This window comes from Alsobacter sp. (assembly GCF_059501845.1).
Genome location: NZ_JCACDK010000001.1, coordinates 507,868 through 616,098 on the forward strand (window position 1 = coordinate 507,868; position 108,231 = coordinate 616,098).

Sequence of the window (108,231 nt, forward strand, 5' to 3'; positions counted from 1 at the left end):
CTCCAGCCGTCACCCGCTTGCCGCGGCGCTGGCGTCCGGCGCAGCCGACCGGACGCCCCTTCAAGGCGCGTCCGAGGAAAGCGGCCGCGGCGTGCGCGCCATCGTGGACGGCATGGAGGCCAGGCTGGGCAGCGCTGACTTCTGTGGTGCGGAAGCCGAGGCAGAGGCCGCGCTGTCCCGCAACAGGGACGCGACGCTCGTCGCGATTTCGTGGGGTGGGCGCAGGGCCGTCGCGATGCTTCGCCAGGTGCTGCGGCCGGATGCGGTCGCGGTGATGGAGCGGCTGCGAAAGGCGGGCTACCGCCTCGCCGTGCTGTCCGGCGACCGGGACGAGCCTGTCGCCTCGGTGGCACGGGCGCTCGGCATCACCGAGGTCCACGCGGCCCTCAAGCCCGGCGACAAGATTGCCGTCCTGGAGGCTCTGGCCGCCGGCGGCCGCAAGGTGCTGATGATCGGCGACGGTCTCAACGACGCCCCCGCGCTTGCCGCGGCGCATGCCTCGATGTCGCCCGTGACGGCGGCCCATATCGCCCAGGCCTCGGCCGACGCGTTGTTCCTGGGTGAGGGGCTCTCCTCCGTTGCCGAGGCGGCGGCCATCTCGCGGCGGGCTGTTTCCGTGATGCGGCAAAATCTCGCCATCGCGGTGATCTACAACGTCGTGGCCGTGCCGCTCGCCATCGCCGGGTTCGTGACTCCCCTCATCGCCGCCGCGGCGATGTCGGGTTCGTCCGTCCTGGTCACTCTGAACGCGTTGCGGGCGCGTGGCATGGCAAGCCGGCCGGCAGCTACCGGGCGCGAGGCGAGGGGCCGCGCGCGGGGGTTGCCTGCGCGACCGGCGGAGGCAGCGCGATGAATGTGCTTGTGTACCTGCTTCCCATCGCGCTGGGGCTGGGTCTTATGGGGCTCGGCGCCTTCCTGTGGGCGCTGAAGAGCGGCCAATACGACGACCTCGACGGGGCCGCGGCGCGGATCCTCGACGACGACGACATCCGCAACCCCTGACGAATGCCGTGGACAGGCCGCCGGCGGGTCACGCCCGGCTTGTACGGAGGCGCCGATCGTTTACCATTCGTTCACCAAGCGCCATCTCTGCTGGAGGGAGTACGTCGGTGGACGAGAGTGTGTATGCGTTTCCGCGTGGCGGAACCGACCTTCAGGCAGCGATGCGGCGGGCCCGCATCGAAGAGGCGGAGCGGTCTTCGGTGGCGGCAGAGTTGCGTGGTGCCGAGCTGGCGCGGTTGGAGATGTTAAAGGAAGCGCTGGCCCCCGTGCTGGCGCAGGTCCCCGAGGGGGTGGATCTCTTCGATGTCGGCATCGTGCCGGGGGAAAGACCCCGGTTGTTCGTCGACATGATCGCCTTCGTCGAGATGGGCCGGGATCGCCGTGCCTTCCGCTTCGTGCAGGAGACCCGGTCAGGCCGCCTCCTGCTGGCCGAGAGCGAGCGGCTCGAGCCGCTGGTGGAGGCCGTGACGCTCTACATCGGCCGCAGGCTGGTCGAGCGTGAGAAGGCGCTGGCCGCGGACGTCGTCCCCGCCGCCCTGGCGCCGGCCCCGGCACTGCTGCCGCAGACGGACGCGCAGCCCGCGCCGGACGCGCAGGGCCGGGCACCGGCCGTCACGGTGACGCCGATCCCGACGACAAGGGCTCCCGCATCGCGCCACTATACGCCGAGCGACATGCTGTTCGCATTCCTCATCGGCGTCGGCGCAGGCGTGCTGGGAGTGGTTGCGTGGAGCTACCTCCACGCTCACGGCGTCGACCTGTCTTCGTTCTGGCCGCGCTGATCGGAGCACCGGTCGCCGCCAGACTGTTCGGAGAGACGACGGACAGCCTCTTCGCGCGTGGCGAAGCAATCCCGGCATGGATTGCTGTCCGGCGCCGTACTCTGGATTGATCCGTCGCCACTCTCGTCGCAAAGACGATAGGGTTGGCCCGGAATACCTCGCCGTGGCTAGAGCGGGAGAGGGCCGATGTCTTCGATACTGCCGTCGGGGCGCAAACCGCGCGTGCGTCCCAATATCGTCACGCCGGATTCGTTCAGATCGATGTCGAAGACGTGGTAGCCCGCCTTGTGGGTCAGCGTGCCTCGGATGGCCGAGCAGGACGGCACGCCGACGACGGGCACCGGCCCGTTCGGCCCGGCGATGCGATTGACGGACGTGACGTGATTGTGCCCGTGCAGGATGAGCTCGGCGCCATGTTCGCCGATGACGGACTCGAAGGCGCGCGCATCGGTCAGGCCGCGGCCCGTGGGCGGCACCATCCGGTGGGGCGGGTGGTGCACCATGATGACGCGGGCGAGTTTCTGCTCCTTGAGGAAGGTCAGGACGGTCGCCAGCCGGGTCCGCTGCTCACGCCCCAGCGTGCCGGACGCGAGGAAAGGTCCCGTCGGCACGGCGGAGGACAGCCCCACCAGCGCCACGGGGCCGACGAGCCGCACATACGGGAAGCCCTCGAAGCGGCCATTGTCGGAGGTCATCCACGGCGCCAGGAAGCGCTCGATGTCACCCAGCGAGGTCTTCACGTAGGCGTCGTGGTTTCCGGGTACGAAGCTGACCTTGGTGGGGGCCCCGAGCTTTTCCAGGAAGGCCTTCGCGGCGTGGAACTCGCCATGCAGGCCGATGTTCACCAGATCGCCCGTGCAGGCGATGTGGTCGGGAGACTGCGCCCGCATATCCTCCAGAAGGCGCTCCATGAGCGCCATGTCGTGGACACGATCGCGCCCGCGGCGCCAGTTCATGTAGCCGGTGATCCGCTTGCCGGCCAGCTCCCGGAGGCGGGGCTGGGGGAGGGGGCCGAGATGCGGATCGGAGAGATGAGCGAGTCTGAACATTCGCGCCCACCTCTGCCGATCGCCCCGCCCGCGTCAAGCGCTGCCGATGAGGATGCCCGCCGCAAACACCAGCGCTCCGCCGAGCACGACCTGGAACGCCGCCTGCAGGAAGGGCGTGTCCATGTACTTCGCCCGGATCCACGCGATAACCCAGAGCTCGATAAGAACGATGACGACGGCGATGCTCGTTGCCACGTAGAAGGCGTTGGGGACGCTGTCGGGCACGAGGAAGGGCAGCGTGTGGCCGATGCCGCCGAGCGTCGTCATCAGGCCCGTGACGAGGCCGCGCAGCCATGGCGTACCCCGGCCGGTCAACGAGCCGTCGTCCGACAAGGCCTCGGCGAAACCCATGCTGATTCCGGCGCCGATCGAGGCGGCGAGACCGACGAGGAACGTCTCCCAGTTGTTCTGCGTCGCGAATGCCGCGGCAAAGAGGGGCGCCAGCGTCGAAACGGAGCCGTCCATCAGCCCGGCAAGCCCGGGCTGCACGAACTGCAGCACGAACATGCGCCTTTTGGTGGCTTCCTCCTCGGCCTTGGCATCGCCCTGCAGGTGCGTCGCCTCCAGCTGCTCGGCTTTCTTCTTGTGGCCGCGCTCGATCTCCGCCAGCCGCGTGAGAAGCTCGCGGACACTGACGTCCAGCGTCTGGGAGGCCGCCTTCTCGTAGAAACGGGCGGCCTGCATCTCCATGATTGCGGCTTCCTGCCGCATCTTGTCGACGCCGAGATTGGCCGTCAGCCAGATGGGCCGCCGCTTGAGGAACCCCTTCACGTCCTCGCGACGGATCGGCGGCAGGTGCTCGCCAAACTTTTCGCGGTAGAGCTCGTAGAGCATCTGGCGATGACCGCGTTCCTCCTCAGCCATTTCCTCGAAGACCGCCGCGCTGTGGGGGTACTGCTCCCGCACCTTCTCCGCGAAGGTCTGGTAGATGCGAGAATCCTCCTCCTCGCTGGCGATGGCCACGGCGAGAACCTCGCGCTCGCCGAGTTGGGGAAGCGTCATCAGCGCCATGAAGATGTCTCCTATCTTGGAATCATTCTAATCTCCTTTTTGCGACGCACAAGCCTTCCCATGGCGGTTGAGTCGCCCCTAAGATTCGACGGCGGACGTGAGCGACGGGGTCAGCATGAGTTCGGGTGACTCGGGCCGGGGAGGCAGCCGCCTTCGCGAACGGCTGCTGCAGCGTGTTCTCCACGGATGGTGGCGTTTCTCGCGGCCGATGACGCTGGGCGTGCGCGTCGCGGTCATTGACCCGGAGCAGGGCGTGCTGCTCGTACGGCACCGCTACGTCTCGGGATGGTACCTGCCCGGCGGCGGCGTCGAGCCGGGCGAGACGGCGATCGAAGCCATGGAGCGCGAGGCACGGGAGGAGGCGTCGGTCGCCTTTCTCGATCCTCCAACCCTGCACGGTGTGTTCCTCAACCGCCGCGTGTCGAAGCGGGACCATGTCCTGCTCTACGTCGCTCGGCGCTTCCGGCGCACGGGCGAGTTCGTGCCGAATGGCGAGATCGCCGAGTGCCGCTTCTTTCGGGTCGACGCGCTTCCCGACGACACGAGCCCCGCCACGCTGGCAAGGCTGGGCGAAATCATGAGCGGCAGGCCGCCCGCATCCGTCTGGTGATGGCGGTGGACGCATGGCCGGGCCCGTGATACGCAGCCGCGCCGCGGGCAAGGCCCGTTCGGGGGAACCGCGATGAGGGCCAGGCGGGAGCGACGACGCAGCTGAGCGTGCGGCCCGGGGCTGCGCGAGACACGCCGCCGTCCGGATTGCCGGACGATCCGCATCCCGCCGCGCGCTGATCGACGACGCGCCGGCCCACTTCCCACGCGGAACCATGACCGACCTTTCGCTCTCCCTCCGGCCGGAGATGCCCTCCGACGCCGAAACCATCGACAAGCTGCATGCGCGGGCGTTCGGCCCCGGCCGCTTCGCCCGCACGGCATTCCGTCTACGTGAAGGCGTTCCGCACCGCCCCGAGCTCTCCTTCGTGGCGGAAGTGGGCACGCTGCTGGTGGGCTCGATCCGCCTGACGCCGATCCTCGCCGGTGGCCGCAAGGCGCTGCTGCTCGGGCCACTGACGGTGGAGCCGGCCTTCATGAAGCGCGGCATCGGCATGGCGCTGCTGACCCGCGCCGTCGATGCGGCGCGCGACCACGGCCATGCTTTGGTGATCCTCGTCGGCGACGTGCCATTCTACGGCCGCATCGGCTTCAGGGCCGTGCCGCACGCCAAGCTGCTCATGCCCGGCCCCGTCGACCCCGCCCGCCTCCTGGCGCTCGAATTGATCTCTGGCGCGCTGGAAGACGCCAAGGGCGCGGTTCTCCCGGACAAGGCCGCGGGGCTGGCCGACGCGTCCTGAGGCTCGAAGACCTTTCGAGCTGCTGCCCACCTTTTCCCGCTTTAAGGGAGACGATGGTGAGCCAAGCGAGGCCGGATGAGGCTTCGGCCCCGGTGATCAGGCGCTCCGGCGCCTGCCCAGCCTCGCCTCGGAGAGCCATGTGGCGAGCAGGCTCGCCGCGAGCAGGACCAGGCCGGCGAAACCGAGGAAGACCGGAAGCACGCCCATGCCACGGACCACGGACGCGTCCGTGACCTTGATGCCGAGCGTGTCGCCCACCGCGTAGCGGGTCGTGCCGGAGAGGGCAACGATGGTCGGGATGCGGGGGGTATCACCAGCCGCCGTGGCCACGCGGCGGACGGATCCGCCCGTCGCCTCCGCCAGCGGCTTCAGCTTCTCGATGGTGGATGCCACCTCCTGGTATTCGCGCGGATTGGCAGGGCCGACGCTGACAAAGGCGTTCAGCTTGCCGTCCGAGGCCCGCCAGAGGCCGCTCTCGCCGACCTCAGCCGTGCCGCGCCAGAGCCCCGGGCGGTCCGCGGCTGGCGTCACCTGCACGGTGGCGCCGGATGGGCCGGTGAGCGTCACGGGCTCGACGGTGTCGGCCAGCGTCTGGCGTTCCACGGTGACCTGCTGGCCGCGGGCGGACGCCCGCAGTGCTTCCTCTTCCAGGTCCGGCTCTTTCATGAGCCAGTGGCCGAGGCGGCGGAGCAGGTCGAGATGCGGGCCGCCGGAGCGAAAGTTGCGCGCCCACAGCCATGCCTGGTCGGACAGCAGCAACGCGACGCGCCCCTTGCCCTCCCGCGACAGGACGAGCAGGGGCTTGTCGTCGGCGCCGGACATCACGGCCGCCCCGGTGCGCACGTCGGCGGAGATCTGGCGCAGCCACTCGCCCCATTGCGGCGGGTTCGTTTCCGAGCCCGGCAAGGCGCGGGTGACGGGATGGCGCTGCCCTGTATCGGTGACACGGGCCTGAAACGGCTGCTCCAGGATGCGCCCGTCCGCCTGGGCCGGCATGGCCGAGGCGAGGGGGGTGGAGCCCAGCCCGTTGCGGCCGGCGAACTCGGGACCGGCCGAGATCAGCACGGCTCCGCCGTCGCGGACGTAGCGCACGATATTGGCGAAATAGACGCTCGGCAGGATCGACTGGTTGGCGTAGCGGTCGAAGATGATGAGGTCGAACTCGTTGATCTTGGTCTCGAACAGCTCGCGCGTCGGGAAGGCGATCAGCGACAGCTCGTTGATCGGCGTTCCGTCCTGTTTCTCCGGCGGGCGCAGGATGGTGAAGTGGACGAGGTCGACATTGGCGTCCGACTTCAGGATGTTGCGCCAGGTGCGCTCGCCGGCGTGCGGCTGACCGGAGACCAGCAACACACGCAGCTTTTCCCGGATGCCTTCGATCTGAACGACGGCTTTGTTGTTGACCGCCGTCAGCTCGCCATCGGCCTGCTCGGCCTCGATCTCCACGACGTTTGCGCCGCCATGATCGATGCGTACGGGAAGGCTGAGAACCTGGCCGGGAAAGGCCTCGCGAGCGAGGACCTGCTCTCCGTCCCGGCGCACCACCACGCGCACGGCGGCCTCATGCCCGGCATCGTCGATGCGCAGGCGGATGGTCTGGTCCCGCCCGACGATGCCGAAGCGCGGCGTGTCGATGAGCTCGATGCGGCGGTCGCGCTCGCCCTCGAAGCCCGTGATCAGCGCGTGCACCGGCGCCTTGAAGCCCAGCAGCGCGGCCTGTTCGGGGATGTCGTGGACGACGCCGTCGGTCACCATGATGGCGCCGGCGATGCGCTCGGGCGGCACGTCGGCGAGGCCGGACTGGAGCGCCGAAAAGAGCCGCGTCCCGTCGTCGCCGGCGCTTTCGCGCACCTCGATCGGGCGCACCTCAACGTCGGGCAGCCCGGCGAGCCGCCGCTGCACGGCCTGGACCACGGGGTCGATCTGGCCCGGGCGGACCGACAGCGACTGCGAGGCGGAGCGGTCGACGACGAGGCCGACCACGTCCTTCAGGCGCTCCCGTTCCTCCCGCACCAGCGAGGGGTTGAGCAGCGCGAGCACGAAGGCGGTGACGGCCAGGACCCGCAGCACGGATCCCCTCTGGCGCAGGACCAGCGCCAGCACGGCCGCGCCGAAACCGACCAGGGCGAGGACCGCCACGATCGGAAGAGGCAGGAGGGGGGAGAAATCGACGTGCATCATGAAGGTCCGGTCACTGGCCCAGTCGCTCGAGCAGGGCCGGGACGTGGACCTGGTCCGCCTTGTAGTTTCCCGTCAGCGCGTACATGGCGATGTTCACGCCGGCGCGGAAGGCGAGTTCGCGCTGGCGCGGACCGCCGGGTACCAGCGGGTAGAGCGGTTCTCCCCGGCGTCCGCTCGCCCAAGCGCCTGCGAGGTCGTTGGAGGTGATGATGATGGGCGACACGCCGTCTCCGGCGCGTGCCGGCCGCTCGGCGTCGGGGCCTTCACGCGGCAGCGCCTCGATCCATGTCTGCCCGTCGGCATAGCGGCCGGGGAACGCATCGATCAGGTAGAACGCCTTGGTGATGACGTGGTCGGGCGGCACGGGCTCCAGCTCCGGCACGGTCACGCCCGCCAGGATGCGGCGCAGCATCAGCGTTTCCGGTGATGGTGGCCCGCCCGGGCGCTGTGCCAGCGCATCGCGGGTATCGAACACTACGGTTCCGCCGCCCTTCATGAAGTCGTCGAGCTTGCGGATCGCAGCCTCGCCCGGCATCGGCCGGTTGGCGACGATCGGCCAGTAGAGGAGCGGGTAGACGGAGAGCTCGTCGCGCTCGATGTCCACGCCCGCGGGCTCGGCGGGGTCTAGCGCGGTGCGCGCCGTAAGGAAGGTGCCGAGGCCGGACAGGCCGGACCGGCTTGTCTCGTCGACCGTCGCGTCGCCCGTCAGCACGTAGGCGAAGCGGGTCGCCAGCGCGGCATCGATCTCCTTCGGGCTGATCGGCGTCGTCTCTGCCGCGAATGCCGGGGAGGGGAGAAGCGACGCGGTCATTGCCCCACCGGCGAGCGCGGCCAGGAGAATTCCTGCCGCGGCCACCGCCCGGCGAGGCCGGCCGAGCCGGCCGGAGAGCCAGAGCACGGCGAGGCTGTCAGCCGCGAAGAGCAACAGCGCCAGGCCGATCAGCCATGGCCGCAGGTCGAGCGGTGCCGGCCGGATAATGGGCTGCACCGTGACGCCGAGGCTGGCGTGGTCGATCGGGCTCAGCACTGTGTCGGGGGCAAGCGTATTCACCGCGACCGGCGTGTCGGGGGATCCGTAGAAGCCGGGCGGATGGTCGAGGCCTGCGACGAGGACGGGCTGCTGCGCGCCGCCCAGAACGATGGGCCGGGCGGTGGGCGGCGGCGTCTGGAACACTCCGAAGCCATCGAGCGTGCGGATGGGAGCCACGGTCACGCGCTCTCCTCCCGGTGCACGGCCGGCTCCGTCGCCCGTGCCCGCGAGGTCGACGACCCGGTGCATGATGTCCACGAAGAGACCCGACAGGGGCAGGTTGGACCAGGTCGTGTCGGCGGTGACGTGGACGAGGACCAGAAGACCTTTGCCGCGCCGGTCGGCCGTGATGATCGGCGTGCCGTCCGACAGAGAGGCCCAGGTGCGCGCGCCGAGATCGGCCGAGGGCTCGGCCAGGAGCTGGCGGGTGATGCCGACGTCGCGCGGCAGGGTCAGGCCGTGGAAGGGGCTGCCCTCGTCGAACGGGGCCAGCGTACGCGGCGATTCCCAGGACAGGGCCCCGCCCAGCGACCGGCCGCCACGGCGCAGCTTGACCGGCACGAGGTCGTCGCCCTCGGCCGCAGCCAGCCGGGATCCGGCGAAGCGCATCACCAGCCCGCCCTCGTCCATGTAGCGGCTGAGGCGGTCGCGGATGTCGGGAGGGAGCGTGCCGGTGTCGGCCAGCACCAGCATCGGCACCTTCTCGTCGAGAAGCTGCACGATCGCATCCGCGGGCCCGACGCGCGGCTCGCGCACGTCGGCGAACGGCGCCAGCGCGCGGGCGACGTAGTAGGTCGGCGAGAGCAGCGGCTGGGAGGTTTCGACCGTCCCGCCTGAGACCAGCCCGACGCGGCGCCTCCGGCTGGACTCGTCGAGCAGCGTGGCGGCCCCGGCCGTGCGCTCGTCGGCGACGTCGAGACGCGCGATATCGTTGCGCAGGTCGACCGGCAGGTCGAGCACGGCCTCGGCCTCGGTGGCTCCTGCGGCGAAGGTGAAGCGTGCGCCGCCCAGCGGCAGGCCGCGCCTGTCGGTGGCGCGCACCTCGCCAGCGTCGCGGCCATTGGGCTCCGCCCGCACGAGGCGCACGGTCAGCCCTGCGGCCGAGTTGGTCGCCCCCGCCGTGGCGATGGGCCGGGCGACCGGTCCTGCGATGACGGTGAGCGTCCGGTTTCCGGCCGCGCGCTTCAGCCCGTCGAGGAATGCCGTCGGCGCACCCACCGAGACGCCGTCGGAGACCCAGGCGATCCGTGCCGCAGGCTCGCGGGCCAGGAAGGTCTCGACCGCGGGAAGCACGGAGGCCCGATCGGGCGTGTAGGGCGCGGGCTTCAGAGCGCGGAGGCGCTCAAGCGTGCGCCCCGGCTCGGTGATCGATATGTCGGAGACGGGCTCCCCGGTGGGAACCAGCGCGATGCCGCGGCCGGACCGCTCCGCGTCGCGCACCAGGTCCTCGACGGCTGCCACGCGCTCGGCCCAGTCGGGAGCCGCCGCCCATCCGCTGTCGAGCAGAACCAGGAGCGGCCCGGAGCCCGCGGCCGCGTCGTTGCGGGCGTTCCAGACCGGCCCGGCCATGGCGAGAACCACCAGCCCAGCGATGACGAGCCGGAGGAGGAGAAGCCACCACGGCGTGCGCGCCGGCGTCTCCTGCTTCGGCACGAGATCGAGGATCAGGCGCAGCGGCGGGAAGTCGATCCGCCGCGGCTGCGGCGGCGTTACCCGCAACAGGACCCAAAGGGCAGGGAGCCCGGCCAGTGCGAGGAGGACCGCCGGGGTGGAGAATGCGAAGGGAAGCTCGAACATGTCTCAGCCTCCCGCGCGGGGATCGTCCCCGCGTTGCGCGATCCGGCTCGCGAGGGCCAGAAGGGCCTCCGAGGCGGTCCGGTCCGTCCGGTGCACGATGAAGCTCCAGCCTCGCCGTCCGCATGCTTCGCGGATGGCGTCCCGGTGCGCTGTCATCCGGTTGACATAGAGCTCGCGGAACGATCCGGCATCCCCCACACGCAACGTGTCGCGGCCCTCGACGTCGGCCAGGACCGCCTGTCCCTCGAACGGGAAGGTTTCCTCGACGGGATCGACCACCATGACCACGTGGCCGCGTCCGCCGCGGGCCGACAGGCGCTCGATGGCCTCTCTCACCCTGGTAGCCGGGGTGAGAAGGTCGCCCACGATGACCGCCTCGGTCAGCGGCGGAAGGGGTGGCGCATTCGGAAGGTCGGCGGGCGGGGTCTTATCGGCCAGCATCGCTTCCGCCAGCCGATCGACGATCGTGCGCGACGCCACGGGATTGGTGAGCCCCATGAAGCCAACACGCTCGCCGCCGCGCACCAGGACGTCCGCGAGGGCGAGGCCGATGGTCACTGCCCGGTCGATCTTCGGTGCGAGGGCGAGCGAGGACGAGTAGGCCATGCTGCGCGAGCGGTCGATCCAGAGCCAGACCGTGTGGGCTGCCTCCCACTCCTTCTCGCGGACATAGTAGCGGTCGTCGCGAGCGGAACGGCGCCAGTCGACGCGGTTGGCCGGCTCGCCGGGAATGAAGTTCCGGAACTGCCAGAACGCCTCGCCGGTGCCGGCCTGCCGGCGGCCGTGGATGCCCTGGGCGGCGGTCGCGGCGATGCGCCGTGCCTCGATGACGATGCGCGGCATGCGCCGGGCGAGGTCGAGCGCATCATGGCCATGGCGCGGACCGACTGCGGCGTCAGCCGCGTCGAGAACCCTGACCCTGATGCCCGCCTGCTTCACCCGAGCCGTCCCACCAGAGCCGAGATGACGGAATCGATGGTGGCGCCTTCGGCACGCGCCGCGAAGGTGAGCGCCATGCGGTGCTTCAGCACCGGCCCGGCGAGAGCCGCAACATCGTCCAGCGACGGGGAGAGCCGGCCCTGCAACAGGGCACGGGCGCGCACGGTCAGCATCAGTGCCTGGCCGGCACGCGGGCCGGGGCCCCAGGCGAGCGGCTGGGCGACGGCATCGCCACCCTCGCCGGGGCGCGCGGCTCGGACCAGGCCGAGGATGGCGTCCACCACGGCATTCCCGACCGGGAGACGGCGCACGAGCCGCTGCGCGGCCATCAGGTCATCGGCCGTCATGGCGGGCTTCGGCCGGCTGTCGGCGTCACTCGTCGTTTCCACCAGGATGCGCCGCTCCGTCGCGGCATCGGGATAGCCGACGTCGATCTGCATCAGGAACCGGTCCAGCTGCGCTTCCGGAAGCGGATAGGTGCCTTCCTGCTCGATCGGGTTCTGCGTCGCCAGAACATGAAAGGGCCTGGGCAGGTCATGGCTCTCGCCGGCCACCGTCACATGGTACTCCTGCATCGCTTGCAGCAGTGCCGACTGGGTGCGCGGGCTTGCGCGGTTGATCTCGTCGGCCATCAGCAGCTGGGCGAAAACGGGCCCCTTCACGAAGCGGAAGGACCTGCGTCCGGCGGAGTTCTCCTCCAGCACCTCGGAACCGAGGATGTCCGAGGGCATCAGGTCCGGTGTGAACTGGATGCGCCGGGCCTCCAGGCCGAGCACGGAGCCCATCGTGTCGACGAGCTTCGTCTTGGCGAGGCCCGGCACGCCGACGACGAGTCCATGGCCGCCGGACAGCACGGTGATCATGGCATTCTCCACGACCTCCGTCTGCCCGAACACCACCTGGCCGATCGCCTCGCGCGCCTTCGCCACCTGGTCGACGGCGGCCTCGGCGGCGCGCACGACCATCGTGTCGAGGCTGGTGGCGGTGTCTGCGCTCATCGTGTGTCCTTTCGAGGCGACCGGTCCCGCGCCGTTGCATGCGGCAGGGGTGCCAGCATCGCGCGTGATGCCGTTCATGTCCAAGCGGAAGGAAGCGTGCGGCCTCACGTTCCGGTGCTGCGTCCGATCCATCCACAACACGCCGCCGCGGTACGGAGTTCGATCCTGTGCGGTCTCGACGCTGGAGACGTGGTCGGGCGAAAGCGTGGCAGAGCTTAAGCGCGGCGCTGGAGCTCGTCAGTCGGCGCTGGGAAGGCGGCGCATGATGAATTCGATGCGGCCGTCATCGAGCTCGCGCCACCACTCGATTTCCGTCATGTAGGCGGCCTTCGGGAAGCGGGAGAACCACTCCCGGGCCTTTTCCCGGGCTTCTTCACGCGGAAGCGTAAAGGTTTCCCGCTGCCAGCCGCCCGACCTGCCACCCTCGCGCAGCCCTGCATCGGGCCGCCGGCGGGCGAGCCTGCGCGCCACGTCGGCCGGTCTGGGGGGCTGGCGGGTCATCCTGTACGCGCCTCTCTCACGGGACCGCCATGCGCCCCTGCGCGACATCGTATCGCGCCTGATTGCGGAATGGGAGTCGGGCCAATTGGACCGAAACAGGCCGACTCAGCTTCGCTCTTTGGCGATGGTGTCTGCCAGGATGGCCGCGACTTCGCTCTCTCCCGCGGGGAAGCCCAGCGTGATCCAGCGCGCCTCTGCCGCCGCGGCAAGCGTTCCGATGCGCGGGCCGGCCGGGATGCCTGCCGCCATCAGCCGCTTTCCGGTGAAGGGCGAGGCCGGAAGCGGCTCGTCCAGCACGCACGCCGCCGCCGCCAGCGGACCGGTCAGCGGTACGCTGTCCTCGCGTGCTGCCGTCAGCAGAACCGCGTCCCTTACGGCCTGCGTCCCGTGCCGGTAGGCGAGACGTCGCAGCGTCGCGGCGTCGCAGGCCGCCAGCCGGCCGTGAAGGTGCTCTGCCACGATCGCGGCCTGGTACAGCCGGTCGGTCTCGGCCCGCGACAGACGGAGCAGGTCGGAAAGCCTCGACGCGTCCTCCCGGATCCGGACGGCCAGCACGAGCAGGCCCTGCACGGGATCGACGGGGCCGAGCTTCGCAAGAGCGGCGAAGGCGCCGACATCCGGTACTCCGCCCAGGATGGTGAGCAGGAACCCGGCCTCGGACACGTCCGGCAGCGTCTGCGCGGCATTCCGTGCGGAGAGCAGCTTGAGCAGTTCCGAGCGCACCCGCTCCGCTGACAGCCTGGCGAGCCCATGGCGAAGCGCAATCGCCGCGTGCAGGGCAGGCCGGTCTATCGGGCCCTGGCCATAGGAGGCGTGGAAGCGGAAGAGCCGGAGGATGCGCAGGTAGTCCTCGCGGATCCGCTGCGCGGGGTCGCCGATGAAGCGGACCCTGCGCGCATCGAGATCGGCAAGCCCTCCGACGTGGTCCTCGACGGTGCCGTCGAGCCGGGCATAGAGGGCATTGATGGTGAAGTCGCGCCGGCGGGCATCGTGCTCGAAGTCGCGCCCGAACACGACCACGGCCCGCCGCCCGTCGGTCTCGACGTCCTCGCGGAGCGTCGTCACTTCGACCGGGCGTCCATCGATGACCAGCGTCACCGTGCCGTGCTCGATCCCCGTCGGGACGGCCTTGATCCCCGCCTGCGCCGCGCGGGCCAGCACGACGTCGGGAAGCGCGGTCGTTGCCACGTCGATGTCGCCCGGGGCCTCCCCGAGCAGGGTGTTGCGGACGGCTCCGCCGACCAGCCGCGCCTGCTCGCCATCGCGATCGAGCAGGGCCAGCGCAGTACGGACCGCCGGATCGGCGAGGAGCGGACCGGGCGGAAGCCTCGTCGTCACTCGAAGTGGCCGGGCACGAACGTGCCCCTCTCCATGTGTGCGGGGACGTAGACGCCGGTGCTGCGCTCTGCGGTGAGCCCGGTCCAGATCACCCAGCCCGTCGCCAGCACGAGCCCTGCGATGACGAGCCAAGGCACCTGCCCGTTCCAGTGGACGCGTGCCAGCGGCGTCCGGCGGCGTGCAAGCAGCCAGAGAGCAAAGAGAAGGAAGGGGAGGAGAAAGAGGAGGAGTTCCTCGGACAGGGCCCGTGTCATGGGGCGTAAAGCCGCTCGTACATGTTCCGCAGGATCCCCGCCGTTACGCCCCACACATAGTGATCCCCGAACGGCATCGCATAGTATTGCCGGACACCGCCTTTCCACTCCCTTTCGTGGCGCTGGTGGTTGTCCGGTGTCATCAGGAATGCCAGGGGCACCTCGAAGGCCGCATCCACCTCAGCCGCGTTGAGCGACAGCTCGAAGCCTGTCCTCACCAGGGCGAGGGCAGGGAGGATTCGAAAGCCCGTCCCGGACAGATAGGGGTCGAGATACCCCAGCGGAGTGACGAACCGCCGCGCCAGGCCGATTTCCTCCTCCGCCTCGCGCAGCGCTGTTTCCAGCGGCGAGCCGTCCGTGTCGTCCATCTTGCCGCCGGGGAAGGCGACCTGGCCCGAATGATCGCGCAGATGAGCGGCCCTGCGCGTCAGGAGCACGCTCGCCTCGCCCGGACGGACGACAACCGGCACGAGCACGGCCGCCCGGCGATGGACGGGCGGCGCATGATCCAGCACGCCGGGGGCAAGCTGGTGGTCGCCCCGCTGCGGCATCGTGGCGGGATCGAAGGCGGCGTCGGGAACGACGAGGCTGAGGTGTGCCCGCGCCCGCGCCTCGAGAGCCTCGGACGAGAAGGGCGAGCCCGGCGGCGTCTCCATCATGCGATGGCGTCCAGCTCTCCGGCGGGCGCCATGGGAAAGAACGCGCCGGCTGACGCGATGCCGAACCACGCCTCGCCGTCGACGTCCCGTTCTTCGCCCAGCGCAACGAGATCGTAGAACACCGGGCGGTTGACCCGTGCCTCCAGTCCTCCGCGAACATGGACATAGGGCCGCAGTCCGCCGCTCGGTTCCCTGACGAACCGCATCGGGTGCTCGGGGCTGGCGATGGTCCAGTCGTCGACATTGGTGCGGAACAACAGCGACTGGTGGCCGCGGTCTCCCTCTACTTTCATCTCGACCGCCACGAAGGGCACGTCCTCCACAGCGATGCCGACGCGTTCGACCGGCGTCACGAGGACGAACCTCTCCGGATCGCGCCGGAGGATGGTGGAGAACAATCGCACGAGCGCCGGCCGCCCGATCGGAGTGCCGCCGTAGAACCAGGTCCCGTCGGCCGCGATACGCATGTCGATCTCGCCGCAATAGGCGGGGTTCCACAGGTGCACCGGTGGCAGGCCCTTCCCCGCGGCCGAGCCGGCGGCCCGTGCGAGGGCGTCGAGGTTCGACGGCGGGGCGGAAGATGCGGGACCGGACATGGCAGGGAGAATAGGGCGGCAGGTCAGCGATTGCACGGGCGCTGAGCAATCCTGACGCGCAGCGGCTTGACTTGGCGGCGGCGGGCAGGCGCAGTCGAGCGGCATGCCGATCCGCGCCCGCCTGGTGTCAGGGCTCCACACCGCCGCCGCAGCCCTCGTGGTGGCGCTCTTCATGGCGCCACTCGCGTGGTGGGCGCTCACCTCGCTCAAGCCGCTGTCGGCCCAGTTCGACCGTGGAGGCGTGGTCGCACTGGACTTCATTCCCACGATTGCCAACTACGTGTTCGTCTTCGGGCCAGGGTCGCCCGAGGTGTCGAACGGGTGGATGGCCGTGGCCGACACGGTGCTGGTGGCCGTTTTCTCCACGGTGCTGACGCTCGCGGTTTCCCTGCCGGCCGGCTTCGCGATGTCCCGCCATCCCTCGCGGAAGCGCGATGCACTGCTCGCCGGCTTCGTGCTGTTTCGCTTCGTCCCACCCATCGCGCTCATCATCCCGATGGTGTTCCTGTTCCGTGACATAGGCCTCTTCGACACACGTGCGGGGCTCGTCATCGCGCATTCAGTGCTGAACCTGCCGCTCGCGCTGCTGATGCTGAAGTCGTTCTTCGACGACGTGCCGCGGGAGATCGACGAGGCGGCCCGGCTCGACGGTGCAGGCAGCTATCAGGTGTTCTGGCGCATGGCGCTGCCGCTCGTGCGGGGCGGGATCGCCGCGACCGCGGTCCTCTGCCTCGTCTTTTCCTGGACCGAGTTCGTCATGGCGGTGTTCCTCACCGTCTCGTTCCGGACCCTTCCGGTGAAGATGGCCAACATCGCGACATCCAGCTGGGGCCCCGTCGCCGCGCTCGGCACGGCGGCGATGTTTCCGGCCTTCGTCGTCGTTCTCCTGATGCGCAGCCACCTCGTGCGCGGACTGACGCTGGGGCTGCAGAAGTGACGTTCTGCGAATCTTAGTTGTCATCCCGGCCGGAGCGCAGCGAAGAGCCGGGATCCAGGCACACCGTATGGCGACGTTGTCCTGGATCCCGTGTCTGCACCGCACCGCTTCGCGCTGCGATGCGCACGGGATGACCCGCGTCGTCGCCGTCCGTCTTGCGAGTCGCCAAAGTTAAGGCCATTTCACCCGCGGCGGCATGCTCGACAGGATGCTTTCGACGTTTCCGCCGGTCTTCAGGCCGAATATCGTACCGCGGTCGTAGAGCAGGTTGAACTCGACGTAGCGGCCCCGGCGGACCAGTTGCTCCTCGCGGTCGGCGTCGGTCCAGGGCGACGACACATTGCGCTCCAGCACCGGCATGTAGGCCTTCTGGAAGGCGCGGCCCACGTCCTGGGTGAAGGCGAAGTCGGCCTTCCAGTCCCCGGTGTCCAGCCAGTCGTAGAAGATGCCGCCGATGCCGCGCGGCTCGCCCCGGTGCTTGAGGAAGAAGTACTCCTCGCACCATGCCTTCATGCGGGGATAGTCGCCGATGCCGGGATGGGCGTCGCAGGCGGCCTGCATGGCGGCGTGGAAGTGGCGCGTGTCTTCGTGCTCCTGGTTCCGGCGCCGGTCGAGGACGGGCGTCAGGTCAGCTCCGCCGCCGAACCACGCCCTCGTCGTCACCACGAAGCGCGTGTTCATGTGCACGGTGGGGACGAACGGGTTCCAGGGGTGGGCGATCAGCGAGATGCCGGAGGCCCAGAAACGTGGATCCTCGGAAGCACCCGGTATCTGGCCGCGGAACTCGGGAGCGAACTCGCCGTGCACCGTCGAGATGTGGACGCCGACCTTTTCGAAGACCCGGCCATGCATGAGGCTCATCTCGCCGCCGCCGCCCGGCGCGCCGGAATGGTCGGTGCGGGTCCAAGCCTTGCGCACGAAGCGCCCCGGAGTGCCTGACGGCGCCTCCGCGCCGAACGGGCCCGAGGCGGAATCCTCGGCGCCCTCGAAGGCGACGCAGATCTGGTCGCGCAGGTTGCGGAACCAGGCCGTGGCAGTGGCCTTGCGGTCCTCCAGCTCGCCGGCTGGGGGTAGGGGGGTCGTCTTCGTCTGCGGTGCCGTCACGGGGATGCTCCTTGCTCCGCCAAGGGAGCAAAGCCGCCGCATTGACGCAAGGCCTCGCCGACGATGATCGCCGCCGCCACCGCGACGTTCAGAGATCGCAGCCCGGGCTGAAGCGGGATGGCGATGCGGGCGTCCGCCGCGTCGTGCACATCCTCAGGGACGCCCGCCGACTCCCGGCCGACCAGCAGCACATCGCCGGCGCGGAAGCCGAACTGCGTGTGCGACAGCTCCGAGCGCGTCGTCGCCAGCACGATCCGCCGCCCGGTCGCGCGCTGGCCGGCAAGGAAGTCGGTCCAGCAGACGTGCCGGTCGACTGCGACATGGTCCAGATAATCCATGCCGGCCCTGCGGAAGGCCCTGTCGCTCACCGGGAATCCGGCGGGTTCGATGATGTCGACGGCAATGCCGAGGCAGGCCGCCATGCGCAGCATGGTCCCCGTGTTCTGAGGAATGTCCGGCTGGTACAGCGCGAGCCGCAGGCCTGCCCCGCCTGCCGCCGCTGCCCCGTCTTGATCTTTCATTCGGTAAACCCCCGGGAAACTCACGGCCTGCGCCTGTTGAACTATGGACAAGGGCTGGCACGCATGCGAAACAGCCGCCGCGCGGCGACTCCCGGTCGCATTGCGGGCTCAGTGTCTTGCGCGCATACCGGCCGGGATTTCGTTTGCGACCATCCGCCCAATACTCCGCTCCGGAGGTGCGTCTGCACAATCCTCCCCGGCGCATTCGGCGGGGCGTGTACGATCATTTCAGGGATGACAGACGTGGCCACAACTGCGGTTGAACATACCAGGCGGGACTTCCTGTTCATCGCCACGGGCGCTGTGGGTGCAGTCGGTGCTGCGGCGGCCCTGTGGCCCTTCATCAGCTCGCTGGCGCCCGACGCGCAAACCGTCGCAGCCGGCGCCCCCGTGGAATTCGACCTCGCGCCGGTCGCCGAAGGCCAGATCGTGAAGCTGTTCTGGCGTGGCAAGCTGATCTTCGTGCGTCACCGTACGGCGAAGGAGATCAAGGACGCCCAGGACGTGCAGCTCTCGGAGCTGAAGGACCCGCAGCCCGACTCGGCCCGCGTCAAGGAGGGCCACGACCAGTGGCTCATCGTCTACGGCAACTGCACCCATCTGGGCTGCGTGCCGCTTGGCCACGAGGGCCCCTACGAGGGCTGGCAGTGCCCGTGCCACGGTTCCATTTTCGATACGTCCGGCCGCATCCGGCAGGGCCCCGCGCCTACAAATCTGCCGGTGCCGCCCTACGATTTCGCGTCGGACACCAAGATCCAGATCGGTTGAGCGCCTTGCGCAGGGATATGCCATGAGCGGACATTCCACTTACGTTCCCAAGAGCGCCGTCGGCAAGTGGTTCGAGAGCCGCCTGCCGATCGTCGGTCTGGTCCATTCCTCGTTCATCGTGTTCCCGAACCCGCGGAACCTGAACTACTTCTGGACCTTCGGCGGCATCCTCGCCTTCATGCTGGTGGCGCAGATCATCACCGGCGTGGTGCTGGTGATGCACTACACGCCGCAGGCCGACCTCGCCTTCAACTCCGTCGAGCACATCATGCGCGACGTGAACTATGGCTGGCTGCTGCGCTACCTGCATGCCAACGGGGCGTCGATGTTCTTCATCGCCGTCTACGTGCACATCTTCCGCGGCATGTACTACGGCTCCTACAAGGCCCCCCGCGAGGTCCTCTGGATCCTCGGCGTCATCATCTTCCTTCTGATGATGGCGACGGCCTTCATGGGCTACGTGCTCCCCTGGGGGCAGATGTCGTTCTGGGGCGCCACGGTCATCACGAACCTCTTCTCGGCCTTCCCGGTGGTCGGCGAGACGATCGTGTCGTTCCTGTGGGGCGGCTACTCGGTCGCCAACCCGACGCTGAACCGCTTCTTCTCGCTGCACTACCTGCTGCCGTTCATGATCGCGGGCGTTGTCGTCCTGCACATCTGGGCGCTGCACATTCCGGGCTCCAACAACCCGGCCGGCATCGAGAAGAAGACGGAGAAGGACACGCTTCCCTTCCACCCGTACTTCACGGTGAAGGATGCGCTCGCGCTGTGCGTGTTCCTGATGGTCTACATGTGGTTCGTCATGTACATCCCGAACTACCTCGGGCATGCCGACAACTACATCGAGGCGAACCCGGCGGTGACCCCGGCGCACATCGTGCCGGAATGGTACTTCCTGCCCTTCTACGCGATCCTGCGTGCCATCCCGGACAAGCTGATGGGCGTGCTCGCCATGTTCGGCTCGATCGCCGTGCTGGTGTTCCTGCCCTGGCTGGACACGTCGCGGGTCAAGTCGGCCGCCTACCGGCCGCTGTTCCGGCAGTTCTTCTGGGTGTTCGCGATCGTCTGCGTCCTGCTCGGCTGGCTCGGATCCAAGCCGCCGGAGGGTGGATATGTGATCGCGTCGCGCATCTGCACGGCCTACTACTTCATCCACTTCCTCGTGATTCTGCCGGTTCTCGGACTGTTCGAGACGCCGCGGCGCGTGCCGGGTTCCATCGCTGAAGCGGTGCTCGGCAGCAAGGGAGGTTCGGCATCCGTCGTCGCCGCGGGTGCGGCGTCGGAACCGAGCACGAAGGGCTGAGGCCGGATACGGGGATGCATGCGATGATCACGATCCTCAAGCGCGGCCTTGCCGCCGGCCTCATTGCCGCGGCTATCGGCGCCGCGGTGGCCCCCGCCTCGGCAGCGGAAGGTGTGCTGCCCATGCGGAGCTCCTGGAGCTTCGCGGGGCCATTCGGGCGATACGATCCGCAGCAGTTGCAGCGCGGCTTCAAGATCTACCGCGAGGTCTGCTCCGGCTGCCACGCGATGAGCCTGGTGGCGTTCCGCAACCTGGAGCAGGAGGGAGGCCCCGGCTTCTCCGAGGCACAGGTGAAGGCGCTTGCGGCCGAGTACCAGGTGAAGGACGGCCCCAACGACAGCGGCGAGATGTTCGACCGGCCCGCGCGTCCGGCGGACCGCTTCCCGTCGCCGTTCCCGAACAAGCAGGCGTCGATGGCCGCCAATGGCGGCGCCTATCCGCCCGACTTCTCGGTTCTCGCCAAAGCACGCACCTATGAGCGCGGGTTCCCCTGGTTCCTGATCGACATCGTGACGCAGTACCAGGAGCAGGGCGTCGACTACATCTCCTCCCTGCTGCAGGGCTACGAGGAGCCGCAGGAGGGGGTCACGGTCCCCGACGGCAAATACTACAACAAGTATTTCCCCGGCCACATTATCTCCATGCCGCCTCCGCTCAGCGACGGGCAGGTGACCTATCCGAAGGGCCCCGACGGGCAGCCCCAGGCGCCCGAGACCGTCGCGCAGTACTCGCACGACATCGCGGCATTCATGATGTGGGCCGCCGAGCCGCACCTCGACGCCCGCAAGGCGCTCGGGCTCAAGGCGCTGCTGTTCCTGCTCGTCTTCGCGGGCCTGCTCTACTTCACCAAGAAGCGGATCTGGTCGCGCATCGGCGACGAGGCCGGCGCCCACTGAGGCGCTTCCGCCTGACGAGATACGAAAGGGCTCCCGCTGGGAGCCTTTTTCGTTTGTCTTCCGCTCGCTGGGGCTGGCTCCGGCCGGGATGGCGGCGAGTTGGCGTCGACGCGTCTTGCCTCGATACAGCCACTCTGCAACCCCGGCGTTCTTGATCGATCGGCCCGGCCCCTTACCCTGTCACCGCAACGAAGGGAGCCTCGGTCATGACGCGCGCCATTCTCGGCATCATCGGCGGATCGGGTATCTACGACCTGCCGGGGCTTACAGACGTGCGGGAGGAGGCCGTGGCCAGCCCCTGGGGCGAGCCGTCGGACGTGCTGCGGCGCGGCATGATCGGAGCGACCGAGATCGTCTTCCTGCCCCGGCACGGGCGCGGGCACCGGCTCTCTCCGTCGGACATCGACTACCGCGCCAACATCGACGCGATGAAGCGTGCCGGGGTCACCGACATGGTCTCGCTCTCGGCCTGCGGATCGTTCAAGCCGGAACTGCCGCCCGGCACCTTCGTGCTTGTCGACCAGTTTGTGGACCGCACGCACCGCCGGGAGAGCTCCTTTTTCGGCAAGGGGTGCGTGGCGCATGTGTCGATGGCGCATCCCGTCGGCCCGAGGCTGGTGGACCGGCTCGCTGCCGCCGCACAGTCCGAGGACGTCCCGATGCGCAAGGGCGGCACCTATGTCTGTATGGAAGGACCTCAGTTTTCCAGTTACGCGGAGTCGATGACCTACAAGGGCCTGGGCTACGACGTGATCGGCATGACGGCGATGCCGGAGGCCAAGCTCGCGCGGGAAGCAGAGATCACCTACGCCACGCTCGCGATGGTGACGGATTTCGACTGCTGGCACCCGGAGCACGACGTGGTCGACGTGAAATCGGTGATCGCCATCATGCACTCCAACATCGAGAAGGCCCGGCGCATCGTGGCCCGGCTCGCTGCCGATTTTCCGGCCGAGCGGGAGGACTGCCCGGTGGGATCCCACCGCGCGCTCGACCACGCCATCATGACCGCGCCCTCGGCGCGCGACCCGGCCTTGCTGGCGAAGCTCGACGCGGTGGCGGGGAGGGTGCTGCGCGGCTGATCCGCGTCAGAGCGGCATGCCGCGATGCCACCACGGCCCGCCGAAGATCGCGCCGAGGGCGGCCATCACGACCGCCATCACGATCGAAACCGCGATAGCCGCCGGTATCGCGGCAAGCCCGGCCTTGAAGAAGAACACGACCAGTCGCCCGAAGGAGATGTCGACGTCCGTGATCACCACCGGCTGAGGTACACCGGGCCCCGTCTGCATGCTCATGCCGCGCCTCCACACTGGTACGGACCGGCCGGTCCGTTATCATGCATCCGACAACAGGAGACCCGCTCCGTCCATGCTCGACCTCAAGGACGCCATCCGAACGATCCCCGACTATCCCAAGCCCGGGATCCTGTTTCGTGACATCACGACGCTGCTGGGGAACGCCCGGGCCTTCCGGCGCGCCGTCGACGAGTTGGTGCAGCCCTATGCGGGGACCAAGGTCGACAAGGTCGCCGGCATCGAGGCGCGCGGCTTCATCCTGGGTGGCGCGGTGGCGCACCAGCTCTCGGCGGGCTTCGTGCCCATCCGCAAGAAGGGCAAGCTGCCGCATGCCACCGTTTCCATCGCCTACTCGCTGGAATACGGCATCGACCACATGGAGATGCACGAGGACGCGGTGGCCAGGGGCGAGCGCGTCATCCTCGTCGACGACCTCATCGCCACGGGCGGTACCGCGACCGCTGCCGTGAACCTGCTGCGCCAGATCGGCGCCGAGGTGGTGGCGGCCGTGTTCGTGGTCGACCTGCCCGACCTCGGAGGTGCGCAGAAGCTCCGCGATCTCGGTGTCGAGGTTCGAACCCTTATGGCCTTCGAGGGCCACTGACGACCGATTCCATTCCCGGTGTTCGGGACAATAACAGGAGAAACGCCCATGATCCCGGACCTGAAGGACAAGGTCGTCCTCGTCACCGGCGGCTCGACCGGCATCGGCGCGGCCGCCGCGCGCGGCTTCGCCGCCAATGGTTCACGCGTGGCGGTGCACTACAACGAGAGCGCCGGCCCGGCCGAGGAGGTCGCCGCGTCCATCCGGTCGGCCGGCGGTCAGGCCGTGACGATCCAGGGTGACGTGATGGAGGCCGACGCGCCGAAGCGCATCATCGCCGCCGCGCTGGACGCCTTCGGCCGCGTCGACGTGCTCATCAACAATGCCGGCGGCATGCTGGGCCGGCGTCCGCTGCAGGAGGTCGACGACGCCCATTACGAGCGGGTGATGCGCCTCAACGCCTGGTCCGTCTTCGCCTTCACCAGGGAGATCCACCCCGTGATGAAGGCGCAGGGCGGCGGCAACATCATCAACGTCACGTCCATCGCCGCCCGGCATGGCGGGGGAGGCGGCTCGGTGATCTACGCCGCGTCGAAGGGCTTCGTGTCCACCTTCACCAAGGGGATGGCGAAGGAGCTGTGGGCCGACAAGATCCGCGTCAACGCGGTGTCGCCGGGTTTCATCGCCACGCCCTTCCACGCCCGCTATTCGACGGAGCAGCAGGTCGAGGCGGCACGCGCCACCATTCCGATGGGCCGCGTCGGCGATGCCGACGACTGCACGGGCGCCTTCCTCTATCTCGCCTCCGACGCGCTGTCGGGCTACGTCATGGGCCAGGTGATCGAGGTCAATGGCGGCCAGCTGATGCCGTGAAGCACCGGGGTGAAGGCGCCGATCCGCGCCTTGCTCCCCGCCTGCCTTCAGCGTCATTGCGAGGAGCGCAGCGGCGAAGCAACCCAGGAAACGGTACCGGACAAGCCGAAAGACCTGGGTTGCTTCGCTTCGCTCGCAATGACGTATCCGGGTCTGGATTACTCCGGGCGAAACAGTCGTTTTTGTTCAAACTGCTGCTTCCGTTCCAGGAACGCCTTGGCCTGGAACTCGAAGACCAGCTCGCCCTTCTGGTTCACGCCCGTGTTGCGGTGCGTGACGAGGCCCCATTGCGGGCGGCTGCCCGATGGGCGCTTGTCGACCAGCGTGGACGCATAGGTGATGGTGTCGCCGGCGTAGACGGGCTTCAGCCACTTCATGTCGCGGAAGCCCGGCGACGGGCCAAGTCGCGCGGATGGTCCGGTCGCGGCGCTTTCCTCGTCCTGCCGGCGCCGCACCATCAGGCGCATCCAGATTGCCGCCGTGTGCCAGCCACTCGCGCAGAGGGCGCCAAACGCGCTGTTGCGAGCGGCTTCCTCGTCGAGGTGGAAAGGCTGCGGATCGTACTGCCGGGCGAACTCCTTGATCTCCGGTGCCGTGAAGGTGTGGGAGCCGAGCTCGTCCGTTTCGCCGATGGCGAGGTCCTCGAACCAGCGGCTCATGACGCGGCCTCCGCTACAGTGTCGCGGCGGCCGAACATGATGCTGTTCGTCTGCTCCATCGCGACCTGGCCATCCTGGTCGACGAGTTCGAAGCGGAAGCGGACGAATCCCCTGTCCGGCTTCGAGCGCGAAGCCCGCGTTTCCAGCACGGTGTGCCTGACCGTCATCACAGAGCCGGGCCGTACGGGACGGAGCCACTTGACCTCATCGATGCCGGGAGCGCCCATAGCGGCTGCGTCGTCGAGCCAGCTGTCGCAGAGAATGCGCATCAGCATGGCGCAGCTGTGCCATCCCGACGCCGCCAGCCCGCCCAGGATGGAGGCCCTGCCAGCCTCCTCGTCGAGATGCATGGGCTGCGGGTCATAAAGCGCGGCGAAGGAGACGATCTCCTCGCGCGTGACGGAATGGGAACCGTAGGACGACGTGTCGCCCTCGTGGAAGTCCTCGAAATGCAGCCGCGGCATGGGCGGGCTCAGTTGGCGAAACGGAAATGCATCACGTCGCCGTCGGCGACGACGTATTCCTTCCCCTCCAGCCGCATGCGCCCCGCGTCACGGGCGCCCGCCTCGCCCTTGCCGCTGACGTAGTCGTCATAGGCGATGGTCTCGGCCCGGATGAAGCCTTTCTCGAAATCCGTATGGATGACGCCGGCCGCCTGCGGCGCACGCGTGCCCTTTGTGATCGTCCAGGCACGGGCCTCCTTCGGTCCCACCGTGAAGTAGGTGACGAGGTGCAGCAGGTCGTAGCCGGCGCGGATGACGCGGTTGAGGCCGGGCTCGTCGAGGCCCACGGCCTCGAGGTACTCCGCCTGCTCGTCCGGCGGGAGAACGGCGATCTCGCTCTCGATCTTGGCGGACACCACGACGGCGACGGCGTCCTCCTCCCTGGCGCGGGCAAAGACCCTGGCCGAAAAGGAATTGCCGTCATGGGCAGCGGCTTCCTCGACGTTGCAGACGTAGAGAACGGGCTTCGCCGTGAGAAGGTTGAGCTGCTGGAACAGCTTCTCCTCCTCGGTCTTGCGCTCGACGAGGCGGGCCGGCTTGCCGTCCTGGAGCAGCGTGAGGCAGCGCAGGACGAGATCCAGCGTCTCCTTGGCCTCCTTGTCGCCGCCGCGCGCCTTCTTCTCCAGGGTGACCACACGCTTCTCGAGGCTCTCGAGGTCGGCGAGCATCAGCTCGGTCTCGATGGTCTCGACGTCGGCGATCGGGTCGACCTTGCCCTCGACATGGGTGATGTCCCCGTCCTCGAAGCAGCGCACGACATGGGCGATGGCATCGACCTCGCGGATGTTGGCGAGGAACTGGTTGCCGAGGCCCTCGCCCTTCGACGCGCCGCGCACGATGCCGGCGATGTCGACGAAGGTGATCCGCGTCGGGATGATCTGCGCCGACTTGGCGATTCCGGCGAGCGCGTCCAGCCGGGGATCGGGCACCGCGACGTCACCGACATTGGGCTCGATGGTGCAGAACGGATAGTTGGCGGCCTGCGCCGCCGCCGTCTGCGTCAGAGCGTTGAAGAGGGTCGACTTGCCGACGTTCGGCAGGCCGACAATTCCGCATTTGAAGCCCATGTCTATCGCGCCAATCGTTCGAGTGTTTCGATGCCGTGCCGGAAGGAATTTACGATCAGGACGCCTTCGATCGTCTGTCCGTCGTTCATGTCCTCACTGAGGAAAACTCGGCACGAGGACAGGATCGCCGAGGCTCTTTCCTTGCTGCGCCGCTTCGACCCGCGCCTTTCGCGCCAGATCGTCGTCCATGCTGATGGTGACGTCCTTCATGATCAGCGGCCCGTGTTCCTGTGGGTCAGTGATATCGTGACTCTTGTCCGGGGCGTCAAACGGGAAGTGGACGCCCTACAGTTTGCCCGCCTCCTTCACGCCCTTCACCTCGCCCCAGCCGTGCCCTTCCATGCGCAGATGGACCTTGCTCTGGAAGGCGCTGTCGTCGCCCGCCGCAAGCAGCGGGGCGTACTCGGCGGTCGCGTCGCAAAGGTCAACGACCCAGTCGCGTTCGGCCTTGCCGAAGTCGCTGAGCACGTAGGGGTGCACCAGCTCCTTGGCTCCGGGATGGCCGATGCCGAGCCGGACGCGCCGGTACTCGTTGCCGCACTGGGCCGTGATCGAGCGCAGGCCGTTGTGCCCTGCATTGCCGCCGCCGAGCTTGACGCGCAGCTTGGCGGGCGGGAGGTCGAGCTCGTCGTGGAAGACGACGACGTCGGCGAGTGCGATCTTGAAGAAGCGCTGGGCCTCCGACACCGATCGCCCGGACTCGTTCATGAACGTCTCGGGCTTGAGCAGTACAACGCGCTCGCCCCCGATGGTGGTTTCGGTCGCCTCGCCCTGGAAGCGGCGGCGCCACGGCCCGGCCTTGTACGCACGCGCGATCGCCTCCACGGCCATGAAGCCGATGTTGTGGCGGTTGCCGGCGTAGCGGGAGCCGGGATTGCCGAGGCCGGCGAAGAGCAGCATGGCGGTGCCTCAGAATGGAAAAGGCCGCGGACGATGTCCGCGGCCCATCGGAGCGGCCGGGCCGCCCGGTCGCGGGTGCGATTACTTCTTGGCAGCCGGCGCGGCGGCGGCCGGGGCGGCCTCGGCGGCGGCGGCCGGAGCCTCTTCCTTCAGGCCGGACGGGGCGACCACGGTCAGGATCGTATAGTCGCGCTCCTGGTTGGCCGGGCGGGTGCCGGCCGGCAGGGGCAGGTCCGTGATGTGAACGGAGTCGTTCATGTCGAGCCCCTTGAGGTCGACCGTCACGGATTCCGGGATGGCGTCGGCCGGCGCAAAAAGCTCGATCGTGTGGCGCACGATGTTCAGCGTGCCGCCGCGCTTGATGCCGGGCGAGATCTCGCCGTTCTCGAAATGCACGGGCACCTCGACGCGGATCTGCTGGCCTGCCTTCAGGCGCAGGAAGTCGATGTGCAGCGGCGAATCCTTGACGGGATCGAGCTGATAATCGCGCGGCAGGACGCGGACCTTGGACCCGTCGACGTCGATCTCGAACTGGGTCGTCAGGAAGTGCCCGGCGAAAATGAGCTGCTGGGCGTTCTTGTAGTCGAGCGCGATGGCGACGGGCGGCTCGCCGGCGCCGTAGATGACGGCGGGGATGAGGCCCTGGCGGCGGACGGCGCGAGCGGCCCCCTTGCCGCCTGTAGCGCGCGTCGAAGCCTTGAGCTGCTTGACGGTCGTGGACATGGACAGTGTTCCTTCAACGAGAAGGGGCCGCGAGCGGCCCCGAACAGTCGCATCCGTGCCTCCAGGGGTGTCTGGCGGATGCGTGCGCGCGTATAGCCGAAAACACGGCCGGGGGGAAGGGCGGGTGGTTGCGCGAGGGCCGCCGGTCCAGGCTAGGCGAGCTCGGCCGCGACCGCCATCCGCTCGGCTTGCGCGCGCAGACGCTTGTCCCTCGTCCAGAGACGGACGCCGGGTGTGAGCAACACCGACGCGATGAGATGGGCATCGACACCATACGGTCCGAGGATCGGAGGTGGTCGATCCAGACGGACGTATCCACCAGGAGCATCAGTCGCCCTGGCGGCGTCGGTGCGGAGCCGCTGCTTCAGGATCGGTCCCGCCCAGCCTCGCGAGGCGACGTGCGCTTTCGCGCTCAATCAGAGCCCGCAGTCCTTCGCGCACCAGCTGATTGGTCTCACTGACCCCCGTCAGGGACTTAGCCTTGGCAATGAGATCGTCGTCGATGGCCAGTGTCGTGCGCATGGCTGCCTATTCCCGGTGCATCCAAACTGGCATCGATTGATGTCAGTTGCAATGCAGGGGCAGCAGCTGCGCCATCAGTCGAACAGGCTCGACACGCTCGTCTCGAGTGCCGTGCGGCCAATGGCTTCGCCGAGCAGGGACGCGATGGAGACGACGCGGATATTGCGTGCGACCTTCACCGCCACGGTCGGCTGGATGGAGTCGGTCAGCACCAGCGTCTTGAGCTTCGAGGCGGCGATGCGCGCCACCGCTCCTCCCGAGAGAACGCCGTGCGTGATATAGGCGTGAACCTCGGACGCGCCGTCCTTGAGCAAGGCCTCGGCCGCGTTGCACAGCGTGCCGCCGGAATCGACGATGTCGTCGACGAGGATGCAGGTTCTCCCCTTCACCTCGCCGATGATGTTCATCACCTCGCTCTCGCCGGCGCGCTCACGGCGCTTGTCGACGATGGCGAGCGGGGCATCGATCCGCTTGGCCAGGGCCCGGGCGCGCACCACGCCGCCGACGTCGGGGGACACGACCATGACGTTGGAGATGTCCATCCGCTCCTTGATGTCGCGGGCCATCAGCGGCGCGGCAAAGAGGTTGTCGGTGGGGATGTCAAAGAAGCCCTGAATCTGCCCGGCATGCAGGTCGATTGTCAGAACGCGATCGGCTCCCGCCTCGGTGATCAGGTTGGCGACGAGCTTGGCCGAGATGGGGGTGCGGCCCGAGGCGCGTCGATCCTGCCGCGCATAGCCGAAATAGGGCAGCACCGCCGTGATGCGCCGCGCCGACGAGCGGCGCAGCGCGTCGATGATGATCAGCAGCTCCATCAGGTGGTCGTTGGCCGGGAACGACGTCGACTGGACGACATAAACGTCCTGGCCGCGCACGTTCTCCTGGATCTCGACAAAGATTTCCATGTCGGCGAAGCGGCGGACCTGGCACTTGGCGAGCGGCACCTCGAGATAGGCGGCGATCGCGTCGGCGAGAGCGCGGTTCGAATTGCCGCAGACGAGCTTGATCTCGGCTTTCATCGTGTCGGCTCTCTCGCATCCACGCGGCAGGCGGCCCGGCGTGTCGGCCAAGCCTCGCCGCGGCTCTTAGCAGCCCCGCCCGGGGCGAACAATACGAACCCCGCCCCGGATGCACACCAAACTCTGTGCACGGTGCAGAAGCTGCTACCGCGGCATTCGATAGCCCAGCGCATCAACGACGCCATCGCGCTGCACCGAATCCTAACCGCCGCCGCTGATGAAGGCCGCCACCTCGTTCATGCTCTGAGATGTGAGCTTCATGATCTGCGTGTCGCCCACGCGCTCCCACGGGTCGGCGCTCTGGCCCGGCGCGGTTGCCGTGCTCGTGACCCGCTGGGCCCGCCGTCGCGAGGCGTCGAACACGTCCCACACGAGCGTCACCTCGGTCGTGCCGGCCTCGGTCGGAGTAGCCGTGAGGTAGCCCTTCAGATGATAGCGGGCGGGATCGCTGGGAGAGACCAGATCGATGCGCCGCTGCATCGCCTGGTTGACGACCGCGTCGTTGACCTTCCCAGCGAGTGCGTCCGGGGCACCTTCGATGACGTCGAGTGCGATCGGCACCCCGGGTGCGTCGACCATGCGGGCCACCGGGCCGCCGGTCGTATCCTGGCACCCCGACAGGAAAAGAGCTGCGAGAACGGCGAGAGCCGGAGCGACGGCCGTGACACACCGCCGGGGCAGGAACCGGGCCTGACTCATCGCTCCTCCCGACGCGCCATTGCTACACGCGCGTTTGGACTCCCTTAACGCTATCGGATCATCAGGTCCAGATCCGCACCGTTCAAGGTCTCGCGCCCCTCCGCCGTGAGCAACGATGTCCGGCCGAGGCACATGGCCGTCTCGCTCTCGGAGTCCATCAGGATCATGTGCAGGAACATGACCATGCCGGCTTCGAGCGGCCAGTCGTTCGCCTCGTAGAACATCGGCGGGTCCATCCAGGACGGGGCGAACTTGGCGCCCAGCGAATAGCCGCATGCGTTGAGCCGGTGCTGCGACAGGCCCAGCCTGTCGAGCACCCGCGCATGGGCAGCGAACACGTCGCCTGCAGTCGCTCCGGGCCGCAGGGCTTCCTCGCAGGCGGCCAGCGCCTTCCGGGCGGCCGCGTGATAGCGCCGGTGCAAGGGGCGAGGCTCCCCCACGACGATGGTCCGCATCGCCGCGCAGTGGTAGCGCCGGTAGGCGCCGGCAAACTCGAGCGTGATCTGGTCCTGCACCTCCAGCGTTCTGCGGCCGCTCTTGGAGCGGCAGAGCAGGGCCTCCCGGCCCGACCCGATGATGAATTCGTTGCCGGGGTATTCCCCACCGCCGCGGAACACGGCGCCCTGCTGCGCGGCGAGCACCTCGCCCTCGTCAGCCCCGGCCCTGACCGCGTCGATGCCGGCGCGGTCAGCCGCGTCGCAGAGTTCCGCCGCGCGGCGGACGAAGACGATCTCGGCCGGTGACTTCACCACCCGCAGCCGGGGCACGATCGCGCTGGCATCGACGACCGCGCAGCGCTCCGACAACACGGCCTCGAGCTGCCGTCCGAGTCCGTAGGTGAGGCCATGCGCGTCGAACTCGACGCCGAGCCGGCCGGGCAGCAGGCGCAAGGATTCGAGCAGGTCGGCGGTCGCGAGCGCCGGGGCGGCATCACGACCATCCTTCCAGATCCGGATGTCCGCGAGGGTGGAGGTGAGTTGCGCCTGCCGCAGATCGGCCGAGCGAGTGAGAAGCGCCATGCGTCCATCGGCGGACACCACGAGACACTGGAAGAAGCAGAAGCCGAACGTGTCGTAGCCCGTCAGCCAGTACATGCTCTCCTGCGAGAAGAGCAGCATTCCGTCCAGCCGAGCCTCCTGCATGGCCGCCAGCAGCCGCGTCCGTCGGGCCGCGAACTCGTGGGCCGTGAAGTGAAGGGCCATGGTGTCTCCAGCCTGTCATCGAGCGCGCCAGGCGCGGCGCGTCACGCCGGCAACTTCCATGCCGCGCCGCGTCGTCCTATCTCTCGCGCATGACGAGGCCACCCCACACGACTCGATCCGACGCTGATCTTCCTCCCGGCGCCGTTCCGGACGGCGAAGACGACGAGGAGATCCAGGGCCTGGACGATCTGCCGCCGGAGGAGGGCGATTCCGGCGTCGATCTCGCATTCCACGAGGAGGGTGGGGGCAGCGCCCGGTTGCGTGCCGGCGCCGCAGCCATCGCGGCGGTCTGGCGCACTTTGCCGAATGCTCCGGGTGTCTACCGGATGATCGATGCCGAGGGAGCGGTGCTCTATGTCGGCAAGGCCCGCTCGCTGAAGAAGCGGGTCGCCTCCTACACGCGCGGCGTCGGTCACGGCAACCGCATCGCCCGCATGATCTCCGAGACGGCGACGATGGAGTTCGTCACCACGGAGACGGAGACCGAGGCGCTGCTGCTTGAGGCAAACCTCATCAAGCAGCTGAAGCCGCGGTTCAACGTGCTGCTGCGCGATGACAAGTCCTTTCCCTACATCCTGATCACGGGCGACCACGTCTCGCCGCAGCTGACGAAGCACCGTGGGGCGCGGTCGCGGCCGGGAGACTATTTCGGTCCGTTCGCCAGCGTCTGGGCCGTGAACCGTACGCTCAACGCGCTGCAGCGCGCCTTTCTGCTGCGCAGCTGCTCGGACAGCTACTACGAGAACCGCACGCGGCCCTGCCTGCTGCACCAGATCAAGCGCTGCGCCGCCCCCTGCACGGGGGAGGTGGGGCATGTCGAGTATGCCCGCCTGGCGGCGCAGGCCCGCGACTTCCTGCGTGGGCGGAGCGTGAACGTGAAGCAGGACCTCGCTGCCGAAATGCAGAAGGCCTCCGACGCGCTGGAGTTCGAGCGCGCGGCCCGCTACCGCGACCGTCTCGCCGCCCTCTCGGCCATCCAGGCAAGCCAGGACATCAATCCCCAAAGCGTGGAGGAGGCCGACGTCTTCGCCCTGCACGAGGAGGCAGGCCAGTTCTGCGTGGAAGTGTTCTTCTTCCGCAACTTCCAGAACTGGGGCAACCGCGCGTATTTCCCGCGCGCGGACCGCTCGGTGCCGCTTGAAGAGGTGATGGAGGCCTTCGTCGCCCAATTCTACGACGACAAGCCGGCGCCACGGCTGGTGCTGCTGTCGCATCCGATCGCGGATCGCGAGGTGCTGGAGGATGCCCTGTGCACCCGCGCCGGCCACAAGGTCGAGGTCAGCGTTCCCAAGCGGGGGGAAAAGCGCGACCTGGTCGAGCACGCCGCTTCCAATGCCCGCGAGGCGCTCGGTCGCAAGCTGGCCGACACGTCATCGCAGCAGAAGCTGCTGGGCGCGCTGGGACAGGCCTTCGGCCTTCAGGGCCCCGTCCGCAGGGTGGAGGTCTACGACAACTCTCACATCATGGGGACCAACGCGGTGGGGGCGATGATCGTGGCCGGCCCGCAGGGCTTCTCCAAGCCGCACTATCGTACCTTCACCATCCGCTCGACCGAACTCACCCCGGGCGACGACTACGCCATGATGCGGGAGGTCCTCACCCGCCGCTTCTCGCGGCTCATGAAGGAGGCCCCGAGGGAGCCGTCGGCATCCCCGGCAGCGAATGCAGCGGAGATGGCGAGCGATGCCGGCTCCTCCGACATGCCGTCCTGGCCGGACCTCGTGCTCGTCGATGGTGGACGGGGACAGCTCGACGCGGCGCGCGGCGTGCTGGCGGAGCTGGGTGTCGAGGGCGTGCCGCTGGTCGGGATTGCCAAAGGCCCCGACCGCGATGCGGGGAGGGAGACATTTTTCGTGCCGGGCAAGGAGCCGTTCAAGCTCGCTCCGCGCGATCCTGCCCTGTACTTCATCCAGAGGTTGAGGGACGAGGCCCACCGTTTCGCCATCGGAACACATCGCGCCAAGCGGCGGAAAGAGTTCACGAAATCTCCCCTGGACGAGATCTCCGGCGTGGGTCCCTCGCGCAAGCGCGCGCTGCTGCTGCACTTCGGCACGGCCAAGGCGATCGCCCGCGCATCCCTCGACGACCTCGCCAAGACACCGGGGGTGAACATGGCCACGGCGAAGGCCGTCTACGATCACTTCCACGAGGGCCGGGGATGAACGGGCCCGTAACACCGCGAGGACCGTGGAGGTGCCGTTGACGGGCGAGCGCGGGGTGTGCTTCCTCAGCGACGGACGTGGCGCGACCGGGCACACCGGCCGGGCAACGCCCTGTTCCCATCCCCTGGACGCCGGATCACGGCCAGCCCGCCCGACCGGCGGCAGGCGAACCGGCGGACCGCCCTGGCGAGAGACATGAAGCGGGTCAGCCCGTTCAACCTTCCGAACCTCCTCACGACGGGGCGCGTGGTCGCCGTGCCGGCGGTCGTGGCCTGCATGTTCTGGCCCGAGGAGTACTGGATGCGCTGGGTGGCGCTCGGCATCTTCGTGCTGGCCGCCATCACCGATTATCTCGACGGCTACCTCGCCCGGGCCTGGTCGCAGCAATCGGCGTTGGGGCGCATGCTAGACCCCATCGCCGACAAGCTCCTCGTCGCAGCGACACTGCTGATGCTGGTCGCCGACAAGACGATCGCGTCGTGGTCGATCTGGGCCGCGATCGTCATCCTGTCGCGCGAGATCCTGGTCTCCGGCCTGCGCGAATATCTCGCCGAGCTCCGCGTCAGCGTGCCGGTCTCGACCGTGGCGAAGTGGAAGACCACCGTGCAGCTGGTGGCCGTCGGTTTTCTCATCGTCGGTCCCGCCGGCGAGAGCGTGCTGCCGGGAACGGTGACGATCGGCATCGTGCTGCTGTGGATCGCCGCATTGCTGACCCTCTACACGGGCTATGACTACTTCCGGGCCGGGATCCACCACGTGATCGAGCAGGCCGACTGAGGGCAAGGAATGCGGATCGTTTATTTTGCCTGGGTGCGTGAGCGCATCGGCAAGGCCGAGGAAGAGCTGTCGCCTCCAGAGAGCGTCCGGACCGTTGCGGACCTCGCATCCTGGCTGGCGGGGCGCGGCGAGGAATACGCCTACGCCTTCGAGAACCCCGCCATCGTCCGCGCCGCGATCGACCGCAAGCACGTCAAGCCCGACACGCCCCTCGGCGGTGCGGCCGAGATCGCGTTCTTCCCGCCCATGACCGGGGGCTGACATGGCCACCGTCCCGGTCGTCGTGCGCGTGCAGGCGGAGGATTTCGACGCTGCCGCCGAGGCCGCGGCACTCACCGGGGGCCGTACGGACATCGGCGCGGTGGTCACTTTCACCGGGCTCTGCCGGGCCGAGGGCGGCACGCTGGCTGCCCTGGAGCTGGAGCACTATCCCGGCATGGCCGAGGAGGAGATGGCAGCGGTCGCCCATGAGGCAGTGTCGCGCTGGCCTCTGCAGGGTGTGGTTGCCATCCACCGGTTCGGCAAGATTCCGCCCGGCGGCAACATCGTGCTCGTCGTCACCGCGTCGGCCCATCGTGCCGCCGCGTTCGAGGCCGCTTCGTTCCTGATGGATTATCTCAAGACCCGCGCGCCCTTCTGGAAAAAGGAGCACCGCGTCGACGGGACCTCAGGCGACTGGGTCGAGGCCAAGGAGGCTGACGACCGGGCCGCGGAGCGCTGGGGCAAGGGGCGTTGACCGTCCAGGCCGCGCGCCTACGGGTCAAGCCGGGCTGGCGCGGTCCGCATCGGTTCAGAACCGCCATAACCCTTTCCCTCCGGTCGCCTCCGGCCTGACGCTACTCGCAGAGCTCCCGTTTCATGGCCTGTGCGTAGCGGCGAAGTCTCGCCTGCAGCCTCGCCTGCTCGGCCGGCTGCCCCGCGTGGGAGGCGAGCGCCATCGTGATCGCCCCGATGCGGAAGGCGATCCAGCACGGGCGGTAGAACTCCACCAGCTCCGGCGCGATGGGGCGACCCGCCGCAGCCTCCGACTGGCCGCGCAGCTCCTCGGTGCGGCCGCGGCCTAGCTCGAACTCGACGGCTACCCCCGCCACGTCCCAGGCGGGATCCTGACAGCCGACGAGATCGTGTGACGCATGGTGGTCGAGAGCATCGGTCTTGAGGATTTTGCCATCCTGGATCGCGATCCACTCGTGCGCGTCCATCCGGCCGTCCGTCTCGACCCTGCGAACAGTGGTCTCCAGGCGGTCGGCCACCCCGGCGAGGTGGCCCAGCCGACGCCCCGCCTCGTCTCCGAACTGCTCTGAAGTGTTCTGGACAGCCATCGCAGCGAGTTCGGGAAGCGTTGCTCCAGATGATCGCCCGGCCGGGAAGGCCCTGGCGAGGGTTCCGACATACCCGGCGAGATTTGCGAGCAGGCCAGCTTCGCCCGCGTCCGCTCGGGTCAGCGGCCGTGCGCCGGCGTGCCATCGTTCCACCAGGAAGCCGTGCATGAAACCGAGAGGCTCCGGCGTGAAGCCCGCCTCGAACAGCGCCTTGGCCCGCGCGAGCTTTCGTTGCCCGGTTGGGCCGAGCCCTGCGAAGCGGGCGAGCACCGGGCCGGTCGGCGTCTCGAACAGGAACTTGCGCCTCTCCTGCATCGTGTCCGCTGCCGGCCAGAACTCTTCCGCCGCGAAGAGCCGGGCTCTCCATGCCCCGCCGGACAGGTCTGCTGCGAGCGTTGCGGGTTTGCCGAGGAGGTCCGACACCCACTGCTCCAGACGGTGCTCCGTCCGTGCCGCATGCAGGACGAGGTCCTCGAACCCGACGCAGCGCCGGTCCAGGCGGGGCCAGCGTTCGAGGTGCCTCTGATCGGCCTGCGAACCCGGCGAGCTCGCGTGGCCTGTGAAGAGGGTGAGACGGCCCGTTTCCACGCCCCGGTCGTCGAGCCAGTCGCAGACCGCGCCGAAGGAGCTGCCGGACAGGCCCGGCCCTTCGTCCACGATTGCGAAACGGAGGGCCGGGTCTGACAGAAGCTCGTGTTCCAGCTGCGGGCCCGGCGTTATGACGCGCCGGAAGGGATGGCCGTGCGGCCGCACGGTCGCCGTGACCGGGGCTGTCGTGCGCGAGCCCACCATGGCCGCCAGGCCCGTCCCGATGCTCCGCAGGCCGATAACGGCATGCGCGGCTGCTGGAAGGCCGCGGGCGGCCTCGGCATAGGCTTCGGGGTAGAGAGCGTAGAAGGCGTAGCCTTCGGGCTGGCGGCATGTGACCGCCCCGGGGAGATCGGGCTCGGGGACGGTATCGATCCGCTCTGGCATGGCCGTGAAGCCGCTGTCCCATGAGCCCGAGATGACGTGGCCCATGCGGCAGAGGAGGCCCATCAGGGCTGCTGCGCCGGGGCCGGGTTCGTCCTCGCCGCTTTCCGCGACCTCCGCGTCTGCCACCCCCTGCGCGAGTTCCGCGGCGAGGATGAAGGCGGCGACGAGCCCGGAATGCCGGGCAAGTCCGTCGAGCCGAACCGCCGAGCCCCAGAGCTGGAGCGCTTCCGCCAGCCGGTCCCGTGCGTCGACCGAAACGGACCTGTCGCCATAGACCAGCATCGTCTCAGCCCGCCCGGGAGCCAGGGGATATGGGCGGCAAGGTGATTTCGGACGAGAAAGTCATGCCCGCCGACAACGCGGCGGGCATGACGGCGTTGCAGGTTCAGGCGGCCTCGCCGCCTTTCGGGCCCCAGAACACGACCCACGTGCTGAAGCCGGTCGAGAACTCCTCGAACCGGTGCTCCACGCCCGCCTCGACGAAGAGGACGTCGCCCGGCCCGAAGCTGCGCCGTTCGCCGGCCTTGGAGAACACGCCGGTGCCGCTCGCGACGATATAGATCTCGTCCTGCTCGTGCGGGGTCTGGCGGTCTGCTCCGACAGGGGCATAGAGCTCCACGCTCATCGTCCCGTGGCGCAGCAGCACGGCGAAAGGCTCGGGCACGGCGGAGAGGGCCTGCTGCGCCTCGGCGGACGTCACCGCCCAGGGAGGAGGGCCGGCCAGTGGGTCGCTCATGGCATCCTCCTGTCAGGCAGCACGGGCCCTGGGCCGGACCTCGGCCGCATAGTCCTCGATCAGGGTGCGGGTGATGGCGCCGGGGGTGAACACCTGACCTGCGACCTCTCCGACCGGGGTGATCTCGGCGGCGGAACCGGTGATGAAGCACTCCGTGAAGTCCTTCAGCTCCTCCGGCAGGATGCGCCGCTCCACCACCTCGATCCCCCTCCGGCGTGCGAGATCGATGACGGTCTTGCGCGTCAGCCCGTCGAGGAAGCAGTCGGCGATGGGCGTGTGGATCTGGTTTTCGCGCGCAAAGAATACGTTCGCGCCCGTGCATTCCGCCACGCGCCCCTGCCAGTCGAGCATCAGGGCGTCGGCGTAGCCCTTTCGCTCCGCCCTGTGCTTGGAGATGGTGCAGATCATGTAGAGACCAGCCGCCTTGGATCGCGACGGTGCGGTCGCGGGGTCGGGGCGGCGGTACTCCGCCCAGTCGAGGCGAATGCCCTTCATGCGCTGCTCGGGGTCGAAATAGCTCGGCCAGTTCCACGACGCGATGGCGAGGTGGATGGTGGTGTCCTGCGCCGACACGCCGATCATCTCGGAACCCCGCCACGCGACCGGACGCAGATAGGCGTCGGTCTGGCCGTTTGTCTCGACCACGAGGGCCTTGGCCGCGTCGATCTCCTCGACCGACCAGGGGATTTCGAAATCGAGATACTCGGCAGAGGCCTTCAGCCTCTTCGAATGCTCCGTGGATTTGAAGACCTGGCCACCATAGGCACGCTCTCCCTCGAAAACGCAGGATCCGTAGTGCAATCCGTGCGTCAGGACGTGTACCCTCGCGTCACCCCAGGCCACGAGCCGGCCGTCCAGCCAGATGAATCCTTCGCGCTTGTCGAACGGGATGACGGACATGACGATGTCTCCTTGCCTCGCGCGGCACATCCGGAAGGGCGGCAGCCGATCCGGGTTCTTTCCTTTCGCCGCGAGCCCTTGACGCGTAACAATCGCCCTGAAATATGTCAACATCACTGACGTAAATAGGATCCGAGCCGCGATGCAGCCTGCCGTCGAGTTCCGCCTGGACGATCACAGCGCCGATGCGCAGGAGCCGCCGCTTTTCGACCTCATCGAGCTGCTTTTCTTCGCCTATCGGGACTTCGTCGGGGATCCCGACCGGATCCTCGCCCAGTACGGTTTCGGCCGGGCGCATCACCGCGTTCTTCACTTCGTCAACCGCAACCCGGGGCTCACGATCGCTTCGCTCCTCGACATCCTGCGCATCACCAAGCAGAGCCTGAACCGCGTGCTGAAGGACCTGCTGGAGAAGGGTTATGTCGAGCAGCGGGCGGGCCTCGTCGACCGCCGCCAGCGGCTCCTCTACGTGACGCCACGCGGCGCCGCGCTGGCGCTCGACCTTGCCGCCATGCAGACGCAGCGAATCTCGCGTGCGCTGGAGGAGGCCGGGCCCGAGGCGGCGGAGGCGGCGCGCGCCTTCCTGCGCGCCATGGTCGAGCCCGCGGACCGCGAGGAGGTGGGGCAGATGGTCCGCTCGCCCATCGGGCGGGGAGGGGAGCGGTGAGCACCCGCGCACGGGCGGCGCCCCCCGATGACGCGCCGCACGTCCTCGTCGTCGACGACGACCGGAGGATCCGCGACCTGCTCTCCCGGTTCCTCATGGAGCACGGCTACCGCATCTCGACCGCCAAGGACGCCGTCGACGCTCGCGCGCAGATTGCCAGTATCGTCTTCGATCTCTACGTGCTCGACGTCATGATGCCGGGCGAGAACGGCTTCGACCTCGCGCGCTGGATCCGCACCCGGTCGGAAATCCCGATCCTGATGCTCACGGCCCGCGCCGATCCGCGAGACCGCGTCGAGGGCCTGGAAATCGGCGCGGACGACTACCTGCCGAAGCCCTTCGAGCCGCGTGAGTTGGTGCTGCGCATCAACAACATCCTGCGCCGCAATGCGCCGGCCGCGCCGCTGGCGCCAAGCGCCCCCGAGTCGGTGCGCTTCGGCGACTTCACCTTCCGCCTCGACCGCGGCGAGCTGCGGCAGGGCGACGAGGTGGTGCGCCTGACCGAGCGCGAGCGGGAGATGCTGCTGGTGCTCGCCCAGAGCGGCGGCGAGACGGTGCCGCGCGACGCGCTCGCGGGCTCCGGCGAAGTCTCGAACGAACGCACGATCGACGTGCAGATCAATCGCCTGCGCCGCAAGATCGAGACGGATCCGGCCAATCCGCTGCACCTGCAGACCGTGCGCGGCATAGGCTACCGGCTCTTCGTCGATTGAGGAGCGGATGAGGAGCGGCACCCCACTCGTCCGGCGACCGCTCGCGTTGTACCACCGCTCTGCGCGCTGGCTGGGCCGGCGCATGCCCAAGGGGCTGTTTGCCCGGGCGCTGATCATCATCATCGCCCCGATGATCATCCTGCAGTCGGTGATCGCCTACGCTTTCATGGAGCGGCACTGGCAACTCGTCACCCGGCGGCTGTCGCAGGCCGTGACGCAGGACATCGCCGCCCTCATCGATATCGCGCAGAGCTATCCTCAGGATCCGAAGTTCGAGACGCTGACGCGCATCGCCAGCGAACGGCTGAACCTCGACGTCGAGATCCTGCCGGCCGGCCCGCTGCCGCCGCCCGCGCCCAAGCCGTTCTTCTCGATCCTCGACTCCACCCTGTCGCGCGAGATCCGCGTGCAGATCGGCCGGCCGTTCTGGATCGACACGGTCGGCCGCTCCAACATCGTCGAGATCCGCATCCAGCTCGACAACGGCATCATGCGGGTGCTCACCCGCCGGTCGCAGGCCTACGCCTCCAACTCGCACATCTTCCTGATGTGGATGGTCGGCACGTCCTTCGTTCTGCTCGGCATCGCGGTGCTGTTCCTGCGCAACCAGATCCGGCCGATTCTGCGCCTTGCCGAGGCGGCGGAGAGCTTCGGCAAGGGGCGGGAAATCGAGTTCCATCCCCGCGGGGCGCGCGAGGTCCGCCAGGCCGGTCATGCCTTCATCGAGATGCGGCGACGCATCGAGCGCGCCTTCGAGCAGCGCACCGCCATGCTGAACGGCGTCAGCCACGACCTGCGCACCATCCTCACCCGGTTCCGGCTGTCGCTCGCGCTGATGGACGAGGAGGACAATCCCGACGTCGAGGCGATGAAGAAGGACGTCGACGAAATGACCCGCATGCTGGAGGCCTATCTCTCCTTCGCGCGCGGGGACGCCGGGGAAACGGCGACGCCCACCGACATGGGCACCCTGCTCGAGGAGCTGAAAGCCGATGCCGAGCGCGCCGGGCATGCCACCGAGGTCAAGGTCAGCGGCGACCCGGTGGCCACCGTGCGCCCCGACGCCTTCAAGCGGTGCCTGGCCAACCTCGTCTCGAACGCCGTGCGCCATGGAGACCGGATCTCCATCACCGCCGTGCGCGACCCGCGCTGGCTGACGATCACGGTCGACGATGACGGACCGGGCATCCCGGAGGATCAGCGCGACGAGGTATTCAAGCCCTTCGTGCGGCTCGACGAGGCCCGCAACATCGACGAGGGCGGCACGGGCCTGGGCCTCGCCATCGCGCGCGACATCGCCCGTTCGCACGGCGGCGAGGTGATGCTTGCCGACAGCCCGCTGGGCGGGCTCAGGGCGGCTGTCAGGGTGCCCGTTTAGCCTTTCTCTGGTCGAAAGCCTCACCGCGCGTCTGAAGACGCGCGGTCCGGGGACCTAAGACGCGCGGTCCGGGAGCGCGGGTCTTCAGACCCGCACTTTTTCCGTTCCCGGTGAGGACAAAAATCAGCGGCAGCTACATAGCCGGCGCATAATCCTCGTCGGGATCGTCGTCGTAGCGCTTGCGGTCCTCGTCGCGGTCGCGGCTGGCGCGCTCGCGGAAGCGGCGCGGACCCTCGGCGACACGTTGGAACATGGCCCGGAAGGGCGATGCGATGCGGCACAGGTCGGACAGCGCGCTGGCGTTGCGGCCGGCACGCTCCAGCTCCTTGTCCAGCGCCGCCATGGTCCTGGACAGGCCGGAATCATCGTCGCGGAACCAGGTGTCCATGACGCGGGCGAAGAGCAGGACCGCGCCCTGCACCTTCAGCGCTCCGGCGGGGCCCTCGGTCGAGATCCCCGCTGCCGCCAGCATGTAGCGCTGGCTGTTCAGGGCGACCTGGTTCAGCGCGGCGATGCTCAGCGGATCCATGCGGAGGTCGCGCGAGATGGCCTTCAACGCCGCCTTCTGCGGCGTCATCGCGTCGAGCCGGCGCATCAGCACGTCAAACAGACGCTCGCGGACGCTCTCACCGACGAGGTCGTCGGTAGTGCCCTCCAGTACGATCTTGTCGATGCGCCGCGTATAGGCACCGAGGATGGCGCCCTTGGAAGGAAAGAGGTCCCTCAGTTCCGCCAGCGTGACGCCTGCTTCCTGGGCGATGTCGCCCAGTTCGATCTCGTCCCAGCGGCGGTCCTCCGCCAGCCGGAACAGCGCGTCGATGACGCGGTCGCGTGGGCTGCCGGACGGCGGCGGTGACGCGGCCTCCGAGGCTGCTGCCGCCTTCTCGTTGACGGAGCTGGTGCGGGAGGCCTTGCTCCCGCGTGGCTTGGGTTCGCGCGCCATTGTCGTTCTCCGATCCCGTTCAACCCCCAAGATAGGGCGCGGGGAGCCCGCGCGCCAACCCGGTCAGCCCGAGAGTTCTCCGGCGCGCCGTCTTGCCGCGGCGACGGCGCGGCGCATCAGCCCGTCGAGGCCGTCGTCCACCATCAGCACTGCCAGGGCCGCGGCTGTCGTCCCGCCGGGGGAGGTGACGTTCTCGCGCAGGGTCGAGGGCGCGAGGTCGGAGCGGTGCATGAGCTCTCCCGCCCCCTCCACGGTCGCCCTCGCCAGCCGCTCCGCCAAGTCAGGCGGCAGGCCTTCCGCCTCGGCGGCCCGGGCCAGGCACTCGGTGAGGTAGAAGACATAGGCGGGCCCGGACCCGGAGACCGCCGTCACGGCGTCGATGAGGTCCTCGCTCGCCACCCATTCGACGCGGCCCACGCCCGACAGCAGGGCGTCCGCCACGTCGCGCTGCGCCTTCGACACCTGCGGGCTCGCTGCCGCACCCGTGATGCCGCGCTGCACGGAGGCGGGCAGGTTGGGCATGGCGCGCACCACCGCGGCGGCATCGGGGAGGCGGGCCTGGAGGTCGCCGATGCGCTTTCCGGCCAAGATGGAGAGCACGAGCGTGCGCGGCCCGGCGATGGGGGCGAGGTCACCCGCCGCCTCGTCCAGCATCTGCGGCTTGATGCCCAGCACCAGCACCTCCGGCGGGCGGACAGTGCCGCGCGACGGGTTGAGAGCGATGCCATGCTGTTCGCAGGTTGCGGCCAGCAGCGTCGAGGCGTGCGGATCAATGATGGTGATGCGTTCGCCCGAGAGCCCGCCTCGCAGCCACCCCTCCAGCATCGCTCCGCCCATCTTGCCGCAGCCGGCGAGAACGAGGGAGGACGGCAGCGGCGATATCGGATGGGCGATGGTCATGGCGGCCTCGAACTGGAACGGGAGCGCCGTTCCTTATCGCCCGCCGCCGGGTCCGCTGTCACCGGAGAAGAGAGGCGCCTTTCAGGCCTCGCCGACGGTCTCGAACATGGCACCCTCCATCGCCTCGCGGGGGCTCTTGCCGGCCCACAGGACGAACTGGAAGGCCTGGTAGTGGCGGTCGCACGCGTCGGTGGCCAGCTTCAGCAGCGTCTCGCATTGCTGCCCGTTGGGCTCGACGCCGCCAGCCAGCAGGAGGGAGTGGCGAAACATCACCACCTCCTCGCTGCTCCACAGGTCGAAATGCCCGACCCAGAGCTGCTCGTTGATGAGCGACACGAGTTCCAGCACGTCCGACCGCCGGCGTGCGGGGACCCGCAGGTCGAAAGCGCAGGCGATGTGCAGCGCCTCCATCTCGTCGAGCCAGGTGAATGCGATGTGGTAGTCCGTCCAGGCGCTGGCGACGGAGACCGAGATCTCGTTCTCGTCGGCGCGGTCGAAGGACCAGTCGCGGATCGTGGCGAGCCTCTCGACGACATCGAGCGGGTGCTCGCTGCGTTCCGCGACGTCCACTTCTATAGATGGCATGCCGACCCCGGCTGGTAGTTCAGGTTGATCTGGCGACCGTTGACGCTCGTCGAACACCTGCCGCGGCCACGCCGAGCGGACCGCGGTCATCTTCGCCTCTACTTGCCGATTCAACGCTGAATCGACGAAGAACAAGGCGAATCACCTCTCGAACCGACCATAGCGCGGGCGAGTCATGCCGCACAACGAGCGAGATGGACCGTCTGGGATTCGCCCTTCGGGGGCAATCAGCACGGCTGCTCGGTCCACAGCGGATGCGAAAACGATCCCCGCCCGGTTGAGCGCGTGCTTAACCGCTCGTCAAGATTTTGAGGTGGCTTCGACAGCCGCCAAACGGGCCTCGAGCGCGGTGATCCGCTCGGCCAGGCGGTCGTTTTCGTCGCGCGCCAGGATGGCCATCTCGCGGACGGCCTCGAACTCCTCGCGGCTGACGACGTCCATGTCGCGGATGAAGCGCTCGAACTGGGCACGCACCACGCCCTCGGCTTCGCGTCGCACACCCTGGGCCATGCCGGCCGCGTCGGTGAACAGGCGGGCGAAATCGTCGAGAAGGCGGTTCTGGGCCATGGCGGTCTCCGGGTCGGACGAGCGCTCTCTAGCACCTTTGCCGCTCGCGTTCACGTGTCCGTCGCGGCGCAGGCCGACCTTGACGCCCCGGCAGCGCCGTCGCATGCAGGCGGCCTCGCGCGGCGGGAGGACTATGGGCAATTTCCTGACATTCTTCCCGGATCACACGACTTTCGTGGAGATCGGGCCGCTCGCGATCCGCTGGTACGCGCTCGCCTACATCGCCGGCCTCGTCGGCGGCTGGTGGGGGATGCGCCGCATCGTCGCAACGGACCACTACTGGAGCCCGGCGCAAAAGCGTCCGACGGCGATCGACCTCGACGATCTGCTCGTCTATGCGGCGGTCGGCGTCGTGCTCGGCGGCCGGCTTGGCCATGTCTTGATCTACGGGCTGCCCTACTACGCCGCCAATCCGCTCGAGATCCTGAAGGTCTGGCGCGGCGGCATGGCGTTCCATGGCGGCCTCATCGGCGTGCTCGTCGGCACCTGGCTCTTCGCGCGCAGCCGCGGTCTGTCGCTCCTCTCGCTCTTCGACCTCTTCGCCGTGGTTGCGCCGTTCGGCCTGTGCCTCGGCCGCATCGCCAACTTCATCAATGGCGAGCTGTGGGGACGGCCGAGCGACCTGCCCTGGGCCATGGTGTTTCCCAATGCCGGGCCCGAGCCGCGCCATCCCAGCCAGCTCTACGAGGCGGGGATGGAGGGGATCCTGCTTTTGGGCGTCATGCTCGTGCTGCTCAGCCGCGTCGGCATGCGCCGGCCGGGGCTGCTGGCCGGGGTCTTCGGCATTGGCTACGGGCTGGCACGCATCGTCTCCGAATTCTTCCGCGAGCCGGATCCGGACAGCGAGCGGCTGGGGCAGGTGCTGACGATGGGCATGGCACTGTCGCTTCCCATGCTGATCGCAGGTGCCGTGCTCGTCTGGCGCGCCATGGCGCGGCCGCGCGCCGGCGAGGAGAAGGCGGCGACCGCATGAATGCGCTGGCCGCGGAGATCGACGCCATGATCGCGGTGGAGGGGCCGATGTCGGTCGCCCGCTACATGGCGCTGTGCCTGGGCCATCCCGCTCACGGGTACTACATGCGCCGTGATCCGCTGGGGGCACAGGGCGACTTCGTGACCGCGCCCGAGATCTCGCAGGTCTACGGCGAGCTCCTTGGCCTGTGGTGTGTCGACACCTGGAGCCGCATGGGTAGCCCGACCAGCTTCGTGCTCGCGGAGCTCGGCCCCGGCCGGGGCACGCTGATGGCCGACATGCTGCGGGCTGCCCGTGTCGTTCCCAATTTCGCGGCGGCGGCGAGCCTGCACCTCGTCGAGACCAGTCCGGTCCTGCGCGAGCGCCAGCGCGACACGCTCGCGGCGTCGGGGCTGACGCCGCGCTGGCACGACTCACCGGAGACCCTTCCGCCCGGGCCGGCCGTGATCGTCGCCAACGAGTTCTTCGACGCGCTTCCCGTGCGCCAGTTCGTGCGGGCCGTCGACGGCTGGCGCGAGCGGCTCGTCGGGCATGACGGGGAGGGACGGCGCATTTTCGGCCTCTCCCCGGACCCGGCGCCCGGTGTCGAGGTCGAGGCGCCCCCGGGAACCGTGATCGAGGTCGGGGAGGCAGCCTACGCTCTGGCCGCCTCTCTGGCGGGCCGCATCTCGACGCAGGGCGGTGCTCTCCTCGCTGTCGACTATGGCCATGTGCGGCCCGGCTTCGGCGAGACCTTCCAGGCGGTTCGGGCACACCGCCCTGCCGATCCGCTGGCCGAACCGGGGGAGGCCGATCTCACCGCCCATGTCGATTTTTCCGCCCTGGCCCGCGCCGCGTCGCGCGCAGGAGCACGGGTGCACGGCCCGGTTCCGCAAGGCGAGTTCCTGGTGGCTCTGGGTGCGCGCGAACGCGCGGAGGTTCTCGCCCGCCGCGCGGCGCCCGGGCAGGCGGAGGCTGTGCTCTCCGGCGTGGAGCGACTGGTCGGCCCGGGCCCGGCCGGCATGGGCGATCTTTTTAAGGTGCTCGCCATCACCGCGCCGGATGTTGCACCGGCCGGTTTCCCGCCCGCCGACCCTGTTCAGGAACCTGTGCCGTGAAGATCGTGTCTCCTGATCTCGACCTGCCTGGCGTCGCGCACGCCTTCTTCACCCGCCAGGGCGGCGTTTCCGAAGGCATCTATGCGACCCTGAACGGCGGACAGGGCTCCTCCGACGACCAGTCCCTCGTGCAGGAAAACCGCAGCCGGATGGCGTCGGCGCTCGGCGTCGCTCCCGCGAACTTCGTAAGCGTCTATCAGGTCCACTCACCCGACGTCGTCGTCGCCGATGGGGCGTGGGCGGGCGAGAGGCCAAAGGCCGACGGCATGGTGACCAACCGGACCGGCGTCGCGCTCGCCATCTCGACGGCCGATTGCGGGCCGGTCCTCTTCGCCGACGCCGCGGCGGGGGTGATCGGCGCCTGCCATGCTGGGTGGAAGGGCGCTTTCACCGGGGTGGTCGAGTCCACCCTGGAGGCAATGGAGCGCCTGGGCGCATCGCGGCCCGGCATCGTCGCGGTGCTCGGTCCGACGATCAGTGCAGCGGCCTACGAGGTCGGCCCGGAATTCGTCGAGCGGCTCGTCTCGGCCGATCGCGGAAACGCACGCCATCTCTCCCCCTCGCCGCGCGAGGGACACGCCATGTTCGACCTGCCCGCCTATATCGGCAGGCGTGCGAGAGAGGCGGGCGTGGGGCGCTTCGTCGACCTCGGCCTGTGCACCTATGCCGACGAGGGCCGTTTCTTTAGCTACAGGCGCACGACACACCGCGGCGAGCCGGACTATGGGCGCCTCATCTCGGCCATCGCGCTTACGGAAGTATGATGTCCGGCGTGCGCCAGCCGATGTGCTGGCCTCCGTCGACGGCGATCAACTGGCCGGTGACGCCACGGGCCCGGGCTAGATAGAGCACCGCTTCCGCGATCTCCGCGGGATCGATGCTGCGGACCAGCGGAATGCCTGCCGCCTCCCGTCGCAGGCCTTGTTCCCCGTCATGCTGGTTGGGCAGGGTCGGTCCTGGCCCGACGGCGTTGACGCGGATATCGGGAGCGAGCGCCTGGGCCATGGTCGTCGTCGCGGCGTAGAGCGCTGCCTTGGCGAGCGTGTAGGAGAAGCACTGCGGCGTCAGCTTCAGCACGCGCTGGTCGACGATGTTGACGATCGAGGACCCCGCCGGCGCCTGCGCGGCGAAGTCCCGCGCGAGAAACACCGGGGCGCGCAGGTTGACCGCGTGATGCGCGTTCCAGAGGTCGTCGGAGACGGTCTGCAGCGAGTCGGCCCTGAACAGCGAGGCGTTGTTGACGAGCAGCGTCAGGGGCCCGAATGGTGCGGCAGCGTCCTTGATGAGTGGCCCGGTGGCGCCGGGATTCTGGAGGTCCGCCTTGACGCATGCCGCCTCGCCCCCTGCGAGCCGGATGCGGCCGGCGAGTTCTTCCGCCTCCGTGAGCGAACCGTTGGCGTGGATCACGACCCGCCAGCCTTCCGCGGCAAGGCGGGAGACAATGGCGGCTCCGATACGTCTGCCGCCGCCGGTGACGAGAGCGACGCCCGGCGGCATCACGGAGCGTCCTTCCGGACGGCCGCAATGCGCCGGGCCTCGACCCGCCGCTCTTCGAGCCGCTTGGCCTCGAGATGCTTGGCGACGCGGAGATAGCGGTAGAAGGCGAAGTTCATGGCCGTCATGAAACCGTAGGCGCCACGCAGGAAGTGGCGGCGGAAAACATAAGCCTTGAAGAAGTTCGCCGGAAACTCGGCGATCAGCCGGAACATGGACAGGCTTTCACCGCGCGCCATCAGGTCGTCCACGAGCGCGTCAGTGTAGCGGTTCAGCTTGTTCATCTGGTCGCCCAGGGAGCGCACCGAGAAGTGGTGGATCGTCCCCCGCAACCGCGCGACGCGCGCGCCGGGGACGAGGTCGACGCGGTCATGGACCGGCGATGGATTGTAGCTGCCCTTGTCGCGCCGGTAGAGCCGTACCGGGGACAGCGCGTAGGCGAGGGGATGCGGCGCACCTTCGCCCGGGAAGATCTCCGCGATCCGGATGCGATAGGCGTCCGCCGCCGGCTGGCCATGGGCGAAGAGGCTGGCGATCTCGGCGGCGAGGTCGGGTGGGATCACCTCGTCCGCATCGATGTTGAGCATCCAGTCGTGCCTGCACAGCGTCTCGGCATGCCGCTTCTGCGGTCCGTAGCCGGCGAAGGGATGCTCGACGACGCGCGCCCCGGCGGCGGAGGCGACCTCCTGCGTTCCGTCGGTCGAGCCGGAATCGACGACGAGAATGTCGTCGGAGATGCCTCGCACGGCCTCGATCGTCCGGCCCACGCGGTCTGCCTCGTTCTTCGTGATGATGAAGACCGAGAGCGGCGGCAGGGCTGGGGCGGCCACGGGCGGGGCGGAGGGCTGCGGCATCGGGTGGCCATTGCCACGTCTTCGTCCGCGCCACAAGAGCGTCCGGGTCTGCCGGAGCAAGGCACAACCTGCCGCGTTGCCGCCGCAGGTATGAAGCGCGGGTGAACACAGACGCTACATGTTTACCGACTGATTACCGTAGGAAGCGGTTAGGGTTAAACGATTGCCGGAAACGGCGTATCCCCATCCTCACGACGGTGTCGCGGCCCCGGCCGATGAGGATTCCGATGACCTTCAAGCGTTCGATTTGCATGGCGGCATGTGCCGCGGCGTTTTTCCCGGCTTCAGTGTGGGCCGGAGATCTTCCCTCGCGCTCCACCTATGTTCCGCCGGCCGAAACCTACAGGCCCGTCACCAACTGGCAGGGACCCTATGCCGGCGTCCATGTGGGTGGTGGCGTCGGCCGGGTAGGGCCCACCAACACCAGCGGCGTGCTGGGCGGCGTGCAGGGCGGCTACAATGCGCAGTTCGACCAGGTCGTGGTGGGCGGCGAGGCGGACCTGACGCTCTCCGACGTGCGCAACAAGAGCTGGTCCGAGAAGTCGCGCGAGAATTGGACGGGCACGGCGCGCGCCCGCGCAGGCTACGCCTTCGGCAATGTCCTGGCCTACGGCACCGGCGGTCTGGCCGTTGGCGGACACTCCTACTCCAACCAGTACGGCAAGACCGACACTACCGACGTCGGCTATGTACTGGGCGCCGGCGCTGAGATGCAGGTCCACCAGAACGTCACGCTTCGCGGCGAGTACCTCTACTACAACTTCAGCGGCACGGATTATCCGACCTCGCGCGGGGTGACGGGGGTCGACACGCACACCAATGTGTTCCGCGCGGGTGCAAACTATAAATTCTAGTATAGGTTGTATTTTCGCGTGCTATCGTTCTGTTCAGCGAAGTGATAGCGCGTCTAACCGGGCGCTCCGAGGCTTTCTTGGGGCGCCTTTTTGTTACCTTTATTTCTCATTGATGAAGCAAAATCATGCCGTTATTGGCGCTTAATTGTGCCACGATCTCGATACAGCTTGTGAGATAGCGGACACAGACGCTGGACGCATCTGGAATTACATAGCCGCCAACACAAGCGTGACTGGACCCTCCGTTTGAAGGGGGCCCATTGCTAACCGGAGTATCGCCATGACTTCTTTCAGGACCGGCGCAGCCGCCCTCGCCATTGCGGTTGCATTCTCCACATCCGCTTTTGCCGCGGATCTGCCGATGCGCACCGCGCCGCCGGCCGCGCCGGTGGTTTACGCCCCTCTTTTCACCTGGACGGGTGCCTATGTCGGCGTGAACGCCGGCTATGGCTGGGGACAGGTCAAGGGCGCCAGTGCCTATTTCGATGATCCCACCGGCTTCGTCGGCGGCGCGCAGATCGGCGCCAACTACCAGATGCCGAACACCAACTTCGTCATCGGCGCCGAGGCCGACATTCAGTACGCGGGTCTCGAGGCAAAGACCAACGGAGCCGGCTACGCAGCGCTCGGCGAGGCAAAGCAGCAGGTCGAGTGGTTCGGCACCCTGCGTCCGCGCGCCGGCTTCGCGCTCGACCGGACGCTGCTCTACGTGACCGCCGGTCTCGCCTACGGCAACCAGAAGCTCAGCATCCCGGGCTACGCCTCCGGCACCAGCACGGATATCGGCTGGACCGCGGGTGCGGGCGCGGAGTACGCGTTCACCAACAACATCACGGCGAAGGTCGAGGGACTCTATGTCGATCTCGGCAAGAGCGATCTCGTCCCGGCCGCCCCGGTCACCAAGTCGGGCACCGAGTTCGGCGTCGTCCGCGCCGGCCTGAACTACAAGTTCTGAGCCTCACAAACACAGAAGCAGAAGGGCCGCGCATCGCGCGGCTCTTTTCGTTCGTTCTCGACCCGTCCTCAGTGCGGCGCTGTGTCGGCGAAGCCGGGCAGGAGCGACGAGAAGGAGCCGAACCAGTCGACCAGCGACGGATGTTCGCCGCGCCACTGGCCGGCGAAGCGGAAGTCGAGATAGCCGAGCGTGCAGGCAAGCGTGATCGCCGCGATGTCCGGCTTCGCGGAGAGTGCGGGCGGCGAGGCGGCGAAGGCCGCCAGGCCACGCGTTACCTTGCCGGCCTGATGATCGACCCACCGCGCCTCGCGGCGGCTCTCCTCGCGGAAGCGGTTCTCGTAGATCTGCAGGATCGCGGCGTCCATGATGCCGTCGGCCAGCGACTGGCCGCGCAGGACGCTCCAGCGCGTCGGCCCCTTTGGCAGGACGATGCCGCCCCCGGCGCGGTCGTCCAGGTACTCGACGATCACACGGGAGTCGTACAGCGTCTCGCCGTTTTCGAGGATGAGGGTCGGGATCTTGCCCAGCGGGTTCTGCTGCCGCAGCGGTTCACCGGCGTCCATCGTGTCGGCCACGCGGATGTCGATGTCCTTCATCAGATCGAGGACGAGGGCGGCGACCTTGACCTTGCGGCCAAAAGGCGAGGCGGGAGCTGAGCGTAGAATCATCATGGCCGGATCATGCGCAGGCCCTGCCGCCACGGCAAGGGCAGCAGGGTTCCCCGCAGTCCAGGGCTCTCCGCCCTGGCCAACTCAGCCTTCAGCAAGAATGACGAGATTGACCGCCTTGGGCCCCTTGCCCTTCTTGTCGGGTTCGACCTCGAAGGACACCTTTTGACCCTGGTCGAGCGTGGGCAGGCCGGCACGCGACACCGCAGTCACATGAACGAAAATGTCGCGTCCGCCGTCGTCGGGCTTGATGAAGCCATACCCCTTCTCGGCATTGAAGAATTTCACCACGCCCTCTTGAGACATCCATCAACTCCCTGACCGGCGCGTGGGCCGCCCCCTCGCGCCATCCCCCAATCGAAAGGGCCGTTGCCCGCACACGCGCGCCCGGGGGGCCGTAGTGGACCGCACCAAACTTTTGCGCATGTCAGATATTATGTCCTGCAAGAACCGGCTCTTGGCAAGACCAAAGCTATCTTTGGGAAGGCGGGTTCTTTAAATCGATTATTGTACTGATGCGGGATGTCAATTTTGATCTTGGAATTTGGGTTCGCGAACGCGCGGCGTGCGGAATAATCTATTTATCTCAAAGGTTTGATGGTCACCCGAGCGCCGTCGCCTTGCTTCAGGATTGGAAGTAGCGCATCCAGCATCGACCGGCATTCGGTCGCGAGCGTCCAGGGCGGGTTGACCACCACCAAGCCGCAACCGTTCAGCTGCTTCGGATCCGACGCAGCGCGGACGAGCAGTTCCAGAACCAATCCCTCGCGAGGACCCGCGGCTTCGGCGACGCTGGCCACGAAAGCGGCGGGACGGCCTGGGTCCTTGATCGGATACCAGAGCGCGTAGATGCCGGTCGCGAAGCGGGCCAGAGCCTGCCTGAAGCCTTCCTCCATGCGCGCGAACTCTTCCGGATCCTCGAATGGCGGGTCCACGAGGATGAGCCCGCGCCGCTCCTTGGGCGGCAGGTGCGCCTTGAGCGCGGTCCAGGCGTCCTGATGCAGCACGGTCACGCGTTTGTCGCCGGCCATCGCCTCGGTCAGCGCCGCCAAATCGGTGGGGTGTTTCTCCGTGACGATGACCCGATCCTGCCAGCGCACCAGCCGGCGGGCGATCTCGGGCGAGCCAGGATAGAGCGTCGGGCCCTCTTCCATCCTCAGGGCGGCGATCGTTTCGAGATAGGGAGCGAGGAGAGCTGCGGCCTCGGCGGGGAACTGGGCGCCGAGGACACGGCCGATCCCTGCCCGCCACTCGCCTGTCTTTTCCGACTGCGGACCCCCGAGATCGTAGATGCCGACGCCGGCATGGGTGTCGAGCACGCGGAATGGCGTTTCCTTGCGGCCGAGATGGACGAGGATCCGGGCGAGAATGGCGTGCTTGAACACGTCCGCGAAGTTTCCGGCGTGGAAGGCGTGGCGGTAGTTCATGCTGGTCCGCGGCTTTCGGGTGCGAGGGCTGAGCAGGATGGTGGGCTATTCCCTAGCATTTTCACGATCCACTTCAGCTCTCCACAAGGCGCACGTGGCAGAACCGTGGAGAGGTTCCTTCATGTCCATGTCCGCCTTAGGCATCGCTGTCACCGGAATGCGCGCCGCCGAGGCGCGGCTCGAGGCTGCGAGCGCCAACATCGCCAATTCCCGCAGTGGCGGCGCCGTGCCGGGAACCGATGCACCGGCAGGGGCAGGGCGCGTGTTCCAGCCCGTGAGGCTGCAGCAATACGAGGCGGGCGGGCAGGGTGGAGTCGGCTTCAACTTCAGCCGGGATCCTTCGGCTTTCATCCAGCCCTATGACCCATCCTCGCCGGATGCCAACGGGAAGGGTATGGTCGCTCTTCCCAATGTCGACATGGCCACCGAAGCGCTGAACCTGATCACGGCGAAGCTGCAATACTCGATCTCCGCCAAGGTCGCCCGCGTCGCCAGCGACATGCAGCGCACCGCGCTGGACACGATCGCCTGACGCAAAGGCTGCTTCTCAGCGAACCGGGGGTACCGTGAAGGATCCGCCGCGGCACGACCGACGGTCGACTTCGGGGCAGGTCTGGAAGCCTCGGCCGTCCTTGCTGATGCAGATCCGGACCTCCTCCAGCATTCCGCCGCTGCACGCCACGGCCATCATGTCGGTGCGCAGGCCGGGATTGGCGGCCACAAAGGCCCGTTCCAGCGAGATGGGCGTGAAGGACTGCTCGCTTCGCGGCGACACGAGGGCAGGCGGGATCGCAACCTTGTCGCGCGCCGCGCGAACCGTCTCGTAGTATTCGGTCGGGCTGAGACCGCTGCACGTTCCGTGCTTGCGCCACTCGTAGCGCGCCAGCCCCTCGTCCGGGAAGACGCCCCGCGCCGCCTCGAGCGCGATGCGCGACGGTGACCGGTTTGCCGGCGAGCACTCCGTCGGGAAGCCCCGCGTGTATTGCGGCCAGAGGCCGTGCACGACGAAGCCGAGGCCGCTGCCAGCATCGCACTGGGCGCGGCTCTTTCGGTCTCCCTCGATCTCGCAGAAGCCGGGCGACCACGACAGGGCGAGCACATAGAAATCGAAGTCGCCGGGCGGCCCGCCGCGGCGCTCGCCCCCCTGCTGTGCTTGCGCCGTTGCAGAGCCCATGAAAAAGGCCGCCGCAAGCGATGCGGCGGCCGCGATCGATCGCGCTGACACGATGGGCCTCAGGGCTGCGCCATCTTGCAGGCCGGCGCGTAGGCGAGGGAGGGATCCAGCCCGTTGATGCAGAACCGCACGCCCCAGCCCCAGCCGATCATGCCGGTATCCTCGGCGAGAACGTAGGATATCTCGCGGCGCACACCGTCCGACATCGTCACGACGCCGCGGCAGAAGCGGCGGGGGATGAAGTCGAGGCCCCACGGGCGAAAGTCGGTCGTCTTGATCGCGTCAAACCGCGCGATCTGCAGGCCGGTGTGCCAGTAGGTCGAATCGGTGTCGGAGAAGCGCGAGATGATCTTGCTGGTCACCTCGGTCGCTTCGCAGGCCGGAACACCGGTTGCGGAATAGGGCTCGGTCCAGCGCTCCGCCGGCATCCGCTGTTCTGCGGTGGCTGGCAGCGCGGCGGCGGTGACGCTCAATCCCGCGAGGACGGCCAGGGTCAAACCGCGCATCGTGCAACGCTCCTGCTTCATTTGGCGCACGATGCTAGCCGTCAACGGCCTGGTCAAGTGTAAGCAGGACACGCAACCCCGAATTCGTAAACGGCCTTAGCGGAGCGATCCCACGGTGCCCGGGGGCCTGACGCCCCGGATGAAGGGCGCGTCGACCGGCTCGTCCATCTGCGGTTCGCCGGACTGGTCGGAGGCGGCAGGCGCTGGAGGCGTCAGCGACATGCGTCCCACCGTCCCGGTCTCGCCGAGTTCCGGGTAGAGGCCGCCGATGTCCATCGGCTCCTCAGGCGCCGGCTGCCCGGACGGATCCGGCTCCTCGCGGCGCGGGGCAGGCTGCCACGGGCGCGGCGTCATCGGGGCCATGGGGTCGAGCCGCGGAGCGAACTTGATGATTGGCTTGCAGATCGTCCTGCCCCTGTTGTGGCGGGCGAGGTCGAGGTGGAAGTGGTCGCTGTGGTAGGCGTCCGCGCCTGGTCCGAGCACCGTCGAGAAGTAGCGGCAGGATCCGACGAAGACCTCGCGCAGGAACTCCTGCTCCTGTTGCGAGCCGCGCCAGCCATTCTTGACCGTGACCTCGCGTCCGTCGGCGAAACGGAAGGACATCACGTCGACGGCATTGCCGAAGCTGTGCTCGGACAGCGGAGCGCCCGACTGGTTGTTCATGCCCCGGCAGGAGTAGGAACCGGCCCGCAGGTCGGTCACACGTGCCCCGAAGTACATTTCCGCCGCCGGCTGCAGGAGTTCGGCAATCCAGCGGTCGATCTGGGGTATGATGGGGCAGGCGAGGGTCGCCCGGCTGGTCAGGTGCACCTCGCCGCCGGCGAACGCCGTGACCCGCCAGGGCTGCAGCATGCCGCAGGCCCCGGGCCCGTTGATGGTCCGGCCCGGCTCGAAGTCGGCCGAGGGCTGGACCGCCTTGGCGGCGTTGCAGGCCTGTTCGGCCTCGTCGCGCCACGGGGCGCGGCGTTCAAAGGAGAACATGCCGCAGCCCGCGAGGAGCACGAGGACGACGGAGCCTACGAGATACTTGGACACTCCGCGTCGCATGGCCGGGACAATGCGAGCGAGAGAGTTAAGCGCTTATAAACGACGCCGCGATCGAACAGAGTGGCGTCCGGGAATCGCGAGGGAGTGATCAATGCCGACACGCATCGTCCTGTGTGGCGCCACAGGCTGGGTCGGGAAGGCCCTGGTGGCAGCCATCGACAAGGCCGACGACCTGGTCCTGGCGGGAGCGGTCGCACGCTCCGCCGCGGGCCGGGACGCGGGCGAGGCCGCCGGCATCGCGCCCGTCGGAGTGACCATTGTCGAGACGATCGCGCAGGCGCTGGAGACGCCCTGCGACGTCGTCATCGACTACACCAAGCCGCATGTCGTGAAGGGCCACGCCATCGCGGCGCTGAAGGCTGGCCGCTGCGTGGTGATCGGCACCTCGGGGCTTGCCGCCGAGGATTTTGCCGAGATCGAGCAGTGTGCGCTCGGCGCGGGCAGGGGCGTGGTCGCCGCCGGCAACTTCTCGATCACGGCCACGCTGCTGAAGCGCTTCGCGCTGGAGGCGGCGAGGTATGTCGCGGATGTCGAGATCATCGACTACGCGTCGCCGGGAAAGCCGGACACGCCGTCGGGCACGGCCCGGGAACTGGCGGAAACGCTTGCCTCCGTCCGCAAGGCTGCCACCTCGAAGCCGGTTTCGGAGTTGAGCGGCGCGCGCGAGACACGTGGAGCCGCCCTCGGCGAGCCGCGCCCCGTGCAGGTCCACTCGGTGCGCGTTCCGTCCTACGTGCTCTCGTGCGAGGCGGTGTTCGGGGCGCCCGACGAGAGGCTCGTCATTCGCCATGACGCCGGATCATCGGCCGCCCCCTACGTCGCGGGGACGTTGCTTGCCGCGCGGAAGGTCACCGGCTTCGCCGGGCTGAGGCGCGGGCTCGACGCTTTGATCTGAACAGCAAGGCGGGCGCGCCTCGCAGCGCGCCCGCCTCTCAATGTCTCAGGCCTCGTCAGATGCCGGTCGGGCCGGCATCGGGATCCTGCTCACCAGCCGGCCTAGCCGGCGGGGCGCGCCGGGAGGCGAGGAACTGGTCGAACTCGGCCTTGTCCTTGGCCTTGCGCAGCTCCGCCAGGAACTCGCCGAAAGCCTGCTGCTCCTCGACGAGGCGGCGATACTCGGCTTCGAGCCGCTCGATCTCCGAGGTCTTGTAGTCCTCGAAGGCCACGTTGCCGCTGTCGCGGCGCAGTTCGTGGCGGGCCCAGCGGGGCCCCTCGCTCTTCCACGGGCCGCAGTTGAACGCAGCGCCGTTGGCGCCTGCTGCCTGCCAGCGGTTGGAACGGCCCCACCAGCCTTCCTTCCAGCCCTTCCAGGCCAGGATGGCGAGGCCGACGGGCCAGAACAGCACGAAGCCGGCGATCATTGCGGCGAGCTCGACCGGCTTCCAGCCCGATCCGCGCCGCTCCTGGCCGGATCCGGGCGAAAGAGCCCACGCGGACGTACGACAGGACATGTGTCCCTCCTCTATGTTACGAGGCTTCACATGGTAACGAATTTTCCGCGTTCAAGTGGTGGAACCGGGTTCACGCAAGCGTGATGGTCAGGTGCGGAGGGCCGCGCCGACGATCGCCCTGGTGCCGGCGAGCAGGACGGCAGCGGGATCATTTCCACATTGCGGGCCGAGATGGCCGGCGCGGGCGAGCGAGGCGACGCCGTGGGCCAGTGACCAGACCTGGAGAGCCAAAGGTCGCGGATCGAGGTCCGGACGGCCGCGCCCTGCCAGCACCCTTCCGAGACCCTGGACGAGCGCCTCGAAGGCCTGCCCGCCTGCGCCTGAGGCTTCCGCATCGCCGCTGTCCGGCGGCTCGGTGATGTTTGGGACGACCCGGTCGAACATCGCGGCGTAGAGACCCGGCTCGCGGTGCGCGAAGGCGAGATAGGCGCGGCCCATCGCTTCCAGACCATTCTCCGGATCGGGCTCGCTCTCCAGTGCCGAGGCGAGTGCGAAGCCGAAGCGCTGGAAACCTTCCGCTGCCACCTCCGACAGCAGGGCGTCGCGATCGCGGAAATGGCGGTAGGGTGCCGCCGCGCTGACGCCGGCGAGCTTGGCTGCATCTCCCAAGGTGAAACCGGCGGCCCCCCGTTCTGCGAGCAGGCTCCGCGCTGCCTCGATCAACGCCTCGCGCAGATGGCCGTGATGATAGCCGCGCCGCTGGAAGGGCCCGAAGCCCGCGCCGCCGGCCCCGGGCGGACCACAGTTTGCGCCGAAAGGTCCGCGTCGCCGATGCATGACGTCAGCCTTAGCGGAACGGCCGCCCACCAGCAATGCACCGCTGCGCTTGACCGCGCTGCCGCCCGCCGCACACTGGCGCACGGCCAAGCCGGCCCATTCTCCTGGAACCCGTCATGCTGTCCATCCTCGACATCCGCCGGCGCATCGAGGTCGGCAGGATCACGCCCCGCGCCGCCCTGCAGCAATCGCGCGAGGCCATCCTGGCCCGCAACGCGGAGCTGGAGGCTTTCGCCTGCGTCGTGGCGCAGCCAGATGAAGGCGCCGATCCCGCAGCGCCGCTGGCCGGCATCGCGACGGGCGTCAAGGATGTCATCGACACTGCGGAATTGCCGACCGAACTGGGGTGGCAAGCGATCTACGGCGGATGGCAGCCGCGCTCCGACGCGGTGGTCGTGACGCTGCTGCAGGAGGCCGGGGCCAGCGTGATCGGCAAGACGGTCACGACGCCGTTCGCCGTGCTCGACCCCGCGCCGACGCGAAACCCGCACGATCCCGCGCGGACGCCGGGCGGCTCATCCTCGGGCTCGGCAGCCGCCGTCGCGGCGGGGCTCGTGCCGCTCGCCATCGGCACGCAGACGGCCGCGTCGGTGATCAGGCCGGCGGCCTATTGCGGCGTGGCCGGCATCAAGCCCTCCTTCCGCCTCCTGCCCACCGCCGGGGTGAAGACGACGGCCTGGACGCTGGACACGCTCGGCCTCTTCGCGGCAACGGTGCCCGATCTGGCCCACGCGCTCCAGGCCATCTCTGGCCGCGAGATGGGCGATCCCGGAGCCGATCACGGCGCACCCCGGATTGGCGTCGTGCGGCAGACCTATGCGGGCAAACCGCAACCGGAAGGCGTGGAGGCTCTCGACAGGGCAGCGCGGCTGGCTGCCTCGGCCGGGGCCGCCGTGCGCGAGTTCGACCTGCCGCCGGCCTTCGCCGAGGCGTGGGAGGCGCAGTGGACGATCTACCGCTACGAGCTGCGTCGCTCGCTGGGCTGGGAATGGCGGCACCGCCGCGCAGACCTGCCGCCGCTGCTCTCCGGCATGCTGGCGGAGGGAGATGCCATCCCGACGGCCGAGTACGACCGGCTTCGCGGCGTGGCCCGTCGCGCCCGCGCGGCGGCGCGGGTCGTGTTCGAGGAAAATGGCGTGGACGTCCTGCTCACCTATTCCGCCGCGGGTGAAGCACCGGACCGTTCCACCACCGGCGACCCCCGGTTTGCCCGTGTCTTCACGCTGCTCGGCGTTCCCGCGATCAACGTTCCCGGCCTGCGGGCCCCTTCCGGATTGCCCGTCGGCCTGCAGGTCGTCGCGCCATTCGCTCGCGATGCCCGTGCGCTTGCGGCTGCGGCGTTTCTCGAAAGGGTCATTGCGGCCTCGTGAGCCGCGGGAACCGGCGGTGAAGGCGAGCGTTCGATTCGCCGCCGGGATGCCGGAAGCTGTTGCGCTGCAACGTGTTTGCCGCGGTGCAGCGACGAAACTGCTTCGCCGGCGGGCTGCTGAATGGTACGTTAAGAAAACGTCACCTGCCGGAGGAGGACCCGATGGTCATGATCCAGAGGCTCGACGTACTGGCCCTGTGCGCGTCCCTCGTTCTCGTGGGCGCGGTCGTCCTGGGCTTCGTCTGAGATCCGTCGGGCCAATACCCGACATGATTGCGAATTGAAGGAGGGTAGGGCGGCGGCCCCACCCTCCTTTTTCGTTGCTCCGGGCGGCGTGTGGTCAGACGCAACTGGCGGGCGAGAAGCGCGAGTCTGACGACCCACGCTCACGCAGTTCACTCAGCAGCGGAACGGCGCTCGTGCCGGCCCTCGCCGATCTCCTCGACGATCTTGCTGACGAAGGCGTCGAGGTCGTCCGGCTTGCGGCTGGTGATGATGCCCTGGTCGGTGACGACCTCGCTGTCGACCCAGTTCGCCCCGGCATTCATCAGGTCGGTCTTCACGGACGGCCACGACGTGACCTTGCGGCCCTTGGCAACTCCGGCTTCCACCAGCAGCCACGGTCCGTGGCACACCGCCGCGACGACCTTGCCGTCCTGTGTGAAGCGCCGGACGATCTCGATTGCCTTCGGCTCCAGCCGCAGCTTGTCGGGGTTGATCTGGCCGCCGGGGATGACGAGCGCGTCGTAGGCAGAAGCGTCGACCTCGTCGAGCGTCTTGGTCACCTGCACGGGCCGGCCCCAATTGGTCTGGTCCCAGCCCATGATCTGGCCGGGCTGCTGCGTCTTTGCCGGAGATGCGACGTCGACCGTGGCGCCCTTCTCGCGCAGCTGGTTTAAGGGCTTCTCGAGCTCGGACTGCTCGAAGCCGTCAGTCGCGATAATCAGCACTTTTGCCTGGCGGATATCCGTCATGTCTCGTCTCCTGATCTGTTGGGAATTACTCTTCCCAACGGCAGGAGTCCGGGCGGGTTCCCGAGCGGCCTGCGCACAAAAAATGAGCGCGACCGCATGACGCGGAGGCCTTACATGCATGGCCCCGCTCCCGCTATGCTTGTGTTGCTTCCCTCGGTCGCGGAATTGTCCATGCGGTGCCTGCTCGTCGCCGACCTGCATTATTCGCTGCCGCAGCTCGACTGGGTGGCGCAGGCCGCGCATCGCTACGACGTCACGATCCTCGCTGGTGATCTGCTCGACCTCGCGTCGATGGTCGACTTCGAGGCGCAGATCCTCGTCGCGCAGCGCTATGTGCGGAAGATCGCGGCGTCGACCCGGCTGATCCTTAGTTCCGGCAACCACGACCTCGACGCGCCCGGTCCCGATGGAGAGAAAATCGCCGCCTGGTTCGGCGACCTCGCCGAGGACGGCGTCGTTCTCGACGGTGGCTCGCTGGTGCAGGGGGACACCCTGTTCACGGTGTGCCCGTGGTGGGACGGCCCCGCGACGCGGGAGCGCATCGAGGCGCAGATCGCCGCCGACGCGCTTCGCCGCCCCGCCCGCTGGATCTGGGTCCACCACGCGCCGCCCAAGGAATCGCCGGTGAGCTGGACGGGGAAGGCCAGCCTCGGGGATCCCGAGCTCGCGGCCTGGATCGAGCGCTATGCGCCCGACATCGTGCTGTCCGGCCACGTGCACCAGTCGCCCTTCGTGCGCGACGGCTCCTGGGCCGACCGGATCGGCTCGACCTGGGTGTTCAACGCCGGCCACCAGTATGGGGCGCCGCCCGCCCATATCGTCATCGATACTCAGGTAGGGCAGGCGCTGTGGATCTCGGCGATGGGGCTTCAGGCCGTCGCGCTCGATCAGCCGCTTGAACGACCCATCGCGCCGCTGCCGCGGATGCCGGAGTGGTTCATGGCGACTTTGGAAGCCGGTCCGACCCCGGCCTGACCTTGCGCCGCTGCTGGTAAATCAGGCTCTCCAGCACGTCGCCCACCATCTCGAGATGATTGTCGGCGCCCGCGAACTGGCGCTTGAGGTCGACGAGATAGGTGGTCGCTGCATTGAGGCGCTGCGCGAGCAGCACCGCGACGATGTAGGACGCTGCCGGATGCTCGCGGAAGAAGGCCTGCCCGTCCTCGAAGACGTGCACCTCGATGTCCCCCAGGGCGCGGGCCGTGGCCGTGTGCGGCAGGTCGAGCAGCAGCGACATCTCGCCGACGGCGGCGCCGGGTTCGGCCAGCTCGGCCACCCGGCTGTCGCCGCGCAGGATCTCGATCTTTCCGCTCACCAGCACGTAGAGCCGCCCGGTCCGCTCGCCCTGGCCAAGGAGCAACGTTCCGTCCGCGATGCTCCGGGGCGGCATCTTGGGGCAGGCATCGAGAAGCGACTTCATGCGGGACTCCATCCGGTCTCGTGACGCAACCTGCGGCGCCTGCGCACCGCCAACCATGCCGTCCCGCGTTTCCCTGCTTCAACTTAGCCGAGTGGCAGGCCGTGTAAATCGCGCGGCCTTTTCCGCAAGCGCGTTCCGTGCCACATCCGGCGGGAGTTCGCGCCAGGGAGAGCCCGATGCCCCGCTACATCATCCTCGACACGATCACGGGAGACATCGTCGCCGATACGATCGACCTCGACGGTCCGCCGCGCGACGAGTCGCCGCTCGAGGCCGTGAAGCGCTATGACGCGCTGACCCTCGAGGACGTGCGCGAGTACACCGAGGAGCACCCGGACGCGGCTCTGAACGGCGGCGTCGGCTATATCGTCTACCTGCCCCCGGACGATCTTCCGAAAGTGCTGGACGGCGACGACAAGCCCGCGGTCGACTCGATCACCGACCAGTGCGAGCCCGTGGCCTTCGTCGAATTCCGGGAGCTCTGAGGCGGGTTCTCACCAGCCCATGGTGCCGGGCGGTCCCTTGAAGGGGCCGACCACGTCGCTCGTGATCCAGCCGCCGTAGAATCCGCCGTCCTGCGGCCGCACGCGCTCGCCGTCGACGAGGCATTCGTCCATCCGCCCGGGGTAGAAGCTGACGAAGTCGGCGATGGGGGCGAAGGCGGGGGTCGGGTCAGGATAGGCCCAGGCCGCGCGATCGGCGCGCCGGCCGTCGGGAGACGTGACATGGTAGTAGACGGCGCGGCCCTTCCATTCGCACAGGCTGCCGGCGCCGGCCACGCGGACCAGCGCCTCCATGCGGATGTCCTGCGGCGGGATGTACCAGCTCGGCGGATGGCTCGTCTCCAGCACCCGCCAGGCACGGCGGCTGTCGGCGATGACGATGCCGCCGAAGCGCACGACGACGTGCTTCTCCGATGGCCTCGCGATGGCGGGGCGGGGAAAGTCCCAGACGCTTTCCTGTCCGGGACCGGGTGTCTCTCTCGCGGTGGTCATGACGGGAGACTGGCGCGGCCGGAGAGCCGCGGCCAGTCCCCACGACGCCGCAGGTGCCTCAGCGGGCGGCTTCCAGCTCTACGGCGGACACGCCGAGGGCGAGGTTGACGCCGCGCTGCGACTGGACGCTGACCGGCTGCAGGCTGATCGTCTGGTTGGAGCCACCGACGAGCACGTTGGCACCCCCGCCGACGCCCACGGACGCATCAGCCGACGCACCCGTATAGGCTCCAGCCAGCGCGCCGCGCTGCCACGAGCGGGTCGGCGCGTAGACGGCCCAGACCAGCCGGCCGCCCGAGGTGGCGCCGACGTCCAGCCCGAACTTGCGCACCGTGCCGGCATAGGCCTCGCGCGCGCCCTTCTGCGGCCGGAACGTGCAGGCCAGCGCCTTGCTGGAGGTGATGATGAGGCCCACCCCGCCGGAGACCTCGCAGGTGAGCACCCCCACCCGCGTCGGCGCGGCCTGCGCAGAAGAAGCGATTGCGGCCAGCCCCAGCGTGGCGGCAATGGCGGCGATGGCGGGGCGAAGCGATTTGACGGACATCGTGTGTCTCCCTGTGAACAATCCGCCCGACAACCCGCGGCGCATCGAATGGTTCGGCTTCAGGCGGGGGAGGGATGGGCGAGTCTGGAGGCCGCTGCGAAGAACGGCATCCCGTTGCCGGCCACTTCGAACCACGGGTCATCCCGGCCGCAGCGAAGCGGAGAGCCGGGAATGACGAGGGGGAGAATTGGACCGCGCGTCTCCAGACGCGCTCGCGGGCAAAGAGCGGGTCTGAAGACCCGCGCTCCGGGAGACCGCCACCGCCCTTGTCATCCCCGGCGGCCCGCAGGGCCGGGAAGGGGAGCCAGAGTCCTTGCACCAGAACGGCGCGAACCCCGGACCGCGCGTCTCCGGACGCGCCTTTTGGCTCACAAGGGCAGGTCTGAAGACCCACGGGCCGCATCGAAGCCACGTTTACGCCAGAAGGCCTTTGGCCTAGTCTGCGCTCGTTGCGAACCGATTTTTTCCGAATCTCCGAAATATTCCGGATCTTCCTTGCCATGCCAGAGTGTATTCCGTGCCGTGGGACACGCATAGGATGCGTGTGACGCCCTCCGACGACACGTTGTTTTTCGGCGACAACCTCGCGGTGTTGCGCGAGCACATCGAGGACGAGAGCGTCGACCTGATCTATCTCGATCCGCCCTTCAACTCGAACGCCAACTACAACGTGCTGTTTAAGGCGCCCTCGGGCGACCAGAGCCAGGCGCAGATCGAGGCCTTCGAGGATACCTGGCAGTGGAGCGACGCGGCCGAGCGGGCCTTCGACGAGGTGATGGACTCAGGCCACACCGACGCGGCGGAGATGCTGCGCGCCATGCGCGCCATGCTGCGCGAGAACGACATGATGGCCTACCTCGCCATGATGGCGGTGCGGCTGATCGAGCTGCACCGCGTGCTCAAGCCCACGGGCTCGCTCTACCTGCACTGCGACCCCACGGCGAGCCATTACCTGAAGATTTTGTTGGATGCGGTGTTTGGGGGCCGCAACTTCCGCACGGAGATCAGCTGGCGTCGTCAGAGCGCACACAACGATGCAGCTCAAGGCCGAAAGCAAAATGGCAACGTGCGCGATATACTTCTATTCTATACTAAGTCGAAGATTTGGACCTGGGATTGGCTATATACACCTTACGATAGTGCATATGTCGATAAATTTTACAGACACGTTGAGACGGACACAGGCCGACGATATCAGCTTGGTGATATTACAGCCCCCGGGGGAGCCTCACCAGAGAAGCGCAATCCGCACTACGAATTTTTAGGCGTAGAGCGATACTGGCGTTTCTCGCGGGACCGCATGCAGGAACTCTATGCGCAAGGCAGAATAATCCAGTCTGCGCCCGGCACAGTGCCGAGGCAAAAAAGATACTTGGATGAGATGCCTGGTGTAGCTCTTCAGAACGACTGGACTGATATTCTTCCGTTGCACTCCAACGAAGAAAAGCTCGGCTACCCCACCCAAAAACCCGTCGCCCTTCTGGAAAGAATCCTGCGCGCTTCGTCCAACGAGGGCGACCTCGTGCTCGATCCCTTCTGCGGCTGCGGCACCACCATCCATGCGGCGGAGAAGCTGAACCGGCGCTGGATCGGCATCGACGTCACTCACCTCGCCATCGGCCTCATCCGCAAGCGCCTGCGCGACGCCTTCCCGTTTGTGAAGGTCGAGGTGGTCGGCGTGCCGAAGGACCTCGGCGGCGCGCGCGAACTCGCGGCGCAGGACAAGCACCAGTTCCAGCTCTGGGCGCTCTCCATGGTGGAGGCGCAGCCCTTCAAGGGCGGGCGCAAGGGGGCGGACGGCGGGGTGGACGGCTACATTTACTTCAAGCCCGACGGGAAGACGGTCGAGAAGGCGATCGTGAGCGTGAAGGGCGGCGAGCATGTCGACGTGAAGATGATCCGCGACCTCATCGCCACCGTGGACCGCGAGCGCGCCAAGGCCGGCATCTTTCTCACCCTCGCCCCGCCCACCAAGCCCATGGTGACCGAGGCCGCCGCGGCCGGGCTCTATGCGCCGCCGCACCACGCCAAGGTGCCGAAGATCCAGATCGTCACCATCGCCGACCTCCTCGACGGCCGCGACGGTCCCGACCTGCCCTTCCGCGACGCCTCCGTCTTCCGCAAGGCCCGTCGCGAAGCGGGGCCGGACAGGCAGCTCGGAATGGACGTGTAGGCGAACTCAGGCAACGCTCTTCAGCACGTCCCCGATGAAGGCGTTGAGACTTTTGCCCGAACGGGCGGCGGCGGTCGCGAGGCGGCGGTGCAACTCGGGGTCGATGCGCAGGGACAGCGCGCCGGAATAGGGCCGCTCGGGCTCGCGGCCCTCGGAGGCACACCAGTCCCGGTAATCAGCGATCGTGTCGGCGAAGGCCTGCTTCAGCTCCTCCACGGTGCGCCCCGCGAAGTGCAGGGTGGCGCGCGTGTTGATCACCGAGCCGCTGAGGAGGCCCGCATCTTCGTCGATGTCGATCTCGGCCACGTAGCCGTCATGGGTAAGCGTGGTCATTCCTGCCATCCGGACAGCGTCAAGAAACGTCGAACCGCCCGGAGCGCGCCCTTGTCGGTCTCCGGCCGCGGGTGCGGCCGGTGGAAGACAGCCTCCTCGGCGCCGAGGCGGACACGGACCCGCGATCCACGCCCTTCCGAGATCTTGGCCCCCAAGGCTACCAAGAGACTTTCGATGTCGCCCCAGCGAACATCGGCGCGCACGGGATCGTCGAAAATCGCCGCCAGGGTACGACGGTGCTTGGCGTTCATAATCTGATACCACAAAATGGTTCGTCATCGCAATCGGAGGGTGGCTTCCCTGGGTTCGGGAGCCTACCCCTTCCTCTTCCCGCCCCTGAACGCCCGCGTGCCGCCCTTGCCCGCCTTGCTGCGTCCGACGGATTCCGCGCCGAGCGGGCGGCCGAGGCCGCCGCCCAGATTGTGGGGGCCCATTTCGTCGAGGGTGGGTTTCCGCGCCCGCGTGGCCGGCAGATCCTCGCCGAAGCGGGTGCCGTCGGCGCCGGGCGGGGGTTCGTTGGCGGCGCGGCCGTATTTGCGTGGGCCGCGATAGCCGCCGGTCTTCTGGTCGACGTCGCTCTGGGTGGCGAGCGGGTCGTCGGCCAGCACGAGTTCGGTGGCCTGCAGGCGCTTGATCTCGTCGCGCAGGCGGGCGGCGGTCTCGAAGTCGAGGTTGGCGGCGGCCTCGCGCATGCGCTTCTCGAGGTCGCCGATCGTGGCCTTCATGTTGTGGCCGACCAGCGCGCCTTCCCTGGCCACGCCGGTGTCGACGCGGACGTGGTCGCGCTCGTAGACGCTCTCCAGGATGTCGCCGATGTTGCGCTTCACGCTTTCCGGCGTGATGCCGTTCTCCTCGTTCCAGCGCTGCTGCTTCTCGCGGCGGCGGTTGGTCTCGGCCATGGCTCTTTCCATGGATCCGGTGATCTGGTCGGCATAGAGGATGACGCGCCCGTCGACATTGCGGGCGGCGCGGCCGATGGTCTGGACGAGGGAGGTCTCCGAGCGTAGGAAGCCCTCCTTGTCGGCGTCGAGAATGGCGACCAGCGCGCATTCGGGAATGTCGAGGCCCTCGCGCAGCAGGTTGATGCCGACCAGCACGTCGAAGGCGCCGAGCCTGAGGTCGCGCAGGATCTCGATGCGCTCGATCGTGTCGATGTCGGAGTGCATGTAGCGCACCCGCACGCCGTTTTCGTGGAGGTACTCGGTGAGGTCCTCGGCCATGCGCTTGGTGAGCACGGTAACGAGCGTGCGGTAGCCGGCGGCAGCCACCTCGCGCACCTCGCCGAGGAGGTCGTCGACCTGGGCACGGGCCGGGCGCACGTCGACCACGGGGTCGATGAGGCCGGTGGGGCGGATCACCTGCTCGACGAACACGCCGCCGGTCTGCTCCATCTCCCAGTTGCCCGGCGTGGCCGAGACGTGCACCGTCTGCGGCCGCATGGCGTCCCATTCCTCGAAGCGCAGCGGGCGGTTGTCCATGCAGGAGGGCAGGCGGAAGCCGTACTCGGCGAGCGTCGCCTTGCGGCGGAAGTCGCCGCGGTACATGCCGCCGATCTGCGGCACGGTGACGTGGCTCTCGTCGGTGAAGACGAGGGCGTTGTCGGGCAGGTACTCGAACAGGGTCGGCGGCGGCTCGCCGGGGCGGCGGCCGGTGAGGTAGCGCGAATAGTTCTCGATGCCGGCGCAGGAGCCGGTCGCCTCCAGCATTTCCAGGTCGAAGGTGGTGCGCTGCTCCAGCCGCTGCGCCTCCAGCAGACGGCCCATGCGGTTGAGCTCGTCGAGGCGGTGCTTCAGCTCCTCCTTGATGCTCTTCACGGCCTGCTGCAGCGTCGGCTTCGGCGTCACGTAGTGCGAGTTGGCGTAGACCTTCACGAACTCCAGGTCGGCCGTTTTGTTGGCGGTGAGGGGATCGAACTCCTGGATGGATTCGACCTCGTCGCCGAACAGGCTGATGCGCCAGGCGCGGTCCTCGTAGTGGGCCGGGAAGATCTCGACGACGTCGCCGCGCACGCGGAATGTGCCGCGCTGAAAGTCACCCATGCCGCGCTTGTACTGGAGGGCCGTCAGGTCGGCGAGGAGCTGGCGCTGGTCAAGTCGCTCGCCGATCTTGATGGTGAACGTCATCGCCGTGTAGGTCTCGACCGACCCGATGCCGTAGATGCAGGACACCGATGCGACGATGATGACGTCGTCACGTTCCAGCAATGCGCGCGTCGCGGAGTGGCGCATGCGGTCGATCTGCTCGTTGATCGAGCTTTCCTTCTCGATGTAGGTGTCCGTTCGCGGGACGTAGGCTTCAGGCTGGTAGTAGTCGTAGTAGGAGACGAAGTACTCGACGGCGTTGTCGGGGAAAAAGCTCTTGAACTCGCCGTAGAGCTGCGCCGCGAGCGTCTTGTTCGGCGCCAGGATCAGCGCGGGGCGGTTCGTGCGCGAGATGACCTGCGCCATCGTGAACGTCTTGCCGGACCCGGTGACCCCGAGCAGCACCTGGTCGCGCTCATGCCGGCCGACCGCGTCGACGAGTTCCGCGATGGCCGTCGGCTGGTCGCCCTTGGGCTCGTATTCCGACACCAGCTTGAAGCGGATGCCGCCTTCGGACTTCTCGGGGCGGGAGGGGCGATGGGGCGTCCAGGGACGCTGCTCGCGCAGATTGGGATCGCCCGCTTCCAGCAGCGCCTTCAGCGAATCGACGGTGGCCGCCGCCCCGATCATGCCGCGCGGCTCGTCCTCGTCCTCGTCCTCGTCGCGCAGCACGTTGCCCTGCCGCACCCGCTTGGGCGCGGCGTTCAGGATGTCCGACCGGGAGAGGCCCACATCGCGCTTGCGGGAGCCCTTGGAAATCTCCTCCGGTGCGTCGTCGGCCCCGGGCAGGCCCAGCTTGCGGGCCAGCGCCGGGTCCAGGTTCTCGACGTCGTCGGGGTCGTAGCCTGCCTGAGGGCTCTCGGCGAAGCCGCGCCGGGCAGGAGCCTCGTCACGCGCGATACCGGGATTGAGCAGGGCGGCGAGGTGCTCGTCGAGCGGCTTGAGCTCGGGCTTCGACGCCTTGGCGCGCGTCTCACGCACGGGTTTGCGCGGGGCGGAGGAGGACGGTGCTTTGGCCATACCGTGAACATGGGCCGAGTCAGCCGCCCCGGCAAGCGGGGCTGCTGCCTTTCCCGGGCGCATCTGGTCGCTCTAGGGACGCCTGTCCGCCTTCAGCGATGGTTCGGACAGCCAGCCCTCGATCCGGCTGAGGTTGGCGCCGAGATCCGACCGTCCGAGCAGGCTGCGCGAGTAGAAGGCCACCGAGGAGCCGCCATCCGCCGGGACGACCAGCATGTCGATCGTGTCGGGGAAGCGCATGATCCGCGTCTTCGCGACGAAGCGGTCGCCCTTTCCGCCGCTCGCCGCGGCGACCTGCTCCACCCCGGGGGTGGCGAGCACCACCTTCAGAAGGCGCTCGCGCAGGATGTCGGGTGGGATGGACCAGACCGGCGGGGCACGGTCGACACGTGCGCTTCCCGCCGTCCCAGCCGGTGCGACGAGCGCGTCGTTGGGCGTCGCGCGGCGCCGCAGGGTGGCGAAGTCCACCGGCCCCTGGTCGGCCGGCCCGAAGAAGGCATCCCACACATTCATCCTGCCCAGCCCCGGTGGCGTGACGGCGACACCCTTCACATAGGACACGGCGGCGCCGACGGCGAGGATGCCGCCCGTGAGCAGGACCGAGCGGCGGCTGGCGAACAGCGGAGCCTCCCCCTCAATCCGCCCGGGTCAGCCGCAACAGGCGGCCATTCGAGGAGTCCGTCAGCAGCCAGATGGCGCCGTCAGGCCCCTGCCGCACGTCGCGGATGCGCTCGCGCAGATCGCGCAGCAGGCGCTCCTCGCCCGTGATCCTGTCGCCGTCGAGGCTGAGGCGCACCAGCATCTGGCCCTTCAGCGCGCCGACGAGAAGGCTGCCCTTCCAGCCGGGGATCGCATCCGACGTGACGAAGGCCATGCCGGACGGTGCGATGGACGGATCCCAGAAGTAGATGGGTTGCTCCATTCCCTCCTTGCGGGTCCCCTCGCCGATCTTCGAGCCGTCGTAGTTCACGCCGTAGCTGATGACCGGCCAGCCATAGTTCTTCCCGGCCTGGGGGATGTTGATCTCGTCGCCGCCCTTGGCGCCATGCTCCACAGTCCAGAGTGCCTGCGTCCATGGGTTGATGGCCGCTGCCTGCGGGTTACGGTGTCCGTAGGACCAGATTTCCGGGCGTGCGTCCTGCCGGCCGGCAAACGGGTTGTCCTTCGGAACGGAACCATCGGCGGCGATGCGCACCACCTTGCCGAAGTGGGTCGTGAGGTCCTGCGCCTTCTCGCGGCCGGAGAAGCGCTCGCCCAGCGTGACGAACAGGTTTCCATCCGGCGCAAAGGCGAGGCGCGAGCCGAAATGGGCGGATGACTGGAAGGTCGGCATCTGCCGGAAGATGACGGCAGCGTTCTCGACGCGCGTGCCATCCTCGGAGAGCCGGCCGCGTGCGACGGCCGTGCCATTGCCGCCTTCGCGCGGCTCCGAGAACGTCCAGAAGATAAGCCGGTCGGTGGCGAAGCCCGGACCGATGGCGACGTCCAGGAGGCCACCCTGGCCGCCGGAAGCGACGGCCGGCAGGCCCTGGAGTGGTTCGGACACCTTGCCGTCCCGGACGATGCGCATCGTGCCGGGCCTTTCGGTCACGAGGATGCCGCCGTCCGGCATGAACGCCATCCCCCACGGGCTTTGCAGTCCGGAGGCGACCGTTTCGAGGGCGAGCGGGCCGCCCTTGCTGTCGAAGCGCTGGGACTGGGCGGATGCGCCGGCCGGCGCTAGCAGCAAGGCCCCGAGAACGGCGAAGGCGGCCCTGGTGCGGGCCGCCCCGGTGGAGGAAACGGAATGTCGGGTCGTCATATCGGCTCCGGCTTTCGCAAACCCCTCCGGAGAGGTGGTGCGGCGGAGCCGTCGGATCAACGGGTCGCGACGACCTGTGCGGTCGAGGTCGCCTGCACGGCGGCTGCCGGACGGGCCATCATCACCGTGCCAATCGCAAGCCCGAGAAGGGCGACGAGCCACAGCGACAGGCCGAGCTGGCGGCGAACCTCGCGGCGATCGAGGGAGACCGGCGCGCCGTTGGCGGCTGGCATGCGGAGCGGTGCATCGCGGTCGGTCATGTCTCGTCTCCCCTTCCGGCGTCACGGGTGGTCACGTGACCGCCGGCGAGTCCACATATGCCGCAACCGGGGGCTGAACGGTGTGTGAATCCGCACGGGATTGGCGCAATTCGCAAAGTGTCCTTAAGCCTTGGTTATCGAAGAGATCACGGCAATTGGCTTGCCCTGCACGGCCGGCGGCACTAGGGTCCGCCCGCCCTTGAAAAGGGCCGCCCGCATCCGTTCCGCTGCCGATCCGGAGCCCAACCATGGCCTTCCTCGCCGACGCCCTTTCCCGCGTGAAGCCCTCCGCCACCATCGCCGTGACGCAGAAGGCCCGCGAGCTCAAGGCACAGGGCCGCGACGTCATCAGCCTGTCGGTGGGCGAACCCGACTTCGACACGCCGGACAACGTCAAGCAGGCGGCGATGGAGGCCATCCGCCGCGGCGAGACGAAGTACACGCCCGTCTCCGGCATCACGCCGCTGCGCGAGGCGATTGCCGCCAAGTTCAAGCGCGAGAACGGGCTGGACTACAAGTGGACGCAGACGATCGTGGGCACCGGCGGCAAGCAGGTGCTCTACAACGCGTTCCTGGCGACGCTGAACCCCGGCGACGAAGTTGTGATCCCGGCGCCGTACTGGGTGAGCTACCCCGACATGGTGCTGCTCAACGGCGGCACCCCCGTGTTCGTCGACACGACCATCGAGAACAACTTCAAGCTCCAGGCGGCTGACCTCGACCGCGCCATTACGAAGCGCACCAAGTGGGTCGTCCTGAACTCGCCGTCCAACCCGTCCGGCGCGGCCTACAGCCGCGAGGAGCTGAAGGCGATCACGGACGTGCTGGTGCGCCACCCGCATGTCTGGATCCTGACGGACGACATGTACGAGCACCTGACCTATGGCGACTTCGTTTTCACCACGCCGGCGCAGGTCGAGCCGAACCTCTGGGAGCGCACGCTCACCATGAACGGCGTGTCCAAGGCCTACGCGATGACGGGATGGCGCATCGGCTACGCCGCCGGACCGGACCATCTGATCAAGGCCATGGACATGGTGCAGGGACAGCAGACGTCCGGTGCCTGCTCCATCGCCCAGTGGGCCGCCGTGGAGGCGCTGAACGGGCCTCAGGATTTCATCCCGCAGAGCCGCAAGGCCTTCGAGGAGCGCCGCGACCTCGTCGTCTCCATGCTCAACCAGGCAAGGTACCTGAAGTGCCCGATGCCTGAGGGCGCGTTCTACGTGTATCCGTCCTGCGCCGAGGCGATCGGCAAGACGGCGCCGTCGGGACGGGTCATCTCCTCGGACGAGGATTTCGTCACCGAGCTCCTGGAGGCGGAGGGCGTCGCTGCCGTGCACGGGTCGGCCTTCGGTCTCGGCCCCAACTTCCGGATCTCCTACGCCACCTCGAACAAGCTGCTCGAGACCGCCTGCAACAAGATCCAGAAGTTCTGCGCCGAACTGCGCTGACAGCTTAGGACCTCACCAACTGCCGCTTGCTCCTGCTCACCCCAGGGCAGGAGCAGCGGCAAAGGCGCGCTCGCCGAGCTCCGCGCCTGCTGCATCGCTTCGTACGTTTTTTCCGCTTGCGTTGCTTCAAACACAGGCAGAGCATTCCCGAGGCAGGGCCAAAACCGGAGAGACCGGGTTGGCCGGCCCGGTTCGGCCAACTTCCCTGCAGGGAGGTAGCCATGGCTGAATCCAAGGAGACACGTCACGACGGCAGAGGAACCGCGGGTCCGCGGTGCTTTGCGATCGTCGGACCCTTCCAGAGCGGCAAAACGAGCCTTCTCGAAACACTTTTAGAGCGCACCGGGGCCGTTCAGCGTGCCGGGCGTGTGCCGGACGGTACGTCCGTCGGCGATGCGAGCGCGGAGGCCCGCGCCCACGGCCATGGCGTCGAGATCAACGTCGCCAGTACCAGCTTCCTCGGTGACCGTTTCACCTTCGTGGATTGCCCCGGATCGGTCGAATTTCAGCACGAGATGCGGGCCGTGCTCCCCGCCTGCGACGCGGCCATCGTGGTCTGCGAGGCAGATGAGCGGAAGCTGCCGGCGCTTCAGGTGATCCTGCGCGATCTCGAGGAAGCCGGGATCCCGCGCCTCCTCTTCCTCAACAAGATCGACACCATCAGCCGCGGCGTGCAGGAGGTGCTGGCCATGCTGCAGCCGGCTTCGCGCACGCCGCTCCTGCTTCGCCAGATCCCGATCCTCAAGCACGGCATCGCCGTCGGCTTCATCGACCTCGCGCTCGAGCGCGCCTTCATCTACCGCGAGCACGCGGCCAGCGAGATGGTCGAGATCCCGGCCGACGAACTGGGCCTCGAGAAGGAGGCCCGCTTCACCATGCTGGAGCGCCTCGCCGACCACGACGACAGCCTCATGGAAGAGCTGATCGAAGAGATCGACCCGCCGCGCGACCAGGTGTTCGCCGATCTGCGACGGGAACTGCAGGACGGGCTGGCGGTGCCGGTCCTCATCGGCTCGGCTGAGCGTGGCAACGGGCTGACGCGGTTGCTGAAGGAACTGCGCCACGAATCCCCGGGCATCGCCCAGACGCGCCGGCGGCTCGGGGTGTCGGCCGACGGCCCGGCGCTGGCGCACGCCATGAAGTCCATCCACACCGCCCATGGCGGAAAGCTGACCGTGGCCCGCGTCCTGCGCGGCGGTTTCCGCGACGGCGAGACCGTCGTCGGATCGCGTGGCGCGGAGACCCGCATCGCCGCCCTGCAGCGGATGATGGGAACCTCGAACGTCCGCGAGGCCGAGGTGGGGGAGGGCGACGTGGTCGCCTTCGCCCGGCTCGAAGGTGTGCAGACGGGCGATACTTTCGCATCGGGCAAGGCGCCGCCGCTGCCCGTGGCGGAGCCGGTGCTGGCGGAGTCGGTCTTCTCCGTTGCCATCGCCACCAGGGACCGCAAGGACGACGTCCGCCTCAACAGTGCCCTCGCCAAGCTTGTCGAGGAGGATCCGGCCCTCATCGTCGAGCAGGGCGGCGACGGCTCCGCGTCGGGGCTCATCCTGATGCGCGGAAGGGGCGAGGTGCACCTCAAGGTCGCCCTGGAACGCCTCGCCGAACGGTTCGGCGTCGCCGTGGAGCGCAAGGCGCATGGCGTCGGCTATCGCGAGACGATCCGGCAAAAGGTGACCGTGCGAGGCAGGCACAAGAAGCAGACGGGCGGCCACGGTCAGTTCGGCGACGTGGTGATCGAGGTCGAGCCGCTGCCCCGCGGCAGCGGCTTCGCCTTCGTGGACCGCATCTCGGGCGGCGTGGTGCCGCGCCAGTACATCCCCTCGGTCGAGCACGGCGTACGCGAGGCGCTGCACGAAGGCCCGCTGGGCTTTCCCGTGGTGGACGTTCAGGTGACGCTCACCGACGGCTCGTTTCACACGGTCGACTCGTCCGACATGGCCTTCCGGGCCGCGGCGCGGCTCGCCATGGCCGAGGCGCTGCCGAAGGCTCAGCCGGTGCTGCTGGAGCCGATCCACGCGGTGGAGATCGCCATCCCCGCCGACGTCATGTCCCGCGCCACCGCCATCGTGACCGGCCGGCGCGGGCAGATCCTCGGCTTCGACTCGCGGCCGGGCTGGGATGGCTGGGATGTGCTGAAGGCAACCATGCCGGAAGCGGAGATGGGAGACCTGATCATCGAGCTGCGCTCGGCCACGTCGGGCGTCGGCAGCTTCACCACCTCGCTGGACCACCTCGCCGAGCTTGCCGGCAAGCCGGCGGAAGCCGTGGTCCGAAAGGCGGCCGGGGCAAGGGGCTAGTCACGCCCTTCGAGCATCGTCATTGCGAGCGCAACGAAGCAACCCAGTGTTTTAAGCATGAGCTCATTCCATTTGCCGGGTTGCTTCGTCGCTGCATGTCTCGCAATCGCGCTCCCACGCAGGCCAGGCACAAAGTAAAAAAAAGCCGGGCATCCCCGAAGGGATACCCGGCAATTTGGAGTCGTTCCGGATCGAAACCCGAAAACCGTCCAGAGGGGAACGGTCCACCGTAGTCTCAACGTCGGGAGGGGTGACGAAGACTACGACCGGAACCGTTACCTATATGAGGTACGCCACCTTTGCGGGCAACGCAGATGACGTCATGGCAGGCATGCGATGCGCGGGAGTTGGGCACTGCGCGGAGTCAGCCTGCAGCGTCAGTAGGTCCAGCGCTGCGCCTTGCTGACGAGGAAATCGCGGAAGACCTGCACCCGCGCCACGCTTTTCATCTCCTCGGGATAGACGAGGTAGCTGTCGAGCGAGGGCATGTCGGGCACGTTCAGCACCTGCACGAGGTTTGAATCCTGCTCGACGAGGTAGTCGGGCAGCACGGCGATACCGATGCCGCGCTCCGTCGCCCGCTTCAGGGCTGTGATGTTGTTCACCGTCAACGCGGCCATGCGCGGGCTTTTCGGATCGCGGCCGACCGTGGTGAGCCAGTGCACTTCCGCGAGATAGGACGGTGTCACCGCGCCGTAGTTGAGGATCCGGTGGTTGTCGAGATCCTCGATGTCTTTGGGCATGCCGTGGCCGCGGATGTAGTCCTGCGAGGCGTAGGCATGGAAGTGCACGGTGAACAGGCGCCGCTGGATCAGGTCGCCCTGCACCGGCTGGCGCAGCCGGATGGCAACGTCCGCCTCGCGCATGGAGAGGTCCAGTTCCTCGTCGGTCAGCAGAACCTGCAGCCGCACCTCGGGATAGAGGTCGAGGAATTCGCCCAGCCGCGGCGTCAGCCAGTTGGAGCCCAGCCCAAGCGTCGTGGTGACGCGAAGCTCGCCGTTCGGCCTTTCGCGGCTGTCGGTGAGCTGGGCGCGCGTGGCGTCCAGCTTCAGCATCATCTCCTTGGCCGTGCGGAAGAGCAGTTCTCCCTGCTCGGTCAGGATGAGGCCGCGGGCGTGACGGTGGAACAGCGGCACGCCGAGATCGCGCTCCAGCGCGCCGACCTGGCGGCTGACCGCGGACTGGCTGAGGCCGAGGGCGTCGCCGGCATGGGTGAAGCTGCCGGCCTCGGCGGCGGTGTAGAAGATGCGGACCTTGTCCCAGTCCAGGGTCGACTGAAGCTTGGAGAAGGGCATCATTCCGCAGCCTGCCGCTGGAGGGCATGGCCGGCGAGATACTTTTCCGCTTCGAGCGCGGCCATGCAGCCCATGCCCGCGGCGGTGACGGCCTGCCGGTAGGTCTCGTCGGTGACGTCGCCCGCCGCGAAGACGCCCGGGATGTTCGTGGCGGTCCGGCCGGGATCGGTATCGATGTAGCCGGACGAGCGCATTCCCACCTGGCCCGCGAAGATCTCCGTCGCCGGCTTGTGGCCGATGGCGACGAACACGCCGTCGGTCTTCAGCTCCGAGGTGGCGCCGGTCTTGACGTTCTTCAGCCGCACCGAAGTGACGCCCGGAGGCTGCTGCTGGCCGAGGATCTCGTCGACGACGCTGTCCCAGACGACCTCGACCTTGGGATGGGCGAAGAGGCGGTCCTGCAGGATGCGCTCGGCGCGGAAGCCGTCGCGGCGGTGCACGACGGTGACCTTCGAGGCGAGGTTGGCGAGGTACAGGGCCTCCTCGACCGCCGTGTTGCCGCCGCCGACCACCACGACCTCCTTGTTGCGGAAGAAGAAGCCGTCGCAGGTGGCGCAGGCGGAGACGCCGAAGCCCTTGTAGACCTCCTCGGACGGGATGCCGAGCCAGCGGGCCTGCGCGCCGGTGCAGATGATCAGCGCGTCGCAGGTGTAGACGTCGCCGCTGTCGCCGAAGAGCCTGAAGGGCTGCGTCCCGAGTTCCACCTTCCCGATGTGGTCGGAGACCATCTTCGTCCCGACATGCTCGGCCTGCTTCTGCATCTGTTCCATCAGCCAGGGGCCCTGGATGACGTCGGCGAAGCCCGGGTAGTTCTCCACGTCCGTGGTGATCATCAGCTGGCCACCGGGCTGGTATCCCGAGATGAGCATGGGCTCCAGCATGGCGCGCGCTGCGTAGATCGCGGCGGTGTAGCCGGCGGGTCCGGAGCCGAGGATGATGAGCTTGGCGTGGTGCGAAGTCATGATAGTGCTTTCGGGAGGACGTCCGGAGCGCGGACCGGGTTGACCTCGGTGGCAGGTGTCGCCGTTGCGGGGGGCCGCGTCAGGCGGGAGAAGCTGTGTCGGAGCCCTGGCGCCGGTGCCAGGCGTCGGCGATCGCGGCTGCGATCAGCGGCGTGGAATCTAGTGCTTCATGTGCATAGCTTTCAAGTCGTCCCTGAAAAGAACGCACAGCTCCTGCGCGAGTCAAGCCGTCGAGATAGCGCTTGATCTTGGCAGCCGAGCCGGGCGACCGTTCAGACGGCTCGAAAACCAGCACGGGCTTGGCCGTGGCGCAGGCCTCCCCGACCATGTTCGTGGAGTCGGCGGTGACGACGACAGCGTCGGCGAGGGCGAGCATGGCGGGATAGGGGTTCTCGCCGGCTCCGTCCCAGAAAAAACCGTGCTTCTGGCGGATGACCGCCTTCACACCCTCGGCAAGTGCAGCGGGCGTGCGCCGCGAAGCCGTTGCCATGAGCCCGGCCCCGCCATTCCCGAGGGCCGCCACCTGCGCCGTCAGGCGTACGATGTCGTCCCCGGTGAAACGGTAGGCCTTGCTGTCGCCGCCCAGGACCAGAGCCACCCTGGGTTGCTTCAGCGGGGCGAGCCGAGGATCGGGCGAGGCCCGCAAGGCCGCCAGCCGCGCCGCCGAGATCCTGTGCGGGGCAGTGGGCGTGACCATCACGTTCGGACCGCGCAGCGGATCGTGTTCCGGCACCCAGATGAAGTCCGCGGTCCCGGGCCCCGTGCGCGGGTCCTTGAGGAAGACGGTGAAGGTGCGCCCCGCCGAGGCGGACTTCAGCGCCCGGAGATACGTGACCGCCCTCCGACCCGAGGCGATGGCAATGTCCGGGAAAGGCCGTGCGAGCGGACCGCCGGCCCGTCCGGGCGCCTCGCGCGGATCCGGCGGCCCCCATGGCATCAGCCAAGACCAGGGGATGCGCGGCGCGATCCGCTTCACCTCGGCGGACAGGCCCAGCGCGTCCGCGACGCCGAGGCACTGCGTCTCGTCACCCGCCTTCCCGTCGGTCACGACCCAGCAGGTGGTGGATGGCGGCAGCATGGCGGGGATCCGGGGAGAGTGCGGGGCACTCCTACTCTTTTTCCCCGCCGCGCGACAGGGCAGGGCCGCAGGGCCTGTTCACGCCGCCGGGCGGCGGCTAGACAGGGGCGCCTTCATCGCGGGTGATGCTTGAACCTCGACCTGGACGAAACAGACCTCAGGATTTTGCGCGAGCTGCAGGCCGATGGCCGCATGACCAATGTCGAGCTGGCCCGCCGCCTCGGCATGTCCGCCCCGCCCTGCCTCAGGCGTGTCCGGGCTCTGGAAGAGGCCGGGATCATCCGCGGATACCGCGCCCTCGTGGACCAGCGGGCGCTGGGCTACGAGGTCGTGTTCTTCGCCTTCGTCCAGCTCGCCAGCCAGGCCGAGGCGGACCTTTCGGCATTCCAGGAAACGATCCGCTCGTGGCCGGCCGTGCGCGAGTGCTGGACGCTGTCGGGCGACATCGACTTCATGCTGAAATGCGTGGCCGCAGACCTCCGCGCCTTCCAGTCGATCGTCACCGACCTCACGGGCCTCGCAAACGTCCGCACGCTGCGGACCGCCGTGGCACTCGATCGGGTGAAAGACGATCCCATCGCGCCGGTCTAGCGCGTCAGCCCAGCTTCTTGGCGATCCAGAAGCCGAGTGCATTGACGAGCGCCTGAACGCGCCGCCACTCGCTGCGGGGGTCGACGACGGGGCCGCCGAAGGAGGCCGGCTGGTTGGCGAGGATGGGGAAGGTGTCGAGCACTTCGCGGCCCTTCACCACCGAGACGTTCGCGTCGATGAAGTCGAGGGGCGAGTCGCTGAAGCCGAACCGGAACATGTTGTCCCCGCCGCCGCCGAGACCACCATACATGGCGAGCGTCACGGACTTTATGTTGACGACGATGTCAGGCGCTCCGCGCACCCCGGTGCGGCCGCCGAGAGCCGAGGTGACGGCTTGCGCGACCATGGGCCGGATGTTGGCACCGAGTTCGCCACTGCCATTCGCCGTCATCGCCGAGGTGTCGACGATGACCCGGCCGAAGGGACCGCCGGCGGTCTTCGACGGCGTCGCCGAGACGCAACCTGCGAGGCCTGCCGCGAGCGCCGCGAGGCCCGTGCCCAGCAGGGCCCGGCGGTCAATGGAACGCGACATCGACGATTTCATAGCTCTTTCCTCCGCCGGGCGTGTTCACCTCCACCGTGTCGCCGGACTTCTTGCCGATCAGGGCACGGGCGATAGGAGAGGTGATGGAGACGCGGCCGGACTTCACGTCGGCCTCGGATTCGCCGACGATCTGGTAGGTCTTCTCTTCCTCGGTGTCCTCGTCGATGAGCTTCACCGTGGCGCCGAATTTGATGGTCGAGCCTGACAGCTTCGAGACGTCGATGATCTCGGCACGCGAGAGCTTGTCCTCGAGCTCCGCGATCCGCCCCTCGTTGAGGGACTGCTGTTCCTTGGCCGCGTGGTACTCGGCGTTCTCGGACAGGTCGCCATGTGAGCGCGCCTCGGCGATCGCCTGGATGATGCGCGGGCGCTCGACCTGCTGGCGCTGACGCAACTCTTCCTCCAGCGCCTTGTAGCCCCCCGGCGTCAACGGAATCTTGTCCATAGTGCCTTCCATGCTCCAAACACTGGGCCACAGAAACAGTTCCGGGCCCGAATCCGGGCCCGTGACCGCAAGTACCGCGTCCGCTGGTCCAAGGGCGGACGCGATCTCTCAGGTGCGTTACGCGAAGTAGTCCTGCAAGGCCCTGACCTCGAGATCCCCCGCCCGGTAGGCGCGGATCCCTTCGGCGGCGGCCACCGCGCCGGCTAGCGTGGTATAGTAGGGCACTTTATGCAAGAGGGCCGCACGGCGTAGCGAGCGCGAGTCCGAGAGGGCCTGCTTGCCTTCGGTCGTGTTGAAGACGAGCTGGATGCCGCCATTCTTGATCGCGTCCACGACATGCGGTCGGCCTTCCAGCACCTTGTTGATCTTGCCAGCTGCCACGCCGTTCTGCTCCAGGTAGCGCTGCGTGCCCGAGGTGGCGACGATCTTGAAGCCGAGGCTGGCGAGCGTGCGCATGGTTTCGAGGATGCGGGGCTTGTCGTCCTCGCGGACGGAGACGAACACCGTTCCCTCCGTCGGGACCTTGGTGCCCGACCCCAGCTGGCTCTTGGCGAAGGCCACCCCGAAGGAGTGGTCGAGACCGATCACCTCTCCCGTCGAGCGCATCTCCGGGCCGAGCAGAACGTCCACGCCCGGGAAACGCGCGAAGGGGAACACCGCTTCCTTGACCCCGATATGGTCGTACTCGCTCCGCTTCAGGCCAAAGGAGGCGAGGCTCTCTCCCGCCATGATGCGCGACGCGATCTTGGCCAGCGGCTGGCCGATCACCTTGGCGACGAAAGGCACGGTGCGCGACGCGCGGGGGTTCACCTCCAGCACATAGATGTCGCCGTCCTTCAGCGCGTACTGGACGTTCATCAGGCCACCGACCTGTAGCGCGAGGGCGAGATCCCTCGTCTGGCGCTCCAGTTCCGCGATCGTCTCGGGCTTCAGGGAGTGCGGAGGCAGGGAGCAGGCGCTGTCGCCCGAATGGATGCCGGCCTCCTCGATGTGCTCCATGATGCCGGCGACGAAAACGTCCTTGCCGTCGCTCAGGCAGTCGACGTCGACCTCGATGGCATCCGACAGATAGCGGTCGAAGAGCAGCGGGTTCTTGCCCAGCACCGTGTTGATCTGGCCCGTCTTGTCGTTGGGGTAGCGGGCCTTGATGTCGTTGGGAACGAGCTCCGGCAGGGTGCCCAGGAGGTAGCGGTCGAAAGCGGTCTCGTCGCGGATGATCTCCATCGCCCGGCCGCCCAGCACGTAGGACGGGCGCACCACGACGGGCAGGCCAAGTTCCTGCAGCACCAGCCGGCTCTGCTCGACGGAGTAGGCGATGCCGTTCTGCGGCTGCTTCAGGCCGAGCTTGTCGAGCAGGCGCTTGAAGCGGTCGCGATCCTCGGCGAGGTCGATGGCTTCCGGCGAGGTGCCGAGGATGGTGATCCCGGCCTGCTCGAGCGCATGGGCAAGCTTCAGTGGCGTCTGGCCGCCGAACTGCACGATGACGCCGACGAGAGTGCCGTTCTCCTTCTCCTTCGCCAGGATCTCCAGCACGTCCTCGGCCGTCAGCGGCTCGAAGTAGAGGCGATCCGACGTGTCGTAGTCGGTCGAGACCGTCTCCGGATTGCAGTTGATCATGATCGTCTCGAACCCGGCGTCCGAGAGCGCGAAGCACGCATGGCAGCAGCAATAGTCGAACTCGATGCCCTGGCCGATCCGGTTCGGGCCGCCGCCTAGGATGACGATCTTGCGGCGCGCGGACGGTGCGGCCTCGTCCGCCGGCCGGCCGGCGAAGGGCGGGGCGTAGGTCGAGTACATGTAGGCGGTCGGGGAGGCGAACTCCGCCGCGCAGGTGTCGATGCGCTTGTAGACGGGGCGCACGTCCAGCGCCTGCCGGCGACGCGTCACCTCCGCCTCGGACAATTTGGCCAGCACGCTCAGCCGCGCGTCGGAGAAGCCCATGGCCTTGAGCTGGCGGAAGGCGCCCGGCGTGGCGGGAAGTCCCCAGGCCGCGATCTTCGCCTCGGTATCGACGATGCCCTTGATCTCGCGCAGGAACCACGGGTCGATCTTGCAGGACTGGTGGGCCTGGTCGACGTCGAACCCGAGCCGCATGGCCTGCGCCACCTTGAGCAGGCGGTCGGGCGTCGGCGTGCCCAGCGCGGCGCGGATGGCGTTCTTGTCGTCGCCCTGGCCGAGTCCCTCGATCTCGATCTCGTCGAGGCCGGTGAGGCCCGTCTCCAGCGAGCGGAGCGCCTTCTGCAGCGATTCCTGGAAGGTGCGCCCGATGGCCATGGCCTCGCCGACCGACTTCATGGCCGTGGTCAGCGTCGGCTCGGCGCCAGGGAATTTCTCGAAGGCGAAGCGCGGGATCTTGGTGACGACGTAGTCGATCGTCGGCTCGAAGGATGCCGGCGTGGCGCCTCCCGTGATGTCGTTGGCGATTTCGTCCAGCGTGTAGCCGACGGCGAGCTTGGCGGCGACCTTGGCGATAGGGAAGCCGGTGGCCTTCGACGCCAGCGCCGAGGAGCGCGACACGCGCGGGTTCATCTCGATCACGATCATCCGGCCGTTTTCCGGGTCGATCGCGAACTGCACGTTGGAGCCGCCGGTCTCCACGCCGATCTCGCGCAGCACCGCCAGCGAGGCGTCGCGCATGATCTGGTATTCCTTGTCGGTCAGCGTCAGCGCCGGCGCGACGGTGATGCTGTCGCCCGTGTGCACGCCCATCGGGTCGATGTTCTCGATGGAGCAGACGATGATGCAGTTGTCCGCCTTGTCGCGGACGACCTCCATCTCGAATTCCTTCCAGCCGAGAACGCTTTCCTCGATCAGCACCTCGTTGGTCGGCGAGGCGTCAATGCCGCGCTCGACGATCTCGATGAACTCCGCCTTGTTGTAGGCGATGCCGCCGCCCGTGCCGCCCAGCGTGAAGGAGGGGCGGATGATGGCGGGCAGGCCGATGTCGGTCAGCGCCTCGAGCGCGGCCGAAAGCGTCTTGATGTGATGCGAACGGGGCGTGTCGAGCCCGATCTTCGTCATCGCGTTGCGGAAGAGCTCGCGGTCTTCCGCCTTGTCGATGGCCTCCGCCGTGGCGCCGATCATCTCGACGCCGTAGGTCTCCAGCACGCCCATCTTCTTCAGCGAGAGAGCGCAGTTGAGTGCCGTCTGGCCGCCCATGGTCGGCAGAAGCGCGAAGCCGCCGGGGACGGCGTGGCGCTCTTTCTCGATGATCTTCGCCACGATCTCGGGCGTGATCGGCTCGACATAGGTGCGGTCGGCGAGCTCGGGGTCCGTCATGATCGTCGCCGGGTTCGAGTTGACCAGGACGATGCGGTAGCCCTCTTCCTTCAGCGCCTTGATCGCCTGCGTGCCCGAATAGTCGAACTCGCACGCCTGGCCGATGACGATCGGGCCGGCGCCGATGACGAGGATGGTGGCGATGTCGGTGCGCTTGGGCATGTCACTCTTTTCGGTTGGCGGCCGGCAATCGGCTCCGGCCGTTACGAAAACAGGCCCGGACGGGCCTGCGCGCGTCGATGCGCGCCGGCTCGCAGCCTCCGGGGAAGCTCGTGCGGCGCGCGCGGATCGTGGGCGACTTCGTGCTGAAGTCGCGAGTTCCTAGACGAGAATCGCGGGGGAGGGAAGGGGGAGCGGACGGCCGTCCCCCTCCGGCTTACTCCGCCGCCACCGGCAGATGCGGGCCTTCCCTCCGCGCCCCGCCGAGCGCCGCCGCGGCGGCCGGGCCTGCCGGGGTGGCGTGACCCGCCACTGCCTCGTCCGGCTCGTCGCGCGCGCCGATGAAGCGGCCGAAGACCCAGCTCAGGAAGCGGCCGACGTCGTCCATCACCAGGAACACGGCCGGCACGAACACCAGCGAGAGCAGGGTGGAGACCAGCAGGCCGCCGATGACAGCGATGGCCATCGGGGCGCGGAACTCGCCGCCGTCGCCGAAGGCGAGCGCGCTCGGCACCATGCCGGCGCACATGGCGATGGTGGTCATCACGATCGGCCGGGCGCGCTTGCGGCCGGCTTCCACCACTGCCGTGCGCCGGTCGACGCCCTTTGCCATCGCCTCGACGGCGAAGTCCACGAGCATGATGGCGTTCTTCGTGACGATGCCCATCAGCATCAGCAGGCCGATGACGACCGGCATCGAGACGGGCTTGTTGGTCGCGATCAGCGCCAGCACGACGCCGCCGAAGGAGAGCGGCAGCGAGAACAGGATGGTGACCGGCTGCAGGAAGCTGCCGAACAGCAGCACCAGCACCGCAAACACCATCAGCATGCCCGCGCCCATCGCCATGGCGAAGCCCTGGAAAACCTCCTCCATGACCTCCGCGTCTCCCGAGGTCCGGATCTGGACGCCGGGAGGCAGCGACTTCGCCGCCGGGAGCTGCATGATCTCCTCGATCACCTGGCCCAGCGCGTCGGTGCCATTGAGGTCGGCCTCCACTGCCACGCGGCGCACGCGGTCGTAGCGCTCGACGCTGGTCGGGCCGAGCCCGAACTCCACGTCCGCCACCGCCGCGAGCGGGACCGACCCGCCCCGGGCGGTCGGCACCTTCAGGCTCTCGATGACGCCGCGGTCGCCGCGCCAGCGCTCGTCGAGCTGCACGCGGATCGGGATCTGCCGGTCGCCCACGTCGAACTTGGCAAGGTTGGCGCCGATGTCGCCAATTGTCGCCACGCGCACCGTCTCGGCGATGGTGTCGGTGGAGACGCCGAGGTCGGCCGCGAGGTCGGTACGCGGCTTGATGCGGATCTCCGGCCGGTCGAGCGAGGCGGTCGAGACCGGGCTCTGGATCGTCGGCATGTTCCGCATCTCGCTCACGAGGCGGGCGCCGACATCGGCCACGACGGCGGTATCGTCGCCGGTGACGAGCAGCGAGAGGCCGCGCTGGCCGTTCTCGTTGAGCAGCCAGAAGCGGATGTCGGGTATCTCCGCGAGATCGGCGAGGATCGAACGCTCGAGCTGCTTCTGGTTGACCGTGCGCGCGGCCTTGTTGACGTAGTTGACGGTGATCGTCGCCTTGCGGACTTCGCCGCTGGCATTGGGAATGCGACCGCCGTCGACGAAAACGTTGCGCACCTCGGGCCGCTGGCGCAGCCGGGCCACGACGCCGTCGGTGACCGTCCGCGTGTCATCCAGCCGCGAGCCAGGCGCCAGTTCCACGACGAAGAGCGAGCGGGCGGTGTCCTCCGCCGGCAGGAAGCCGGAGGGCAGGATGCGGGTGGAATAGATGGACCCGGCGAAGAGCGCGAGGCCAAAGATGACCGTCAGGAAGCGGTGGCGTGCGGACCACGACACGAGCCGCGTGTAGCCTCGCATGACGAAGCCGTCATGCTTGGCCTCGGGGTGCGGCTTGCCCCGCATCAGGTAGGCCGCCATCATCGGCGTGATCAGGCGCGCCACGAGGAGCGAGAAGAGCACGGCGACGGCGACGGTCAGGCCGAACTGCCGGAAGTACTGGCCCGCGATGCCGCCCATGAAGCTCACCGGCGCGAACACCGCGACGATGGTGAAGGTGATGGCGATGACCGCCAGCCCGATTTCGTCGGCACCCTCGATGGCAGCGCGATAGGCCGACTTGCCCATCCGCATGTGTCTGACGATGTTCTCGATCTCGACGATCGCGTCGTCGACGAGAATGCCGGTCACCAGCGTGATGGCGAGCAGGCTGACGAGGTTCAGCGAGAAGCCCAGCGTCTGCATCGCCCAGAAGGTCGGGACGATGGACAGCGGCAGGGCGATGGCCGCGACGATGGTGGCGCGCCAGTCCCTCAGGAAGATGAACACGACGAGCACTGCGAGTGCCGCGCCTTCCAGCAGCGTGTCCATGGCCGAGTGGTAGTTGCCCTCGGTGTAGGTGACGTAGCTGTCGAAGAGCGCCAGCTTCACGTCGGGCCGCTTGGCCTCGATCTCGGCGACACGCTTGTCGACCGCCGCGGCCACGGTGACGTCGCTCGCCCCGCGCGAGCGGGACACGGCGAAGCCGACCACGGGCTCGCCGTCGAGCCGCGCGAAGGTGCGGGCCTCGGCGGGGCCGTCGGTGACGGAGCCGAGTTCGTCCAGCCTCACCTTGCGGCCGCCGGGCAGCGCGATCATCGACGAGCGCAGTTCCTCGACGGAGGTCGTGCCCGCGAGCGTGCGGATCGACTGTTCCTGCGTGCCCACCTCGCCGCGTCCGCCTGCGAGGTCGACATGGGTGGCGCGCAACTGGCGGTTGACGTCGGCAGCGGTGATGCCGAAAGAGGCGAGCCTGTCGGGATCGAGCGCGATGCGGATCTCGCGGTCGACGCCGCCGATGCGCTCGACCTTGGAAACACCCCTCACCGACTGCAGTTCGCGCGCGACGACATCGTCGACGTACCAGGACAGCTCTTCCGGCGAGAGCGCCGGAGCCGATGCGGCATAGGTCACGACCGGCAGGCCGGCGATGTCGACCCGGGACGTGACCGGCTCGTCGATGGTGCGCGGCAGGTCGGCGCGGATGCGCGCAACGGCATCCTTCACGTCGTTCAGGGCGCGGTCGCTGTCGACCTCCAGCCGGAACTCGATCGTGGTGGTGGAGCTGCCGTCGGAGACGGAGGAGATGACGTGCTTCACCCCGTTCACGCCGGCCACGGCGTTCTCGACGATGCGGGTGACCTGCGTCTCCAGCTCGGCGGGAGCTGCGCCGGACTGGGTGACAGTGACCGACACGATGGGGATGTCGATGTTGGGGAAGCGCGTGATGGGCAGCGCACGGAAGCTCAGTATGCCGAGCAGCCCGACCACCAGGAACAGGACGATGGAGGGGACCGGCTTGCGGATCGCCCAGGCCGAGACGTTGTACGACATCACTGCGCTCCCGACGTCGAAGCGGTGGTTTCAGGCGCCGCGGTCTTGCCGGCGTCGGCTGAGAGCTGGCGCACGGCATCGCCATTGCGCAGGAACGGTGCAGCCTTGGCGACCACGGACTCGCCCTCGGCCAGTCCCGAGAGGATCTCGGTGCGGCCGTCGGCGGTGATGCCGGTCTTGACGTCGCGGGTCTCGACCCGGCCGTCCTTCACCACCTGAACGCGCGGCGTGCCGGTCGAGAAGAGCAACGCGGAGGTCGGCACCGCGATGCCGTCGCGCTCGGCGACGACGATGTCGGCGCGCGCGAAGGCGCCGATGCGCAGGTCGGGGTCGCGCGGCAGCGCGATCCGCACGAGGCCGAGGCGGGTGGACCTGTCCACCTCCGCCGGCATCAGGCGGACCGTTCCCTCGATCGTCTTGCCGCCGACCGGCGTTACGAGCACGCGTGCGCCCGGCTTCAGCCCGGCGAGATGGGTCTCCAGCACCTCCGCCTCCAGCTCCACCTCGCCATTGGCGATAATGCGGAACATGGGGTCGCCGGTCAGCGAGGAGAGGGCGCCAAGCCGCACGGTGCGGCGGCTGACAATCCCCGCGACGGGCGCTTTCAGCTCGGTCCTGGCCAGCTTGAGGGCCAGTTCGTGGCGCTGGGCTTCCGCGGAGGCCTTGTCCGCCTGGGCGATGGCAAGCCCGTTGCGGGTGGCGGAGACGCGCGCCTCGGCGGTGCGAGCCGCGGCGGTGCGCTGGTCGAGCAGCTCGAGAGTGGCGTTGCCGGACTCGCGCAGCGCGACGGTGCGGGCGAGGGCCGCCTTGGCTTCCGTCAGGGCCGCGTCGGCCTGCGGGATCTGGTCGTTGGCCTGGGCGATCGCGGCCTCGGCGCGTGTGATGCTCGCGGCGTTCTGCGCCATCTGCGCTTCCAGCGTGTCGCGCGAGAGGCGCGCCAGCACTTGCCCGGCCTCGACCTTGTCGCCCTCGTCGGCGTGCAGGGACATGACGCGCAGCCCGTCGACTTCCGGCGCGACCAGCACCTCGTCGCGGGCGACGAGATTGCCGGACACGACGAGCCTCTCGACCATGCGGCGCCGTTCCGCCTTGGCGGCGCTGATGCCCGGCAGGGCCAGTGTCCTGGTCGCGCCCGGGGCGGCAGGCTTTTCCTGCGCAAAGACGGGCAGCGGAGAGAGAATGGCGGCCAGAGCGGCCGCGCCGATCAGGGAACGGATCATGACGTGCTCTCGGAGGAGGGGGCCGTGGCGTCGGGCGCCTGGCCGGTAAAGGGAAGGAGGGCGCCGGCGAAGACGGCCCGGAACATCGCTGCGCCCCGGGCGAGCTCGGCAGCACCGTCGAAATCAGGCTCCAGCGCGCGGCGCTTGCAGAACCCGTCGGCCATCGTCATCAGCAACCAGACGAGCCAGTCGGGATCGACGCCGGGGTGGATCTGCCCCTTGCGCTGGGCATCGCGGAAGGCCTCGGCCATGAAGCCGCGCACCTCGTTCTCCATGCCGCAGCAGAAACGGGCAACCTGCGGGTTGCGTGTCGCCTCGGACCAGATCTCGACCGCCAGGACCATCTTGTCGCGCGGGTCCTCGATCAGGTGCTTGCGGCCGATGCGCTCGAAGGCCGTGAAGAACTCGTCCGAATCCGCCATCGCAGCGAAATCGCTCGACATCTCCTCGCGGTCGCGCTCGGCCAGGCCCGCCTGGATCGCGTCCTTGGAGGGGAAGTAGCGGTACAGGTTACCGGCGCTCATGCCCGCTTCCGCAGCGACGTCCTGCATGGTGGTCCGGTGGAAGCCGTTGCGGATGAAGCAGCGCTCGGCCGCATCGAGGATGCGGGCGCGGCGCTCGTGGCCGGTATCCGGTGTGCTCGTGGCGGGGAGAAGGGTCATCGGGGCCTATGAGAATGAACGTTCATTCTCGACATAGGCGAGCGTTGGCGCGTGGTCAAGATCGGCCTTGTGCTGCTGACGATCTGCTGCCGAGGTTCAGCCTTTGGTACGCAGACGGATCACCGCCGGATTTGCCGCGGCGGTACCGGGTCACGGCGCGTGTTGCCGCGAACCCGGTCGCACAGAAGCCTTCGCTACAGCTGCTCGATGTCCGTGCGGGAAAGGCCGAGGTCGCGCAGGGTGCGCTGGTCGAGGCCCATCAACATCCGGCGCGTGCGCGTCACGCGGTACTCCTCGACGATGCGCCGGCGCAGCCACCGCACGCCATTGGCCGCGGCGGACAGGAGGAAGAGTGGCGCGGTGCGACGCAGGCCCGCGCGGCCGATGAGCGTCGTCATGGTTCGTCTCCGGTCTGGATCGTTGGGCGCGTTCGTCTCACGCGCCCTGGCAGGGCCAGCCCAATGGGCACAGCCGACTGGGCCCACCATGCTCTTCGCACTGCAACAGGGCAGTGCGGCGGCGCACAATGCGATCAGGAGGCGGAGGCGTCAGCCGGCGAGCGCGACAGCGATCCCGGCGGCAAGGCGGGCGTTGTTCTTCACCAGCGCGATGTTGGCGGCGAGGCTGCGCCCCTCCGTCATCTCCACGATCCGCCGCAGCAGGAAGGGCGTCACCTTCTTGCCGGATACGCCGCTGCGCGAGGCCTCCGCGAGGGCGGCGTCGATGACACTGCCGATCTCGGAAGCGGCGATCTCCGCCTCTGCTGGGACGGGATTGGCTATCAGCGCCCCGCCAGCCAGTCCCAGCCGCCACTTCGCGGTGAGAAAGGCGGCGATCTCCCCGGCCGTGTCGAGCCGCAGAGGTGCCGGCAGGCCGCTCTTGCGCGAGTAGAAGGCGGGGAATTCATCCGTCCCGACGCCGATCACCGGAACGCCGGCGGTCTCCAGAGCCTCCAGCGTGGCGGGCAGGTCGAGGATCGCCTTCGCGCCCGCGGAGACCACGGCGACGTTCGTGCGGCCGAGTTCGGTGATGTCGGCGGAAATGTCGAAGCTCTCCTGCGCGCCGCGATGCACGCCTCCGACGCCGCCTGTCGCGAAGACGGAGATGCCCGCCAGCGCGGCGAGCCGCATTGTGGCGGCAACGGTGGTGGCACCGTCGAGGCCCTTCGACACGCAATAGGGAAGATCGAGCGTGGACAGCTTGAGGATACCCTGCGTCGAGGCAAGTTTCTCCAGCGCCGCGGGCTCTAGCCCTACGGTCGGCCTGCCGGATAGCACGGCGATGGTGGCGGGCACTGCGCCTTCCTCGCGGACGATGGCCTCGACGCTCCGCGCGGTCTCCAGATTGGCCGGGTAGTCCATGCCATGGGCGATGATGGTCGATTCCAGCGCCACGACCGGCCGTCCGGCCGCGAGCGCCTCGCGCACCTCGCCGGAGAGGACGAGGTCGGGATGCGGGACGCCGGTCATGATCCGCTCCGCTGCGGGGGATTGAAGGATGGGCCTGATCCACGTCCCGCCGTGGCGAGCGCCGCGGCCAGGGATTGCGGCACGCTGTCTGTGCTGGCGACCGCTTCGCGGGCCGCCGTTTGCCCGGCCTGCGCTGCGGCGGCGAGGCCGCTGCCCTGGCGCAGCGACCAGATCGCGGCGGCAAAGGCCGCGTCGCCGCCCCCGGTGACGTCCTCCAGCGGGCCGGGGCGCGCGGGGATCATGCGCGACTCGTCCGGCGTCGAGACGAGGACGCCCTGGTGGCCCAGGCCGACGAGCAGGCGCTGGACGCCGCGCATGTGCAGGCGGGTGGTGGCGCGGCGGATATCGTCCTGGCTGGAGGTCGACACCCCCGAGACGGCGGGCAGCTCGTCCCCGTTCGGCGTCATCAGCGCCACCGGCACGCCGGCGTCGAGCAGCGTCACGATGCGTGCGGCCTTGGGCACGGACACGGGTTCGAGCGCCAGCGGAACGCCGTGCCGGGCGGCCGCGAGTCCCAGCGCGACCAGCGTCTCGGGCGCCAGGTTTGCGTCGGCCACGACCAGCGCGGCCTCCGCAATATTCTGCTCCAGCGCCGCGACGCGAACCGGCGTCAGCGCCGACATCACCTCCATCCCGGACACGCCGATGAAGAGTTCGCCCTTCGGATCCAGCGTGGCGACGTAGACGCCGGTTGGTGCCGCGGCGCGCTGGACGAGCGAGCAGTCGATGCCGGCCGCCTCGCACGCGGCGACGAGACCGTCTCCGGCGGCGTCGCGGCCGACGGCGGTGATCAGCGAAACCTCCTCGCCGAGCAGCGCCAGCGCATGCGCGATATTGCGGCCGACGCCGCCCGCTCCCACGATCACGCTGCCGGGATTTGAGGTTCCTGTCTTCGGGGCGCGGTGCATGCGCGCCTTGACGTCGAGATTGGCGCCTCCGGCCACCAGGATGCGGCCCGGCCTCTGGAAGGCCGGCACGGGCCCATCGACTTTTTCCACGCCCATTCCACAATCCCCCGGCGCGGGCGTACCGCGCACCCGGAGCGCCCATGTCCCGACCCGCAGCGCGCAGCCTCGACCTCGACCCGCGCGACGACAGTTTCGTCCAGAATCCTTATCCCGCCTATCACGAGATCCGGGCGCGCAGCCCGTTCTTTTTCTGGGACCAGTACGGGTTCTGGTGCGCGGCCTCGCACCGGCTCGTCTCCGCCCTGTTGCGGGACCGGCGGTTCGGACGCCAGATCCTCCACGTGATGGACCGCGAGGAGCTGGGCTGGCCCGAACCGCCCGAGCATCTGAGCGCATTCCTGGATGTCGACCGCCATTCCCTCCTGGAACTCGAGCCTCCGTCGCACACCCGGCTGAGGACGTTGGTGAACCGGGCCTTCGTATCCCGGCAGGTGGAGCGGCTGCGTCCGCGTGTCGAGGCGCTCGCGCATGAGCTCATCGACGGCTTCGAAGGGCGCGGCACGACCGAGCTGATCGAGAGCTTCGCCACGCCCATCCCGGTCATCGTCATCGCCGAGCTCCTCGGCGTTCCGCGGGAGGAGACGCCGCGCCTGCTCGACTGGTCTCACCGGATGGTGGCCATGTACCAGTTCGGCCGGGACAGGGGGGTCGAGGACGCTGCTGCTGCGGCGGCAGCCGACTTCGCCGCCTATCTGCGGGAAATAGTCATCGAGCGCCGAAGGGTGCCACGTGACGATCTGGTGAGCCATCTCGTCGCGGCGCACGAGCGGGAGGACAGGCTCAGCGAGGACGAACTTGTCTCGACCTGCATCCTCCTGCTGAACGCCGGCCACGAAGCGACCGTCCACGCCGCCGGAAACGGCGTGAAAGGGTTGCTCGAGGCAGGCATCGACACCGGAACGGCCTTTGCGGGCGAGGCAGCCACGGCCCGGACCGTCGAGGAACTGCTGCGGCACGACCCGCCGCTCCATCTCTTCACCCGCTACGCGCTGGAGGATGTCGAGATCGAGGGCGTCACGATCCGGCGTGGCGAGACGGTGGGGCTGCTGCTCGCGGCCGCCAATCGCGACCCGGCACGCTTCGAGGCTCCCGACCTGCTCGACCCGCGTCGCGATGCGACGGCACAGCTGTCCTTCGGCGCCGGAATCCACTTCTGCGTCGGCGCGCCGCTCGCCCGCCTGGAACTGCAGGTCGCGCTTCCCATCCTGTTCCGGCGGCTTCGCGGACTGCGCATGGCGGCGGTGCCGCGCTACCGCGACAGCTACCACTTCCACGGCCTGGAGCGGCTCGACCTCGCCTGGTGACAATCAGGGCTGGCCGCGCAGGGCCTCGATGTCGCCCATGCGCCCGGCGGCGTCAGGCCACACGGTCTCCGTGACCGCAGCCAGGATGGCCTCCACGAGAGCGAGCGTGGCCACTGCGGAGTCCCAGCGCGACGGCACCCGCACGCGCGCTGCCACGATGTGGCTCGCCACCTTGGCGATGGGCGACAGCCACTGGTCGGTGAACAGCACCACGGTCGCCCGCCGCTTGGCGACGGCCTCGGCCAGACGCACCACGTCTTCCTGGTAGCGCCGGATGTCGAAGCAGACGAGGACGTCGCGCCTGTCCATGTCGACGGCGAGCTCGGCCCACGCTCCGGGCTGCTGCGCGACATGCGTCACGCCCGGCCTGAGGATCCGCAGGTGGCTGGCGAAGTAGCGGGCCAGTGCATCGCCAAAACGACCGCCCACGAGGTGAATGCGCCGGCGGGGGTCGGCGAGCAGGGCGACAATACCCTCGAAGTCGGCATCCGACAGCGCCTCGGCCGTCGCAACGACGTTGGCGGCCGACTGGCGCGCGAAATGCACCGAGCGTCTGTCCGGCGCGCCGGAGGCGACCTCCTTGGCGAGCGGCGACTGCAGCCGCGCCTCGAGCTCGGCGCGTAGCTTCTTCTGGAAGTCGAGGTAGCTGACATGGCCCAGCCGCGAGCACAGCCGGAGGATGGAGGGTGCGGAAACGCCGGCACGGGCGGCGAACTCGGCGGCAGTCTCCAGCCCGGCGAACGGATAGTTCGAGAGGAGGGTCTGGGCGGCCCTCCTTTCACTCGGCGGCAGCTCGGCCATGCGCTCGTGCAGTACCGCCGCCACCGTTGGCCCGCCTGCCTCGTCGTGGCCAACCGGATCCGGGGAGAGCCTTTCTGCGCTGCCGTCCATCTCTCTTCCCGCCAAGCTGGGTCTTTGCCTTTGGGTCCGCCAAGTCTGCATTTCGGCCCGAGGGCTGCAAACCGGAAACGAACGAGCCGTTGACAAGCTCCCGGTGAGTGTAATCAAAATTACACACGACCGGGAACTCGCAGATCTGGCGTTTTTATTAGATCTACAATCTTGGATTGAAATCGGTGCAGCGCAGCTCTCATGCAGGATCGCGGAACAGGCCGGCGCCCGCCGGGGCGATGCCCGTGGCGCTGATCGAGAACGAGGCCGGGGCGAGCCCGTACGTCATCCTCGTCGACCATGCGAGCCGCCACATCCCCGCGGAGTTCGGGGACATGGGGCTGGGCGAGGCGGAACGCCGGGCGCACATCGCCTGGGATCCCGGAGCCCTCGACACGGCCCGCCTGATGGCGCGAGACCTCGACGCCTGCCTGGTTCACGCCGGCGTGTCGCGGCTGGTGCTGGATCTCAATCGCGATCCCTCGGCGCCGGATTCGATCGCCACGATGTCGGAAACCACGGTTATCCCCGGCAATGAGGGCATCTCCGACGCGGAGAAGTCGCGCCGCGCAGCGACGTTCTACACGCCCTACCACGCCGCGATCGCGGAACTGCTGGATCGCCGTGCTGCGCAGGGCAGGGCGACCGCGCTGGTGGCGATGCACTCGTTCACGCCCGTCTACCGGGGCGTGGCCCGCCCTTGGCCTGTCGGCGTCCTGTTCGACACGGATGAAAGGCTGTCGGCGCCGCTCATCGAACTGCTCGGCGGCGATGGCCTGATGGTCGGGGTCAACGAGCCTTACGGGCCCTGGGACAGGGTCTATCACACGCTCGGGAAGCACGCGGGGCCGCGGGGGCTGCCCAGCGTGATGATCGAGGTGCGCAACGACGAGATCGCCGATGCTCCAGGCCAGGAGGCCTGGGCCCGGCGGCTCGCCGGAGCGCTGGTCCGCATCGCAGGCGGGGGAGCGCCGGGCCATTCCGGAGCCGGCGCAATCAGCCCGGAGCAACCGTGAAGACACGGGTCCGGGAACAAACGGGAGTGGGTTTCATGAACGATGTGACAGGGGACTATTCAGACCAGGACAAGAAAAAGGACCTCCAGGTCCTGCATTCCATGGGCTATGCGCAGGAACTCGAGCGGCGCATGAGCTCCTTCTCGAATTTCGCCATTTCCTTCTCGATCATTTGCATCCTGTCGGGCGGCATCAACTCGCTCGGCCAGGCCACGGCGGGCGCGGGTGGGGCCGCCATCGGCATCGGCTGGCCGGTGGGCTGCATCCTGTCGGGGCTCTTCGCCCTTGCTCTGGCCCAGATCAGTTCCGCCTATCCGACGGCGGGCGGCCTCTACCACTGGGGCTCCATCCTCGGAAACCGCTTTACCGGATGGCTTTCGGCGTGGCTGAACCTGCTCGGCCTCGTGACCGTGCTGGGTGCCATCAACGTCGGCACCTTCTACTTCTTCTTCGGCGCCTTCGGCCCCATGTTCGGTCTCGAGGACACGCTGACGCACCGCGTCGTCTTCGTCGCCGTGATCACCGGCCTGCAGGCCCTGATCAATCACTTCGGCATCGGGCTGACGGCCAAGCTCACCGACTTTTCCGGATACCTGATCCTGCTCACGGCGGTGGCGCTCACCATTGTGTGCCTCGTCTCTGCGCCCTCCTACGAGTTCGCGCGGCTGTGGACCTTCTCGAACTACACCGGAACGGAGGGTGCCAGCGCCGTGTGGCCCATGGCGGTCAGCGGTCTGATGGCTTTCGTGCTGGGCCTGCTCCTGCCGGTCTACACGATCACCGGGTATGACGCTTCCGCGCACACCTCCGAGGAGACGAAGAAGGCGGCGATCTCCGTGCCCAAGGGCATGGTCAACGCCGTGCTCTACTCCAGCATCTTCGGCTGGATCATGCTGTGCGCCTTCGTCATCATGATCCCGAACATGGACGACGCCGCCAAGCAGGGCTGGAACGTCTTCTTCTGGGCGATGGACGCCCAGGTGAACCCGACGCTGAAGAACATCCTCTACGTCGCGATCTTCGTCTCGCAATTCCTATGCGGCCTTGCGACCGTCACCTCCGTCTCGCGCATGATCTTCGCCTTCGCGCGCGACGGCGGCCTGCCGCGCAGCCTCGGCACGGTGAGCCACGCCCATCGCTCGCCCGTCGCGGCGATCTGGACCGGCTCCATCCTGTCGGTGCTGTTCGTGTGGTTCACCTCGGCGATCACCATTGCCGGCACGCCGGCCTACTCCATCGTCGTGTCCTGCACGGTCATCTTCCTGTTCCTGTCCTTTGCGCTGCCGATCGCGCTCGGGATCTTCGCCTACGGCACGGCGAAGTGGCCGGCACCCGGTCCGTGGAACCTGGGCGAGGGCACCTTCAAGCTCGTCGCCTGGCTCTCGCTTGTGGCGATGGTGGTGATCTTCATCGCCGGCATCCAGCCGCCGAACGACTGGGCGCTCGAGATCACCATCGGCTTCATCGTGCTGGCGGTGATCGTGTGGTTCGCAATCGAGAGCCGCCGCTTCCAGGGTCCGCCAATCGGCGACATGATCGCCAAGCGCCAGACCGAGATCGCCAAGGCCGAGGCGGCCGTCGGCGAGACCGGCGCCTGATCTCCACGGCACCTTCAGGCGCGGGCGGTCTTCGCCCGCGCCGTTTCCTTTCCGAGCACGGACGAGACCATGGAACAGAGACCCGCCATCACCAGCCCCGCCGAGGCGATCGCCTACGTGCGCGAGCGCGGCCTTCCCTATGTTCGGGTCGGCGTGTTCGACATCGACGGCATCTTCCGCGGCAAGTACATGAGCCGCGGCAAGTTCGAGAGCGCGATGGAGAAGGGCTTCGGCTTCTGCGACGTCGTCGTGGGGTGGGATTCCAACGACCAACTCTATGACAACGTCCAGGTGACCGGCTGGCACACGGCCTATCCCGACGCCGCCGTCCGCCTCCTGCCGGAGACGATGCGGCTCATTCCCTTCGAGGAAGACCTTCCCCTCTTCCTCGGCGAGTTCGCCGAGCAGTATGAGGGCGTCTGCCCCCGCGGCACGCTGCGCCGCGTGCTGAACAAGGCGGCCGACATGGGCTACGCGGTGAGTGCCGCGGCCGAGTTTGAGTTCTTTCTCTTCGAGGAGACGCCCCATTCGGTGCGCGAGAAGCGCTACCGCGACATGCGCAACATCACGCCGGGCTTCTACGGCTACTCGATGCTGCGGAGTTCCGTCCACGCGGATTTCTACCGCGACCTGCTGGAACTCGGGCTGCGCATGGACTTCGAGATCGAGGGCCTGCACACGGAGACGGGTCCCGGCGTGCTGGAGGCGGCAATCGCGGTCGACGACGCCCTGAAGGCGGCGGACAAGGCGGCGCTGTTCAAGACCTACACCAAGATCCTGGCGCAGAAGCGCGGCTGGATGGCGACCTTCATGGCCAAGTGGTCGCGCGACTGGCCCGGACAGTCCGGCCACCTGCACTCCTCGCTGAGGAACGTGAAGACCGGCAAGTCCGCCTTCCACGACCCCAAGGGCGCGCACTCGATGTCCGACGAGATGCGCTGGTATGTCGGCGGCCAGCAGGCGCTGATGCCGGAACTGCTGGCCATGGTGGCCTGCACGGTCAATTCCTACACGCGCCTGATCCCGGGTTTCTGGGCGCCGACGGACGCGGCGTGGGGCGTCGAGAACCGCACGACGGCGCTGCGCGTGATCCCCGGCTCGGAGAAGTCGCAGCGGGTCGAGTACCGGATCGCGGCGGCCGACATCAACCCGTACCTCGCGCTCGCCGCCTGCATCGGCTCGGGCCTGTGGGGCATCGAGAACCGGATCGAGCCGGGCGAGCCGATCATGGGCAATGCCTATGAGGTGCAGCATCCGGCCGAACGGGCCCTGCCGCGCACGCTGTGGGAGGCCGCGCAGAAGTTGAAGGGCTCGAAAGCCGCCCGCTCCCTGTTCGGCGACGCCTTCGTCGACCACTATGCCTCCACCCGGGAATGGGAGGAGCGGGAGTTCCGCAAGGCGATCACTGACTGGGAGATGGAACGCTACTTCGAGATCATCTAGGCCTGTTCTGTCATCCCCGGCGGCCCGCGCAGCGGGGCGGGAAGGGGATCCAGATTTCCCGGTTTAAGCTTCGCGGCGGGCCGTTACGGATGGCCTGGATCCCCTTCTCGCGCCTTCGGCGCGCCGGGGATGACAAGGTAGAGTGAGGACATCATGCCCGACATCGTCTGCATCTCCCCCATCGATGGCCGCGAGGTGGCGCGGCGCGCCTCGGCCAGCCCGGAGCGCATCGATGCCGCGCTGGCTGCAGCGCGGCGGGCGCAGGCCGAGTGGGCCAAGGTGCCTTTGGCCGAGCGCAAGGCGAAGATGGAGGCGTTCCTCGCCGCGATGCTGGCGATGAACCAGGAGGTCGTGCCCGAGCTCGCACTGCAGATGGGCAGGCCGGTGCGCTTCGGCGGCGAGTTCAGGCCGTTCGAGGAGCGCGTGCGCGGCATGCTGGCGCTCGCCGACGAGGCGCTGGAGCCGGTCGTTCCAGAGCCGAAGGAGGGGTTGACGCGGTTCATCGAGCGCGCGCCGCTGGGCGTGGTCCTCGTCGTGGCGCCCTGGAACTACCCCTACCTCACCGCGGTCAACAGCATCGTTCCCGCGCTGGTGGCGGGCAATGCCGTGATCCTGAAGCATGCGGCGCAGACGATCCTCGTCGGCGAGCGCTTCGAGACGGCCATGCGGGCCGCCGACCTGCCGGAGGGGCTCTTCGCCAACCTCGTGCTGACGCATGACGACACGGCGCGCATCCTGTCCTCCGGCGCCGTGGACCATGCCAACTTCACGGGATCGGTCGCCGGCGGGCGTGCCATCGAACGCGCGGCGGCGGGCACGTTCACGTCGCTGGGCCTGGAACTCGGCGGCAAGGACCCGGCCTATGTGCGGGCGGACGCCAATTTCGAGCACGCGGTCGAGAATCTGGTGGACGGGGCCTTCTTCAATTCGGGCCAGTGCTGCTGTGGCATCGAGCGCATCTACGTGCATGAGAGCCTCTATGACCGCTTCGTCGAGGCAGCGGTGGCGCTGACGCGGACCTATGTCCTCGGCAGCCCGCTGGAGGAGGCGACGACGCTGGGCCCCATGGCGACCGTGAAGGGGGCAGGCGTCGTGCGCACGCAGATCGCCGCGGCCCTGGCGAAAGGCGCCAGAGCCCACATCGACACGAAGGCCTTTGCCGCAGACGACGGCAAGGGCACCTACGTCGCCCCGCAGATCCTGACCGGCGTGGATCACTCCATGTCCGTGATGGTCGAGGAGAATTTCGGCCCCGTCGTCGGCATCATGAAGGTGTCCGGCGACGAGGAGGCGGTGCGGCTGATGAACGACAGCCCCTACGGCCTCACCGCCGCGATCTGGACGTCGGACGAGGAGGCCGCGCTCCACCTGGGCCAGCAGATCGAGACCGGGACCGTCTTCATGAACCGCTGCGACTATCTGGATCCCGCGCTGGCCTGGACCGGCGTCAAGGACACCGGCCGGGGCGCCAGCCTGTCGGAGATCGGCTACGCCATGCTGACGCGGCCGAAGAGCTATCATCTCCGCCGCATCTGACGCGTGCGGACGAGCAAGACTTCAACTTCTGGTCGAGATTCCGGAACCCTGCCGATGTCCTTGAAAGCCAACTGGAACTACCCCACCGCGGTGCGCTTCGGCGCGGGCCGGATCGCCGAGCTCCCGGCGATCTGCCGAGAGGTGGGGATGGCTCGCCCGCTGCTGGTCACGGATCCCTTCCTCGCCACGCAGCCCATGACAGCCAAGGCCTTGGCCGCGCTCGCGGAAGCGGGGCTGGGCTCGGCGATGTTCCACGCCGTGAAGCCCAACCCGGTCGAGTCGAACGTGGCGGCGGGCCTCGAAGTGCTGCGCGCCGGCGGGCATGACGGGGTCATCGCCTTCGGTGGCGGCTCGGCGCTCGATGCCGGAAAGGTCATCGCCTTCATGGCCGGGCAGACGCGGCCGATGTGGGACTTCGAGGATATCGGCGACTGGTGGACGCGGGCCGACCCGAAGGGCATCGCCCCGGTGATCGCCGTGCCGACCACGGCCGGCACGGGCTCCGAGGTCGGTCGCGCGGGCGTCATCACCCAGGAGGCGTCACGCACCAAGAAGGTGATCTTCCATCCCGGCATGATGCCGAAGGTGACGATCTGCGATCCCGAACTCACCGTCGGCATGCCGCCGAAGATCACGGCCGGGACGGGCATGGACGCCTTCGCCCACTGCCTGGAGGCCTATTGCTCGCCCTTCTACCATCCGATGGGGGAGGGCATCGCCGTCGAGGGCATCCGGCTCGTGAAGGAGAATCTCGGTCGCGCCTATCGCGACGGCACCGACATCGAGGCGCGCGCCCACATGATGTCGGCGGCGGCCATGGGCGCCACGGCGTTCCAGAAGGGGCTCGGCGCCATACACGCGCTGTCCCATCCGGTGGGGGCACTCTACGACACGCATCACGGGCTCACGAATGCGGTGTTCATGCCCTATGTCCTGCAGTTCAACCGCCCGGCGATCGAGCCAAAGATCGAGCGCCTGTCGGCCTGGCTCGGACTGAAGCCGGGCTACCAGCCTTTCCTCGACTGGGTTCTGGCCCTGCGCGAGGAACTGGCGATCCCGCACACGCTCGCGGGGCTGGGCGTGGACGACGCCAAGTTCGACCTGATGTCGGACATGTCGCCGGAGGATCCGACGGCGGGGGGCAACCCGGTGCCCCTCGACAAGGCGGCCGCCATGAAGCTCTTCGAGCAGGCCCTCGCCGGCCGGCTCTGAGCCGGTCGCTCGGCCGCAAGCACGGCCCCCAGGAGTGACCAGCGGGCCCGCTGAAGGGTGACGCCCATGCAAGGGAAGGACCGCAGGGATGTCTGGACGGGTGGAGGCAATGGAGCTCGCGCGTTTCACGGTTGAAACGCTCGGCTACTGGTCTGGCCCGGTCCATCCGGAGCCGCTGGGCGGTGGCCTGACCAACCGGAATTTCGTGGTCACGGATCGCGGCCAGCGTTTCGTCGCGCGCGTCGGGAACGACATTCCCGTCCATCTCATCGTGCGCGAGCACGAGCGCGCCGCCGCCCGTGCCGCCCATGCCGCCGGCATCGGGCCGGAAGTCGTCTACACCGAGCCGGGCGCGCTGGTGATGCGCTATATCGAAGGCCGTCCGCTGGCGCCCGAGGACGTGCGCGACCCCGCGCGCCTTGGCGACATCCTCGGCCTCGTCAGGCGCTGCCATACGGAAGTCGGCGCGCAGTTCGTCGGGCCGGCGCTCGCCTTCTGGCCCTTTCACGTGGTGCGCAACTACATTCGCACCATCCAGGATGCCGGCGGCTACTGGGCGCAGGAGGCGGGCGGGATGCTCGGCCTCATCCAGCGGCTGGAGCGCGGCCTGGGCCAGGTCTCCATCGTCTTCGGCCATAACGACCTGCTCGCCGCCAACTTCATCGACGACGGCCAAAGGCTCTGGCTCATCGACTACGACTATGCCGGCTACAACAGCCCGCTCTTCGATCTCGCCAACCTCGCGTCGAACAGCGGCTTCGACGAAGAGGCGGAGCGACGCATGCTGGCGCTGTACCTCGGCGAACCTCCGGGCGACGCGGCCTGGCGGTCCTACTCGGCGATGCGCGCTACATCGTTGCTGCGCGAGACGCTGTGGAGCATGGTGTCGGAGCTCCATTCGTCGCTCGACTTCGACTACCGCTCCTACACGCTCGACTACCGGCAGCGCCTGGCGGATGCCGTCGCCCGGTTCGACTGGCTGGAGAGCCGGTCATGAGCCTTCCCGCACAGGCCGAGATCATTGTCGTCGGCGGCGGCATCATCGGCTGCTCGACCGCCTACCACCTGGCGAAGGCCGGCGCGAAGGACGTGCTCCTGCTGGAGCGCAAGAAGCTCACCTCCGGCACCAGCTTTCATGCTGCGGGTCTCGTCGGGCAGCTGCGGACGTCCGCCAGCATCACCAAGCTCCTGAAATACTCGGTCGAGCTCTACCGCACCCTGGAGCAGGAGACGGGCCAGGCCACTGGCTGGAAGATGAACGGCGGCCTGCGTCTCGCCTGCAATGCCGAGCGCATGGTCGAGATCCGGCGGCAGGCGACCACGGCGCACTCCTTCGGGTTGGAGATGCACCTGCTGAGCCCCTCGGAGGCGCGCGACCTCTGGCCACTGATGGATGTCTCCGACGTGGTCGGCGCCGCCTTCCTGCCCACCGATGGCCAAGCCAACCCGTCCGACATCACGCTCTCGCTCGCCAAGGGCGCCCGCATGCGGGGCGTGCGGATCGTCGAGGACACGTGCATCACCGGCATCCGCCTGAAGGATGGCGGGGTGACCGGGGTGGACGTGGGCGAGCATGTCATCGCCTGCGAGAAGGTGGTCATCTGTGCCGGCCAGTGGTCGCGCGAGATCGGGCGGATGGCGGGGGTGACGATCCCGGTGCAGTCCGTCGAGCACCAGTACATCGTGACCGAGCCCTGCGGGGCGCCGCGCGACCTGCCGACGCTGCGCGATCCCGACCGCCTCATCTACTACAAGGAGGAGGTGGGCGGCCTCGTGATGGGCGGCTACGAGCCGAACCCGATCCCCTGGGCCCTCGACGGCATCCCGGAGGACTTCCACTTCAGCCTGCTCGAGAACCGGCTCGATCACTTCGAGCAGATCATGGAGCAGGCGCTGGTGCGCACGCCGGTCCTGGAAAGCACCGGGATCAAGCAGTTCATCAACGGCCCGGAGGCCTTCACGCCGGACGGCGTGTTCATCCTCGGCGAGGCACCGGAAACGCGCGGCGTCTTTGTCGGCTGCGGCTTCAACGCCTTCGGCATCGCCTCGGCGGGCGGGGCAGGGTGGGCGCTGGCGCAGTGGGTCATCGACGGCGAGCAGCCGCTCGACCTGTGGGCCGTCGACATCAGGCGCTTCTCCGGCATCCACGCCGACGACGCCTATGTCCGCACCCGGACGCTGGAGGCCTACGGCAAACACTACGCCATGGCCTGGCCCTTCGACGAATACGAGAGCGCGCGGCCTTTGCTGAACTCGCCGCTCTATCCCATGCTGAAGGAGAACGGCGCCGTCTTCGGCCAAAAGCTTGGCTGGGAGCGGCCGAACTGGTTCGCGCCGGCGGGCGTCGAGAGACGGGACCACTACAGCTATGGCCGCCAGAACTGGTTCGCCCGGGTCGGCGAGGAGCATCGTGCCTGCCGCGAGCGGGCCGCGCTGTTCGACCAGACATCCTTTGCCAAGTTCGAGGTGTCCGGTCCCGGCGCGCAGGCTGCGCTCTCCTGGATCGCGGCCGGCGACGTGACCCGCCCCGCCGGGCGGCTCACCTACACGCAGATGCTGAACCACAAGGGCGGCATCGAGTGCGACCTCAGCGTCGCGCGCCTCGGCGAGGACCGGTACTTTCTCGTCACGGGCACGGGTTTTCGCACTCACGACCTCGCCTGGATCCGCGCCAACGTGCCCGACGGGCTCGACGTCACGGTGACCGACGTCACCGGGCAGTTCGCTTGCCTGGCGTTGATGGGGCCGGAAGCACGGGCCATCCTGCAGGCGATCACCGGGGATGACGTGTCCGCCGTGGCCTTCCCCTTCGGCCATGTGCGCGAGATGCGGGTGGCGGACGCACCGGCCCGGGTCCTCCGCATCACCTATGTCGGCGAACTCGGCTACGAGATCTACGTTCCCGTCGATGACGCACCCAGGGTCTACGCCGCGCTCAAGGCTGCCGGGGCGCGGCACGGCCTCGCCGACGCGGGCTACCGTGCCATCGACTCTCTGCGGCTGGAGAAGGGCTACCGGGCGTGGGGCGCCGATATCACGCCGGACAGCACGCCGCTGGAAGCCGGGCTCGCCTTCGCGGTGCGCAAGCCGGGGAAAGGCGACTTCCTCGGCCGAGCGGCCCTGGAGGAGCGGGCGGGCAAGCCGTTGCCAAGGCTGCTCGCCACCTTCAGCGCGTCACCCGATGTCGTGCTGCTCGGGCGCGAGACGATCTTCAGGGACGGCCAACAGGTCGGCTACCTTACCTCCGGCGGCTTCGGCTACACGGTGGGCCGCTCGATCGGGCTCGGCTATGCCGGCCGCCCCGAGGGCGTGGATGAGGCCTTCGTCCTCGGCGGCACCTACGAGCTGGAAGTCGCCTGCGAGCGCGTCCCGGCCGAAGTCTCGCTGCGTCCGCTGTACGACCCCGCCAATGAGAGGGTGAGAGGCTGAGGCTGAGCCGCTTCGGCCCCTCCCTGTCATCCCCGGCCGGAGCCGCGCAGCGGCGGAGGGGAAGGGGATCCAGGGGCGGCCGATCACGGGTGCTCGCCCTTGAAATTCGGGATCCCCTTCCCGCGCCTCCGGCGCGCCGGGGATCACAAAGGTGGGCCCTTAGCCCCGCCCGTGCGGCGTCTCGAGGTCGAGAGCGGGACCCACGGGCACGATGCCGGTCGGGTTGATGCTGCGGTGGCTCTCGTAATAGTGGCCCTTGATGTGCCGGAAATCGACTGTCTCGGCGATCCCGGGCCACTGGTAGAGCTCGCGCAGGTAGCCTGACAGCGCGGGATAGTCGGCGATCCGGCGGACGTTGCACTTGAAGTGGCCGACATAGACGGCGTCGAAGCGGATCAGCGTCGTGAAGAGGCGCCAGTCCGCCTCGGTCAGCGTCTTCCCGGCAAGGTAGCGCTGACCGGAGAGCCGCTCCTCCAGCCAGTCCAGCGTGGCAAAGAGCGGCGCGATCGCCTCCTCGTAGGCCTGCTGGGTGCGCGCGAAGCCGGCGCGGTAGACCCCGTTGTTCAGCGTCGCGTAGACGCGCTCGTTGACCGCGTCGATCTCCGGCCTGAGCGCCACGGGATAGAAGTCCCCCGGAGCCGCGCCCACACCGTTGAAGGCGGAGTTCAGCATGCGGATGATCTCGGAGGATTCGTTGCTGACGATGCGGCCGGTCTGCCGGTCAAACAGCACCGGCACCGTCACGCGGCCTGTGAAGCCGCTGTCGGCCCGCGCATAGACCTCGCTCAGCACCCTCGCCCCGAACACGGGATCTGCAATGACGCCCGGCCCGTCTTCAAAGGTCCAGCCGTCCTCCAGCATCCGCCAGTGCACGACCGAGACCGGAATGGCCTCCACGAGGCCTTTCAGCTGCCTGAAGATGAGTGCCCGGTGTGCCCAGGGGCAGGCAAGCGAAACGTACAGCACGTAGCGGCCCGGCTCGGCGGCGAAGCCTCCCTCGCCGGTGGGGCCCGGGGCACCATCGGCGGTCACCCAGTTGCGGAACGTGGTCGGCCTGCGCTCGAAGCGGCCGTCGCCCTGCGCCCAGACGCCGTCGTCGCGGTGCCAGACGCCGTCGATCATCATGCCCATGCGCTCACCTCCATGCGGGAGGATGTAGCAGTCTCCCGCCGCGTTCCAACGCGCAGCGCGGCAAGGGTGTCCGGGCGCGCCTGCAAGCGCGCCCGGCCTGGCCTCCTCAGAGGTCGAGCTTCCAGCGGGCCGGGACGTACTCGTAGCCCTCGCCGGCTTTCACGACGTAGCCCAGCGCCGGGAAGTCGAGATGCATGCCGGCGACGAGCACCTTGTCGGTCGAGACCTGGTCCAGAATCTTGCGCCGGCTGTCAGCCGCGAGGTTCTGGTCGGTGTCGAAGGCGATCGACCAGTCCGGCTTGGCGAACTGCAGCGACGGTGCGTGGACGATGTCGCCCCAGATCAGCAGCGTCTCGTTGCCGGAGGTGATGCGGTAGCCGGTATGCCCCACCGTGTGGCCGGGGAGGAAGACCGGCGTGATGCCGGTGACCAGCTCGACATCCTTGCTGAAGGGCTTGGTCGACTTGGAGTAGGTCTTGGCCACGCTGCTGGCCAGCTTGAAGAAGGGCTGTGCCTCGGCGGGAGCGCGGCTGGCGATGCCCTCGTCGGTCCAGAACTTCAGCTCATCGTCGCGCACGAGCACCTGCGCGTTCTTGTAGAGCGGTGCTCCCGACGCGTCGGTCATGCCGTTCACGTGGTCGGGGTGCATGTGCGTCCACAGGACGACGTCGATCGCGTCGGCGTCGAAGCCCGCCGCCTTCAGCCGTGCGGGTGCGTGGCCCAGCGACGGGCCCATGACGCTGCCGGTGCCGGAATCGATCAGCACGAGGGTGTCGCCGGTGTTGACGACGAACGCGTTGACGGAGGAGCGGATCTTTCCTGTCTTTTCGCGGAATGACTTGTCGAGCAGCTTGCCCGTCTCGTCCGGCGTGCTCTTGGGGAACATGCCGAGTTCGAGGTCGATATAGCCGTCGGAGATGGCGGTGACCTCGAATTCGCCCACCTTGAAGCGGTAGGCCGGGTTCACCGGCCCTGCGAGGGGAGCCTTGGCCAGGGCCGGCAGGGGGAGCACAGCGGCGCTGGCGGCGCCGGCGGCGAGCAGCGTGCGACGGTCGATGGACATGACGATGCGTACTCCGGTATCGGGAGGCCGGAAGACTACATCTCGATCGCGACATTTCCAGTGGGCACAACCCAACGTGAGCCAAGCCTTTTTGCGGTAGCTCAGCTCTCGGCAAAGGCGTCGTCGAAATACGTCTCCCCCTCAGGCCGGTCCGGGCCGAACGACAGCGTCTGGAAGTATTCGGCCGGCGGCCCCTGAAGCGTGATGGCGGGATCGGGGGAAAAGCCGAAGCGGCCATAGTAGCCGGGCTCGCCGAGAACGACGCAGCCCGCGGCGCCCTTTTCCTTCAGGCTCGCGAGGCCTTCGCGGACGAGCCGCGTGCCGATGCCCCGGTTCTGGCGGCGGGGTGCCACCGCCAGGGGCGCCAGGCCGTACCAGCCCTCGCTGGCGAGGCCGATGCGGACGGGGGAAAAAGCGATGTGGCCGATGACGACGCCGTCCTCCGCCGCCACGAGGGAGACGGCCAGTTTCCCGGCGGTCCTGAGGCGCTCGATGATCAGGTGCTCGGTCTGCGCACTGTGGGGGTGCCCGGCGAATGCGGCCAGAGTGACGGTCCGGATTGCGTCCTCGTCGCCGGGTCGCTCGGGTCGGATAATCAGATTCATGCGCTCCCTCGCGGTTCTCCCGCTCGCCCTTGTGCGATCACAAGTGAGGTGGAGCAGGCTAAGGTATGTCAAGAACGCGTCTGTCAACTGCCCAACGCACGGCAAACGTTCAAGTATATATATCAGCACAACTTGCTCGGCTCTGGCGAGCTGGGGTCCGTAATCCTTCTTAGGCGAGATTGTGTACAGTTTCAGCTTTCGGAAACGCAGTGGCACTACTGTCGCCTGCATGCCGGGCAGACCGGAACGGCGAAAGGGCCGCCATGAGCCCGACCGGAGCCGACATGCAAATGCCCCGCAACGAGAGAGAGCGCCTGCAGGCCGTGTCCGCCCAGGCCCATCTGCGCGGCGCCGGCGTCGCCGCCTTTGGCCATATCAGCCGCATCGCGCTGGAGCATTTCAGGACACCGATCTCCTTCGTGTCGGTGGTGGACCGCGACGAGCAATGGTTCCTGTCCTCGATCGGACTGCCGGTGGAGACGACGCTTCGGTCGGACGCCTTCTGCTCGCACACGATCCTCGGCGAGGACGTGATGGTGGTGGAGGACGCGCGGCTGGATGGCCGCTTCTCCCGGAACCCGATGGTCAACAACGCGCCCTTCATCCGCTTCTACGCCGGCGCCCCGCTCGACTTCGGCGGGGGCGTGCGGATCGGCGCCGTCTGCATCGCCGACACGGTGCCGCGCAGCCTCAACACGGGGCAGCGGATCGTGCTGCGGAACCTCGCCGAGATCGCCGTGTCGGAGATCAAGCTCAGGGCGCAGTTGCAGGCCGCCTGAGACCTTTCAGCCGGGCCGCAGCCCGGCACGCTCCAGCCGCACCAGCGCAATGTCCAGCGCCGACAGAAAGGCGGAGCGGTCCTTCGCCGAAAAGGGACGGGGCCCTCCGGTCACCTGTCCCTCCGAGCGCAGCTGGTCCATCAGGTTGCGCGTGGCGAGCGCCATGCCGATCGACTGCACGTCGAAGGCGCGCCCGTTGGGGGCGATGACGTCGGCCCTGGCCTTGATGCAGCGCGAGGCCAGCGGGATGTCCGCCGTCACCACCACGGCGCCGCGCCCGGCCCTTTCCGCGATCCAGTCGTCCGCGGCATCGGGCCCGGCGGCCACGACGACCCGCTCGACCATGGGATCGCGCGGAATCTGCATCCAGCTGTTGGAGACGACGTAAACCTTCACCTTGCGGCGGAAGGCGACGCGGTAGATCTCGTCCTTCACCGGGCAGGCGTCGGCATCGATATAGATGGCGATGGTGCCCGGCGGCGGTGCTTCGGGGGCGCTCATGCCAGCGTCCTGTCCTCGGTCCCGGCGCTGCCAGAAGCCGGTCTGCCACTGTCCTCCTGCACGATCACCTCCGCCCGCGCCAGCCGGCCCATGAGGCGCCGCCTTCGCTCGATGGGCAGCCAGTCATAGAGGAAGATCTCGGCCGGCCGCCAGATCGCCACCCAGCCGACGATCACGAGGCCTTCCTGCAGGACCTTGCCGAACGATCCGCTGAGAAGGCCTTCGGCCATCTGCCACGACAGGAACAGGCACGCCGCGAGGATGCAGAGCCCGATGAAAAGCGCGATCCGCCCGTCGCGGAACAGCTGGCGCCGCAGGCTGGCCTCACGCAGCTCGCGGCCGCTGAAGTAGCGTCGGACCACCGTGGGAAGGTCCGCGGCGAGGGCCGTGGCGCATTCGGCGCGAGGGAGGTGGACCGCGATGACCAGCGGCACGTCGCGCGGCAGCTCCGCCGCGGACTCGGCGATGTACTCTTCGGCCTCGGCGTCCAGGTCCTGCTCGCGGAAGGGCGACGGGTCGAGCGTGTTGAAGATCTGGCCGACCGTGCGCAGGCGCAGGTCGATCCGCGCGGCTGTCGTCATGTGGCCCCCGGTTCCCCTCGTGCACTGTGGTAGCGCCGCGACGACCAATTGTCAGGATGCGTGCCTCCTCATCAGCCGCACCCGCGCCGGAGCTCCGCAAGGAACGCCCCGGCACCGGGACTGAAACCGGGCCGGGGCGAGCTTCAATGAACCAGTCGGCCCGGTGGGCTCCTTGACCGGGCCTGCGCCCACCGGAGCGGTTGGAGCCGTAATCTCCGGGCGGACGGAGGGATGATGGGGGAGGTGCTGGCGATGCGCGTTGAGATGGCGCAAGGGTGGGCGGACCCTCGATGGCCCCGCCGCGATCGCTGCGCTGTCCGTTCGTTTTCTTCGTTCGCCGTCAGCGACCCGCGCGTGAGAAGGCCGGCAGGCCATGGACCTGCCTGGGCGCTCCAAAGACTTGGTGCTGTTTTCCAGACGGGCTTCGGCTTCCATCTCTACGCAGCTCTGCAGAGCGAGCAGGAGCCGTTGCCCGATGTCTTGGCGACCTGAAGCAGAAAGGATGCTCGAACACCACTCCACCCGCGCCTCGGCAGAATTTTGATATCGGACAAATACGCAACCATGACACTTACTGCTTCATGAGTGCTGTCGGAATAAAAAGCATCATCACCCAAAAAGCAGTAAAATAAGCATTTGATTAACTTCGTTGACTTGGCGACACTGCAGCCGCGGTCCAGCACTCCACCTCCGAGCTGCTACCTCTGAGCGAGTGGCAGAACCGCGTCGAACAGGGGGAAACCATGCATCGCATCAATGCCAGGCCGCTTACCGCAGCTTTTGCGGTAGGGCTTTTCGCCTTCGGCATCAGTTCTGCAGCTCAGGCGCAGACGCAGGGCAAGCCGAACATCCTCTTCATCGTGTCGGACGACACCGGCTACGGCGACCTCGGTCCCTACGGGGGAGGAGAGGGGCGGGGCATGCCGACGCCCAACATCGACAGACTGGCCGAAGACGGCATGACGTTTTTCTCGTTCTACGCCCAGCCGAGCTGCACGCCGGGCCGCGCCGCAATGCAGACGGGCCGCATTCCCAACCGCAGCGGGATGACCACGGTGGCCTTCCAGGGCCAGGGCGGCGGCCTTCCGGCCGCCGAGTGGACGCTCGGTTCCGTCCTGAAGACGGGTGGCTACAAGACCTACTTCACCGGCAAGTGGCACCTCGGCGAGGCGGACTACGCGCTGCCCAACGCCCAGGGCTACGACGTGATGAAGTATGCCGGGCTCTACCACCTCAACGCCTACACCTATGCTGACCCGACCTGGTTCCCCGACATGGATCCCGAGCTGCGGGCGATGTTCCAGCAGGTCACCAAGGGCGCGCTGTCGGCAAATGCCGGCGAGAAGGCGGTCGAGGAGTTCAAGATCAACGGGCAGTACGTCAATACGCCCGTCGTGGACGGCAAGGAGGGCGTGGTCGGCATTCCCTTCTTCGACAG

The 108,231-nt window shown here is 68.2% G+C and carries 112 protein-coding genes and 1 pseudogene (2 of these 113 cut by a window edge); 44 read left to right on the forward strand and 69 right to left on the reverse strand.

All coding sequences use genetic code 11. The features are described from left to right. From AC5JCN_RS02270 to AC5JCN_RS02280, 3 genes are all read left to right on the forward strand, one after another. Positions 1-853, forward strand: the 3' portion of a protein-coding gene (locus AC5JCN_RS02270) for a heavy metal translocating P-type ATPase (protein WP_495753377.1). 1,406 nt of this gene lie to the left of the window's left edge; the window shows 853 of its 2,259 coding nt (coding positions 1,407-2,259); its start codon lies off the left edge, out of view; the stop codon is at positions 851-853. Continuing rightward, positions 850-1,002, forward strand: coding sequence for a cbb3-type cytochrome oxidase assembly protein CcoS (ccoS, locus tag AC5JCN_RS02275; RefSeq protein ID WP_495753378.1), 153 nt, complete (start codon positions 850-852; stop codon positions 1,000-1,002). The genes AC5JCN_RS02270 and ccoS overlap by 4 nt, the downstream gene beginning before the upstream one ends. 107 nt (positions 1,003-1,109) lie before the next feature. Continuing rightward, positions 1,110-1,784 carry a hypothetical protein gene (locus tag AC5JCN_RS02280; RefSeq protein ID WP_495753379.1) on the forward strand — a complete coding sequence of 225 codons (675 nt, stop codon included), beginning with the start codon at positions 1,110-1,112 and terminating at the stop codon, positions 1,782-1,784. A 167-nt stretch (positions 1,785-1,951) separates the two neighbouring features. Here the strand turns inward: AC5JCN_RS02280 and AC5JCN_RS02285 are convergent, their stop codons facing one another. Further along, the gene (locus tag AC5JCN_RS02285) at positions 1,952-2,833 is read right to left on the reverse strand and encodes a metallophosphoesterase family protein (protein WP_495753380.1); all 882 of its coding nucleotides are present in this window, start codon (positions 2,831-2,833) and stop codon (positions 1,952-1,954) included. A 33-nt stretch (positions 2,834-2,866) separates the two neighbouring features. Further along, on the reverse strand, positions 2,867-3,838 hold the full coding sequence (mbfA, locus tag AC5JCN_RS02290; protein ID WP_495753733.1) for an iron exporter MbfA: 972 nt from the start codon (positions 3,836-3,838) through the stop codon (positions 2,867-2,869). 121 nt (positions 3,839-3,959) lie between these two features. Here mbfA and AC5JCN_RS02295 point away from each other — a divergent pair, with 121 nt between their 5' ends. Both AC5JCN_RS02295 and AC5JCN_RS02300 read left to right on the forward strand, forming a co-directional pair. Beyond that, positions 3,960-4,454, forward strand: coding sequence for an NUDIX domain-containing protein (locus AC5JCN_RS02295; protein ID WP_495753381.1), 495 nt, complete (start codon positions 3,960-3,962; stop codon positions 4,452-4,454). A gap of 214 nt (positions 4,455-4,668) precedes the next feature. Continuing rightward, positions 4,669-5,193: a GNAT family N-acetyltransferase gene (locus AC5JCN_RS02300; protein ID WP_495753382.1), complete on the forward strand. Its 525-nt coding sequence runs from the start codon at positions 4,669-4,671 to the stop codon at positions 5,191-5,193. Between the two features lie 96 nt (positions 5,194-5,289). Here the strand turns inward: AC5JCN_RS02300 and AC5JCN_RS02305 are convergent, their stop codons facing one another. The 9 genes from AC5JCN_RS02305 to AC5JCN_RS02345 form a co-directional block, all read right to left on the reverse strand. Then, the gene (locus tag AC5JCN_RS02305; protein WP_495753383.1) at positions 5,290-7,374 is read right to left on the reverse strand and encodes a hypothetical protein; all 2,085 of its coding nucleotides are present in this window, start codon (positions 7,372-7,374) and stop codon (positions 5,290-5,292) included. A gap of 10 nt (positions 7,375-7,384) precedes the next feature. Next, positions 7,385-10,201 carry a DUF4159 domain-containing protein gene (locus tag AC5JCN_RS02310; protein WP_495753384.1) on the reverse strand — a complete coding sequence of 939 codons (2,817 nt, stop codon included), beginning with the start codon at positions 10,199-10,201 and terminating at the stop codon, positions 7,385-7,387. A gap of 3 nt (positions 10,202-10,204) precedes the next feature. Then, positions 10,205-11,140, reverse strand: coding sequence for a DUF58 domain-containing protein (locus AC5JCN_RS02315; protein ID WP_495753385.1), 936 nt, complete (start codon positions 11,138-11,140; stop codon positions 10,205-10,207). Continuing rightward, positions 11,137-12,138 carry an AAA family ATPase gene (locus AC5JCN_RS02320; protein ID WP_495753386.1) on the reverse strand — a complete coding sequence of 334 codons (1,002 nt, stop codon included), beginning with the start codon at positions 12,136-12,138 and terminating at the stop codon, positions 11,137-11,139. Before AC5JCN_RS02320 ends, AC5JCN_RS02315 begins: the two co-directional genes overlap by 4 nt. A gap of 237 nt (positions 12,139-12,375) precedes the next feature. Beyond that, positions 12,376-12,639 (reverse strand): hypothetical protein, encoded by a 264-nt coding sequence (locus AC5JCN_RS02325; protein WP_495753387.1) that lies wholly within the window; start codon positions 12,637-12,639, stop codon positions 12,376-12,378. A gap of 105 nt (positions 12,640-12,744) precedes the next feature. Then, complete coding sequence (locus AC5JCN_RS02330; protein ID WP_495753388.1) at positions 12,745-13,977, reverse strand: CCA tRNA nucleotidyltransferase; 1,233 nt, start codon at positions 13,975-13,977, stop codon at positions 12,745-12,747. After that, complete coding sequence (locus tag AC5JCN_RS02335) at positions 13,974-14,231, reverse strand: DUF6111 family protein (protein ID WP_495753389.1); 258 nt, start codon at positions 14,229-14,231, stop codon at positions 13,974-13,976. The genes AC5JCN_RS02330 and AC5JCN_RS02335 overlap by 4 nt, the downstream gene beginning before the upstream one ends. Next, on the reverse strand, positions 14,228-14,890 hold the full coding sequence (locus AC5JCN_RS02340; protein WP_495753390.1) for a CoA pyrophosphatase: 663 nt from the start codon (positions 14,888-14,890) through the stop codon (positions 14,228-14,230). The genes AC5JCN_RS02335 and AC5JCN_RS02340 overlap by 4 nt, the downstream gene beginning before the upstream one ends. Next, complete coding sequence (locus AC5JCN_RS02345) at positions 14,887-15,486, reverse strand: DUF1285 domain-containing protein (protein ID WP_495753734.1); 600 nt, start codon at positions 15,484-15,486, stop codon at positions 14,887-14,889. The genes AC5JCN_RS02340 and AC5JCN_RS02345 overlap by 4 nt, the downstream gene beginning before the upstream one ends. A 103-nt stretch (positions 15,487-15,589) precedes the next feature. On the opposite strand from AC5JCN_RS02345, the gene AC5JCN_RS02350 reads away from it, so the two are divergent. Beyond that, the gene (locus AC5JCN_RS02350) at positions 15,590-16,423 is read left to right on the forward strand and encodes a carbohydrate ABC transporter permease (RefSeq protein WP_495753391.1); all 834 of its coding nucleotides are present in this window, start codon (positions 15,590-15,592) and stop codon (positions 16,421-16,423) included. 171 nt (positions 16,424-16,594) lie between these two features. Here the strand turns inward: AC5JCN_RS02350 and hemF are convergent, their stop codons facing one another. After that, a complete protein-coding gene (hemF, locus tag AC5JCN_RS02355; RefSeq protein WP_495753392.1) occupies positions 16,595-17,527 on the reverse strand; it encodes an oxygen-dependent coproporphyrinogen oxidase in 933 nt (310 codons plus the stop codon). After that, the gene (locus AC5JCN_RS02360; protein WP_495753393.1) at positions 17,524-18,048 is read right to left on the reverse strand and encodes a tRNA (cytidine(34)-2'-O)-methyltransferase; all 525 of its coding nucleotides are present in this window, start codon (positions 18,046-18,048) and stop codon (positions 17,524-17,526) included. Before AC5JCN_RS02360 ends, hemF begins: the two co-directional genes overlap by 4 nt. A gap of 234 nt (positions 18,049-18,282) precedes the next feature. On the opposite strand from AC5JCN_RS02360, the gene petA reads away from it, so the two are divergent. The 4 genes from petA (at position 18,283) to AC5JCN_RS02380 (ending at position 22,097) form a co-directional block, all read left to right on the forward strand. Beyond that, the gene (gene petA / locus AC5JCN_RS02365; RefSeq protein WP_495753394.1) at positions 18,283-18,816 is read left to right on the forward strand and encodes a ubiquinol-cytochrome c reductase iron-sulfur subunit; all 534 of its coding nucleotides are present in this window, start codon (positions 18,283-18,285) and stop codon (positions 18,814-18,816) included. 22 nt (positions 18,817-18,838) lie between these two features. Next, entirely contained in the window at positions 18,839-20,119 is a 1,281-nt protein-coding gene (locus AC5JCN_RS02370) for a cytochrome b (RefSeq protein ID WP_495753395.1), read from the forward strand. A gap of 14 nt (positions 20,120-20,133) precedes the next feature. Further along, positions 20,134-21,015: a cytochrome c1 gene (locus AC5JCN_RS02375; RefSeq protein ID WP_495753396.1), complete on the forward strand. Its 882-nt coding sequence runs from the start codon at positions 20,134-20,136 to the stop codon at positions 21,013-21,015. Positions 21,016-21,221: 206 nt separating this feature from the next. Continuing rightward, positions 21,222-22,097, forward strand: coding sequence for an S-methyl-5'-thioadenosine phosphorylase (locus tag AC5JCN_RS02380; protein ID WP_495753397.1), 876 nt, complete (start codon positions 21,222-21,224; stop codon positions 22,095-22,097). Positions 22,098-22,103: 6 nt separating this feature from the next. Here the strand turns inward: AC5JCN_RS02380 and AC5JCN_RS02385 are convergent, their stop codons facing one another. Beyond that, entirely contained in the window at positions 22,104-22,313 is a 210-nt protein-coding gene (locus AC5JCN_RS02385) for a hypothetical protein (RefSeq protein ID WP_495753398.1), read from the reverse strand. 73 nt (positions 22,314-22,386) lie between these two features. Between AC5JCN_RS02385 and AC5JCN_RS02390 the strand changes: the two genes are divergently transcribed. After that, positions 22,387-22,917: an adenine phosphoribosyltransferase gene (locus AC5JCN_RS02390; protein ID WP_495753399.1), complete on the forward strand. Its 531-nt coding sequence runs from the start codon at positions 22,387-22,389 to the stop codon at positions 22,915-22,917. A gap of 48 nt (positions 22,918-22,965) precedes the next feature. Next, the gene (locus AC5JCN_RS02395) at positions 22,966-23,730 is read left to right on the forward strand and encodes an SDR family NAD(P)-dependent oxidoreductase (RefSeq protein WP_495753400.1); all 765 of its coding nucleotides are present in this window, start codon (positions 22,966-22,968) and stop codon (positions 23,728-23,730) included. A gap of 158 nt (positions 23,731-23,888) precedes the next feature. Here AC5JCN_RS02395 and AC5JCN_RS02400 read toward each other — a convergent pair whose 3' ends face one another. The 10 genes and pseudogenes from AC5JCN_RS02400 to AC5JCN_RS02445 all read right to left on the reverse strand — a co-directional run bounded on the left by AC5JCN_RS02400 (position 23,889) and on the right by AC5JCN_RS02445 (position 31,024). Continuing rightward, complete coding sequence (locus AC5JCN_RS02400) at positions 23,889-24,389, reverse strand: MaoC family dehydratase (RefSeq protein WP_495753401.1); 501 nt, start codon at positions 24,387-24,389, stop codon at positions 23,889-23,891. Next, complete coding sequence (locus tag AC5JCN_RS02405) at positions 24,386-24,853, reverse strand: MaoC family dehydratase (protein ID WP_495753402.1); 468 nt, start codon at positions 24,851-24,853, stop codon at positions 24,386-24,388. The genes AC5JCN_RS02400 and AC5JCN_RS02405 overlap by 4 nt, the downstream gene beginning before the upstream one ends. Before the next feature lie 8 nt (positions 24,854-24,861). Next, positions 24,862-25,959 (reverse strand): redox-regulated ATPase YchF, encoded by a 1,098-nt coding sequence (gene ychF / locus AC5JCN_RS02410; RefSeq protein WP_495753403.1) that lies wholly within the window; start codon positions 25,957-25,959, stop codon positions 24,862-24,864. Positions 25,960-26,244: 285 nt separating this feature from the next. After that, a complete protein-coding gene (gene pth / locus AC5JCN_RS02415; protein WP_495753404.1) occupies positions 26,245-26,859 on the reverse strand; it encodes an aminoacyl-tRNA hydrolase in 615 nt (204 codons plus the stop codon). Between the two features lie 81 nt (positions 26,860-26,940). Next, complete coding sequence (locus tag AC5JCN_RS02420; protein ID WP_495753405.1) at positions 26,941-27,582, reverse strand: 50S ribosomal protein L25/general stress protein Ctc; 642 nt, start codon at positions 27,580-27,582, stop codon at positions 26,941-26,943. A gap of 152 nt (positions 27,583-27,734) precedes the next feature. Then, positions 27,735-27,848: pseudogene (locus AC5JCN_RS02425) on the reverse strand (VapC toxin family PIN domain ribonuclease); the annotation flags it as partial. Positions 27,849-27,909: 61 nt separating this feature from the next. Further along, entirely contained in the window at positions 27,910-28,104 is a 195-nt protein-coding gene (locus AC5JCN_RS02430; protein ID WP_495753406.1) for a type II toxin-antitoxin system VapB family antitoxin, read from the reverse strand. 74 nt (positions 28,105-28,178) lie between these two features. Further along, entirely contained in the window at positions 28,179-29,123 is a 945-nt protein-coding gene (locus tag AC5JCN_RS02435; RefSeq protein WP_495753407.1) for a ribose-phosphate pyrophosphokinase, read from the reverse strand. A 201-nt stretch (positions 29,124-29,324) separates the two neighbouring features. Beyond that, positions 29,325-29,822, reverse strand: a complete 498-nt coding sequence (locus AC5JCN_RS02440; protein WP_495753408.1) for a hypothetical protein — start codon at positions 29,820-29,822, stop codon at positions 29,325-29,327. Positions 29,823-29,872: 50 nt separating this feature from the next. Further along, on the reverse strand, positions 29,873-31,024 hold the full coding sequence (locus AC5JCN_RS02445; RefSeq protein WP_495753409.1) for a M24 family metallopeptidase: 1,152 nt from the start codon (positions 31,022-31,024) through the stop codon (positions 29,873-29,875). 89 nt (positions 31,025-31,113) lie between these two features. Between AC5JCN_RS02445 and uvrC the strand changes: the two genes are divergently transcribed. The 4 genes from uvrC to AC5JCN_RS02465 all read left to right on the forward strand — a co-directional run bounded on the left by uvrC (position 31,114) and on the right by AC5JCN_RS02465 (position 34,699). Continuing rightward, positions 31,114-33,186 (forward strand): excinuclease ABC subunit UvrC, encoded by a 2,073-nt coding sequence (uvrC, locus tag AC5JCN_RS02450; RefSeq protein ID WP_495753410.1) that lies wholly within the window; start codon positions 31,114-31,116, stop codon positions 33,184-33,186. 195 nt (positions 33,187-33,381) lie between these two features. After that, positions 33,382-33,963 carry a CDP-diacylglycerol--glycerol-3-phosphate 3-phosphatidyltransferase gene (pgsA, locus tag AC5JCN_RS02455; RefSeq protein WP_495753411.1) on the forward strand — a complete coding sequence of 194 codons (582 nt, stop codon included), beginning with the start codon at positions 33,382-33,384 and terminating at the stop codon, positions 33,961-33,963. 9 nt (positions 33,964-33,972) lie between these two features. Then, positions 33,973-34,224: a molybdopterin converting factor subunit 1 gene (gene moaD / locus AC5JCN_RS02460; protein ID WP_495753412.1), complete on the forward strand. Its 252-nt coding sequence runs from the start codon at positions 33,973-33,975 to the stop codon at positions 34,222-34,224. 1 nt (position 34,225) lies between these two features. Then, positions 34,226-34,699 carry a molybdenum cofactor biosynthesis protein MoaE gene (locus AC5JCN_RS02465; protein WP_495753413.1) on the forward strand — a complete coding sequence of 158 codons (474 nt, stop codon included), beginning with the start codon at positions 34,226-34,228 and terminating at the stop codon, positions 34,697-34,699. A 100-nt stretch (positions 34,700-34,799) separates the two neighbouring features. Here the strand turns inward: AC5JCN_RS02465 and AC5JCN_RS02470 are convergent, their stop codons facing one another. From AC5JCN_RS02470 to AC5JCN_RS02480, 3 genes are all read right to left on the reverse strand, one after another. Continuing rightward, complete coding sequence (locus tag AC5JCN_RS02470) at positions 34,800-36,542, reverse strand: hypothetical protein (protein WP_495753414.1); 1,743 nt, start codon at positions 36,540-36,542, stop codon at positions 34,800-34,802. Between the two features lie 103 nt (positions 36,543-36,645). After that, complete coding sequence (locus AC5JCN_RS02475) at positions 36,646-36,996, reverse strand: cupin domain-containing protein (RefSeq protein WP_495753415.1); 351 nt, start codon at positions 36,994-36,996, stop codon at positions 36,646-36,648. Between the two features lie 12 nt (positions 36,997-37,008). Beyond that, positions 37,009-37,896: a branched-chain amino acid aminotransferase gene (locus AC5JCN_RS02480; protein ID WP_495753416.1), complete on the reverse strand. Its 888-nt coding sequence runs from the start codon at positions 37,894-37,896 to the stop codon at positions 37,009-37,011. Positions 37,897-38,038: 142 nt separating this feature from the next. Between AC5JCN_RS02480 and AC5JCN_RS02485 the strand changes: the two genes are divergently transcribed. From AC5JCN_RS02485 to AC5JCN_RS02495, 3 genes are read left to right on the forward strand one after another with little or no spacing between them, the layout of a single operon-like run. Continuing rightward, a complete protein-coding gene (locus tag AC5JCN_RS02485) occupies positions 38,039-38,563 on the forward strand; it encodes a MarR family winged helix-turn-helix transcriptional regulator (protein ID WP_495753417.1) in 525 nt (174 codons plus the stop codon). Continuing rightward, positions 38,560-39,276 carry a response regulator gene (locus AC5JCN_RS02490; RefSeq protein WP_495753418.1) on the forward strand — a complete coding sequence of 239 codons (717 nt, stop codon included), beginning with the start codon at positions 38,560-38,562 and terminating at the stop codon, positions 39,274-39,276. Before AC5JCN_RS02485 ends, AC5JCN_RS02490 begins: the two co-directional genes overlap by 4 nt. Positions 39,277-39,283: 7 nt before the next feature. Continuing rightward, positions 39,284-40,654 (forward strand): ATP-binding protein, encoded by a 1,371-nt coding sequence (locus AC5JCN_RS02495; RefSeq protein ID WP_495753419.1) that lies wholly within the window; start codon positions 39,284-39,286, stop codon positions 40,652-40,654. A 133-nt stretch (positions 40,655-40,787) separates the two neighbouring features. On the opposite strand, the gene AC5JCN_RS02500 is transcribed toward AC5JCN_RS02495, so the two are convergent. From AC5JCN_RS02500 to AC5JCN_RS02515, 4 genes are all read right to left on the reverse strand, one after another. After that, entirely contained in the window at positions 40,788-41,597 is an 810-nt protein-coding gene (locus AC5JCN_RS02500) for a TetR/AcrR family transcriptional regulator (RefSeq protein WP_495753420.1), read from the reverse strand. A 63-nt stretch (positions 41,598-41,660) separates the two neighbouring features. Further along, on the reverse strand, positions 41,661-42,497 hold the full coding sequence (proC, locus tag AC5JCN_RS02505; RefSeq protein ID WP_495753421.1) for a pyrroline-5-carboxylate reductase: 837 nt from the start codon (positions 42,495-42,497) through the stop codon (positions 41,661-41,663). An 81-nt stretch (positions 42,498-42,578) separates the two neighbouring features. Beyond that, positions 42,579-43,082, reverse strand: a complete 504-nt coding sequence (locus AC5JCN_RS02510) for a type III secretion system chaperone family protein (RefSeq protein WP_495753422.1) — start codon at positions 43,080-43,082, stop codon at positions 42,579-42,581. A 300-nt stretch (positions 43,083-43,382) separates the two neighbouring features. Further along, a complete protein-coding gene (locus tag AC5JCN_RS02515) occupies positions 43,383-43,649 on the reverse strand; it encodes an accessory factor UbiK family protein (protein ID WP_495753423.1) in 267 nt (88 codons plus the stop codon). A gap of 133 nt (positions 43,650-43,782) precedes the next feature. Between AC5JCN_RS02515 and lgt the strand changes: the two genes are divergently transcribed. Genes lgt through pgeF form a run of 3 tightly spaced genes read left to right on the forward strand, consistent with a single transcriptional unit; the run spans position 43,783 to position 46,483 of the window. After that, positions 43,783-44,622 carry a prolipoprotein diacylglyceryl transferase gene (gene lgt / locus AC5JCN_RS02520; RefSeq protein ID WP_495753424.1) on the forward strand — a complete coding sequence of 280 codons (840 nt, stop codon included), beginning with the start codon at positions 43,783-43,785 and terminating at the stop codon, positions 44,620-44,622. Then, positions 44,619-45,719 carry a class I SAM-dependent methyltransferase gene (locus AC5JCN_RS02525; protein WP_495753425.1) on the forward strand — a complete coding sequence of 367 codons (1,101 nt, stop codon included), beginning with the start codon at positions 44,619-44,621 and terminating at the stop codon, positions 45,717-45,719. The genes lgt and AC5JCN_RS02525 overlap by 4 nt, the downstream gene beginning before the upstream one ends. Continuing rightward, positions 45,716-46,483 carry a peptidoglycan editing factor PgeF gene (gene pgeF / locus AC5JCN_RS02530; RefSeq protein ID WP_495753426.1) on the forward strand — a complete coding sequence of 256 codons (768 nt, stop codon included), beginning with the start codon at positions 45,716-45,718 and terminating at the stop codon, positions 46,481-46,483. The genes AC5JCN_RS02525 and pgeF overlap by 4 nt, the downstream gene beginning before the upstream one ends. Here the strand turns inward: pgeF and AC5JCN_RS02535 are convergent. Both AC5JCN_RS02535 and AC5JCN_RS02540 read right to left on the reverse strand, forming a co-directional pair. Beyond that, positions 46,470-47,216: an SDR family oxidoreductase gene (locus AC5JCN_RS02535; protein ID WP_495753427.1), complete on the reverse strand. Its 747-nt coding sequence runs from the start codon at positions 47,214-47,216 to the stop codon at positions 46,470-46,472. The two genes, pgeF and AC5JCN_RS02535, sit on opposite strands and share 14 nt — an antisense overlap. After that, a complete protein-coding gene (locus AC5JCN_RS02540; protein ID WP_495753428.1) occupies positions 47,216-48,067 on the reverse strand; it encodes a glycosyltransferase family 2 protein in 852 nt (283 codons plus the stop codon). The genes AC5JCN_RS02535 and AC5JCN_RS02540 overlap by 1 nt, the downstream gene beginning before the upstream one ends. Before the next feature lie 227 nt (positions 48,068-48,294). On the opposite strand from AC5JCN_RS02540, the gene AC5JCN_RS02545 reads away from it, so the two are divergent. Both AC5JCN_RS02545 and AC5JCN_RS02550 read left to right on the forward strand, forming a co-directional pair. Further along, the gene (locus AC5JCN_RS02545) at positions 48,295-48,921 is read left to right on the forward strand and encodes an outer membrane protein (RefSeq protein ID WP_495753429.1); all 627 of its coding nucleotides are present in this window, start codon (positions 48,295-48,297) and stop codon (positions 48,919-48,921) included. Between the two features lie 280 nt (positions 48,922-49,201). Next, positions 49,202-49,876 (forward strand): outer membrane protein, encoded by a 675-nt coding sequence (locus tag AC5JCN_RS02550; RefSeq protein ID WP_495753430.1) that lies wholly within the window; start codon positions 49,202-49,204, stop codon positions 49,874-49,876. Between the two features lie 68 nt (positions 49,877-49,944). On the opposite strand, the gene AC5JCN_RS02555 is transcribed toward AC5JCN_RS02550, so the two are convergent. The 3 genes from AC5JCN_RS02555 to AC5JCN_RS02565 all read right to left on the reverse strand — a co-directional run bounded on the left by AC5JCN_RS02555 (position 49,945) and on the right by AC5JCN_RS02565 (position 51,971). Further along, positions 49,945-50,547, reverse strand: coding sequence for a glutathione S-transferase family protein (locus AC5JCN_RS02555; RefSeq protein ID WP_495753431.1), 603 nt, complete (start codon positions 50,545-50,547; stop codon positions 49,945-49,947). A gap of 81 nt (positions 50,548-50,628) precedes the next feature. Continuing rightward, the gene (locus AC5JCN_RS02560) at positions 50,629-50,850 is read right to left on the reverse strand and encodes a cold-shock protein (RefSeq protein ID WP_495753432.1); all 222 of its coding nucleotides are present in this window, start codon (positions 50,848-50,850) and stop codon (positions 50,629-50,631) included. A gap of 275 nt (positions 50,851-51,125) precedes the next feature. After that, the gene (locus AC5JCN_RS02565) at positions 51,126-51,971 is read right to left on the reverse strand and encodes a 23S rRNA (adenine(2030)-N(6))-methyltransferase RlmJ (protein ID WP_495753433.1); all 846 of its coding nucleotides are present in this window, start codon (positions 51,969-51,971) and stop codon (positions 51,126-51,128) included. 121 nt (positions 51,972-52,092) lie between these two features. Here AC5JCN_RS02565 and AC5JCN_RS02570 point away from each other — a divergent pair, with 121 nt between their 5' ends. Then, complete coding sequence (locus AC5JCN_RS02570; protein ID WP_495753434.1) at positions 52,093-52,503, forward strand: flagellar basal body rod protein FlgC; 411 nt, start codon at positions 52,093-52,095, stop codon at positions 52,501-52,503. Positions 52,504-52,518: 15 nt separating this feature from the next. On the opposite strand, the gene AC5JCN_RS02575 is transcribed toward AC5JCN_RS02570, so the two are convergent. The 3 genes from AC5JCN_RS02575 to AC5JCN_RS02585 all read right to left on the reverse strand — a co-directional run bounded on the left by AC5JCN_RS02575 (position 52,519) and on the right by AC5JCN_RS02585 (position 54,686). After that, complete coding sequence (locus tag AC5JCN_RS02575) at positions 52,519-53,145, reverse strand: ribonuclease T2 family protein (RefSeq protein WP_495753735.1); 627 nt, start codon at positions 53,143-53,145, stop codon at positions 52,519-52,521. Positions 53,146-53,204: 59 nt separating this feature from the next. Next, complete coding sequence (locus tag AC5JCN_RS02580) at positions 53,205-53,651, reverse strand: hypothetical protein (RefSeq protein WP_495753435.1); 447 nt, start codon at positions 53,649-53,651, stop codon at positions 53,205-53,207. A gap of 96 nt (positions 53,652-53,747) precedes the next feature. Next, positions 53,748-54,686 carry an extensin-like domain-containing protein gene (locus AC5JCN_RS02585; RefSeq protein ID WP_495753436.1) on the reverse strand — a complete coding sequence of 313 codons (939 nt, stop codon included), beginning with the start codon at positions 54,684-54,686 and terminating at the stop codon, positions 53,748-53,750. 103 nt (positions 54,687-54,789) lie between these two features. Here AC5JCN_RS02585 and dapB point away from each other — a divergent pair, with 103 nt between their 5' ends. Beyond that, positions 54,790-55,593, forward strand: a complete 804-nt coding sequence (gene dapB, locus AC5JCN_RS02590; RefSeq protein WP_495753437.1) for a 4-hydroxy-tetrahydrodipicolinate reductase — start codon at positions 54,790-54,792, stop codon at positions 55,591-55,593. 55 nt (positions 55,594-55,648) lie between these two features. Here dapB and AC5JCN_RS02595 read toward each other — a convergent pair whose 3' ends face one another. Both AC5JCN_RS02595 and AC5JCN_RS02600 read right to left on the reverse strand, forming a co-directional pair. Then, positions 55,649-56,149, reverse strand: coding sequence for a DUF2852 domain-containing protein (locus AC5JCN_RS02595; protein ID WP_495753438.1), 501 nt, complete (start codon positions 56,147-56,149; stop codon positions 55,649-55,651). 87 nt (positions 56,150-56,236) lie between these two features. Beyond that, positions 56,237-56,926 carry a TetR/AcrR family transcriptional regulator gene (locus tag AC5JCN_RS02600; RefSeq protein ID WP_495753439.1) on the reverse strand — a complete coding sequence of 230 codons (690 nt, stop codon included), beginning with the start codon at positions 56,924-56,926 and terminating at the stop codon, positions 56,237-56,239. 116 nt (positions 56,927-57,042) lie between these two features. Between AC5JCN_RS02600 and AC5JCN_RS02605 the strand changes: the two genes are divergently transcribed. Then, positions 57,043-58,296 (forward strand): amidase, encoded by a 1,254-nt coding sequence (locus AC5JCN_RS02605; protein WP_495753440.1) that lies wholly within the window; start codon positions 57,043-57,045, stop codon positions 58,294-58,296. Between the two features lie 59 nt (positions 58,297-58,355). After that, positions 58,356-58,541, forward strand: coding sequence for a hypothetical protein (locus AC5JCN_RS02610; RefSeq protein ID WP_495753441.1), 186 nt, complete (start codon positions 58,356-58,358; stop codon positions 58,539-58,541). A gap of 149 nt (positions 58,542-58,690) precedes the next feature. Here the strand turns inward: AC5JCN_RS02610 and AC5JCN_RS02615 are convergent, their stop codons facing one another. Next, positions 58,691-59,269: a type 1 glutamine amidotransferase domain-containing protein gene (locus AC5JCN_RS02615; RefSeq protein WP_495753442.1), complete on the reverse strand. Its 579-nt coding sequence runs from the start codon at positions 59,267-59,269 to the stop codon at positions 58,691-58,693. A gap of 171 nt (positions 59,270-59,440) precedes the next feature. On the opposite strand from AC5JCN_RS02615, the gene AC5JCN_RS02620 reads away from it, so the two are divergent. Beyond that, positions 59,441-60,244 (forward strand): metallophosphoesterase family protein, encoded by an 804-nt coding sequence (locus AC5JCN_RS02620; RefSeq protein WP_495753443.1) that lies wholly within the window; start codon positions 59,441-59,443, stop codon positions 60,242-60,244. Here AC5JCN_RS02620 and AC5JCN_RS02625 read toward each other — a convergent pair. After that, complete coding sequence (locus tag AC5JCN_RS02625; protein WP_495753444.1) at positions 60,207-60,689, reverse strand: Crp/Fnr family transcriptional regulator; 483 nt, start codon at positions 60,687-60,689, stop codon at positions 60,207-60,209. The genes AC5JCN_RS02620 and AC5JCN_RS02625 overlap by 38 nt on opposite strands. Positions 60,690-60,865: 176 nt before the next feature. On the opposite strand from AC5JCN_RS02625, the gene AC5JCN_RS02630 reads away from it, so the two are divergent. Continuing rightward, the gene (locus tag AC5JCN_RS02630; protein WP_495753445.1) at positions 60,866-61,174 is read left to right on the forward strand and encodes a hypothetical protein; all 309 of its coding nucleotides are present in this window, start codon (positions 60,866-60,868) and stop codon (positions 61,172-61,174) included. A gap of 9 nt (positions 61,175-61,183) precedes the next feature. Here AC5JCN_RS02630 and AC5JCN_RS02635 read toward each other — a convergent pair whose 3' ends face one another. Then, positions 61,184-61,684, reverse strand: a complete 501-nt coding sequence (locus tag AC5JCN_RS02635) for a DUF427 domain-containing protein (RefSeq protein WP_495753446.1) — start codon at positions 61,682-61,684, stop codon at positions 61,184-61,186. A gap of 58 nt (positions 61,685-61,742) precedes the next feature. Continuing rightward, positions 61,743-62,228 (reverse strand): DUF992 domain-containing protein, encoded by a 486-nt coding sequence (locus AC5JCN_RS02640; RefSeq protein ID WP_495753447.1) that lies wholly within the window; start codon positions 62,226-62,228, stop codon positions 61,743-61,745. Between the two features lie 538 nt (positions 62,229-62,766). On the opposite strand from AC5JCN_RS02640, the gene AC5JCN_RS02645 reads away from it, so the two are divergent. After that, positions 62,767-64,401, forward strand: a complete 1,635-nt coding sequence (locus tag AC5JCN_RS02645; RefSeq protein ID WP_495753448.1) for a DNA methyltransferase — start codon at positions 62,767-62,769, stop codon at positions 64,399-64,401. A 6-nt stretch (positions 64,402-64,407) separates the two neighbouring features. Here the strand turns inward: AC5JCN_RS02645 and AC5JCN_RS02650 are convergent, their stop codons facing one another. The 6 genes from AC5JCN_RS02650 to AC5JCN_RS02675 form a co-directional block, all read right to left on the reverse strand. Next, a complete protein-coding gene (locus AC5JCN_RS02650) occupies positions 64,408-64,734 on the reverse strand; it encodes a type II toxin-antitoxin system HicB family antitoxin (RefSeq protein WP_495753449.1) in 327 nt (108 codons plus the stop codon). After that, on the reverse strand, positions 64,731-64,985 hold the full coding sequence (locus tag AC5JCN_RS02655) for a type II toxin-antitoxin system HicA family toxin (protein ID WP_495753450.1): 255 nt from the start codon (positions 64,983-64,985) through the stop codon (positions 64,731-64,733). The genes AC5JCN_RS02650 and AC5JCN_RS02655 overlap by 4 nt, the downstream gene beginning before the upstream one ends. Positions 64,986-65,048: 63 nt before the next feature. Next, positions 65,049-67,835 (reverse strand): excinuclease ABC subunit UvrB, encoded by a 2,787-nt coding sequence (gene uvrB / locus AC5JCN_RS02660; protein ID WP_495753451.1) that lies wholly within the window; start codon positions 67,833-67,835, stop codon positions 65,049-65,051. Between the two features lie 72 nt (positions 67,836-67,907). Next, entirely contained in the window at positions 67,908-68,396 is a 489-nt protein-coding gene (locus AC5JCN_RS02665) for a DUF1499 domain-containing protein (protein WP_495753452.1), read from the reverse strand. A 73-nt stretch (positions 68,397-68,469) separates the two neighbouring features. Beyond that, positions 68,470-69,636, reverse strand: coding sequence for a PQQ-dependent sugar dehydrogenase (locus tag AC5JCN_RS02670; RefSeq protein ID WP_495753453.1), 1,167 nt, complete (start codon positions 69,634-69,636; stop codon positions 68,470-68,472). Between the two features lie 56 nt (positions 69,637-69,692). Continuing rightward, complete coding sequence (locus AC5JCN_RS02675) at positions 69,693-69,896, reverse strand: hypothetical protein (protein WP_495753454.1); 204 nt, start codon at positions 69,894-69,896, stop codon at positions 69,693-69,695. A gap of 248 nt (positions 69,897-70,144) precedes the next feature. On the opposite strand from AC5JCN_RS02675, the gene AC5JCN_RS02680 reads away from it, so the two are divergent. Together AC5JCN_RS02680 and AC5JCN_RS02685 are read left to right on the forward strand one after the other, a co-directional pair. Next, on the forward strand, positions 70,145-71,347 hold the full coding sequence (locus AC5JCN_RS02680) for a pyridoxal phosphate-dependent aminotransferase (protein WP_495753455.1): 1,203 nt from the start codon (positions 70,145-70,147) through the stop codon (positions 71,345-71,347). A 221-nt stretch (positions 71,348-71,568) separates the two neighbouring features. Further along, on the forward strand, positions 71,569-73,647 hold the full coding sequence (locus tag AC5JCN_RS02685) for an elongation factor G (RefSeq protein ID WP_495753456.1): 2,079 nt from the start codon (positions 71,569-71,571) through the stop codon (positions 73,645-73,647). 377 nt (positions 73,648-74,024) lie between these two features. On the opposite strand, the gene AC5JCN_RS02690 is transcribed toward AC5JCN_RS02685, so the two are convergent. The 3 genes from AC5JCN_RS02690 to AC5JCN_RS02700 form a co-directional block, all read right to left on the reverse strand. Further along, a complete protein-coding gene (locus AC5JCN_RS02690; RefSeq protein WP_495753457.1) occupies positions 74,025-74,945 on the reverse strand; it encodes a LysR family transcriptional regulator in 921 nt (306 codons plus the stop codon). Beyond that, positions 74,942-75,904 carry a thioredoxin-disulfide reductase gene (gene trxB, locus AC5JCN_RS02695; RefSeq protein WP_495753458.1) on the reverse strand — a complete coding sequence of 321 codons (963 nt, stop codon included), beginning with the start codon at positions 75,902-75,904 and terminating at the stop codon, positions 74,942-74,944. The genes AC5JCN_RS02690 and trxB overlap by 4 nt, the downstream gene beginning before the upstream one ends. Before the next feature lie 79 nt (positions 75,905-75,983). After that, the gene (locus AC5JCN_RS02700) at positions 75,984-76,982 is read right to left on the reverse strand and encodes a mitochondrial fission ELM1 family protein (RefSeq protein ID WP_495753459.1); all 999 of its coding nucleotides are present in this window, start codon (positions 76,980-76,982) and stop codon (positions 75,984-75,986) included. Between the two features lie 129 nt (positions 76,983-77,111). Between AC5JCN_RS02700 and AC5JCN_RS02705 the strand changes: the two genes are divergently transcribed. Then, complete coding sequence (locus tag AC5JCN_RS02705; protein ID WP_495753460.1) at positions 77,112-77,573, forward strand: Lrp/AsnC family transcriptional regulator; 462 nt, start codon at positions 77,112-77,114, stop codon at positions 77,571-77,573. Positions 77,574-77,577: 4 nt separating this feature from the next. Here AC5JCN_RS02705 and AC5JCN_RS02710 read toward each other — a convergent pair whose 3' ends face one another. From AC5JCN_RS02710 to AC5JCN_RS02750, 9 genes are all read right to left on the reverse strand, one after another. Further along, positions 77,578-78,105 (reverse strand): hypothetical protein, encoded by a 528-nt coding sequence (locus AC5JCN_RS02710; protein ID WP_495753461.1) that lies wholly within the window; start codon positions 78,103-78,105, stop codon positions 77,578-77,580. Beyond that, positions 78,089-78,562 (reverse strand): transcription elongation factor GreA, encoded by a 474-nt coding sequence (greA, locus tag AC5JCN_RS02715; protein ID WP_495753462.1) that lies wholly within the window; start codon positions 78,560-78,562, stop codon positions 78,089-78,091. The genes AC5JCN_RS02710 and greA overlap by 17 nt, the downstream gene beginning before the upstream one ends. A gap of 117 nt (positions 78,563-78,679) precedes the next feature. Continuing rightward, on the reverse strand, positions 78,680-82,003 hold the full coding sequence (gene carB / locus AC5JCN_RS02720) for a carbamoyl-phosphate synthase large subunit (protein ID WP_495753463.1): 3,324 nt from the start codon (positions 82,001-82,003) through the stop codon (positions 78,680-78,682). Positions 82,004-82,217: 214 nt separating this feature from the next. Continuing rightward, on the reverse strand, positions 82,218-85,385 hold the full coding sequence (locus AC5JCN_RS02725) for an efflux RND transporter permease subunit (RefSeq protein WP_495753464.1): 3,168 nt from the start codon (positions 85,383-85,385) through the stop codon (positions 82,218-82,220). Then, a complete protein-coding gene (locus tag AC5JCN_RS02730) occupies positions 85,385-86,605 on the reverse strand; it encodes an efflux RND transporter periplasmic adaptor subunit (protein ID WP_495753465.1) in 1,221 nt (406 codons plus the stop codon). The genes AC5JCN_RS02725 and AC5JCN_RS02730 overlap by 1 nt, the downstream gene beginning before the upstream one ends. Continuing rightward, the gene (locus AC5JCN_RS02735) at positions 86,602-87,267 is read right to left on the reverse strand and encodes a TetR/AcrR family transcriptional regulator (protein ID WP_495753466.1); all 666 of its coding nucleotides are present in this window, start codon (positions 87,265-87,267) and stop codon (positions 86,602-86,604) included. The genes AC5JCN_RS02730 and AC5JCN_RS02735 overlap by 4 nt, the downstream gene beginning before the upstream one ends. 194 nt (positions 87,268-87,461) lie before the next feature. After that, the gene (locus tag AC5JCN_RS02740) at positions 87,462-87,665 is read right to left on the reverse strand and encodes a DUF1127 domain-containing protein (RefSeq protein WP_495753467.1); all 204 of its coding nucleotides are present in this window, start codon (positions 87,663-87,665) and stop codon (positions 87,462-87,464) included. Positions 87,666-87,815: 150 nt separating this feature from the next. Then, positions 87,816-88,736 (reverse strand): pseudouridine-5'-phosphate glycosidase, encoded by a 921-nt coding sequence (locus AC5JCN_RS02745; RefSeq protein ID WP_495753468.1) that lies wholly within the window; start codon positions 88,734-88,736, stop codon positions 87,816-87,818. Beyond that, positions 88,733-89,740, reverse strand: coding sequence for a carbohydrate kinase family protein (locus AC5JCN_RS02750; RefSeq protein ID WP_495753469.1), 1,008 nt, complete (start codon positions 89,738-89,740; stop codon positions 88,733-88,735). The genes AC5JCN_RS02745 and AC5JCN_RS02750 overlap by 4 nt, the downstream gene beginning before the upstream one ends. A gap of 44 nt (positions 89,741-89,784) precedes the next feature. Here AC5JCN_RS02750 and AC5JCN_RS02755 point away from each other — a divergent pair, with 44 nt between their 5' ends. After that, entirely contained in the window at positions 89,785-91,008 is a 1,224-nt protein-coding gene (locus AC5JCN_RS02755) for a cytochrome P450 (protein WP_495753470.1), read from the forward strand. 3 nt (positions 91,009-91,011) lie between these two features. Here AC5JCN_RS02755 and AC5JCN_RS02760 read toward each other — a convergent pair whose 3' ends face one another. Next, positions 91,012-91,899, reverse strand: a complete 888-nt coding sequence (locus tag AC5JCN_RS02760) for a MurR/RpiR family transcriptional regulator (RefSeq protein ID WP_495753471.1) — start codon at positions 91,897-91,899, stop codon at positions 91,012-91,014. Positions 91,900-92,138: 239 nt separating this feature from the next. Between AC5JCN_RS02760 and AC5JCN_RS02765 the strand changes: the two genes are divergently transcribed. The 7 genes from AC5JCN_RS02765 (at position 92,139) to AC5JCN_RS02795 (ending at position 102,133) form a co-directional block, all read left to right on the forward strand. Then, the gene (locus tag AC5JCN_RS02765; protein WP_495753736.1) at positions 92,139-92,915 is read left to right on the forward strand and encodes an N-formylglutamate amidohydrolase; all 777 of its coding nucleotides are present in this window, start codon (positions 92,139-92,141) and stop codon (positions 92,913-92,915) included. 35 nt (positions 92,916-92,950) lie between these two features. Beyond that, positions 92,951-94,513, forward strand: a complete 1,563-nt coding sequence (locus AC5JCN_RS02770) for an APC family permease (protein WP_495753472.1) — start codon at positions 92,951-92,953, stop codon at positions 94,511-94,513. Between the two features lie 69 nt (positions 94,514-94,582). Next, entirely contained in the window at positions 94,583-95,956 is a 1,374-nt protein-coding gene (locus AC5JCN_RS02775; protein WP_495753473.1) for a glutamine synthetase family protein, read from the forward strand. A gap of 153 nt (positions 95,957-96,109) precedes the next feature. Then, a complete protein-coding gene (locus AC5JCN_RS02780; RefSeq protein ID WP_495753474.1) occupies positions 96,110-97,492 on the forward strand; it encodes an aldehyde dehydrogenase family protein in 1,383 nt (460 codons plus the stop codon). 54 nt (positions 97,493-97,546) lie between these two features. Continuing rightward, positions 97,547-98,704, forward strand: a complete 1,158-nt coding sequence (locus AC5JCN_RS02785) for an iron-containing alcohol dehydrogenase (RefSeq protein WP_495753475.1) — start codon at positions 97,547-97,549, stop codon at positions 98,702-98,704. 88 nt (positions 98,705-98,792) lie between these two features. Further along, the gene (locus AC5JCN_RS02790; protein WP_495753476.1) at positions 98,793-99,701 is read left to right on the forward strand and encodes a choline/ethanolamine kinase family protein; all 909 of its coding nucleotides are present in this window, start codon (positions 98,793-98,795) and stop codon (positions 99,699-99,701) included. Then, positions 99,698-102,133: a GcvT family protein gene (locus AC5JCN_RS02795; RefSeq protein ID WP_495753477.1), complete on the forward strand. Its 2,436-nt coding sequence runs from the start codon at positions 99,698-99,700 to the stop codon at positions 102,131-102,133. The genes AC5JCN_RS02790 and AC5JCN_RS02795 overlap by 4 nt, the downstream gene beginning before the upstream one ends. Before the next feature lie 159 nt (positions 102,134-102,292). Here the strand turns inward: AC5JCN_RS02795 and AC5JCN_RS02800 are convergent, their stop codons facing one another. The 3 genes from AC5JCN_RS02800 to AC5JCN_RS02810 form a co-directional block, all read right to left on the reverse strand. Continuing rightward, positions 102,293-103,264: a glutathione S-transferase family protein gene (locus tag AC5JCN_RS02800; RefSeq protein WP_495753478.1), complete on the reverse strand. Its 972-nt coding sequence runs from the start codon at positions 103,262-103,264 to the stop codon at positions 102,293-102,295. 106 nt (positions 103,265-103,370) lie between these two features. Next, a complete protein-coding gene (locus AC5JCN_RS02805) occupies positions 103,371-104,327 on the reverse strand; it encodes an MBL fold metallo-hydrolase (RefSeq protein WP_495753479.1) in 957 nt (318 codons plus the stop codon). A gap of 101 nt (positions 104,328-104,428) precedes the next feature. Further along, complete coding sequence (locus tag AC5JCN_RS02810) at positions 104,429-104,932, reverse strand: GNAT family N-acetyltransferase (protein ID WP_495753480.1); 504 nt, start codon at positions 104,930-104,932, stop codon at positions 104,429-104,431. Between the two features lie 263 nt (positions 104,933-105,195). On the opposite strand from AC5JCN_RS02810, the gene AC5JCN_RS02815 reads away from it, so the two are divergent. Continuing rightward, positions 105,196-105,711, forward strand: coding sequence for a GAF domain-containing protein (locus AC5JCN_RS02815; protein WP_495753481.1), 516 nt, complete (start codon positions 105,196-105,198; stop codon positions 105,709-105,711). Between the two features lie 6 nt (positions 105,712-105,717). On the opposite strand, the gene AC5JCN_RS02820 is transcribed toward AC5JCN_RS02815, so the two are convergent. Beyond that, complete coding sequence (locus tag AC5JCN_RS02820; RefSeq protein WP_495753482.1) at positions 105,718-106,212, reverse strand: YaiI/YqxD family protein; 495 nt, start codon at positions 106,210-106,212, stop codon at positions 105,718-105,720. Continuing rightward, the gene (locus tag AC5JCN_RS02825) at positions 106,209-106,793 is read right to left on the reverse strand and encodes a hypothetical protein (RefSeq protein WP_495753483.1); all 585 of its coding nucleotides are present in this window, start codon (positions 106,791-106,793) and stop codon (positions 106,209-106,211) included. The genes AC5JCN_RS02820 and AC5JCN_RS02825 overlap by 4 nt, the downstream gene beginning before the upstream one ends. A gap of 743 nt (positions 106,794-107,536) precedes the next feature. Between AC5JCN_RS02825 and AC5JCN_RS02830 the strand changes: the two genes are divergently transcribed. After that, a protein-coding gene (locus tag AC5JCN_RS02830; protein WP_495753484.1) for an arylsulfatase crosses the window boundary here: on the forward strand, positions 107,537-108,231 show its 5' portion. The gene runs 973 nt beyond the window's last position; only the first 695 of its 1,668 coding nucleotides appear in the window; it begins with the start codon at positions 107,537-107,539; its stop codon lies off the right edge, out of view.

What these genes read in the sequence shown, in the direction of transcription:
- ccoS (WP_495753378.1), top strand. Translation starts at nt 850, where the DNA reads ATGAATGTGCTTGTGTACCTGCTTCCCATCGCGCTGGGGCTGGGTCTT.
- AC5JCN_RS02285 (WP_495753380.1), bottom strand. Translation starts at nt 2,833, where the DNA reads ATGTTCAGACTCGCTCATCTCTCCGATCCGCATCTCGGCCCCCTCCCC.
- AC5JCN_RS02295 (WP_495753381.1), top strand. Translation starts at nt 3,960, where the DNA reads ATGAGTTCGGGTGACTCGGGCCGGGGAGGCAGCCGCCTTCGCGAACGG.
- AC5JCN_RS02300 (WP_495753382.1), top strand. Translation starts at nt 4,669, where the DNA reads ATGACCGACCTTTCGCTCTCCCTCCGGCCGGAGATGCCCTCCGACGCC.
- AC5JCN_RS02305 (WP_495753383.1), bottom strand. Translation starts at nt 7,374, where the DNA reads ATGATGCACGTCGATTTCTCCCCCCTCCTGCCTCTTCCGATCGTGGCG.
- AC5JCN_RS02310 (WP_495753384.1), bottom strand. Translation starts at nt 10,201, where the DNA reads ATGTTCGAGCTTCCCTTCGCATTCTCCACCCCGGCGGTCCTCCTCGCA.
- AC5JCN_RS02320 (WP_495753386.1), bottom strand. Translation starts at nt 12,138, where the DNA reads ATGAGCGCAGACACCGCCACCAGCCTCGACACGATGGTCGTGCGCGCC.
- AC5JCN_RS02325 (WP_495753387.1), bottom strand. Translation starts at nt 12,639, where the DNA reads ATGACCCGCCAGCCCCCCAGACCGGCCGACGTGGCGCGCAGGCTCGCC.
- AC5JCN_RS02335 (WP_495753389.1), bottom strand. Translation starts at nt 14,231, where the DNA reads ATGACACGGGCCCTGTCCGAGGAACTCCTCCTCTTTCTCCTCCCCTTC.
- AC5JCN_RS02340 (WP_495753390.1), bottom strand. Translation starts at nt 14,890, where the DNA reads ATGATGGAGACGCCGCCGGGCTCGCCCTTCTCGTCCGAGGCTCTCGAG.
- AC5JCN_RS02345 (WP_495753734.1), bottom strand. Translation starts at nt 15,486, where the DNA reads ATGTCCGGTCCCGCATCTTCCGCCCCGCCGTCGAACCTCGACGCCCTC.
- AC5JCN_RS02350 (WP_495753391.1), top strand. Translation starts at nt 15,590, where the DNA reads ATGCCGATCCGCGCCCGCCTGGTGTCAGGGCTCCACACCGCCGCCGCA.
- AC5JCN_RS02360 (WP_495753393.1), bottom strand. Translation starts at nt 18,048, where the DNA reads ATGAAAGATCAAGACGGGGCAGCGGCGGCAGGCGGGGCAGGCCTGCGG.
- petA (WP_495753394.1), top strand. Translation starts at nt 18,283, where the DNA reads ATGACAGACGTGGCCACAACTGCGGTTGAACATACCAGGCGGGACTTC.
- AC5JCN_RS02370 (WP_495753395.1), top strand. Translation starts at nt 18,839, where the DNA reads ATGAGCGGACATTCCACTTACGTTCCCAAGAGCGCCGTCGGCAAGTGG.
- AC5JCN_RS02375 (WP_495753396.1), top strand. Translation starts at nt 20,134, where the DNA reads ATGCATGCGATGATCACGATCCTCAAGCGCGGCCTTGCCGCCGGCCTC.
- AC5JCN_RS02380 (WP_495753397.1), top strand. Translation starts at nt 21,222, where the DNA reads ATGACGCGCGCCATTCTCGGCATCATCGGCGGATCGGGTATCTACGAC.
- AC5JCN_RS02385 (WP_495753398.1), bottom strand. Translation starts at nt 22,313, where the DNA reads ATGAGCATGCAGACGGGGCCCGGTGTACCTCAGCCGGTGGTGATCACG.
- AC5JCN_RS02390 (WP_495753399.1), top strand. Translation starts at nt 22,387, where the DNA reads ATGCTCGACCTCAAGGACGCCATCCGAACGATCCCCGACTATCCCAAG.
- AC5JCN_RS02395 (WP_495753400.1), top strand. Translation starts at nt 22,966, where the DNA reads ATGATCCCGGACCTGAAGGACAAGGTCGTCCTCGTCACCGGCGGCTCG.
- AC5JCN_RS02400 (WP_495753401.1), bottom strand. Translation starts at nt 24,389, where the DNA reads ATGAGCCGCTGGTTCGAGGACCTCGCCATCGGCGAAACGGACGAGCTC.
- AC5JCN_RS02405 (WP_495753402.1), bottom strand. Translation starts at nt 24,853, where the DNA reads ATGCCGCGGCTGCATTTCGAGGACTTCCACGAGGGCGACACGTCGTCC.
- ychF (WP_495753403.1), bottom strand. Translation starts at nt 25,959, where the DNA reads ATGGGCTTCAAATGCGGAATTGTCGGCCTGCCGAACGTCGGCAAGTCG.
- pth (WP_495753404.1), bottom strand. Translation starts at nt 26,859, where the DNA reads ATGCTGCTCTTCGCCGGCCTCGGCAATCCCGGCTCCCGCTACGCCGGC.
- AC5JCN_RS02420 (WP_495753405.1), bottom strand. Translation starts at nt 27,582, where the DNA reads ATGTCCACGACCGTCAAGCAGCTCAAGGCTTCGACGCGCGCTACAGGC.
- AC5JCN_RS02430 (WP_495753406.1), bottom strand. Translation starts at nt 28,104, where the DNA reads ATGCGCACGACACTGGCCATCGACGACGATCTCATTGCCAAGGCTAAG.
- AC5JCN_RS02435 (WP_495753407.1), bottom strand. Translation starts at nt 29,123, where the DNA reads ATGAAAGCCGAGATCAAGCTCGTCTGCGGCAATTCGAACCGCGCTCTC.
- AC5JCN_RS02440 (WP_495753408.1), bottom strand. Translation starts at nt 29,822, where the DNA reads ATGAGTCAGGCCCGGTTCCTGCCCCGGCGGTGTGTCACGGCCGTCGCT.
- AC5JCN_RS02445 (WP_495753409.1), bottom strand. Translation starts at nt 31,024, where the DNA reads ATGGCCCTTCACTTCACGGCCCACGAGTTCGCGGCCCGACGGACGCGG.
- uvrC (WP_495753410.1), top strand. Translation starts at nt 31,114, where the DNA reads ATGACGAGGCCACCCCACACGACTCGATCCGACGCTGATCTTCCTCCC.
- pgsA (WP_495753411.1), top strand. Translation starts at nt 33,382, where the DNA reads ATGAAGCGGGTCAGCCCGTTCAACCTTCCGAACCTCCTCACGACGGGG.
- moaD (WP_495753412.1), top strand. Translation starts at nt 33,973, where the DNA reads ATGCGGATCGTTTATTTTGCCTGGGTGCGTGAGCGCATCGGCAAGGCC.
- AC5JCN_RS02465 (WP_495753413.1), top strand. Translation starts at nt 34,226, where the DNA reads ATGGCCACCGTCCCGGTCGTCGTGCGCGTGCAGGCGGAGGATTTCGAC.
- AC5JCN_RS02470 (WP_495753414.1), bottom strand. Translation starts at nt 36,542, where the DNA reads ATGCTGGTCTATGGCGACAGGTCCGTTTCGGTCGACGCACGGGACCGG.
- AC5JCN_RS02475 (WP_495753415.1), bottom strand. Translation starts at nt 36,996, where the DNA reads ATGAGCGACCCACTGGCCGGCCCTCCTCCCTGGGCGGTGACGTCCGCC.
- AC5JCN_RS02480 (WP_495753416.1), bottom strand. Translation starts at nt 37,896, where the DNA reads ATGTCCGTCATCCCGTTCGACAAGCGCGAAGGATTCATCTGGCTGGAC.
- AC5JCN_RS02485 (WP_495753417.1), top strand. Translation starts at nt 38,039, where the DNA reads ATGCAGCCTGCCGTCGAGTTCCGCCTGGACGATCACAGCGCCGATGCG.
- AC5JCN_RS02495 (WP_495753419.1), top strand. Translation starts at nt 39,284, where the DNA reads ATGAGGAGCGGCACCCCACTCGTCCGGCGACCGCTCGCGTTGTACCAC.
- AC5JCN_RS02500 (WP_495753420.1), bottom strand. Translation starts at nt 41,597, where the DNA reads ATGGCGCGCGAACCCAAGCCACGCGGGAGCAAGGCCTCCCGCACCAGC.
- proC (WP_495753421.1), bottom strand. Translation starts at nt 42,497, where the DNA reads ATGACCATCGCCCATCCGATATCGCCGCTGCCGTCCTCCCTCGTTCTC.
- AC5JCN_RS02510 (WP_495753422.1), bottom strand. Translation starts at nt 43,082, where the DNA reads ATGCCATCTATAGAAGTGGACGTCGCGGAACGCAGCGAGCACCCGCTC.
- AC5JCN_RS02515 (WP_495753423.1), bottom strand. Translation starts at nt 43,649, where the DNA reads ATGGCCCAGAACCGCCTTCTCGACGATTTCGCCCGCCTGTTCACCGAC.
- lgt (WP_495753424.1), top strand. Translation starts at nt 43,783, where the DNA reads ATGGGCAATTTCCTGACATTCTTCCCGGATCACACGACTTTCGTGGAG.
- AC5JCN_RS02525 (WP_495753425.1), top strand. Translation starts at nt 44,619, where the DNA reads ATGAATGCGCTGGCCGCGGAGATCGACGCCATGATCGCGGTGGAGGGG.
- AC5JCN_RS02535 (WP_495753427.1), bottom strand. Translation starts at nt 47,216, where the DNA reads ATGCCGCCGGGCGTCGCTCTCGTCACCGGCGGCGGCAGACGTATCGGA.
- AC5JCN_RS02540 (WP_495753428.1), bottom strand. Translation starts at nt 48,067, where the DNA reads ATGCCGCAGCCCTCCGCCCCGCCCGTGGCCGCCCCAGCCCTGCCGCCG.
- AC5JCN_RS02545 (WP_495753429.1), top strand. Translation starts at nt 48,295, where the DNA reads ATGACCTTCAAGCGTTCGATTTGCATGGCGGCATGTGCCGCGGCGTTT.
- AC5JCN_RS02550 (WP_495753430.1), top strand. Translation starts at nt 49,202, where the DNA reads ATGACTTCTTTCAGGACCGGCGCAGCCGCCCTCGCCATTGCGGTTGCA.
- AC5JCN_RS02555 (WP_495753431.1), bottom strand. Translation starts at nt 50,547, where the DNA reads ATGATGATTCTACGCTCAGCTCCCGCCTCGCCTTTTGGCCGCAAGGTC.
- AC5JCN_RS02560 (WP_495753432.1), bottom strand. Translation starts at nt 50,850, where the DNA reads ATGTCTCAAGAGGGCGTGGTGAAATTCTTCAATGCCGAGAAGGGGTAT.
- AC5JCN_RS02565 (WP_495753433.1), bottom strand. Translation starts at nt 51,971, where the DNA reads ATGAACTACCGCCACGCCTTCCACGCCGGAAACTTCGCGGACGTGTTC.
- AC5JCN_RS02570 (WP_495753434.1), top strand. Translation starts at nt 52,093, where the DNA reads ATGTCCATGTCCGCCTTAGGCATCGCTGTCACCGGAATGCGCGCCGCC.
- AC5JCN_RS02575 (WP_495753735.1), bottom strand. Translation starts at nt 53,145, where the DNA reads ATGGGCTCTGCAACGGCGCAAGCACAGCAGGGGGGCGAGCGCCGCGGC.
- AC5JCN_RS02580 (WP_495753435.1), bottom strand. Translation starts at nt 53,651, where the DNA reads ATGCGCGGTTTGACCCTGGCCGTCCTCGCGGGATTGAGCGTCACCGCC.
- dapB (WP_495753437.1), top strand. Translation starts at nt 54,790, where the DNA reads ATGCCGACACGCATCGTCCTGTGTGGCGCCACAGGCTGGGTCGGGAAG.
- AC5JCN_RS02595 (WP_495753438.1), bottom strand. Translation starts at nt 56,149, where the DNA reads ATGTCCTGTCGTACGTCCGCGTGGGCTCTTTCGCCCGGATCCGGCCAG.
- AC5JCN_RS02600 (WP_495753439.1), bottom strand. Translation starts at nt 56,926, where the DNA reads ATGCATCGGCGACGCGGACCTTTCGGCGCAAACTGTGGTCCGCCCGGG.
- AC5JCN_RS02605 (WP_495753440.1), top strand. Translation starts at nt 57,043, where the DNA reads ATGCTGTCCATCCTCGACATCCGCCGGCGCATCGAGGTCGGCAGGATC.
- AC5JCN_RS02615 (WP_495753442.1), bottom strand. Translation starts at nt 59,269, where the DNA reads ATGACGGATATCCGCCAGGCAAAAGTGCTGATTATCGCGACTGACGGC.
- AC5JCN_RS02620 (WP_495753443.1), top strand. Translation starts at nt 59,441, where the DNA reads ATGCGGTGCCTGCTCGTCGCCGACCTGCATTATTCGCTGCCGCAGCTC.
- AC5JCN_RS02625 (WP_495753444.1), bottom strand. Translation starts at nt 60,689, where the DNA reads ATGAAGTCGCTTCTCGATGCCTGCCCCAAGATGCCGCCCCGGAGCATC.
- AC5JCN_RS02630 (WP_495753445.1), top strand. Translation starts at nt 60,866, where the DNA reads ATGCCCCGCTACATCATCCTCGACACGATCACGGGAGACATCGTCGCC.
- AC5JCN_RS02635 (WP_495753446.1), bottom strand. Translation starts at nt 61,684, where the DNA reads ATGACCACCGCGAGAGAGACACCCGGTCCCGGACAGGAAAGCGTCTGG.
- AC5JCN_RS02640 (WP_495753447.1), bottom strand. Translation starts at nt 62,228, where the DNA reads ATGTCCGTCAAATCGCTTCGCCCCGCCATCGCCGCCATTGCCGCCACG.
- AC5JCN_RS02645 (WP_495753448.1), top strand. Translation starts at nt 62,767, where the DNA reads ATGCGTGTGACGCCCTCCGACGACACGTTGTTTTTCGGCGACAACCTC.
- AC5JCN_RS02650 (WP_495753449.1), bottom strand. Translation starts at nt 64,734, where the DNA reads ATGACCACGCTTACCCATGACGGCTACGTGGCCGAGATCGACATCGAC.
- AC5JCN_RS02655 (WP_495753450.1), bottom strand. Translation starts at nt 64,985, where the DNA reads ATGAACGCCAAGCACCGTCGTACCCTGGCGGCGATTTTCGACGATCCC.
- uvrB (WP_495753451.1), bottom strand. Translation starts at nt 67,835, where the DNA reads ATGGCCAAAGCACCGTCCTCCTCCGCCCCGCGCAAACCCGTGCGTGAG.
- AC5JCN_RS02670 (WP_495753453.1), bottom strand. Translation starts at nt 69,636, where the DNA reads ATGACGACCCGACATTCCGTTTCCTCCACCGGGGCGGCCCGCACCAGG.
- AC5JCN_RS02675 (WP_495753454.1), bottom strand. Translation starts at nt 69,896, where the DNA reads ATGACCGACCGCGATGCACCGCTCCGCATGCCAGCCGCCAACGGCGCG.
- AC5JCN_RS02680 (WP_495753455.1), top strand. Translation starts at nt 70,145, where the DNA reads ATGGCCTTCCTCGCCGACGCCCTTTCCCGCGTGAAGCCCTCCGCCACC.
- AC5JCN_RS02685 (WP_495753456.1), top strand. Translation starts at nt 71,569, where the DNA reads ATGGCTGAATCCAAGGAGACACGTCACGACGGCAGAGGAACCGCGGGT.
- AC5JCN_RS02690 (WP_495753457.1), bottom strand. Translation starts at nt 74,945, where the DNA reads ATGATGCCCTTCTCCAAGCTTCAGTCGACCCTGGACTGGGACAAGGTC.
- trxB (WP_495753458.1), bottom strand. Translation starts at nt 75,904, where the DNA reads ATGACTTCGCACCACGCCAAGCTCATCATCCTCGGCTCCGGACCCGCC.
- AC5JCN_RS02700 (WP_495753459.1), bottom strand. Translation starts at nt 76,982, where the DNA reads ATGCTGCCGCCATCCACCACCTGCTGGGTCGTGACCGACGGGAAGGCG.
- AC5JCN_RS02710 (WP_495753461.1), bottom strand. Translation starts at nt 78,105, where the DNA reads ATGTCGCGTTCCATTGACCGCCGGGCCCTGCTGGGCACGGGCCTCGCG.
- greA (WP_495753462.1), bottom strand. Translation starts at nt 78,562, where the DNA reads ATGGACAAGATTCCGTTGACGCCGGGGGGCTACAAGGCGCTGGAGGAA.
- carB (WP_495753463.1), bottom strand. Translation starts at nt 82,003, where the DNA reads ATGCCCAAGCGCACCGACATCGCCACCATCCTCGTCATCGGCGCCGGC.
- AC5JCN_RS02725 (WP_495753464.1), bottom strand. Translation starts at nt 85,385, where the DNA reads ATGTCGTACAACGTCTCGGCCTGGGCGATCCGCAAGCCGGTCCCCTCC.
- AC5JCN_RS02730 (WP_495753465.1), bottom strand. Translation starts at nt 86,605, where the DNA reads ATGATCCGTTCCCTGATCGGCGCGGCCGCTCTGGCCGCCATTCTCTCT.
- AC5JCN_RS02735 (WP_495753466.1), bottom strand. Translation starts at nt 87,267, where the DNA reads ATGACCCTTCTCCCCGCCACGAGCACACCGGATACCGGCCACGAGCGC.
- AC5JCN_RS02740 (WP_495753467.1), bottom strand. Translation starts at nt 87,665, where the DNA reads ATGACGACGCTCATCGGCCGCGCGGGCCTGCGTCGCACCGCGCCACTC.
- AC5JCN_RS02745 (WP_495753468.1), bottom strand. Translation starts at nt 88,736, where the DNA reads ATGACCGGCGTCCCGCATCCCGACCTCGTCCTCTCCGGCGAGGTGCGC.
- AC5JCN_RS02750 (WP_495753469.1), bottom strand. Translation starts at nt 89,740, where the DNA reads ATGGGCGTGGAAAAAGTCGATGGGCCCGTGCCGGCCTTCCAGAGGCCG.
- AC5JCN_RS02755 (WP_495753470.1), top strand. Translation starts at nt 89,785, where the DNA reads ATGTCCCGACCCGCAGCGCGCAGCCTCGACCTCGACCCGCGCGACGAC.
- AC5JCN_RS02760 (WP_495753471.1), bottom strand. Translation starts at nt 91,899, where the DNA reads ATGGACGGCAGCGCAGAAAGGCTCTCCCCGGATCCGGTTGGCCACGAC.
- AC5JCN_RS02765 (WP_495753736.1), top strand. Translation starts at nt 92,139, where the DNA reads ATGCCCGTGGCGCTGATCGAGAACGAGGCCGGGGCGAGCCCGTACGTC.
- AC5JCN_RS02770 (WP_495753472.1), top strand. Translation starts at nt 92,951, where the DNA reads ATGAACGATGTGACAGGGGACTATTCAGACCAGGACAAGAAAAAGGAC.
- AC5JCN_RS02775 (WP_495753473.1), top strand. Translation starts at nt 94,583, where the DNA reads ATGGAACAGAGACCCGCCATCACCAGCCCCGCCGAGGCGATCGCCTAC.
- AC5JCN_RS02780 (WP_495753474.1), top strand. Translation starts at nt 96,110, where the DNA reads ATGCCCGACATCGTCTGCATCTCCCCCATCGATGGCCGCGAGGTGGCG.
- AC5JCN_RS02785 (WP_495753475.1), top strand. Translation starts at nt 97,547, where the DNA reads ATGTCCTTGAAAGCCAACTGGAACTACCCCACCGCGGTGCGCTTCGGC.
- AC5JCN_RS02790 (WP_495753476.1), top strand. Translation starts at nt 98,793, where the DNA reads ATGTCTGGACGGGTGGAGGCAATGGAGCTCGCGCGTTTCACGGTTGAA.
- AC5JCN_RS02795 (WP_495753477.1), top strand. Translation starts at nt 99,698, where the DNA reads ATGAGCCTTCCCGCACAGGCCGAGATCATTGTCGTCGGCGGCGGCATC.
- AC5JCN_RS02800 (WP_495753478.1), bottom strand. Translation starts at nt 103,264, where the DNA reads ATGGGCATGATGATCGACGGCGTCTGGCACCGCGACGACGGCGTCTGG.
- AC5JCN_RS02805 (WP_495753479.1), bottom strand. Translation starts at nt 104,327, where the DNA reads ATGTCCATCGACCGTCGCACGCTGCTCGCCGCCGGCGCCGCCAGCGCC.
- AC5JCN_RS02810 (WP_495753480.1), bottom strand. Translation starts at nt 104,932, where the DNA reads ATGAATCTGATTATCCGACCCGAGCGACCCGGCGACGAGGACGCAATC.
- AC5JCN_RS02815 (WP_495753481.1), top strand. Translation starts at nt 105,196, where the DNA reads ATGAGCCCGACCGGAGCCGACATGCAAATGCCCCGCAACGAGAGAGAG.
- AC5JCN_RS02820 (WP_495753482.1), bottom strand. Translation starts at nt 106,212, where the DNA reads ATGAGCGCCCCCGAAGCACCGCCGCCGGGCACCATCGCCATCTATATC.
- AC5JCN_RS02825 (WP_495753483.1), bottom strand. Translation starts at nt 106,793, where the DNA reads ATGACGACAGCCGCGCGGATCGACCTGCGCCTGCGCACGGTCGGCCAG.